Source organism: Hamadaea tsunoensis DSM 44101, from assembly GCF_000428945.1.
GTDB lineage: Bacteria > Actinomycetota > Actinomycetes > Mycobacteriales > Micromonosporaceae > Hamadaea > Hamadaea tsunoensis.
Map to the genome: position 1 here is coordinate 1 of NZ_AUAX01000009.1, position 115,343 is coordinate 115,343.

Annotated in this window: 105 protein-coding genes, 1 tRNA gene and 1 pseudogene (1 of these 107 running past the window's edge); 68 read left to right on the plus strand and 39 right to left on the minus strand. The window is 69.4% G+C overall.

Annotation, left to right across the window (positions count from 1 at the left end; translation table 11 throughout):
• Positions 1–682 precede the first annotated feature (682 nt).
• On the minus strand, positions 683–1,012 hold the full coding sequence (locus G401_RS0117860; RefSeq protein ID WP_157545834.1) for a VOC family protein: 330 nt from the start codon (positions 1,010–1,012) through the stop codon (positions 683–685).
• 162 nt (positions 1,013–1,174) lie between these two features.
• Between G401_RS0117860 and G401_RS46480 the strand changes: the two genes are divergently transcribed.
• The 10 genes from G401_RS46480 to G401_RS0117915 all read left to right on the plus strand — a co-directional run bounded on the left by G401_RS46480 (position 1,175) and on the right by G401_RS0117915 (position 12,548).
• On the plus strand, positions 1,175–1,525 hold the full coding sequence (locus G401_RS46480; RefSeq protein WP_157545836.1) for an ArsR/SmtB family transcription factor: 351 nt from the start codon (positions 1,175–1,177) through the stop codon (positions 1,523–1,525).
• The gene (locus G401_RS0117870; RefSeq protein WP_051366791.1) at positions 1,522–1,998 is read left to right on the plus strand and encodes an SRPBCC family protein; all 477 of its coding nucleotides are present in this window, start codon (positions 1,522–1,524) and stop codon (positions 1,996–1,998) included. The genes G401_RS46480 and G401_RS0117870 overlap by 4 nt, the downstream gene beginning before the upstream one ends.
• A gap of 56 nt (positions 1,999–2,054) precedes the next feature.
• Complete coding sequence (locus G401_RS0117875) at positions 2,055–3,485, plus strand: M20/M25/M40 family metallo-hydrolase (protein WP_027343589.1); 1,431 nt, start codon at positions 2,055–2,057, stop codon at positions 3,483–3,485.
• 41 nt (positions 3,486–3,526) lie between these two features.
• On the plus strand, positions 3,527–3,976 hold the full coding sequence (locus tag G401_RS0117880; protein WP_245601760.1) for a GNAT family N-acetyltransferase: 450 nt from the start codon (positions 3,527–3,529) through the stop codon (positions 3,974–3,976).
• A gap of 102 nt (positions 3,977–4,078) precedes the next feature.
• A complete protein-coding gene (locus G401_RS52880; protein WP_157545838.1) occupies positions 4,079–4,789 on the plus strand; it encodes a TetR/AcrR family transcriptional regulator in 711 nt (236 codons plus the stop codon).
• Positions 4,790–4,895: 106 nt separating this feature from the next.
• Positions 4,896–4,967, plus strand: a tRNA-Arg gene (locus tag G401_RS0117890).
• 485 nt (positions 4,968–5,452) lie between these two features.
• Positions 5,453–9,001, plus strand: a complete 3,549-nt coding sequence (locus tag G401_RS0117895) for a DEAD/DEAH box helicase family protein (protein WP_027343591.1) — start codon at positions 5,453–5,455, stop codon at positions 8,999–9,001.
• Positions 8,998–10,401 (plus strand): restriction endonuclease subunit S, encoded by a 1,404-nt coding sequence (locus G401_RS55910; protein ID WP_169734205.1) that lies wholly within the window; start codon positions 8,998–9,000, stop codon positions 10,399–10,401. Before G401_RS0117895 ends, G401_RS55910 begins: the two co-directional genes overlap by 4 nt.
• Positions 10,398–11,942: a type I restriction-modification system subunit M gene (locus G401_RS0117910; protein ID WP_245601762.1), complete on the plus strand. Its 1,545-nt coding sequence runs from the start codon at positions 10,398–10,400 to the stop codon at positions 11,940–11,942. The genes G401_RS55910 and G401_RS0117910 overlap by 4 nt, the downstream gene beginning before the upstream one ends.
• Before the next feature lie 120 nt (positions 11,943–12,062).
• Positions 12,063–12,548 (plus strand): hypothetical protein, encoded by a 486-nt coding sequence (locus G401_RS0117915; RefSeq protein ID WP_034592105.1) that lies wholly within the window; start codon positions 12,063–12,065, stop codon positions 12,546–12,548.
• Positions 12,549–12,677: 129 nt separating this feature from the next.
• Here the strand turns inward: G401_RS0117915 and G401_RS58590 are convergent.
• The 4 genes and pseudogenes from G401_RS58590 to G401_RS54110 form a co-directional block, all read right to left on the minus strand.
• Positions 12,678–12,869 (minus strand): annotated as a pseudogene (locus G401_RS58590) (Fic family protein); the annotation flags it as partial.
• A 135-nt stretch (positions 12,870–13,004) separates the two neighbouring features.
• Entirely contained in the window at positions 13,005–13,367 is a 363-nt protein-coding gene (locus G401_RS0117920) for a hypothetical protein (protein ID WP_027343596.1), read from the minus strand.
• Between the two features lie 28 nt (positions 13,368–13,395).
• Positions 13,396–13,641 carry a hypothetical protein gene (locus G401_RS0117925; protein WP_027343597.1) on the minus strand — a complete coding sequence of 82 codons (246 nt, stop codon included), beginning with the start codon at positions 13,639–13,641 and terminating at the stop codon, positions 13,396–13,398.
• A gap of 480 nt (positions 13,642–14,121) precedes the next feature.
• Positions 14,122–16,218: a hypothetical protein gene (locus tag G401_RS54110; protein ID WP_157545842.1), complete on the minus strand. Its 2,097-nt coding sequence runs from the start codon at positions 16,216–16,218 to the stop codon at positions 14,122–14,124.
• Between the two features lie 268 nt (positions 16,219–16,486).
• Between G401_RS54110 and G401_RS0117935 the strand changes: the two genes are divergently transcribed.
• The gene (locus G401_RS0117935; protein WP_027343598.1) at positions 16,487–16,840 is read left to right on the plus strand and encodes a spore germination protein GerW family protein; all 354 of its coding nucleotides are present in this window, start codon (positions 16,487–16,489) and stop codon (positions 16,838–16,840) included.
• Positions 16,841–16,844: 4 nt separating this feature from the next.
• Here G401_RS0117935 and G401_RS52890 read toward each other — a convergent pair whose 3' ends face one another.
• The 3 genes from G401_RS52890 to G401_RS46500 form a co-directional block, all read right to left on the minus strand.
• Entirely contained in the window at positions 16,845–17,399 is a 555-nt protein-coding gene (locus G401_RS52890; RefSeq protein WP_051366793.1) for a histidine phosphatase family protein, read from the minus strand.
• 117 nt (positions 17,400–17,516) lie between these two features.
• Positions 17,517–18,476: a CU044_5270 family protein gene (locus tag G401_RS0117945; protein ID WP_027343599.1), complete on the minus strand. Its 960-nt coding sequence runs from the start codon at positions 18,474–18,476 to the stop codon at positions 17,517–17,519.
• Positions 18,473–19,045: an RNA polymerase sigma factor gene (locus tag G401_RS46500; protein WP_051366794.1), complete on the minus strand. Its 573-nt coding sequence runs from the start codon at positions 19,043–19,045 to the stop codon at positions 18,473–18,475. Before G401_RS46500 ends, G401_RS0117945 begins: the two co-directional genes overlap by 4 nt.
• A 216-nt stretch (positions 19,046–19,261) precedes the next feature.
• Here G401_RS46500 and G401_RS0117955 point away from each other — a divergent pair, with 216 nt between their 5' ends.
• Entirely contained in the window at positions 19,262–19,660 is a 399-nt protein-coding gene (locus G401_RS0117955) for an iron chaperone (protein WP_084557351.1), read from the plus strand.
• 3 nt (positions 19,661–19,663) lie between these two features.
• Here G401_RS0117955 and G401_RS0117960 read toward each other — a convergent pair whose 3' ends face one another.
• The 3 genes from G401_RS0117960 to G401_RS0117970 form a co-directional block, all read right to left on the minus strand.
• Positions 19,664–20,074, minus strand: coding sequence for a VOC family protein (locus tag G401_RS0117960; RefSeq protein WP_027343601.1), 411 nt, complete (start codon positions 20,072–20,074; stop codon positions 19,664–19,666).
• Between the two features lie 9 nt (positions 20,075–20,083).
• Positions 20,084–20,512, minus strand: a complete 429-nt coding sequence (locus G401_RS0117965; RefSeq protein ID WP_027343602.1) for a helix-turn-helix transcriptional regulator — start codon at positions 20,510–20,512, stop codon at positions 20,084–20,086.
• 219 nt (positions 20,513–20,731) lie between these two features.
• A complete protein-coding gene (locus G401_RS0117970; RefSeq protein ID WP_027343603.1) occupies positions 20,732–23,146 on the minus strand; it encodes a DUF7617 domain-containing protein in 2,415 nt (804 codons plus the stop codon).
• A gap of 498 nt (positions 23,147–23,644) precedes the next feature.
• Here G401_RS0117970 and G401_RS54790 point away from each other — a divergent pair, with 498 nt between their 5' ends.
• Positions 23,645–25,777, plus strand: coding sequence for an AIPR family protein (locus G401_RS54790; protein WP_084557314.1), 2,133 nt, complete (start codon positions 23,645–23,647; stop codon positions 25,775–25,777).
• Between the two features lie 75 nt (positions 25,778–25,852).
• Here G401_RS54790 and G401_RS46505 read toward each other — a convergent pair whose 3' ends face one another.
• Both G401_RS46505 and G401_RS0117990 read right to left on the minus strand, forming a co-directional pair.
• A complete protein-coding gene (locus G401_RS46505) occupies positions 25,853–26,488 on the minus strand; it encodes a DUF305 domain-containing protein (RefSeq protein ID WP_034592111.1) in 636 nt (211 codons plus the stop codon).
• 17 nt (positions 26,489–26,505) lie between these two features.
• On the minus strand, positions 26,506–27,366 hold the full coding sequence (locus G401_RS0117990) for a DUF3105 domain-containing protein (protein ID WP_027343604.1): 861 nt from the start codon (positions 27,364–27,366) through the stop codon (positions 26,506–26,508).
• A 98-nt stretch (positions 27,367–27,464) separates the two neighbouring features.
• On the opposite strand from G401_RS0117990, the gene argS reads away from it, so the two are divergent.
• The 9 genes from argS (at position 27,465) to G401_RS0118035 (ending at position 37,217) form a co-directional block, all read left to right on the plus strand.
• Complete coding sequence (argS, locus tag G401_RS0117995) at positions 27,465–29,126, plus strand: arginine--tRNA ligase (RefSeq protein WP_027343605.1); 1,662 nt, start codon at positions 27,465–27,467, stop codon at positions 29,124–29,126.
• A gap of 4 nt (positions 29,127–29,130) precedes the next feature.
• The gene (gene lysA / locus G401_RS0118000; protein WP_027343606.1) at positions 29,131–30,513 is read left to right on the plus strand and encodes a diaminopimelate decarboxylase; all 1,383 of its coding nucleotides are present in this window, start codon (positions 29,131–29,133) and stop codon (positions 30,511–30,513) included.
• Between the two features lie 24 nt (positions 30,514–30,537).
• Positions 30,538–31,815 carry a homoserine dehydrogenase gene (locus G401_RS0118005; RefSeq protein WP_027343607.1) on the plus strand — a complete coding sequence of 426 codons (1,278 nt, stop codon included), beginning with the start codon at positions 30,538–30,540 and terminating at the stop codon, positions 31,813–31,815.
• 295 nt (positions 31,816–32,110) lie between these two features.
• Complete coding sequence (locus tag G401_RS0118010) at positions 32,111–32,521, plus strand: YbaB/EbfC family nucleoid-associated protein (protein WP_027343608.1); 411 nt, start codon at positions 32,111–32,113, stop codon at positions 32,519–32,521.
• Positions 32,511–32,846, plus strand: a complete 336-nt coding sequence (locus tag G401_RS46510) for a type VII secretion target (protein WP_169734206.1) — start codon at positions 32,511–32,513, stop codon at positions 32,844–32,846. The genes G401_RS0118010 and G401_RS46510 overlap by 11 nt, the downstream gene beginning before the upstream one ends.
• Complete coding sequence (locus tag G401_RS57125; protein ID WP_051366796.1) at positions 32,843–34,204, plus strand: WXG100 family type VII secretion target; 1,362 nt, start codon at positions 32,843–32,845, stop codon at positions 34,202–34,204. Before G401_RS46510 ends, G401_RS57125 begins: the two co-directional genes overlap by 4 nt.
• The gene (locus G401_RS0118025) at positions 34,201–34,803 is read left to right on the plus strand and encodes a hypothetical protein (protein ID WP_157545846.1); all 603 of its coding nucleotides are present in this window, start codon (positions 34,201–34,203) and stop codon (positions 34,801–34,803) included. The genes G401_RS57125 and G401_RS0118025 overlap by 4 nt, the downstream gene beginning before the upstream one ends.
• An 84-nt stretch (positions 34,804–34,887) precedes the next feature.
• Positions 34,888–35,937, plus strand: coding sequence for a threonine synthase (gene thrC / locus G401_RS0118030; RefSeq protein WP_027343610.1), 1,050 nt, complete (start codon positions 34,888–34,890; stop codon positions 35,935–35,937).
• 65 nt (positions 35,938–36,002) lie between these two features.
• Entirely contained in the window at positions 36,003–37,217 is a 1,215-nt protein-coding gene (locus G401_RS0118035) for an MFS transporter (RefSeq protein ID WP_027343611.1), read from the plus strand.
• Here G401_RS0118035 and G401_RS0118040 read toward each other — a convergent pair.
• Positions 37,214–37,675, minus strand: a complete 462-nt coding sequence (locus tag G401_RS0118040; protein WP_027343612.1) for a hypothetical protein — start codon at positions 37,673–37,675, stop codon at positions 37,214–37,216. The two genes, G401_RS0118035 and G401_RS0118040, sit on opposite strands and share 4 nt — an antisense overlap.
• Positions 37,676–37,828: 153 nt before the next feature.
• On the opposite strand from G401_RS0118040, the gene thrB reads away from it, so the two are divergent.
• On the plus strand, positions 37,829–38,713 hold the full coding sequence (gene thrB / locus G401_RS0118045; RefSeq protein ID WP_027343613.1) for a homoserine kinase: 885 nt from the start codon (positions 37,829–37,831) through the stop codon (positions 38,711–38,713).
• A gap of 328 nt (positions 38,714–39,041) precedes the next feature.
• Positions 39,042–40,964, plus strand: coding sequence for a transcription termination factor Rho (rho, locus tag G401_RS0118050; protein WP_027343614.1), 1,923 nt, complete (start codon positions 39,042–39,044; stop codon positions 40,962–40,964).
• A 108-nt stretch (positions 40,965–41,072) separates the two neighbouring features.
• Here rho and G401_RS0118055 read toward each other — a convergent pair whose 3' ends face one another.
• The 3 genes from G401_RS0118055 to G401_RS0118065 are packed head-to-tail and all read right to left on the minus strand — an operon-like array spanning position 41,073 to position 43,668.
• Positions 41,073–41,951, minus strand: a complete 879-nt coding sequence (locus tag G401_RS0118055; protein ID WP_027343615.1) for a phosphatase domain-containing protein — start codon at positions 41,949–41,951, stop codon at positions 41,073–41,075.
• A 3-nt stretch (positions 41,952–41,954) separates the two neighbouring features.
• A complete protein-coding gene (locus G401_RS0118060) occupies positions 41,955–42,623 on the minus strand; it encodes a nucleotidyltransferase domain-containing protein (protein WP_034592115.1) in 669 nt (222 codons plus the stop codon).
• A complete protein-coding gene (locus G401_RS0118065; protein WP_027343617.1) occupies positions 42,616–43,668 on the minus strand; it encodes an RNA ligase in 1,053 nt (350 codons plus the stop codon). Before G401_RS0118065 ends, G401_RS0118060 begins: the two co-directional genes overlap by 8 nt.
• A gap of 236 nt (positions 43,669–43,904) precedes the next feature.
• Between G401_RS0118065 and rpmE the strand changes: the two genes are divergently transcribed.
• From rpmE to prmC, 3 genes are all read left to right on the plus strand, one after another.
• Positions 43,905–44,126, plus strand: coding sequence for a 50S ribosomal protein L31 (gene rpmE / locus G401_RS0118070; protein ID WP_027343618.1), 222 nt, complete (start codon positions 43,905–43,907; stop codon positions 44,124–44,126).
• A gap of 109 nt (positions 44,127–44,235) precedes the next feature.
• Positions 44,236–45,324, plus strand: coding sequence for a peptide chain release factor 1 (gene prfA, locus G401_RS0118075; RefSeq protein WP_027343619.1), 1,089 nt, complete (start codon positions 44,236–44,238; stop codon positions 45,322–45,324).
• Positions 45,321–46,142 (plus strand): peptide chain release factor N(5)-glutamine methyltransferase, encoded by an 822-nt coding sequence (gene prmC / locus G401_RS0118080; protein ID WP_027343620.1) that lies wholly within the window; start codon positions 45,321–45,323, stop codon positions 46,140–46,142. Before prfA ends, prmC begins: the two co-directional genes overlap by 4 nt.
• Here prmC and G401_RS46520 read toward each other — a convergent pair.
• Entirely contained in the window at positions 46,135–46,701 is a 567-nt protein-coding gene (locus tag G401_RS46520) for a Uma2 family endonuclease (protein ID WP_084557315.1), read from the minus strand. The genes prmC and G401_RS46520 overlap by 8 nt on opposite strands.
• A 192-nt stretch (positions 46,702–46,893) precedes the next feature.
• On the opposite strand from G401_RS46520, the gene G401_RS0118090 reads away from it, so the two are divergent.
• Genes G401_RS0118090 through G401_RS46530 form a run of 3 tightly spaced genes read left to right on the plus strand, consistent with a single transcriptional unit; the run spans position 46,894 to position 48,565 of the window.
• Positions 46,894–47,550 (plus strand): L-threonylcarbamoyladenylate synthase, encoded by a 657-nt coding sequence (locus G401_RS0118090; protein WP_034592117.1) that lies wholly within the window; start codon positions 46,894–46,896, stop codon positions 47,548–47,550.
• Positions 47,551–47,558: 8 nt separating this feature from the next.
• Positions 47,559–48,179 (plus strand): arsenate reductase/protein-tyrosine-phosphatase family protein, encoded by a 621-nt coding sequence (locus G401_RS46525; protein ID WP_051366854.1) that lies wholly within the window; start codon positions 47,559–47,561, stop codon positions 48,177–48,179.
• The gene (locus G401_RS46530) at positions 48,176–48,565 is read left to right on the plus strand and encodes a hypothetical protein (RefSeq protein ID WP_034592118.1); all 390 of its coding nucleotides are present in this window, start codon (positions 48,176–48,178) and stop codon (positions 48,563–48,565) included. The genes G401_RS46525 and G401_RS46530 overlap by 4 nt, the downstream gene beginning before the upstream one ends.
• Before the next feature lie 7 nt (positions 48,566–48,572).
• Here the strand turns inward: G401_RS46530 and G401_RS0118105 are convergent, their stop codons facing one another.
• Positions 48,573–49,037, minus strand: a complete 465-nt coding sequence (locus G401_RS0118105; protein ID WP_027343622.1) for a hypothetical protein — start codon at positions 49,035–49,037, stop codon at positions 48,573–48,575.
• Between the two features lie 169 nt (positions 49,038–49,206).
• On the opposite strand from G401_RS0118105, the gene G401_RS0118110 reads away from it, so the two are divergent.
• The 10 genes from G401_RS0118110 (at position 49,207) to G401_RS0118155 (ending at position 56,866) form a co-directional block, all read left to right on the plus strand.
• Entirely contained in the window at positions 49,207–49,425 is a 219-nt protein-coding gene (locus G401_RS0118110) for a hypothetical protein (protein WP_027343623.1), read from the plus strand.
• Positions 49,426–49,450: 25 nt separating this feature from the next.
• A complete protein-coding gene (atpB, locus tag G401_RS0118115) occupies positions 49,451–50,230 on the plus strand; it encodes a F0F1 ATP synthase subunit A (RefSeq protein ID WP_051366799.1) in 780 nt (259 codons plus the stop codon).
• A 69-nt stretch (positions 50,231–50,299) separates the two neighbouring features.
• Positions 50,300–50,563 carry an ATP synthase F0 subunit C gene (gene atpE, locus G401_RS0118120; protein ID WP_027343625.1) on the plus strand — a complete coding sequence of 88 codons (264 nt, stop codon included), beginning with the start codon at positions 50,300–50,302 and terminating at the stop codon, positions 50,561–50,563.
• A gap of 31 nt (positions 50,564–50,594) precedes the next feature.
• Positions 50,595–51,113, plus strand: a complete 519-nt coding sequence (locus G401_RS0118125) for a F0F1 ATP synthase subunit B (RefSeq protein WP_407636885.1) — start codon at positions 50,595–50,597, stop codon at positions 51,111–51,113.
• The gene (locus G401_RS0118130; protein ID WP_027343627.1) at positions 51,113–51,925 is read left to right on the plus strand and encodes a F0F1 ATP synthase subunit delta; all 813 of its coding nucleotides are present in this window, start codon (positions 51,113–51,115) and stop codon (positions 51,923–51,925) included. The genes G401_RS0118125 and G401_RS0118130 overlap by 1 nt, the downstream gene beginning before the upstream one ends.
• A gap of 97 nt (positions 51,926–52,022) precedes the next feature.
• Positions 52,023–53,660 (plus strand): F0F1 ATP synthase subunit alpha, encoded by a 1,638-nt coding sequence (gene atpA / locus G401_RS0118135; protein ID WP_027343628.1) that lies wholly within the window; start codon positions 52,023–52,025, stop codon positions 53,658–53,660.
• A gap of 3 nt (positions 53,661–53,663) precedes the next feature.
• Positions 53,664–54,599 carry a F0F1 ATP synthase subunit gamma gene (locus tag G401_RS0118140; protein WP_027343629.1) on the plus strand — a complete coding sequence of 312 codons (936 nt, stop codon included), beginning with the start codon at positions 53,664–53,666 and terminating at the stop codon, positions 54,597–54,599.
• Positions 54,596–56,023 (plus strand): F0F1 ATP synthase subunit beta, encoded by a 1,428-nt coding sequence (gene atpD, locus G401_RS0118145; protein WP_027343630.1) that lies wholly within the window; start codon positions 54,596–54,598, stop codon positions 56,021–56,023. The genes G401_RS0118140 and atpD overlap by 4 nt, the downstream gene beginning before the upstream one ends.
• 79 nt (positions 56,024–56,102) lie before the next feature.
• Positions 56,103–56,387, plus strand: coding sequence for a F0F1 ATP synthase subunit epsilon (locus G401_RS0118150; RefSeq protein WP_027343631.1), 285 nt, complete (start codon positions 56,103–56,105; stop codon positions 56,385–56,387).
• A gap of 20 nt (positions 56,388–56,407) precedes the next feature.
• Positions 56,408–56,866 (plus strand): DUF2550 domain-containing protein, encoded by a 459-nt coding sequence (locus G401_RS0118155; RefSeq protein WP_027343632.1) that lies wholly within the window; start codon positions 56,408–56,410, stop codon positions 56,864–56,866.
• 182 nt (positions 56,867–57,048) lie between these two features.
• On the opposite strand, the gene G401_RS0118160 is transcribed toward G401_RS0118155, so the two are convergent.
• The 3 genes from G401_RS0118160 to G401_RS0118170 form a co-directional block, all read right to left on the minus strand.
• On the minus strand, positions 57,049–57,855 hold the full coding sequence (locus G401_RS0118160; RefSeq protein WP_027343633.1) for an ABC transporter permease: 807 nt from the start codon (positions 57,853–57,855) through the stop codon (positions 57,049–57,051).
• Positions 57,852–58,826, minus strand: a complete 975-nt coding sequence (locus G401_RS0118165; protein ID WP_027343634.1) for a daunorubicin resistance protein DrrA family ABC transporter ATP-binding protein — start codon at positions 58,824–58,826, stop codon at positions 57,852–57,854. Before G401_RS0118165 ends, G401_RS0118160 begins: the two co-directional genes overlap by 4 nt.
• Positions 58,827–58,919: 93 nt before the next feature.
• Complete coding sequence (locus G401_RS0118170) at positions 58,920–59,498, minus strand: cob(I)yrinic acid a,c-diamide adenosyltransferase (protein WP_027343635.1); 579 nt, start codon at positions 59,496–59,498, stop codon at positions 58,920–58,922.
• Between G401_RS0118170 and murA the strand changes: the two genes are divergently transcribed.
• From murA to G401_RS0118185, 3 genes are all read left to right on the plus strand, one after another.
• Positions 59,497–60,843 carry a UDP-N-acetylglucosamine 1-carboxyvinyltransferase gene (murA, locus tag G401_RS0118175; RefSeq protein ID WP_034592119.1) on the plus strand — a complete coding sequence of 449 codons (1,347 nt, stop codon included), beginning with the start codon at positions 59,497–59,499 and terminating at the stop codon, positions 60,841–60,843. The two genes, G401_RS0118170 and murA, sit on opposite strands and share 2 nt — an antisense overlap.
• 72 nt (positions 60,844–60,915) lie before the next feature.
• Positions 60,916–62,067, plus strand: a complete 1,152-nt coding sequence (locus tag G401_RS0118180; RefSeq protein WP_027343637.1) for a hypothetical protein — start codon at positions 60,916–60,918, stop codon at positions 62,065–62,067.
• The gene (locus tag G401_RS0118185; protein ID WP_027343638.1) at positions 62,064–62,888 is read left to right on the plus strand and encodes a hypothetical protein; all 825 of its coding nucleotides are present in this window, start codon (positions 62,064–62,066) and stop codon (positions 62,886–62,888) included. The genes G401_RS0118180 and G401_RS0118185 overlap by 4 nt, the downstream gene beginning before the upstream one ends.
• Positions 62,889–62,923: 35 nt before the next feature.
• Here the strand turns inward: G401_RS0118185 and G401_RS0118190 are convergent, their stop codons facing one another.
• A complete protein-coding gene (locus tag G401_RS0118190; RefSeq protein ID WP_027343639.1) occupies positions 62,924–63,235 on the minus strand; it encodes a putative signal transducing protein in 312 nt (103 codons plus the stop codon).
• Positions 63,236–63,359: 124 nt separating this feature from the next.
• Between G401_RS0118190 and G401_RS0118195 the strand changes: the two genes are divergently transcribed.
• Positions 63,360–64,208, plus strand: a complete 849-nt coding sequence (locus tag G401_RS0118195; protein WP_027343640.1) for a 3-hydroxyacyl-CoA dehydrogenase family protein — start codon at positions 63,360–63,362, stop codon at positions 64,206–64,208.
• Positions 64,209–64,233: 25 nt separating this feature from the next.
• On the opposite strand, the gene G401_RS0118200 is transcribed toward G401_RS0118195, so the two are convergent.
• Together G401_RS0118200 and G401_RS0118205 are read right to left on the minus strand one after the other, a co-directional pair.
• Positions 64,234–65,013 carry an ABC transporter permease gene (locus G401_RS0118200; RefSeq protein WP_034592120.1) on the minus strand — a complete coding sequence of 260 codons (780 nt, stop codon included), beginning with the start codon at positions 65,011–65,013 and terminating at the stop codon, positions 64,234–64,236.
• The gene (locus tag G401_RS0118205) at positions 65,010–65,858 is read right to left on the minus strand and encodes an ABC transporter ATP-binding protein (protein WP_027343642.1); all 849 of its coding nucleotides are present in this window, start codon (positions 65,856–65,858) and stop codon (positions 65,010–65,012) included. Before G401_RS0118205 ends, G401_RS0118200 begins: the two co-directional genes overlap by 4 nt.
• Positions 65,859–65,931: 73 nt before the next feature.
• Here G401_RS0118205 and G401_RS0118210 point away from each other — a divergent pair, with 73 nt between their 5' ends.
• A complete protein-coding gene (locus G401_RS0118210; protein WP_027343643.1) occupies positions 65,932–67,902 on the plus strand; it encodes a protein meaA in 1,971 nt (656 codons plus the stop codon).
• Between the two features lie 119 nt (positions 67,903–68,021).
• Here G401_RS0118210 and G401_RS52905 read toward each other — a convergent pair whose 3' ends face one another.
• The 5 genes from G401_RS52905 to G401_RS0118235 form a co-directional block, all read right to left on the minus strand.
• Entirely contained in the window at positions 68,022–68,648 is a 627-nt protein-coding gene (locus G401_RS52905; protein ID WP_027343644.1) for a hypothetical protein, read from the minus strand.
• A 6-nt stretch (positions 68,649–68,654) separates the two neighbouring features.
• Complete coding sequence (locus G401_RS0118220) at positions 68,655–71,303, minus strand: FtsK/SpoIIIE domain-containing protein (RefSeq protein ID WP_027343645.1); 2,649 nt, start codon at positions 71,301–71,303, stop codon at positions 68,655–68,657.
• Positions 71,296–72,237: a hypothetical protein gene (locus G401_RS46540; RefSeq protein WP_051366801.1), complete on the minus strand. Its 942-nt coding sequence runs from the start codon at positions 72,235–72,237 to the stop codon at positions 71,296–71,298. Before G401_RS46540 ends, G401_RS0118220 begins: the two co-directional genes overlap by 8 nt.
• Positions 72,237–72,455: a hypothetical protein gene (locus G401_RS0118230; RefSeq protein WP_407636888.1), complete on the minus strand. Its 219-nt coding sequence runs from the start codon at positions 72,453–72,455 to the stop codon at positions 72,237–72,239. The genes G401_RS46540 and G401_RS0118230 overlap by 1 nt, the downstream gene beginning before the upstream one ends.
• Before the next feature lie 204 nt (positions 72,456–72,659).
• The gene (locus G401_RS0118235) at positions 72,660–73,271 is read right to left on the minus strand and encodes a DUF4126 domain-containing protein (protein WP_027343647.1); all 612 of its coding nucleotides are present in this window, start codon (positions 73,269–73,271) and stop codon (positions 72,660–72,662) included.
• A 53-nt stretch (positions 73,272–73,324) separates the two neighbouring features.
• On the opposite strand from G401_RS0118235, the gene nucS reads away from it, so the two are divergent.
• Positions 73,325–73,984 carry an endonuclease NucS gene (gene nucS, locus G401_RS0118240; protein ID WP_027343648.1) on the plus strand — a complete coding sequence of 220 codons (660 nt, stop codon included), beginning with the start codon at positions 73,325–73,327 and terminating at the stop codon, positions 73,982–73,984.
• 120 nt (positions 73,985–74,104) lie between these two features.
• Here nucS and G401_RS0118245 read toward each other — a convergent pair whose 3' ends face one another.
• The 3 genes from G401_RS0118245 to G401_RS0118255 are packed head-to-tail and all read right to left on the minus strand — an operon-like array spanning position 74,105 to position 76,174.
• Positions 74,105–74,584 carry an Rv0361 family membrane protein gene (locus G401_RS0118245; RefSeq protein WP_027343649.1) on the minus strand — a complete coding sequence of 160 codons (480 nt, stop codon included), beginning with the start codon at positions 74,582–74,584 and terminating at the stop codon, positions 74,105–74,107.
• 28 nt (positions 74,585–74,612) lie between these two features.
• Entirely contained in the window at positions 74,613–75,818 is a 1,206-nt protein-coding gene (locus G401_RS0118250; RefSeq protein ID WP_027343650.1) for an RNA polymerase sigma factor, read from the minus strand.
• Positions 75,815–76,174 (minus strand): YciI family protein, encoded by a 360-nt coding sequence (locus G401_RS0118255; RefSeq protein ID WP_027343651.1) that lies wholly within the window; start codon positions 76,172–76,174, stop codon positions 75,815–75,817. The genes G401_RS0118250 and G401_RS0118255 overlap by 4 nt, the downstream gene beginning before the upstream one ends.
• 81 nt (positions 76,175–76,255) lie before the next feature.
• Here G401_RS0118255 and G401_RS0118260 point away from each other — a divergent pair, with 81 nt between their 5' ends.
• On the plus strand, positions 76,256–77,044 hold the full coding sequence (locus tag G401_RS0118260) for an alpha/beta fold hydrolase (protein ID WP_034592122.1): 789 nt from the start codon (positions 76,256–76,258) through the stop codon (positions 77,042–77,044).
• 140 nt (positions 77,045–77,184) lie between these two features.
• Here G401_RS0118260 and G401_RS0118265 read toward each other — a convergent pair whose 3' ends face one another.
• Entirely contained in the window at positions 77,185–78,669 is a 1,485-nt protein-coding gene (locus tag G401_RS0118265; RefSeq protein ID WP_027343653.1) for an aldehyde dehydrogenase family protein, read from the minus strand.
• A 110-nt stretch (positions 78,670–78,779) separates the two neighbouring features.
• Positions 78,780–79,454, minus strand: coding sequence for an SDR family NAD(P)-dependent oxidoreductase (locus tag G401_RS46545; RefSeq protein ID WP_169734207.1), 675 nt, complete (start codon positions 79,452–79,454; stop codon positions 78,780–78,782).
• Positions 79,455–79,518: 64 nt separating this feature from the next.
• On the opposite strand from G401_RS46545, the gene G401_RS0118275 reads away from it, so the two are divergent.
• The 17 genes from G401_RS0118275 (at position 79,519) to G401_RS0118355 (ending at position 107,242) form a co-directional block, all read left to right on the plus strand.
• On the plus strand, positions 79,519–80,397 hold the full coding sequence (locus G401_RS0118275) for an alpha/beta fold hydrolase (RefSeq protein ID WP_027343654.1): 879 nt from the start codon (positions 79,519–79,521) through the stop codon (positions 80,395–80,397).
• A gap of 135 nt (positions 80,398–80,532) precedes the next feature.
• Positions 80,533–82,911, plus strand: a complete 2,379-nt coding sequence (locus G401_RS46550) for a PQQ-dependent sugar dehydrogenase (RefSeq protein WP_064741793.1) — start codon at positions 80,533–80,535, stop codon at positions 82,909–82,911.
• Between the two features lie 114 nt (positions 82,912–83,025).
• A complete protein-coding gene (locus tag G401_RS0118285) occupies positions 83,026–84,804 on the plus strand; it encodes a 3-hydroxyacyl-CoA dehydrogenase family protein (protein WP_027343655.1) in 1,779 nt (592 codons plus the stop codon).
• A gap of 38 nt (positions 84,805–84,842) precedes the next feature.
• Entirely contained in the window at positions 84,843–85,154 is a 312-nt protein-coding gene (locus tag G401_RS0118290) for a hypothetical protein (RefSeq protein ID WP_027343656.1), read from the plus strand.
• 24 nt (positions 85,155–85,178) lie between these two features.
• Positions 85,179–85,958 (plus strand): alpha/beta hydrolase, encoded by a 780-nt coding sequence (locus G401_RS0118295; RefSeq protein WP_034592193.1) that lies wholly within the window; start codon positions 85,179–85,181, stop codon positions 85,956–85,958.
• Between the two features lie 141 nt (positions 85,959–86,099).
• Positions 86,100–87,659 carry an O-antigen ligase family protein gene (locus tag G401_RS46555; RefSeq protein WP_034592125.1) on the plus strand — a complete coding sequence of 520 codons (1,560 nt, stop codon included), beginning with the start codon at positions 86,100–86,102 and terminating at the stop codon, positions 87,657–87,659.
• Positions 87,659–88,579: a Wzz/FepE/Etk N-terminal domain-containing protein gene (locus tag G401_RS0118305; protein WP_027343658.1), complete on the plus strand. Its 921-nt coding sequence runs from the start codon at positions 87,659–87,661 to the stop codon at positions 88,577–88,579. Before G401_RS46555 ends, G401_RS0118305 begins: the two co-directional genes overlap by 1 nt.
• A 351-nt stretch (positions 88,580–88,930) precedes the next feature.
• Positions 88,931–92,569, plus strand: a complete 3,639-nt coding sequence (locus tag G401_RS46560) for a DUF4082 domain-containing protein (protein WP_211240771.1) — start codon at positions 88,931–88,933, stop codon at positions 92,567–92,569.
• Positions 92,570–92,659: 90 nt separating this feature from the next.
• A complete protein-coding gene (locus G401_RS46565; RefSeq protein WP_051366804.1) occupies positions 92,660–94,753 on the plus strand; it encodes a glycosyltransferase in 2,094 nt (697 codons plus the stop codon).
• Complete coding sequence (locus G401_RS0118320; RefSeq protein ID WP_027343659.1) at positions 94,750–96,303, plus strand: oligosaccharide flippase family protein; 1,554 nt, start codon at positions 94,750–94,752, stop codon at positions 96,301–96,303. The genes G401_RS46565 and G401_RS0118320 overlap by 4 nt, the downstream gene beginning before the upstream one ends.
• A 12-nt stretch (positions 96,304–96,315) precedes the next feature.
• The gene (locus G401_RS0118325) at positions 96,316–97,416 is read left to right on the plus strand and encodes a glycosyltransferase family 2 protein (protein ID WP_051366805.1); all 1,101 of its coding nucleotides are present in this window, start codon (positions 96,316–96,318) and stop codon (positions 97,414–97,416) included.
• A gap of 3 nt (positions 97,417–97,419) precedes the next feature.
• A complete protein-coding gene (locus G401_RS0118330; RefSeq protein WP_027343661.1) occupies positions 97,420–98,538 on the plus strand; it encodes a glycosyltransferase in 1,119 nt (372 codons plus the stop codon).
• A 214-nt stretch (positions 98,539–98,752) separates the two neighbouring features.
• A complete protein-coding gene (locus tag G401_RS0118335) occupies positions 98,753–103,078 on the plus strand; it encodes a fibronectin type III domain-containing protein (protein WP_084557318.1) in 4,326 nt (1,441 codons plus the stop codon).
• A complete protein-coding gene (locus G401_RS0118340; RefSeq protein WP_027343663.1) occupies positions 103,071–103,499 on the plus strand; it encodes a hypothetical protein in 429 nt (142 codons plus the stop codon). Before G401_RS0118335 ends, G401_RS0118340 begins: the two co-directional genes overlap by 8 nt.
• Before the next feature lie 37 nt (positions 103,500–103,536).
• Positions 103,537–104,565 carry a hypothetical protein gene (locus G401_RS0118345; RefSeq protein ID WP_034592128.1) on the plus strand — a complete coding sequence of 343 codons (1,029 nt, stop codon included), beginning with the start codon at positions 103,537–103,539 and terminating at the stop codon, positions 104,563–104,565.
• Positions 104,555–105,502 carry a methionyl-tRNA formyltransferase gene (locus tag G401_RS0118350; RefSeq protein ID WP_034592130.1) on the plus strand — a complete coding sequence of 316 codons (948 nt, stop codon included), beginning with the start codon at positions 104,555–104,557 and terminating at the stop codon, positions 105,500–105,502. The genes G401_RS0118345 and G401_RS0118350 overlap by 11 nt, the downstream gene beginning before the upstream one ends.
• Before the next feature lie 228 nt (positions 105,503–105,730).
• The gene (locus tag G401_RS0118355; protein ID WP_211240772.1) at positions 105,731–107,242 is read left to right on the plus strand and encodes a hypothetical protein; all 1,512 of its coding nucleotides are present in this window, start codon (positions 105,731–105,733) and stop codon (positions 107,240–107,242) included.
• 220 nt (positions 107,243–107,462) lie between these two features.
• Here G401_RS0118355 and G401_RS0118360 read toward each other — a convergent pair whose 3' ends face one another.
• The 4 genes from G401_RS0118360 to G401_RS46580 are packed head-to-tail and all read right to left on the minus strand — an operon-like array spanning position 107,463 to position 110,999.
• Positions 107,463–108,326, minus strand: coding sequence for a DUF6492 family protein (locus tag G401_RS0118360; protein ID WP_051366806.1), 864 nt, complete (start codon positions 108,324–108,326; stop codon positions 107,463–107,465).
• Between the two features lie 5 nt (positions 108,327–108,331).
• Positions 108,332–109,213, minus strand: coding sequence for a glycosyltransferase (locus tag G401_RS56775; protein WP_051366807.1), 882 nt, complete (start codon positions 109,211–109,213; stop codon positions 108,332–108,334).
• Positions 109,210–110,178 (minus strand): glycosyltransferase family 2 protein, encoded by a 969-nt coding sequence (locus G401_RS46575; protein ID WP_051366808.1) that lies wholly within the window; start codon positions 110,176–110,178, stop codon positions 109,210–109,212. Before G401_RS46575 ends, G401_RS56775 begins: the two co-directional genes overlap by 4 nt.
• Positions 110,175–110,999 carry a WecB/TagA/CpsF family glycosyltransferase gene (locus G401_RS46580; protein WP_051366809.1) on the minus strand — a complete coding sequence of 275 codons (825 nt, stop codon included), beginning with the start codon at positions 110,997–110,999 and terminating at the stop codon, positions 110,175–110,177. The genes G401_RS46575 and G401_RS46580 overlap by 4 nt, the downstream gene beginning before the upstream one ends.
• 276 nt (positions 111,000–111,275) lie before the next feature.
• Here G401_RS46580 and G401_RS0118375 point away from each other — a divergent pair, with 276 nt between their 5' ends.
• The 4 genes in view from G401_RS0118375 to G401_RS0118390 are tightly spaced (at most 14 nt apart) and all read left to right on the plus strand, a layout consistent with a single transcriptional unit that may run on beyond the window.
• Positions 111,276–112,343 carry a Gfo/Idh/MocA family protein gene (locus G401_RS0118375; RefSeq protein ID WP_245601763.1) on the plus strand — a complete coding sequence of 356 codons (1,068 nt, stop codon included), beginning with the start codon at positions 111,276–111,278 and terminating at the stop codon, positions 112,341–112,343.
• On the plus strand, positions 112,340–113,350 hold the full coding sequence (locus tag G401_RS46585; RefSeq protein WP_211240773.1) for an NAD-dependent epimerase/dehydratase family protein: 1,011 nt from the start codon (positions 112,340–112,342) through the stop codon (positions 113,348–113,350). Before G401_RS0118375 ends, G401_RS46585 begins: the two co-directional genes overlap by 4 nt.
• Positions 113,347–114,477, plus strand: a complete 1,131-nt coding sequence (locus tag G401_RS0118385; protein WP_027343668.1) for a DegT/DnrJ/EryC1/StrS family aminotransferase — start codon at positions 113,347–113,349, stop codon at positions 114,475–114,477. The genes G401_RS46585 and G401_RS0118385 overlap by 4 nt, the downstream gene beginning before the upstream one ends.
• Positions 114,478–114,491: 14 nt before the next feature.
• Positions 114,492–115,343, plus strand: the 5' portion of a protein-coding gene (locus G401_RS0118390; RefSeq protein ID WP_027343669.1) for a DegT/DnrJ/EryC1/StrS family aminotransferase. The gene runs 255 nt beyond the window's last position; the window shows 852 of its 1,107 coding nt (coding positions 1–852); the start codon lies at positions 114,492–114,494; its stop codon lies off the right edge, out of view.

Below are 115,343 nucleotides of genomic sequence, written 5' to 3' on the forward strand. Positions count from 1 at the left end.
TGGCTTTGTCGCGACTGTCCGATATGGCGGCTGGGCGGATCGACTGGGCGGTGATCGTTCGCGGCTGGGATGTAGTTTTCGGGCACGTACCCTCGATCCACTACGGCCGAGATGTCGCTCTAGGTCGATTTCCTACATCCCAGCCACGTTGGATCTTGGCGAGGGGCGCATTTCTACATCCCAGCCGCTATGGATCACGGCCACGCCGTCCCACTGTTGACCCTGGCCGTGATGCGGGAACGATCTTCCGTCATGCGGACACAGGGCACTGAATTCTTGATCATTTACGGCTGAGGCGTAAATCCCGCCCGACCCGCATGATCAATGACGCGTCAGGTGTAACAAGAGCCGGTCAACGCGCTCCAGAACCGTAAACGATCATGCAGCAGGAGGCCGTTTTTACACCTCAGCCGTAAATGATCACCCCATCGGCCATCGACCAGCCGCACAAGTCGGACAGTCGCGACAAAGGGCGGGAGTGCAGGGGTGAGGGCGCGGGTGCAGGGGTGAGGGCGGGGGTGCAGGGGTGAGACGGTGACTGGGCGGCGGTGATGGATGCGTCGCCCCACTCACCTGGCAGGGAGGCCCCGTCACGTTATGTGACGGGGCCTCCCGGTCTCCCGCGCGAGGAGCGGAGGTGAGATCGACGAGCCCGGGACAAGGTCCTAAAGAAGATCTTGAATTAGGCCTGGTCCTGGACGAGGCCGATGACATTGCCGTCCGGGTCCTCGGCGAGCGCGACGAGGCGTCCGCCGCCGACGTCGCGCGGGTCCTGGACCACCGTCGAGCCGGCGTCCACGAGCCCCTGCAGGCTGGAGTTGATGTCGCTGACGTGCCAGTACGCCGCGCCGGGCGTGGGGCTGTCCGGGACGAGGCCGACGTGCTGGCCGTCTTCGAGGTTCCAGCCGACGTAGTACGGGGAGTCGGCGACGGGGGCCGAGCCGATGAGCGCGGTGAAGCGCGCCTTGGCGGCGTCGAGGTTCTTCACGGGGTAGAGAACGGTCTTGATCATCGGATTCTCCATGGGTCTCATGCTGCCAGGTGGGGCAGCGGCTCATGCCTCGTTGACGGATCGCGCCGGGGAAATGTGACAACCGGTTGCGGAGGGCTGCCGTGAGGTGCATACTCAACCTGTAAGTTGATAAACCGGTTGGTTGAATACACTGGAGGCGCCGTGGACAAGCTGAGTGCGGTGTTCGCGGCCCTGGCCGACCCGACGCGACGGGCCATCCTGGCCCGGCTCGCGGACGGCGACGCCACCGTCAACCAGCTGGCCGAGCCGTTCCCGATGAGCCTGCAGGCCGTCTCCAAGCATCTGAAGGTGCTGGAGCAGGCCGGACTCATCACCCGGGGCAAGGACGCGCAGTGGCGTCCGTGCAAGCTGGAGGCCGCGCCGCTGCGCGAGATCTCCGCCTGGGCCGAGCAGTACCGGCGCTTCTGGGATGAGCGCTACGACCGGCTCGACACCTATCTGAAGGATCTGCGACCGGGGCCGAAGCCCCCTTCCGAAGGAGAAGTGAGATGAGCGGGACCGACACCATGACCGTCGAGGTCCAGGGGGACACCGAGATCGTCATGACCAGGCTCGTCGACGCGCCGCTGGCGCTGGTGTGGGAGGTGCACACCAAGGCCGAGCACCTCAAGCACTGGTGGGGCCGGGGCCACGAGATGGACGCCGAGCTGGACTTCCGCCCCGGCGGGACGTGGCGCTTCGTCGAGCACGGCCCGGAGGGCGAGCGCTGGGCGTTCCGCGGCGAGATCCGGGAGATCGTCGAGCACGAGCTGATCGTGCAGACCTTCGAGTGGGAAGGGCTGCCCGGGCACATCTCGGTCGAGCGTCTGGTCTTCAGCGAGAAGGACGGCAAGACGCTGCTGACCGGCACGTCGACGTTCGCCAACCGGGAGGACCGCGACGGGATGGTCGCCTCCGGCATGGAGGGTGGCGCCCGGGAGTCCTACGCGGCGCTGGAGGCGTACCTCAGGACGCTCAAGAACTGAACGGCACTGAATAGTATCGATGGACAAAGGGCCGGGGCGGGCGTGCAATCACTGGTATGGATTCCAGCGATTCGCGCGCCGTACCCCGGCCCACCCGTCGCACGCTGCTGGCCGCGCCCGCCGTCGCCGTCGCCGCGGCGACCGTCGCCCCGAGCCTGTCCGCCACTCCGGCCGCCGCCCATCCGGGCCCCGGCCTGCCGATCCAGAACCAGAACCCCGACCGCGAGCTGCGCGACCTGCTGCGGCAGATCGACCCGCACCGCATCGAGGCGACCGTACGCCGGCTCGCCGCCTTCGGTACCCGCCACACACTGTCCAGTCAGGATGATCCGGTACGCGGCATCGGCGCGGTCCGAGACTGGATCTTCGACCAGCTGTCGGCGTACGCGAGTGCGTCGGGGGGTCGGATGACGGTGGAGAAGCAGTCGTTCGTGCAGCCGGTGGCGTCTCGCATACCGACGCCGACCGTGATCACCAACGTCGTCGCGACCCTGGCCGGAGACGGCGATCCGAACCGGGTCTACGTCCTGTCCGGGCACTACGATTCGCGCTGCACCGACGTCATGGACTTCACCTCCGACGCCCCCGGGGCCGACGACGACGCGTCCGGCGTGGCCGTCGTCCTCGAACTCGCCCGGCTGTTCGCGACCCGGCGTACCGAGGCGACGATCGTGCTCGCCGCCGTCGCCGGAGAGGAGCAGGGACTCTACGGTTCGGGGTACCTGGCCGCGCAGATGAAGGCGGCGGGACTCGGCGTACAGGGGATGTTCACCAACGACATCGTCGGCAGTTCCACCGACGAGAACGGCCACCGGGATCCGCGTACGCTGCGATTGTTCGCCGAAGGCGTGCCCACGGCCGAGACACCCGCCCAGGCCTCGACCCGCCAGGCGGTCGGGGGCGAGAACGACTCCCCGGCGCGGCAGCTCGCGCGGTTCGCGACGGCGGTCGCGCAGAACCCGGCGACGGACATGAACCTCCGGGTGGTCTACCGCCGCGACCGCTACCTGCGCGGCGGCGACCAGATCTCCTTCCTCACCCAGGGCTTCCCCGCGGCCCGCTTCACCGAACCGGCGGAGAACTTCGCCCACCAGCACCAGGACGTACGCGTCGTCGACGGCGTCCAGTACGGCGACCTGCCGGAGTTCTGCGACTTCGGGTACATCGCCCGGGTCGCGAAGGTGAACGCGGCGGTCCTCTGGTCACTCGCGCAGGCGCCCGGTACGCCGCAGGCCGCCACGATCGTCACGACGGACCTCACCAACAACACGACCCTGCACTGGGCCGCCTCGACCGCCGCCGACCTGGCCGGATACGAGATCGTCTACCGGGAGACCACGGCGCCGGACTGGCAGTTCGTGCTCCCGGCCGGAACGGACACGTCGATCCGGATCCCGCTGTCGAAGGACAACGTGTTCTTCGGCGTACGCGCGGTGGACACGGACGGGCATCGCAGCCCGGTGGCCTTCCCGGTGCCGGGCGTCTAATCCTTCGCGACCGAGCGCTCGACCGGCCTACCCTGGGCGGCGTGGAGATCACACTGCGCGCCGCCCGGTCCGGCGAAGCGGCCGAGCTGACCGAGCTCGTCCTGCGGTCCAAGGCCCACTGGGGCTACGACCAGGCTTTTCTCGACCGCGTACGCCCGGAGCTGACCGTGCGCCCGGACCAGATCGCCAGCACCGTGGTCGCCGAGCGGGACGGCCGCCCCGCCGGCCTGGTGACCCTCCTGGGTACGCCGCCCGAAGGCCATGTCGACCTGCTCTTCGTCGACCCGTGGGCGATCGGCACCGGCGTCGGCCGCCGGCTGTTCGAGGACGCCGCCTACCGCGCCCGCGCGGCCGGATTCGTCTCGCTGCTGATCGAGGCCGATCCCCAAGCCGAGGAGTTCTACCTGCACCTCGGCGCCGTACGCATCGGGGAGTCGATCTCGTCGTCCAGCGGCCGGTCGCTGCCCCTCTTGCGTCTGACCCTTTCCTGAACCCTTGACCCTCGCAGATGCGAGGCTTTTGCGCCGATAATCGATCCGGCGTACCTTCGTCGATCCGCCGTACCCGCGCAGCGTGCGGCATACAGTGGGCCAGTGCCTCGCAACCCCCTCCCCGCCGGGCCCCTCGGTTCCGCCGGCGGATCGGTCTGGACCCGATTCGTGCCGGCGCAGCCCCGTCCGCTCAGCCTCGACGAGATCCTCACCAAAGCCGTCGACCTGGCCGACCTCGGCGGCCTCGACGCCGTCACCCTCCGCAAGGTGGCAAGCGAGCTCGACGTCCGGCCGATGCGGATGTACACCTTCATCGACCGCAAAGACGACCTCATCGAGCTGATGGTCGACCGCGTCATCGCGGAGATGCTGCTGGACGAGGTGCCGGCCGACTGGCGTACCGCGCTGCACGCGATCACCCGGCGCGCCCTCGAAGTCGGCTACCGCCACCCCTGGCTGATGACCGCGGTCACCCTCGCCCCCGCGATCGGCCCCAACTCCGTACGCCAACGCGAACAGTCCCTCGCCGCAGTGGCACCGCTCGGGCTGGACCGGGAGCGGACCTCCGCACTGCTGGTGGCCGTGGACGCGTACACCATGGGGTATGGGACCTTCGAACTCGCGGAACGGGCGATGCGCCTGCGGGACGGGCTCGGCCAGACAGAATGGCTGGCATCGGCCGGAGCCTACTTCTCCAGCCTTCAAGGGGGCGAGGAGGCCGGCCGGCTCGGAGCGCCGGGGCTCGCGGGGCAGCGGGGAGGGTTCCAGGCCGGGTTGGACTGGCTGCTCGACGGGTTCATCCGGGCGGTGTGACGCGGCGCCTTCCCGGCGTGTTCCCAGAGTCGGGGCTGGTGGCGGCGTGGCGGGGATACCGATTCGGTGTTGTCCAGGGGACCTGGTAATCTTTGTCGGTCACTGAGCCCCCGTAGCTCAGGGGATAGAGCACCGCCCTCCGGAGGCGGGGGCGCAGGTTCGAATCCTGCCGGGGGCACTTTTAATCTATGAACCCAATTCGCATTTGTGCTGCTAGCGGGCTGCTTACCGGCCCGTGCGTACTTTCCCTATCCTGAGCCCGCATTGGGTTTAGCTGGTCATAACAGGTACCGTGCGCGCAGGTTCGATCCATACCCTCGGCGGTCAGCGTTCATGATCGATCGTTAGTTGTGCATGACGAGACCTGCAGCAGGAGATGAAAGCTCACCACCGCCGCGAGGACAGCATCGGTCAGACAGGGCCAACCAACACCAGCCCAGCTTCCAGCTCGAAATCGTCGCGGTTCCCGGCGAAGAGGGAAAGGCGCTCGCCCGGGTTCAGCGAGCCGCCGTCCTTGATGCGCTCATGTGGGCCGCAGCAGATCGCGGATGGCGAGAACGGCCGAAAAGCCACCAGCAGACGAACAAGGTGCCCAATAGCAAACCGTATCGATAGGCGAGGCTATCCACGTAGGATGTCGTGACGCGGATGCGAGGGGGCGCGGTGGACGATCGATTGGCGGATCTGGCGCGGTCGTCAGCGAACTTCGGGCGCCTGTTTGGGTATCAACCGTTGCTCGCGATGTATGGAGCGCAGGCCGAGGCTGTAGCGTTCACCGACGCCAATGCTGCGCTGGTACATATGCGACAGTTCGGTGAGGTCTTGGCCGAGGAGCTGATCACCCGCGCAGGTTTGAGGGTTCACGGGGATCTCCAAATTCATCGGCTCGCCGTGCTCAGCAACGCAGGCATGCTGACCCCCAAGATTCGGGCCGCATTCGACACTTTGCGCACTTCTGGCAACCAGGCGGCGCACCGGCATGTGTTCGACACTGCTCGTGCGCTTGAGGCTATTCGGCTGGCGTGGGAGCTGGGGGTGTGGCTGCACCGAGCGCTGTCGGGCGACCGCACAGTGGAGGGGTTTGTTCCTCCCGCTGAGCCGGTGGTCACAGATCCGGCGGAGTTGTTGCAGCTGCGGCAGACGTTAACACGGGACCGCGAGGCGCTGGCCGAGTCGAAACTGCGGCTGGGCGATGCGGTCGATCAGGCGCAGGCGCACGAGCGGGCACTGGTCGAGGCTGAGTCACTAGTCGCGGTGTCTAGGGCTCTGCATGAGGAGTTGCGAGCTCGCAACGAGGCTCTGTTGGCGGAGCTGGAAGGATTACGGGCGGCGCAGCGGGTCGCATTCGCTGCGGTAAAGGAGCAGCCAGCCCGGGTCTCGGCCGCTATACGGGAAACGATGGTCGAGCGGGCGACTCTACCCGCCCCGCTGACCGAGACGCAGGCACGCCGAGTCATCGATCAAATGCTCGCCGATGCAGGCTGGATCGTTCAGGACGGGAAGGATCTCAACCCCCTGGCCGGGCGAGGTGTCGCGGTCCGGGAGTTCCGGCTCGTATCTGGACCGGCGGACTATGTGCTGTATGTCGACGGCATGATTGTCGGAGTCATCGAGGCAAAGCGGGAAGGCGAGTCATTGACTGCCGCCCAGACGCAGAACGCCCGCTACGCCCAGGGCGTATTGAAGGAACATTCCCTAGCCGTGTGGAGCCGTGACGAACCCCTGGCGTTCCGCTATGCCACCACGGGTACCGAGACGATGTTCTTGAACTGTCTCGACCCGCATGCGCGCAGTCGCCAGGTGTTCTCGTTCCACCGGCCCGAGACAATCGCCTGGTGGATGCTCCATGCCCAGGAACACCCTGAGGCACCCACGTACCGGGCTCGGTTGCGAGCGTTGCCAGTGCTGGAGACTAGCGGGTTGCGGCCGGCGCAGATCGAGGCGATCACGGGGCTGGAGGCTTCTCTGTCGCGCGACATGCCCCGTGGCCTGATCCAAATGGCGACCGGCGCGGGCAAGACGTTCACCGCGGTGACTGAGGTATATCGGCTTCTCAAGCACGCCAGAGCCAGGCGGGTCCTGTTCCTGGTCGACCGCAACAACCTTGGCCGCCAGGCCCTCGGCGAGTTCCGCAACTACGTCCCGCCAGACGACGGGCGCAAGTTCGGTGAGCTCTACAACGCCGAGCGCCTCGCCGGTGACGCAGTGCAGGATTCGTCCAGTGTCGTGATTTGCACGATCCAGAAGATGTACGCCCTGCTGCGCGGCGAGACGATCGCAGCCGACGACGCAGCCGACGACGCCGAAGACACCACTGGCATGGCCGCCAGCGATGAAGCCTACGCCGCCGAAGCGCCAGTCGAGGTGACTTACAACCCGCGTGTACCACCGGAGTCATTCGACCTGATCGTCGTGGACGAATGCCACCGGTCGATCTACGGACTCTGGCGTGGGGTGCTGGACTACTTCGACGCGCACATCGTCGGCCTAACCGCGACCCCGACCAAGCAGACCCTGGGGTTCTTCCATCAGAACCTGGTCTCGGAGTACACCTACGAGATGGCAGTGGCCGACGCGGTCAACGTCGACTTCGACGTGGTTCGCCTGTCGACGAAGATCGGCACCGAAGGTTCGCTGATCGACGAGGGCACCACCGTCAGGGTCCGCAACCGGGCGACCCGTGCCCAGCGCTACGAGCAGCTCGACGACGATTTCATCTACACTGGGCGGCAGTTGGGCCGGTCTGTCATCGCCGAGGACCACATTCGCACGGTGCTCACCACGTACCGCGACAATTGGCGGGCCTGGTTCCCCGGCCGGGACGTGGTGCCCAAGACGTTGATCTTCGCGGCGGACGACAACCACGCCGAGGAGATCCTTCAGCACGTCAAAATCGTCTTCGGCGAAGGCGACGATTTCGCCACGAAGATCACCTACAGGGTCCGGGCCGCGGGGAAGAACCCCGACACTCTCATAAACGACCTGCGCCATAACCCCGCTCTACGGGTCGCGGTGACCGTCGACATGATCGCCACCGGCACCGACGTCCGCGCCCTCGAATGCGTGATCTTCATGCGCGCTGTACGCAGTGCAGTGCTGTTCGAGCAGATGAAAGGCCGCGCTGCCCGCACCCTTGACAGCGACGAACTCCGCGAGGTCACCCCCGGCGCCGGACCTGACGTGGCGAAGACTCGCTTCATCCTGCTCGACGCTGCCGGCGTCACTGACTCCCGGCTCGTGGACGCCAAACCCCTCACCGCAGCGAGCGAGAAGCAGATCAGCCTGGACAAGCTGCTCCAGAAGTGCGCCAGCCTGTCCATCGACATCACCGAAGCCGCGACCCTCGCTGGACGGCTATCCCGGCTCAACCAGCAGATCACCCCCGCAGAGCGCAACGAACTCGCCAACGTGGGCGGGCTCACTATCGCCTCACTCGCCCGGCAGATCGTCTCCGCTATCGACCCTGACACGCAGGAACAAGCCCAGCTTATCGGCGGAAATCCCGCCGCCCGGCGGCTCGTTGCGCAGGCCATCGCACCGCTGACCAGCAACCCAGCGTTTCGAGCCCGGATCATGGAGATCCGCCGCGACCACGACATCACCTACGACGCCACCAGCACCGACGAGATCACACGGCTCGAACTCGTTCCACGGGAAGAACGTGCCGCGTCCGTCGTCGGGTCCTGGCGCGCTTACCTCGAGGAGCACCACGACGAGATCACCGCGATCCAGGTTCTCAACAGCAGGCGGGGTGGCGGCAGGGATGCCCTAGCCAAACTGGGCGAACTCGCCGCCCGCATCCGCCGTCCTCCATTCACCTGGACCCCTGCGATCCTCTGGGACGCCTACGAAACCCTCGACACGGCCGTAGCCTCGCCAGACGGCGACGCCGGACTGCCGGATCTCGTTAGCCTCATCCGCTATGAACTCGGTCTCGACAGCGATCTACGGCCCTACCGTAGCGTTGTCGAAGAACGCTTCGCCGGCTGGCTGCTTCGCCAGGAACAGGCCGGAGCCCGCTTCACCGCTGACCAGCGATGGTGGCTGGATCACATCCGCGACACCATCGCCATCGGGGTGGGTATCACGGTCGAGGACATCAATGACATACCCTTTACCGAGCGCGGGGGCCAAGCCGGACTAGTCAGACAATTCGGTGGTAAAGACCGCGCCCGGAACATAGTCATCGAATTGGATCGAGAACTAGCTTGAGCGAAGGACTGCCGGAGGGTTGGGCTCGCGTCAAACTGGGCGACATCTTGCTCGGTATCGAAGCCGGAAAGTCGTTCACCTGCGAGCCGCGGCCCGCAAACTTCGATGAGTGGGGCGTAATCAAGGTCAGCGCGATGACCTGGGGAACATTCAAAGAGGATGAGAACAAGGCACTCCCTAGCCATCGCGAGCCTGACCCCCGGTACGAGATCCGTCCTGGCGACATCCTAGTTAGTCGAGCCAATACCGAAGCATACGTCGGTGCCCCGGTGTTAGTTGGCGAGTGCCGCAGACGGCTGCTCCTTTCAGACAAAAGCCTACGTCTAAAGCCCGCATCAAATATTGACCCACGGTGGCTCGTATACGCGTTAGCGTCGCCGACTGTTCGGCGTCAGATCTCTGCGAAGTCCACGGGCGCCCAGGAGTCGATGCGAAACATATCTCAGAGTGCGCTCGCCGACGTCGAACTTCTGCTGCCGCCCGCCGTCGAACAGAAGCGCATTGTTGAAGCAGTTGAAGATCATCTGTCGAGGCTCGATGCTGCCGAAACTGCCGTGGTGGCCGATCAGCGTCGAGCAGTGATGCTTGCAAAGCGCATCATCATTAGTGCGGTGCCCCTTCCTGCTCCGGAACATTGGCAAGTGGTAACAGTCGCGGAAGGAGGTGCAGTCGATCTCGGTCGGCAGCGTCATCCTGACTGGCACACCGGCGATAGTATGCGGCCGTATCTCCGCGTAGCCAATGTCTTCGAGGATCGCATCGATGTGGATGACGTTATGGAGATGCACTTTCCGGATGAACTTTTTGAGCGGTTCCGCCTTCGCATAGGCGATATTCTGCTTAACGAGGGTCAAAGTCCTGAGTATCTTGGGCGACCGGCAATGTATCGCGGATTGCCACGCGACGTCGCTTTTACTAATAGCCTCTTGCGGTTCCGGGCGAACGACGGTGTCGACCCAGAGTGGGCCTTACTTGTCTTCCGGCGCCATATGCACGCCAGGAGGTTTGTCGAAGAGGTCCGCATCACGACAAACATCGCCCACTTGTCGGCGGGTCGCTTCAAGTCGGTCGAGTTCCCGATCCCGCCAATTCATGAGCAACTCCAAATCGTCGCCTCCACCAAGGAACTGCTCAGCGGTGTCGATCGGTTGGCTGCGGCTCTGGCGAAGGCCCGGCAGCGCGCTGTGCATCTTCGCCAAGCGCTGCTTGAAGCTGCGCTGAAAGGTCAACTTGCGAAGCAAAATCCCTCAGATGAGTGTGCGCGTGAACTTTTGGAAAAAATCGAGACGGAGCAGCGGGGCACTTCGTTGTCTCGACGTGGCGCTAGACGATCACCCGTTTTGGCACCGAGAAAGCCTTCTGGGCAATCGGCCGGGTTTCAGGAGGAGTTGCCGCTATGAACGGCGAGACTAGCGTGATGACAGCTCAGGCTGAGACAAATTCCCTGGTAGCAAAGCTGTGGAACTACTGCACCGTACTGCGTGACGATGGCCTTTCCACGATCGACTATGTGGAGCAGTTGTCGTACTTGCTCTTTCTCAAGATCGCGGATGAGCAGTACCGAAACGACCTCAGCGACGCCCCGAAGCGGATCGTCCCCGAAAACTTGGACTGGTCATCGCTGATCGCAAAGCAGGGGGAAGAACTCGAACGCCACTACCGACATGTCCTTATCGAATTGGCCAAGTATCCTCATACAAACTTGGGGACAATCTTTGCGAAGGCTCAGAATAAGATCGCTGATCCTGCGAAGCTGCAGAAGCTCGCCGTTGATCTTATAGGCAGGCAAGAATGGGCTGCGGCCGGGATAGACATTAAGGGCGATGCTTACGAGGGCCTATTGGCCAAAGGTGCTGAAGACATCAAAACTGGCGCAGGTCAGTACTTCACGCCCCGGCCCTTGATCGAAGCCATAGTCGAGGTGACTGACCCGACCCCGGACGACACGATCCTTGACCCAGCGTGTGGTACGGGCGGCTTTCTCATTGCTGCTCACGCATATATCGCTAACCGTCACAAGGGACACATGACCAAGGCACAGCGCGAGCGCCTGTCGAGTGGTGCGATCCGTGGCGTGGAGTTGGTGGCTGGAACTGCGCGTCTCGCGGCGATGAACATGCTCCTGCACGGCGTCGGCGCTAGCGACGGTCCTTCATTGATCGAGGTTCGCGACGCCTTGGCCAAGCAGCCGACCGGCGATGAGAGGGTGTCGCTCATCCTCGCCAACCCGCCATTCGGAAAGAAGTCGTCCATCACCGTCTACGGCACTGATGGCCGCCTAGATAAGGAAGATATCTCCTACGATCGCACGGATTTCCGCTCTACGACCACCAACAAGCAGCTGAACTTCGTTCAACACATCATGTCGGCGCTGAAAGTTGATGGTCGGGCGGCTGTGGTTCTACCCGATAACGTTCTGTTTGAGGGCGGGGCGGGAGAAGCCATTAGGCGCAGACTCCTCAAGGAATTTGACGTCCATACTCTGCTTCGCCTGCCGACGGGCATTTTTTATGCTGGCGGAGTCAAAGCTAACGTGCTGTTCTTCGATAAGAAGCCTCCGCGCACGGACGGGCAGCCGTGGACATCAGCACTATGGGTCTATGACTTTCGGATCGGGCAGCACTTTACTCTGAAAACTAAGCCACTGCGCCGAGCGCACCTCGATGATTTCGTGAGCGTCTACCGACCCGGCAAACCCCGCAATGAGCGGGTCGAGACGGACCGATTCTGCGCGTTCTCGGTGGAGGAGCTACTCAAACGAGACAAGGTCAACCTCGACATCGCCTGGCTCCAGGACCCGGCTCTCGACGATACGGACAGCCTCCTTCCCCCAGGAGCGATTGCACGCGAAATCGTCGACGATCTAGAGGCTGCCCTTGCGGAGTTTGCGGCGATTGCCGAAGCTCTTGGTGAACCGGTGCCCGATGGGACGGGGGCCTAATACGGTCGCCAAGACCGTGCTTTGCAGCGGACCATCAGCGCGATCAGGGCAACGCCTGCTCCTCGGTCAGCCCGCGACGGATGACGTGCCATCCGTCAGGACGACGCTATCCTCATCGACATGAGCCGCGCATACCTAGTTGTTCTCGGGCATCGCGACGCGATCCGCTGGGTCTTGCAGCATCAGCGGATGGCGTTCCCCGCCACGCCTCGCGCGGAGGTTCGCGCACTTGTTCCTGGCGACCGGCTCTTCCTGTACACGACGCGCAGCGCATGGAACAGTCCGAGCTTAGATCGAGGCCGGGTTATCGGGACTGCGATCGCCACGAGCGCTGTTCGTAGTCTCGACGATCCGGTCGAGATCGCCGGAATGACGTTCGTTTCTGGGTGCACACTGCGGATCTCTGGTGTCGCGCCATATCGAAGTGGGCTAGAGCTGCAACCGCTCGTCCACTCGATGGATGCGTTTCCCAAGCCGGAGAGCTGGAGCGCCTACCTACGGCGCACTCTCTTGGAGCTGAGCGAGGCAGATGCCAAGTTGATCGATGAGCGCCTGGGTGAACTACTGGTCGACTACGCGACTGGGCTCCGTACGTACCTCAATTGATGTGGTGGCGGCCGGAGGCCCGACAGCCATCGCGGGACTACAGAAGATTCGCCGGCGCAGGCGGGATGAATTAGTACCCGAGCCGGGCTCGTCACTCGAGAGCGACCCGGATCAGATCGGTGAGCACCTTCAGATCGCCGCGGCTCGGAGTGCATGAAGGTAGGTCGGGTAGTCAGTGATCAGATCCGAAGCGATTCGCTTTCCAAGCAGCTCCTCTGCGGCCTGGTCGATGAGTATCCGCCCTAGCCGACCGTTGCCATCGATGAACGGCTGGATTGAGACCAGCCCATGTAGAAACCGGGCCAGAATCTGTAGGACTGTACGGGTGTCGCTGGTGACGGCCTCCGCGTAGGCGGTCCGCTACCAGGCAAGATGCTCGATGATTGGATCTGGAACTTCGTTCGGAGGCGGTGGCGCCAAGCCGTCCGTAGATCGCCCGTACGTCCAGGACACTTCTCATACCTGGCCACCGATGCGGTGTCGCAGGCCGGACGCTTCCATGAGCGTGCGGTGGAGGAGGCGAAGGTTCCAGACGTTCAGCTGAGCGACTGCGGAGCGAGCCTCAGCGGCCACCAGGTCATTCGGCGCCTTGTCGATCATCATTCGCAGCACAGCGTCTCGTTTACGGGCGTTGACGAATGCGACCTGTTCCTCGGCGGTCATCGGGCGGCGAAGGTATTCAAGCCGGAGCCCGTAGCCTAGCGGCGAATCAAGAAGCGACCGGATTCGCTCCAGGTGATAGAGATGGTCTATGTCCCGGTTCTCGCCGAGGAGCGTCCGGCGCTGACCGGTGGTCAGCTGTTGGTTGACAACAAACACCAGCCCGTGGCTTGGGCTGCGGACACACCTACTCGATCATGGTTATACTTGCCTTGATCTCCGCGAACGACGGCTGGGTCGGGGGGAAGTAGACCGCGACGACCATGAGCTGTCCTCGGTAGCGGACCAGGATGTCCTTCTTGCCGTCCGGTCCGTCCAGCGTTGCCTGCGGATCAACCTCGGTATAGCCGTCCAGTTGGAGCAGGTCGGCAGCCAGACGTTCGGCAACGATGGGGCCGCAGCGCCAGTCGCGAAGCTCAATCTCCGTCGTCACGGGGATAGACTATGGCTGAGGGAACCCAATTGCGTTGGTTGCCGCGCTGCGTGTGCGGGGCGCCTTTGGGCCGCGCCCCGCACAACGGTTCACGTCGTGCGTCGCCCCAGCGCCGCAATGGCCAGGACAGGCCCCTGAGCAGTGTGAATGCGGTTCGGGTTGTGCCACATCGGGTCGATCGATTCGAGTTCGCCCGATATCTCTGATACGGGCTAACTCGAATGTTAGTCCGCTGCTGACTACGACAGTGACCAGGAACTGCTGATGATCGCCACGTCGCCAGGCGCATCAGGACGTTCCCATGTTCGACGGGACTCGCCGGGGGCACCACTTCTGAGCTGCAAAAAGAGCCTCGACCAGGAAATCCGGTCGAGGCTTTCGGCTATCCGTCCGGCTGTCACCGGCTCGGTCCACCCGTGAAAGGCGGACTGCCGCACCCCTCAAGGAGTGCGGCAGTCCGTGGTCTCACGACCAGCTACTTCACGGCCAGCGGTAGATCCACGTGGTGGCGACGGTCGCGGTCTGGTCCGGACCGGACACCCCGGGGTACGCGTACGCGAAGTGGTCGAAGACGCCGTCCACGTCGACGACGACGTTGGTGGTGCCGGCCGCGTTGTAGACGTTGACGGCTCCGCCGCCGAGCAGTGCCGCGACGCTGTTGGGCACGGTCTTTCCGGCGGCCGGGTTGACGTTGCTGGCGGTGGGACGGGGCGACCCCGACGGCCACACGGTGAGGTAGGTGGCCTTGGTTGGAGCCACCGCGGTCACGTTGAGTGCGAGGGCGCGGCTGTCAGCGCCGGCGATGGCGGCCGGAACGGAGACGGTGCCGGTCGTGTTCGCCGCCAGTGCCGACGTCAGACCCAGGCCGGTACGCGAGTCCACGATCCGCGTGGGTGCTACGGGCCGGAACCGCAGGCCGCCGGGGATCTGCGTGGCGTCGTACTCGCCCATCAGGTCGATGATCACGTCCACCGGACCGGAGGAGAAGTTCTGGAGCGTGAGCTCGGCGGCGTGCAGGTGGTCGCCGCAGATCGAATGATCGGAGAAGACGAACGCGCAGTCGCCCGTCGGGACCGTGGCCATGTTGGCGACGGTCGAACCGCGTGTGAAGTTCAGTGTCGAGGCTTCCGGCGCGAATGGCGAGCCGTTCCACGCTGTCAGGAAGCCGGGCGCCTGAGCGCCGGTCGCAGTGATGTTGACCGCGGCGGCGCCCGCGTACTGGAACTGGCCGAGGTCGAACATGACCGTGATCTTCTCGTGGGCGGCGAGGCTGTGCGTCGACCGCGTGTCCAGCAGCCGGGTCGGCGCGGCGAGCGGGCGGTAGCCGTAGCCGATCTGGGGGTAGCCGTCGGTGACGTAGTAGCCGGCCACGTCGGCGATCACGTGAACCGAGCCGGTGAGGTTGTAGAAGTTCACCGTGCCGTCCGGCCCGATCGGCACGGTGACCTGGTTCGCGCCGGTCCATCCGGCGACGAAGTTCAGGTTGGACGCGGTGGGACGCGCCTGGCCCGACGGGTAGACGGTCAGGAAGCTGTTGGCCGTGGCCCCGGTGACGGTCACGTTCATCACCACCGCGGACATGCCGGAACCCGGCAGCCCCTGGGCCCCGGCGACCTTCACGTTGATCGTCTTGTTCGCGCCGACCGCGCCCGACGCTCCCAAGCCCTTGCGGGTGTCCAGAATCCGTAGCGGTCCCGCCGGCCGGTACGTGCCGGCAGTGCTGATCACCGCGGTGGCCCACAGCTGGGAGCGGCGCTGGCCGCCGAAGGACTGATCCGGCACGACGAGACTGGCGGTGATCGACTCTGCCTGGGTCGGCGCGGCCGTGATCGACACCGTGCAGGTCTGCCCGTACGCGAGAGTCGCGTGGGAACAGGTGTCGGCGGTGATGGAGAACATGCCGTTGGGGTCGTTCTGCAGGGACGCGGTGCCCAGGACGTCCGGTGTGACCCCGGCGCCGGTGATGGTGATGGTCTTCGGCGAGCTGTGCCTGCCGACCGGCACCTCGCCGAAGAGTTGTTGCACCGTGGAGCGACCGGCGATGTATGGACGGGTCGAGGCGAATCGCAGTTCGCCCTTCACCGGGTTGGCCGGGGCGCCCATGTTGGAGAAGCTGATGGTCGCGGCGAACGACGTGAGAGACCCGCCGCTGTAACTCGCTTCCAGCACGTTCAGCGTTCCGCTGGTTCCGCTCAGGGAGGTGCCGATCGCGCCTGCGAGACTCGCGTGCGTCACATCGGCGCTGCCCGCCACGGCGTAGGACGTCGCTGCCTGGAACTGGGCGCCGGTGGGCGGTTGAAGATACAGCCAGTAGTCCGGCGTATCCGGATTGATGGGGCCGGTGAACGTCAACCCTGCCCCGTTGGGCGTGATGGTGAAGCCCGGGGTGTTGTTGTCGTCGATGAGGGTCTGGCCTTCGACCATCAACGATGTGCCGGGCCCGCCGTCAAGCTCGAGAAGGTTGTACGGCGCCGCCGGAACAGCCGGCGCGCTCGCGGCCGAGGCTGTGACGGGCGAAATGACGAGCAGGCCGGGGATGGCAAGCACCGCGGCGAACGCGGCACGAATGCGGCGCAAGAGGGCCTCCGGTCGGAAGGGAGCCGGCTCGGGGTGGGAGCCGGGAGATCGGCCCGGTGAGACTATCTGCCGCGTGGCGGGTGACGACAGGACGATCGGGACGGAAAGAGCGGATGCACGGTTGGCGTTTCCGGTTCGCGGATAACCTCCTCAGCGCCTTCCGCCTGACCGTAGCGTGGCACTTGCGGCCTGTTCGGCCGCCCAACGTCAAGATCCAGGAAGAGGCGAAAACCTCATGCCGCGTACGCTTGTCAATGGAACCTCGCCGTTGGACACGGTTCGGGAGGTTGTTCAGGGCACCGCCGCAGACCGTGTCTTCGGCGCCCCGATCATGCAGGACGGTCTCACCGTGTTGCCGGTCGCGCGGGTCAGCGGCGGCGGCGGAGGCGGTGGTGGCACCGGGCCCGCGGCGGAGGATGCCGGTGACGACGCCGTGGCCAGCGGATTCGGTGGCGGCGTGGGGGTCGCGGCCAAGCCGCTCGGCGTCTTCGTGATCAAGAATGGCGATGTGCGCTGGCGGCCGGCGGTGGACGTCAACAAGGTCATTATCGGTGGTCAGATCGTGGTGGTGGCGGCGTTGCTGACGGTCCGCGCGATCATCAAGGCCCGGTCGCGGGGCTGACGCGTCAGCGGAACGGCGTACCTTTGGATTCGACGGTCAGGGTGTCGTAGCCGAAGTCGAGCCGGAACCAGCCGCCCCGCGCCGGGATCACCGGGACGCGCGTGTCGTACACCGCGCACAGCACCGACAGCAGCAGCGGGATCGTGTCGCCGTGTGAGCAGGTGGCGACGCGCCGCCGCGGGTTGCGCTCCGCGATCGTCAGCAGCGCCCGCAGGCCGCGGCCGCCGGTCCAGGCGCCGCCGAGCGGTTGCGCGAAATCCGCGAGTACGCCGTTCACCCAGGCCTCCGGCCCCGGTACGCGATCCACCTCCCGCAGGTCGTCGAGCACTTCGACGGGTACGGATGCGGTCTCGGCCAGCGGTTGTACGGTCTGGCGGCAGCGCACGGCGGGGCTGGTGTAGATGGCGTCGACGTTCCCGAGGCTCTGGGCGAGTGATTTGGCCTGCTCATGGCCGGCATCGGTGAGCGGGCGCTCGTCGTGGCTGCCCCGCCAGCCTTGGCGCGGAACGGAAGAGCAGTGCGGAATGAGCTCGACCGTGAGGCCGGCGAGGTGGGTCATCACCGTAGGATCATGCGCCGTCACGGGGTCGGATCGCTAGACGTCCCAAGGCTTGAGGCGGTCGAATCACGTGAAGGGCCCGGCCGGGGCGTACCCGGCCGGGCGGATGAAGCGGTGTCAGTGGATCTCGGTGGCGGCCGGCAGGTTGCCGTCCGACCAGCTGGAGGCGAGCAGGGCCGTGTAGCTGCTGCGTACGCCGTTGGTCCAGGATTCCTGGGCGAGCGCGACACCCGTGGCCGGGTCGATGATCAGGCGGGTCTCGCCGGCCGAGCCGAAGTCGCCGCGGTGCCGGATCGCCACGCCGAGGCCGGAGCGGCCGGTCGCGTCGGTCACGATGCCGAGGTTGGTGATCCCGGGTACGCCGGCCAGCATCCGGTACGCGGCTGAGCGTACTTCCGGGGTGGCGGGGAGATCGAGGACGAGGGCGGCGGCGGCGTAGAAGAGGTACTGGGCCTGGTCGCCCTCCAGGCGCTCGCCTTCCCAGGCCAGGAGCTTGGCCTTGAGCTGGTCGGGCTGGGTGGGCAGGGCGGCGATGGCGGCCGCGGACCGGCCCTGCCCGGCGAGCAGGAAGTTGTTCTTGGCGGTGTGGCCCTGCATGTCGCGGCGGGTCCACTTGTTCTGCGTGGCGTCCCAGAAGTAGCCGGCGCTCGGCGCGCCGTTCACTGTGGCCAGCCACTGCTCGATGGTGAGCGCGGGGTGGTCGGCCTCGCCGACCTCGGTGCGGAAGACCCAGTAGCGGCCGGTGTGCGCGGTGGCGGTGACACTGGATTCGGCGGCGACCAGCAGCCAGTCCGAGGCAGTCTTCGGCTGGGCCGCGGCGGGGGACGAGGCGGAGTTGGCCGCGGTGGGGGCGTGCGGGGAGTTCGCCGGCAGGGTGGCCACGGCCACGCCGACGGCGGCGACTGCGGCCAGGGCGCCACCCGCGAAGGCGAGGCGGCGGACCGGCGGCGTACGCCGGGCGGCCGTCTCCCGCGGGTACGCCATCAGCGCGGTCGGGTCGGCCGGCTGGGTGTCGGCGGTGAGACGGGCGGGGCGCGCCTCGGTGAGGGTGCGGAGCGTGTCGCGGTGCGTGCTCATCGGCTGAACTCCTTGCTGACAACAGAACTGACAACAGAACTGGCGACGGAACCGGCAACGGATTTGGCGGAACGGCGCTGCGGGAGCGGCGGCTGGGCGAGCGCCTGCTGGAGACGCTTGCGGGCGCGGTGCAGGCGGACGGCGTACGCGGCGGTCGAGCAGCCGACCACCTTGGCCGCGTCGCGGGGACGCAGGCCGTGCCACGCCACGAGGGTCAGCAGTTCCCGGTCCTCCTCGCCGAGCTGGGCGAGGGCGGCGAGGGTGGCGGCCTTCTCGGTCACGCCCTCGGCCACGTCGAGGTACGCCTCGTCCACCCAGGTACGCAGTTCCGCCGCGAGGGCGGCCTGCCGGATCTCGGCGTGGTAGCGCTGGCGTACCACGTTGCGGGCCACGCCGAGCAGCCACGGCAAAGGGGTCGGGGGGACCTCGGCGAGTTTGCGCCAGGCGACGAGGAAGGTCTCCCCGGCCACGTCGTCGGCGAGGTCGCGGCCGACCCGTCCGACGGCGTACGCGTACACCTGGTGGTGATGCTCGTAATAGATTGCCGTGAATTTGTCCTCGGGCGTCACGGAACGCTCCTTCTCCTCGAAGGGGTGTCGTCAGCAGGTAGTCCGAGAGCGGAGGTGGTTATTACACGCGATCGGTCAGTTTTCGAGAAGTCTCAGATCGCCGCCGTCTCTAGGATGAAGATGATCTAGACGAGCGTGCGAGGGGGAATCAGCGTGGCCGAGGCGAAGAAGAAGGCGGCGTCGTTCGAGGGTTTCAGCGACGACGAGCGGGCGGCGATGAAGGATCACGCCACCGAGCTGAAGAAGTCGGCGCGGCGCGGCAAGGACAAGGCGGCCGAGGCCGAGGCCGCGGCGCAGGACGTCGTCGACAAGATCGCTGAGATGCCCGGTCCGGACCGGGAGCTGGGCGAGAAGATCCACGCGATCGTCACGAAGAACGCACCCGGCCTCGCGCCCAGGCTCTGGTACGGGCAGCCGGCGTACGCGAAGGACGGCAAGGTGCTCTGCTTCTTCCAGCCCGCCTCGAAGTTCAAGACGCGGTACGCGACCCTCGGCTTCAGCGACGAGGCCAACCTCGACGACGGTGCGATGTGGCCGAGCGCGTTCGCCCTGACGAAGCTGACCGCCGCCGACGAGAAGCGCATCGCCGAGCTGGTGAAGCGGGCGGCGAGCTGACGCTCAGCGGATCTGGTTGATGCGTACGTGGTTGCCGGCCGGGTCGCGGAAGGCGCAGTCCCGCAGTCCGTACGCCTGCTCGGTCGGCTCCTGCAGGACGTCGGCCCCGCTTGAGCGCAGGCGTTCGAAGGTGGCGTCCAGGTCGTCGGCGGCCAGCACGATCGTCGCGTAGCTGCCCTTCGCCATCAGCTCGACGATCGTGCGCCGCTCGTCGTCGGTGAGGCCGGGATCGATGGCCGGCGGGGTCAGCACGATGGAGGTCTGCGGCTGGCCCGCCGGGCCGACAGTGATCCAGCGCAGTTCGCCGTAGCGGACGTCGTTGCGTACCTCGAAGCCGAGCGCGTCGCGGTAGAAGGCCAGCGACTTCTCGGGGTCGTCGGCGGGCAGGAACGTGTTCTGGATGATGACGCTCACGCGAACAACCTACGACGCCGCGACGCCGTCGCGCCTGCGGATCGGGCGCATGACCTGTTTGACCACACATGTCGGCAACCCGGCGACGTTCTCGTCGACGGCCTTCCGGTACGCGCTCGGCGACATGCCGACCAGTTCGGAGAAGCGCGTACTGAAGGTGCCGAGGGAGGAGCACCCGACCGCGAAGCAGACGTCGGTGACCGACAGGTCGCCCCGGCGCAGCAGGGTCATCGCGCGCTCGATCCGCCGGGTCATGAGGTAGCTGTAGGGCGATTCGCCGTAGACGGCCCGGAACTGCCGGCTCAGATGCCCGGCCGACATGTGCGCACCGGTCGCGAGCGCCGCCACGTCCAGGGGCTGCGCGTACTCCCGGTCGATCCGGTCGCGCACGCGCCGCAGGGACGCGAGCTCACGCAGGCGCGGATCCGGGCTGGTCACGGCGCCAGTCTACCGCTGCGGCTCGGCCGCACGTGTGTGCGCCGAACGTGATTGCGGGGGGCCTGCGTCCCGCGAGGACCGGATCGGCCACACGTGTGTGCGCCGAACGTGATTGCGGGCGCCCGCGTCCCGCAAGGAATTATGGAATCGCGGCACCGGATTGCCGGTGCCGCGATCCCCACACCTGTCAGGCTTCGGGCCCGCAGGCGTACCGTCCGGTCAGTAGCGCTGGTCCTGGGGAAGCAGGATGCAGACCAGCGAGCAGGCCGTGGCGGAGGAGGGCGCGGACGTGGTCGGCGGGAAGTTCGCCCCGCCGTAGCTCGCGCTCGCCGTGTTGGTCAAGGGCAGCACCAGCAGGAACGTGGAGCAGAAGACCTGCTTGCTTGCCCCCGGCGCGAGCGTGAACGTCCCGGCCGCGCTCGCACAACCAGGCGCCACGCTGTCGTTGACGGTCACGTTCGTCGCGGCCACCTGGCCGTTGTTGGTCACCGTGATCCGCCAGTACGCGTTGCCCAGCAGACCGAGCAGGCCGGCTGGAGAGTTCTTCACCCAGGGTCCGGGGCCGCTCGGACCGCAGTGCGAGGCCCGCAGGTCGGCGCAGATCTCCTTGTTCACCGAGACGTCCGGCCGGCAGTTCTGGCCGGGCGCGATCGGCAGGTTCACCGTGTTGGAGGTCAGCTGGCCGCCCGGGTCCTGCCCGGTGCCGGTGTTGCTGACGGCGGTGACGCTGCACGTGGTGCTCAGCGTGGTGCGGAAGCAGACCTGCGGTGCGTCCCCGGTGTACTCGACGACCAGCGACGGCTGGTTGCCGCCGGTGAAGTCGGCCGTGCTGAGCAGGACGAGCCGCGCGTTGACCGTGATGCTCGGCTGGGCCGCCGGCGAGATGCCCGACAGGTCGAGCGTGCCGTCCGGCGCGAACGCCGGAGTGGCGAGGACGTTGCCGCCCGGGTCGGTCACGGTCGCGGTCGACGCGCCGAGATCCACATTGGACAACGTGATGTCCGTCAGCCGCGCCTTCGTGTACGCCTGCGTGTGCGGCTTGCCGTCGCAGTAGAACGCCCCCGGGTTCAGGGTGACCGACGCGCCGCTGCGGATGCACGGCGTACCACCGGTCGCGGGGTCCACCGAGAACAGATAACCGGCGTCGCCGAGCCCGACGAGGCACTCGGTCGTCGCGTCGTACGCGTACCCGTAGTCGCGGGTGGCGCCGCCGTTGACGGTCGGATGCGTCTTCGGGAACGGGAAGCCGGCGCAGATCGCGGCGGAGGTCCAGTCGTAGCAACCGGTTCCACCGGCCAGGCTGCCGCCCCAGAAGGGGAAGTAGCTCTGCAGGTGGCCGTTCGGCGCCGTCACCGTCTCCGGATTGAACGTCAGTACGCCGTTCGGCAGCGCCCCGAACACCGGTGCGGTCAGCGCCGACCCGTCGAACGCGAAGCAGGTCACCGCCGGCGTCCCCCCGTTGTTCGCCGGTACGCACGCACCGTTGGGCGTACCGGCGGTGGTGTAGGAGGCGAAGGCGGAGTACGTGGAGCTGCTGGCCGGTCCGGCGATCTTCGGAGTCGCCCAGCCCGTGCAGGCGGCCGTGGTCGCCGGGTCGAAGCAGCCCAGCCGGGCGGGACCGCCGGACGGCGACGACGAGATGAAGACGAGCCCGTTCGCGGTGGCCACCGACCCCTGGTAGAGGCCGCCGTTGCTGGTGGGGGTCGCGACCGGCGCGTACGGCTGGCTGGGGCAGGGCGTCAGCGCCGCCAGGTTGAGGCAGAGCACGTCACCGGTCGTCGAGGCGCCGTAGAGGTTGCCGCCGACGTTGACGAAGCCTTCCAGCCCGGTCAGGCCCGGCGTCGAGGCGCGGCTTTCGAGCTCCACGTAACCGCAGTTCGCCCTGGCCTCCAGGTCGAGGCAGGCCGCGCCCACGCCGGTCGAGGTCACCGCCGGGTAGTAGACCCGCTCGGGATGGGCGGGATCGCGCGCGTACACCGGCTCCAGGGTGCTCTGGATGTTGCCGGTGCTGCCGGTGCCGAGCGGGCCGGGCGTGGTGTTGACCGGGCGCGGCCAGGGGCCGCCGGCGCACAGGGCATTGGTGAGCAGGTCGACGCAGACGAGCTTCGCGTTCGCCGCGGCGAGATGGTGGTACATGTTCCACGACTCGACCGCGCCGTTCTGGTCGCGGTAGATGATCGGGGTGAAGCCGTCGCCGCCGGTCGCGGTGGCCGTGGTCTGCACGGGCGGCAGCAGGAAGTGCGTGAGGTTGGTGCCGCCGTCGCGGGCCGTCGGGTTGGTCGCGCGGACGGCGGCGACGCCCGAGGCCGGCTCGGTGCCGGTGAACGTCGTCCCGTCCGTGGACCAGGCCGGTGACCAGCCCGGGGGAACTTTGAGTGAGCCCGGCACGAACGATTGGCCGGCCTGCAGCGCGTCCGTGATCGTCGCGGAGCCGGGCGTCGCCTTGTCGTCGTACGCGAGCGTCCAGTTGATGACGTCCCCGTGGTTGGCCGGGTCGGCGCCCGGGGACGTGACGTTCTGGGCGGACTTCGTGAGTGTGCTCGCCTCGGCGAGGGCCAGTGCGGTCGCGGGCGTGGGAGCGGCCAGCGTCAGCGTGACCAGGAGGCCCGTGGCGAGGAACGGTATGGGTCGCATGGGCTCATGGGATCCCACAATCGCCTATGAAGTAAGAGTGTGAATGCGTGAATACCTCTATCGATAGACCGTTCATCCACGATGTGAATGCGAAGGCTGCAGGCCTTCACCTATGACCGAAGGGCGTCTCTGAGCGACTACCGAGCTTTGGTGACGATCTCGCCGAGGTGACGCTGATCAACCTTCTGGTTCGGGGGCGCCTTCCTGACGGTGACACCACCGAGAAGCAAAGCGCGAGGTTGAGCACGCGACGGCTGTCCACGGTGGCCATCGGCGAGGTTGGCGTCAGGCCTCCGAAGTGCCTGCTAAGAGAACGGCCAGCTCGGAGGGGGTCGGCGATCAATAGTCCTTTACTTGACAGGTGAGAGCGTGCTTAGCTGAATGCCGTCACCGTGACGCAACTGCGGATCATGCTGTCTGATTGGTCGAACAGGTCCGAGCCTCCACGGTGGAACAATTGCTGATCTGTGCTGTAGCGCGACCCCGAAGGACTGTGAGATGCCGGCACCAAGCAACAACGAGACGATCCGTCAAGTCGGCACGATAGCCAATGCCCTGCTGAAAGACTACGCCAACTTGATCGACACTTCCGATGTGTTGAATCAAAATGACGATGAGAAGCGCCGCGCACTACTGACCCGCTGCCTGGCGGCTCTCGTAATCAAGGATCGTGTCGGCTGTGACGAAAAGGTGGCGGCTAATTCGATAACCGACGGCGGCCAGGACTTCGGCATCGACGCAGTAGGGATAGTGCCGGGAGTCCCTCGGCTATGGCTGGTGCAGACAAAGTGGAATGATAAGGCTGAAGGGCGCCTCGGCGAGGGCGATGTCATGTCCGTCGTGGACGGTCTGAAGCGTATAGATCATCAAGAGTACGAGAGATTCAACTCTAAGCTTCAGAGGTTTGCAGAACAGATCAAGGCTATTCACAATGATCGCTACTGTCGAATCACCGTTGTATTAGCGGTAATGCGGAAGGACCCTCTCCACGACAACATCTTGAAGCGTTTGGATGAGGTAAAGCGGGACTTCAATCAGCATGGTGATTTTTTGGATTTCGAGATCGTCACCATCCGCGAGATATGGGACATGGTGCGGCGAACTGCAGCCGTGGCTGAAATTTCCCTATCGATCGGTGTCGACCGCTGGTTTGACGTGAGCACGCCCATGCGAGCTGTCAATGCAGTCGTACGGGCGGGCGACGTCGCTGAATGGTACCAAGACCACGGTAACCGTCTCTTCGACAAGAACCTCCGAGAGTCACTCGGCGTGACGCAGGTGAACGCCGAAATTGCCAGGTCTCTGAGGGAAGAGCCCGCCGATTTCTGGTATCGGAATAACGGAATTATCATGCTATGCGATCAGCTGCAGTTGCACCCGAACAGCCGGAGCGCGCCGCATGGGCCTGCAAGAGTAGATGTTCGGGCGGCAAGTATAGTCAATGGCGCTCAAACGGTCGCTGCAATCGCACGCGCTGTATCGATTGATTCGATTGCGGCGCAAGGTCTGGTGGGAATTCGGATCATCGAGAGTACGGACGCCGAGGTCGGCGCTCAAATAACTAAGGCAACGAACACGCAGAATCATGTTGAGCGACGTGATTTTGTCGCGCTTGATCCCGCGCAGATTGCCATTCGGGAAGACTTCTCTCTGAGTCTCGACCTTACCTATTCAATTCGCCGTACCGAGTTCGAGCCATCGCCGGAGAGTGGTTGTACGGTCCGCGAGGCTGCGATCGCGCTTGCGTGCGCCAATGCAAGCGTTGATCTTGCGTGGCGGGCTCGCCAAAGCGAGGAGCTCCTTTGGGAAGAGGGGCCAAAGGGGGCGTACCGTCAGATCTTTGGAGTGCGGCCCACAGCGATACAGATTTGGAATTCCGTGCTGCTGCTTCGCTCGGTAAGGAATGCGCTCCATCAGCGTCATGCTGACTTGAAAGGCCGCGCGCGAGCGGTGGCAGAGCAAGCAAATCTCATCATTGCCCATATCGTTTTTCAGCAGATCGGCCGAGATGGCATTGATAATGGTGAGGATGACTGGAAAGCCGTGCTAGATCAAGTTCCGGCCAAGGTTGACGAGGTGTTGTGTTGGCTCATGTTTGAGCTGGACTTGAAGTATAAGGGCGCCTTTCTGGCCACAACTCTGGGAAATGGCGACAGCTTGCGAGAGATTGTTAGGCTTGTATCGCGCCACTTCTCGGCGGGCGATGCCGTGCCGGATCTGGCTGATGGGTACCGGCCGGCCTCACCAGCTTCTAAGAAGCGCCAAAGAAATGCGGTGCCAGTATTGATCGATGCTGGTCGAATTAAAGATGGAACTTCGCTGCTTTTCGCTGCAACCACCGGCCCGGAGCGCGAGGCGATGCGTGCTTGGCTAGCAGAGGATGAACGTCGTGGACTCGCAACATGGGTGAACAGTCGTACGCAACCGCTGCTCTGGGCCATGGACGGAAAACGTTACTCGCCTTCGGGCCTTGTCATGCACATGTGGGAACTTGCGGAATGGAATGCGGCTCCGGTAGCGGCGCAAGGGACGTCGCGATGGCAGATTCCCGGCGAAGGAACCCTTGCCGGCTTGGCGAAGATAATCCTGCGCGAATCCGGCGTATCAACGGATGATGAGTCAGCCGTCTAGCCTGCTGGGAGCGCCAATATCGATAGCGCAGGGGCACGCTCTCGCGAGTGGCCCGATCTGCGCTATCGATACGGGTCAGGCCGCGCCGAGGTCCTTGAGCAGGTCCTGGACGACCGTGATCTCCTTCTGCTGGCCGGCCTTCATGTTCTCCGCCAGCTCCTTGACATCCGGATCGGTCGTCTTCGCGAGTACGCCGTCGACCATGTGAATGCCGCCGAGATGGTGGGCGAGGATCAGCTTCAGATAGAGGATGTCCACCTGCTTGCCCGACGCGCTCTGCAGTTGCCGCATCTGGTCCTGCGTCGCCATGCCCGGCATGAGGCCGTCCTTGAGCGCCGCCGTGCCCTCCGGCATCCAGGCCATCTTCGGCTGGGTTCCGGTCGGGTCGAGGCCCCAGTCCTTGAGCCAGGTCTGCATGATGCCGATCTGGTTCTCCTGGGTCAGCGCGATGTCGTAGCCGAGCTGCCGCACATTGGGATTGGTCGCCTTCGCCGCGGCGATCATGCTCATGTCCACCGCCTGCGCGTGGTGGGTCGACATGTCGCGGGCGAAGCCGGCCTCGGCCGAGTCGTCACCCGGGGTCGCGGCGGAGGCGGACGCCACCGGTACGGTGCCCGGATCGACGGACCGGCCGATGGCGTACCCGAGCATCAGCGCGAGGATGATGCCCAGGGTGACGCCGCCGGTGACCAGCCATTTGCGGTTAATCATGATCTTCCAGTCTCAGCTCACTGCTGCTGCGTCATGCCGCTGCCGGCGTCGTACGGGGTGGTTCCGGTCCGGGTGATGCCGCCCGAGCAGGACGCACCCTGCTCCTGCGAGTCGTTCTTGCGCAGCGCCCGGATGAAGGCGTCGATCCGCGAGTCGTCGGCGTTGTCGACCTTCAGCTGGTAGCCCCAGGCCTGGAGGCTGACCGCGGTACCGAGGTTGTCCACCGGGCTCATGAACGTGTACTCGTTGCCCTTGACCCGCTCGACCAGCTTCTCGACCTGCTTCGAGTCGAGCTTGCTGTCGTAGGTCACCCAGATCGCGCCGTGCTCGAGGCTGTGCGTGGCGTGCTCCTGGGCGATGGGGGCGTCGTAGACGTCGCCCATGCAGTTCTGCCAGACCGGGTTGTGGTCGCCGCCGACCGACGGGAACACCTGGTAGGTCAGCTTGCCCTGCTTGTGGTTGGCGGTGAGCCAGGCCGGCTTCTGGGCGTTGTAGTTGACGATGCCCTGGATCTTGGCCGCCCGGTCCTGCCAGGGGGTCTTCGCCTCTTCGGCCGCCAGCTTGGACTCGGCGGCCTGCTTGTCGCGGGCCTTCTTGCCGGTGGCGTAGTCCTTGTAGATGAAGTAGCCGCCGAAGCCCACGATCGCCAGCGCGAGCGCGATGACCGCGCTCAGCACGATGATCGGGCCCCAGGCGCGCTGCTGGGTGACCTTGACGGGCGTGACGGGCCGGCGTCCCTTGCCGGAGCCGCCCGGCCGGCCGTTGCCGGCCCCGCCGCCCGTCTTGGCCGAGCCGCCGGGCTTGTTGCCGTCCGCGGTCGACTTGCCGGACTTGACGACGTTGACTTGGCGCTTCTCGCCGGGGGTGCTGACGCTCATCGATTGCCTCTGGTGGAGTGGGTGGTGAGCAGGAAATCACGCTCGACGAGCGTGGCGGCCCGTCAAGGCCCAGAGTCTAGCGCGATTACCATGGAACAGTGACTCCCGAGAAGCTCGCAGAGACCGTCCTCGCCGCCGCCCGTGCCGTGTTCGCCGAGCGTGGCCTCGATCACTCGATCCTGCCGGGAGTGACGACCGTCGAGCGACCCCGCAACCCGGAGCACGGCGACTACGCGTCGAACCTCGCCATGCAGGTCGCCAAGAAGGCCGGGGCCAACCCCCGCGAACTCGCGACCGCCCTGGCCGCCGCGCTCGGCTCGGCCGACGGGGTCGCCGCCGTCGAGGTCGCCGGCCCGGGCTTCCTGAACATCCGGCTCGACGCCGGCGCGGCCGGGACGTTGGCGCGTACCGTGGTGGAAAATGGCACAAAGTACGGCGAGAACACCGCTCTGATCGGTGAGCGGCTGAACCTGGAGTTCGTCTCGGCGAACCCGACCGGCCCGATCCACCTCGGCGGCGTCCGCTGGGCGGCCGTCGGCGACGCGCTGGCCCGGCTGCTCAAGGCGTCCGGCGCGCAGGTCACCACCGAGTACTACTTCAACGACGCCGGCTCCCAGATCGACCGGTTCGCCCAGTCGCTGCTGGCCAGTGCCGAGGACAAGCCGACGCCCGAGGACGGGTACGGCGGCGCGTACATCGCCGAGATCGCGCAGACGGTGCTCGCGAAGCGGCCGGACGCGCTGGAGAGCGCCGATCCGCAGGAGGTCTTCCGGGTCGAGGGCGTCGAGCTGATGTTCGAGCAGATCAAGGAGTCGCTCGCCCAGTTCGGGACGACCTTCGACGTCTACTTCAACGAGAAGGACCTGCACGACCGGGGCGCCCTCGACCACGCCCTCGACCGGCTGCGTACGCAGGGCCAGGTCTTCGAGGCCGACGGCGCGACCTGGCTGCGGACCACCGAGTTCGGCGACGACAAGGACCGTGTGCTGCGCAAGTCGGACGGGGACTGGACCTACTTCGCGGCCGACTGCGCGTACTACCTCGACAAGCGGGAGCGCGGCGCCGACCGGGTCGTGATCATGCTGGGCGCCGACCACCACGGCTACGTGGGCCGGATGCGCGCCATGGCCGCCTGCTTCGGCGACGACCCGGACCAGCACCTGGAGATCCTGATCGGCCAGATGGTCAACCTCCTGCGCGACGGCCAGCCGCTGCGGATGAGCAAGCGGGCCGGCACCGTGGTGACGATGGAGGACCTGGTCGAGGCGATCGGCGTCGACGCCTCCCGGTACGCGCTGGCCCGGTACTCGTCGGACTCGCCGATCGACATCGACATCAACCTGTGGACGAGTGCCCGGAACGACAATCCGGTCTACTACGTGCAGTACGTGGCCGCGCGTACGGCGAGTGTCTCGCGCAACGCGGCCGACGTCGGGCTGAACCGGCAGACCGCCGAGTTCGACCCGGCGCTGCTCGCCCACCCGAAGGAGCTGGACCTGCTCAAGCAGATCGGCGACTTCCCGGGGGCCGTGCAAGCCGCCGCCGAGCTGCGGGAGCCCCACCGGGTGGCCCGCTACCTCGAGACTCTCGCCGGTGTCTACCACCGGTTCTACGACGAGCCCGCCTGCCGCGTGCTGCCCCAGGGGGACGCCCCCATCGACGGCGGCAACGTCGCGCGGCTGTGGCTCAACGACGCCACCCGCCAGGTCATCGTCAACGGCCTGGGCCTGCTCGGCGTCACCGCCCCGGAACGGATGTAATTCGATGCGCGCTCACGAAGCCGGAGCCCTGCACGCGGACTTCGGTCAGCCGCCCATGTGGCTGCGCCCGCCCGCCGACGTCAACGCCCTGATGAAGGAGCTGTGGCCGAAGACCGCCACGAAGGACGCCGAGGGTGTCCTGCACATCGGCGGCGTACCGGTCACGCGGCTGGCCGAGGAGTACGGGACGCCGGCGTACTTCCTGGACGAGGAGGACTTCCGGGCCCGCTGCCGGTCCTTCCGCGAGGCCTTCGCCGGTTCCGAGGTCTTCTATGCCGGCAAGGCGTTCCTCTGCAAGGCGGTCGTCCGCATCCTCGCCGAGGAGGACCTGTACCTGGACGTCTGCACCGGCGGCGAGCTGGCGACCGCGCTGGGCGCCGGGATGGACCCCGAACGGATCGGCTTCCACGGCAACAACAAGTCGGTGTCCGAGCTGAACCGGGCGCTGGACGCCGGGGTCGGCCGGATCGTGCTGGACTCGTTCGCCGAGATCGAGCGGCTGACCGAGCTCGCCCGCGCCCGGGGCGTACGCCCGAAGGTGCTGATCCGGGTCACGGTCGGCGTCGAGGCGCACACCCACGAGTTCATCGCGACCGCCCACGAGGACCAGAAGTTCGGCTTCTCCCTGGCCGGCGGCGAGGCTTTCCGGGCGGCGCAGCGCGTACTGGCCGAGGACGTCCTGGAACTGCGCGGGCTGCACTCCCACATCGGCTCGCAGATCTTCGACGCGTCCGGCTTCGAGCTGTCCGCCCGCCGGTTGCTCAGCCTCCAGCAGCGCGTACGCGACGAACTCGGCTCCGAACTGCCCGAGATGGACCTCGGCGGCGGCTTCGGCATCGCGTACACGAGTCAGGATGATCCGCAACCGGCGGCGGACCTGGCCGCGCGGATGAACAAGATCGTGGACGACGAGTGCGCGGCTGCGGGCCTTTCCCGCCCGCGGCTGAGCGTGGAGCCGGGCCGGGCGCTGATCGGACCGGCGATCTTCACTCTGTACGAGGTCGGCACGGTGAAGCCGATGCCGGGCCTGCGCACGTACGTGAGCGTGGACGGCGGGATGAGCGACAACATCCGCGCGGCGCTGTACGACGCCTCCTACTCGGCGACGCTCGCGTCGCGTGCGTCACACGAACCGCCGATCCTTGCCCGCGTGGTGGGAAAACATTGTGAGTCCGGCGACGTGGTGGTGAAGGATGAATTCCTGCCCGCCGACGTCCGGCCCGGAGATCTTCTCGCCGTGCCGGGTACCGGAGCCTACTGCCGGAGCATGGCGAGCAACTACAACCACGTGCCGCGGCCACCGGTGGTCGCGGTGAGGGACGGGCAGTCGCGGGTGATCGTCCGCCGGGAGACCGAGGACGATCTGCTCGCCCTGGATGTCGGCTGAGGGGTCAGTGTCGTGAAGGAGCCTGTGAAGGTCGCGCTCTTGGGGTGCGGCAACGTCGGCGCGGAAGTCGTCCGGTTGCTGCACGAGCAGGCCGACGACCTCACGGCGCGGATCGGCGCGCCGGTCGAGCTGGTCGGCATCGCCGTGCGCCGGCTCGGCCGCGACCGCGGCGGCCTGCCGGTCGACCCGGCGATCTTCACGACCGACGCCCTCGGGCTGGTCAAGCGCGATGACGTCGACGTCGTGATCGAGGTCGTGGGCGGCATCGAGCCGTCGCGGACCTGGCTGGTCGAGGCGCTGCGCGCGGGCAAGAGCGTGGTCACCGCCAACAAGGCCCTGCTCGCCGAGGACGGCGGGTCGCTGCACGACGCGGCCGCCCAGGGCGGCGCGGATCTCTACTACGAGGCCGCCGTCGCCGGCGCCATCCCGCTGCTGCGCCCGCTGCGCGAATCGCTGCACGGCGACCGCATCACCCGGGTCACCGGCATCGTCAACGGCACCACCAACTTCATCCTGTCCAGTATGGACAGCTCCGGCGCCGGCTTCACCGAAGCCCTCGACGAGGCCACCCAGCTCGGGTACGCCGAGGCGGACCCCACGGCCGACATCGAGGGCTTCGACGCGGCGGCCAAGGCGGCGATCCTGGCCTCGCTGGCGTTCCACACCCGGGTCGGGGCCGCCGACGTCTACCGTGAGGGCATCACCGAGGTCAGCGCGGCCGACGTGGCCAGCGCGAAGGCCATGGGCTGCACGATCAAGCTGCTCTGCATCGCGGCGCGTACGCCCGACGGCGGCGTCAGCGTCCGCGTGCACCCGGCGATGATCCCGCGGCAGCACCCGCTGGCCAGCGTCGGCGACGCCTTCAACGCGGTGTTCGTCGAGGCGGAGGCGGCCGGGCAGCTGATGTTCTACGGTCGCGGTGCCGGTGGCGCCCCGACCGCGTCGGCCGTCCTCGGCGACCTCGTGGCCGTGTCGCGCAACCGCCTCTCGGGCACCCGGGCCGCTTCCGAATCCGCGTACGCCGACCTGCCCGTCCGCTCCATGGGCGAAGTCCGTACGCGGTACCACATCTCGCTCGACGTGGCCGACCGCGCCGGCGTACTGGCGCTCGTGGCCGGGGTGTTCGCCCGCCACGACGTGTCCATCGCGACGGTCAACCAGAGCGGCCGGGGCAGCGACGCGGTCCTGGTCATCGTCACGCACTCGGCGCCCGACGCGGCGCTCGCGGCGACGGTGGAGGAACTGCGCGGACTGGAGTTCGTCCGCTCGATCGCCAGCGTCCTGCGCGTCGAAGGCGAGTAGCGCCGCAAGGCGGCGGTTGCCGATCTTGCTCGAATGTACTGGCATTCCAGGCATCCCGGACGAAATTCGAGACATTCGCGCAAGATCGTCGGTAATCCGAGTACGCAAGTCGGACAGTCGCGACAAAGGTCCGGGTGAAGGGTGAGACGCTCGCGCGCGGACGGTCCACTGTCGACATAAAGATGCTGGTCGGGGGCGGTGGAGTTATCCACAGGGGCGGCCGAAGTGTTTGCGGCCGCCGTACGCGCCTGCCTAGGGTCAAGGCGGAACTTGATGGCCCAAGGGGGAGGTTGCGATGGTGGACGACATCGAGGCCGCGGAGGACTGGCTGAACTCCTGGACCGCCAGCGTCAACGCGCAGGCGGAGCGGGCGGCGCAGCTGTCCAGCCGAGTGGCGGGCCTGCGCGGTGAGGCCGAGAGCCGCGACGGTTCGATCCGGGTGACGGTCGGCTCGTCGGGCCAGGTGGAGAAGCTGGAGCTCGACGATCGGGTGCAGCGGCTGGCCGGCGCGGATTTGGCCAGGGAGATCCTCGGCGTGATGCGCCGGGCGCAGGCGACGCTCTCGAAGCAGGTCTCGGCCGAGGTGGCCGCGACCGTCGGGGCCGACACCGAGACGGGCCGGGCCGTGATCAACTCCTTCGAGGTCCGCTTCCCCGAGCAGCCGGACGAGGACGAGCGCGAGGGCGGTGACCACCGTGGGCGCTGAGATCCAGTTCCCGGTCGCGATCGTCCGGCAGCACGCGGGCACCGTCGACCAGGTCGCCGATGCCGTCGAGCTGGCGCGGTCGGCCGTGCACGAGGTCAGCATGGACACGCAGGCGTACGGGCAGTTGTGCCAGTTCCTGCCGGCGATCCTGAGCCCCGTCTTCGGGCTGGCCGTCGACGCGCTCCACGAGTCTGTGGGGTCCCTGCAGGAGACGGCCACGAAGCTGCGTACCGCCGCGTCGACGACGCAGTCGACCGACGTCCAGGCCGGCCAGCAGACGGCCGCGATACCGGCCCAGCATCCCGGATTGAACCTGCCGCTGTGACCAACCCGCTCGTCGCACAGGCACAGAGTTCCACCACGTGGTACACGGGCCTGGGCCTCGTCGAAGACGTCGCCCAGGTCAGCAACGGAATCCAGAACAACAGCTGGGTCGACGGGACGCTCGGCACGGTCGGCGGGGCGCTCGACATCCTGGGCATGGCGATCGACCCGATCGGCTCGCTGGTCTCGTGGGGCGTCTCCTGGCTGATGGAGCACCTCAAGCCGCTCAAGGACGCGCTCGACTGGCTGGCCGGCAACCCCGACGAGATCGCCGCGCACGCCCAGACGTGGGACAACGTCGCCAAGTTCGTCGACGAGGCACGGCAGCAGTTCCGCGACGCCGTCGCCGCCCAGACCGGCCCATGGGTCGGGGACTCGGGAGACGCGTACCGGGAGCACGCCGGGATCCACCTGTCGGCGCTGGAGGGCATCCAGAAGGGCGCCCACGGCATCTCGTACGCGGTTCAGGGCGCCGGCCTGCTCGTCGGCCTGGTCCGGGGCATCGTCCGGGACCTGATCGCGCAGTTCATCGGCACGCTGGCCGCCCGGTTGCCCATGTGGCTGGCGGAGGAGGGCCTGACCCTCGGCCTCGGTACGCCGGTCGTCGTCGGCCAGGTGGCCACCCTCGTGACGACGTGGGTCAACAAGATCCAGAAGTTCGTCCGGGCGCTGCTGAACTCGCTCAAGCGGCTGCGGCCGATGGTGCACAAGCTCGGCGAGCTGATGACCGAGCTGAAGGAACTGCTGAAGAAGCTGGGCCGGTCGAACCCGCTCCGGCGCGGCGACGAACCGGAGCTGCCCGGCGGCACGCATCCACCGGGCGGAGACATACCGGGGGCGCGTACGGGGCCGGCGGGCGGAAACCTGTATCCGCGCGGACTCGACCCGCACTATCTGGGCGAGACCGACCCCGCGACGGCTTCCCGGCTGTTCAACCGCCCGAGCAACGGCGTCTGGTACGCGCGTACCGCCGCCGAGCGGGAGCAGTTCCGGTTGTACGTCGACTCGGAGGGCAAGCTGCGCAGCGCCGCCGACGGGACTCTGTTCGACACGGCGGACGGCACCTCGGCGCACAGTGCCAGGCCGCGCGCGGTCTACGTGATGGACGAGAACGGTAACCTGTACGCGAGCAACTATCACCAGGTCGGCGCGTTCCACCACTCGAGCTTCACGGGCGGCCAGCCGGTCGCCAGCGCGGGCGAGATCACGGTCAAGGAAGGCGTCGTGACCCAGATGAACAACGGCAGCGGTCACTACAAGCCGACGCCGTCGCACTACTACCAGGGCCGGGACGAGTTGCTGGCGCAGGGCCTGAAGCCCGGCGCGAACATGGAAGAGGATCTGTGGTGGGGACCGTGACCGAGGACGCCTGGCGGGGCACGCTGAACCAGATCCTGTATCTGGCCAACCACGCCCACGAGCTGTCCGACGAGGATGCCGCCGCGTTCGCCGAGCGGATGATCCAGCACGACTTCTTCCCGGACGGCCCGGCGGTGTACCGGGCGGCGATCGACGCCGCGCTCGGCGATCCCGTGCTGCTCGGGCCGGAGGCCGTGCCGCAGCCGCACGCGGAGCCGGCCGTCCGCGAGTTCCTCGGCAGGCTGGCCGCCGCGCTGGACGCCCGCAAGCCGTGGGCCGCCCCGCGCTACGTGATGCTGGACGTGTCCCAGTGGGAGACGTTCGGCCAGGCCAAGGCCATCGCGCGGATCGACTGGTCGACCGTACGCGTCGGCAACTTCCTGCGCTCGATGTTCCGTGGCGTACCGGTGGGGGAGCGGAGCCTGCCGGTGCTCGTCTTCCGGATCGGCAGCGGGGAGACGCTGGCGCTGATCGGCTCGACCGAGCCGGGTGTGCACAACGTCACACTCCTGCAGCGGGATCCGGGTGATCCGGCGGCGGTCATCGATCATTTCCGTGAGTACACCGGCTTCTCGGAGCAGGACGTCACGCCGTTGTGACGCGTTCCCGCAAGGTGGAACCGACTGGTGGCCGGCGCGTTGACAGGGCAGGCTGTCCAGTGACTCTGCGTGAGGAGAACCAGCATGTGGCGTGGATTGATCGAGCAGTACCGTGACCGGCTTCCCGTGTCGGAGGCCACTCCGGTCATCACGTTGCACGAGGGGAACACGCCGCTGGTCCCCGCGCCCGTGCTGTCGAGCCGAACCGGGTGCGACGTCTACCTGAAGGTCGAGGGAGCGAACCCGACCGGCTCCTTCAAGGACCGGGGCATGACCGTCGCCGTCTCGAAGGCCGTCGAGAGCGGTGCCAAGGCCATCATCTGCGCCTCGACCGGCAACACGAGCGCGAGCGCGGCGGCGTACGCGGCCCGGGCCGGGATCACCTGCGCGGTCCTCGTCCCGCAGGGCAAGATCGCCCTCGGCAAGCTGGCCCAGGCGCTCGTGCACGGCGCCCGGCTGCTGCAGGTCAACGGCAACTTCGACGACTGCCTGTCGCTGGCGAGCAAGCTCTCGGTCGACTACCCGGTGGCGCTGGTCAACTCGGTGAACCCCGACCGGCTGCACGGGCAGAAGACGGCCTCCTTCGAGATCGTCGAGGCGCTCGGCGACGCACCGGACATCCACTGCCTGCCCGTCGGCAACGCCGGCAACATCTCGGCGTACTGGATGGGTTACAAGGAGGACGTCGCGGCCGGCAACTCCACCCGGCTGCCGAAAATGTACGGCTTCCAGGCCGCCGGGGCTGCTCCGCTCGTGCTCGGCGAGGTCGTGCCGAACCCGTCGACCATCGCCACCGCGATCCGGATCGGCAACCCGGCCTCGTGGACCAAGGCGGTCGACGCCCGGGACGAGTCGGGCGGCCTGATCAGCAGCGTGACCGACCGGGAGATCCTGGCCGCGTACCGGCTGCTGGCCCGGGAGGTCGGCGTCTTCGTCGAGCTGGGCAGCGCGGCGAGCGTCGCGGGCCTGTTGCAGTCGGCCGAGAAGGGCCTGCTGCCGGCCGGTTCGACGATCGTCTGCACCGTCACCGGGCACGGCCTCAAGGACCCGGAGTGGGCGATCTCCACCGCGCCGGCGCCGACCACGGTCGCGCTCGACGTCCAGGCCGCGGCGAACGCCCTCGATCTGGCGTGACCTCGGGATGGTCGGACCGGCGTACGCCCTCGACCTGGCCCGACATCGTTATGTAACATCTCGGCGTGCGAGCGCTCCTTACGCAGAATCGTGACTTCCGTCGGCTGTTCCTCTCTCAATTGATCACCCTCAGCGCCGACTGGTTCCTCATGGTTCCGCTGCTCGTGCTGCTCACCCACCTGACCGGGCACGGCTTCTGGGGCGGGCTCGCGCTCGCGGTCGACACCGGCGTACAGGCGCTGCTGCTGCCGTATGCCGGGACCGTCGCCGACCGCCTCGACCGCAAGCGGCTCATGGTGGTCGCCAACCTCGTCGGCGCCGTGGCCGTGGGCGGTCTCTTCCTCGTACGCGGAAGCGAGGCCGGCCCGCTCGCCGCGCTGGCGGTCGGCGTGCTCGCCGTGGCGAAGACGTTCTACGGACCGGCCGCCAACGCCGCCCTGCCGAACCTCGTCCCGGCGAAGGACCTCTCGGCGGCGATGGCGGTGGCCGGTTCGACCTGGGGCACGATGACCGTCGTCGGCTCCTCGCTGGGCGGCGTGGTGGCCAGCGTCGTCTCCCCGTACGCCTGCTTCGGTGTCATCGCCGCGCTCCTGGCCGGCTCGGCGCTGCTGTCGGCGGGCATCCGCCAGCCGACGCAGGCCGCCCGCGAACCGGAGCACGAGCACCCGAGCGCCTGGCCCGCGATCCGGGAGGCGCTCGGCTACCTGCGTCCGCGGCCGCGGCTGAGGTCCCTGGTGACCGTCAAGGCGGCGGTCGGCGTCGGCAACGGCCTGCTGGTGGCGTTCCCGCTGCTGGCCGTCCACTATGGCGTCGGCGCGATGGGCGTCGGCCTCATGTACGCCGTCCGCGGCCTCGGTTCCCTGCTCGGCCCGTTCGTCCTGCGGCGCGTACTCAACCGGCCGGACTGGCTGCTGTCCGGGCTGTCGATCTCGATGGCCGCGTACGGCGTGTCCTATCTGGCCGTCGCCGTGCTGGACTGGTTCCCCGTCGCCCTGCTCGGCATCTTCATCGCCCACGCGGCCGGCGGCGGCAACTGGATGATGAGCTCGTACGCCATCCAGCGGGTCGTCCCCGACGAGCTGCGCGGCCGCGTCGGCGCCACGGACACGATGATCGCCATGCTGGCCGTCACCGCCTCGCAGCTCGTCGCCGGGGTGTTCGTCGATTCGCTGGACACTCGCGTACTCATCGCCTGCTGTGCCCTGACGACGTTGAGCTACGCGGCCGGGTGGCGGCTGGTCACCCGGCGCATCGAACGGCGTGAACCGCTGCCCGTCTAGGCGCTCGGCGGCTGCTGCCCGTACGCCTGCGGCGGCTGCGGTGCGAAACCGGGCTGCGGCGCGTAACCCTGGATGGGATTGGGCGTGAGCGGTGCGGTCGGCGCGGCGGCCTTCGGGCGGCGGCCGGCGAAGACCGCGAAGAGCAGGAGCCCGACGGCGATCAGGTGAAGGATCCCGGTGACGAGAGTGATCACCGCGATCAGGGTATTGAGCTCCGAGTAGGACATGTGGTGGTTCTGCATGAACTCGGGGATGCTCGGCGCGCCGACGATGATCCAGAAGACGTCCCAGATGGACAGCAGGACGAGCAGGCCCAGACCGGCGGCGGCCAGCGAGCTCGCGCCACCGCCGACGCGGGACCGCAGGACGAGGACGACGACGGCGCCGGCGCCGAAGGCGAACAGGCTCAGCACCGCCGGAATGACGGCGATGAAGTCGGCGGTTTCGAGGGAACGCAAGTCTTCCTCCTGAGGGGTGAGGCCGTCGTCGATGGTATCGGCCCGCCGCCGCGCAGGCTGTCCACGTGGGAGCGACCGACCGGCCCGTCCGGCCGTGACCTGGGCGTGATCCCCAGAGAATCCCCACCGGACGACGGGGCCTAGCATGATCGTGTGCCGATCGATTTCCCGTCCGGCCCGGTGACGGTCCGGGCGCCGGCCACGAGTGCCAATCTCGGACCCGGCTTCGACGCCCTCGGCCTCGCGCTGACCCTCTACGACGAGGTGACCGCCGAGATCGTCGACAGCGACACCACCGTCGAGGTGGCCGGGGAAGGCGCCGGGCAGCTGCCCGGTGACGAGAGCCACCTGGTCGTCCGGGCGATGCGTACGACCTTCGAGCATCTGGGTGCCCAGCCGAAGGGGATCCGGCTGCGCTGCGTCAACCGGATCCCGCAGGCGCGTGGCCTGGGCTCGTCCAGCGCCGCCATCGTCGCCGGCGTGACCCTGGCCCAGGCGCTCGCGGGAATGCCCGACCGGGCCCAGGCGTTGCGGATCGCGGGCGAGATCGAAGGGCACCCCGACAACGTGGCGCCCTGCGTTCTCGGCGGTTTCACGATCGCCTGGCTGGACGAGGAGCATCAGGCACATGCGGTGTCGACTTCGGTGGACGCTCGCGTGGAGCCGGTCGTGTTCGTTCCGCGTACGCTCGGGTTGACCGCGGAGGCGCGGGCCGCTCTGCCGCCGACCGTCCCGCACCGGGACGCCGCCTTCAACGCCGGTCGCTCCGCCCTCCTCGTGTACGCCCTGGCCGGCGATCCCGGCCTGCTGCACGCGGCGACCGAGGACCGGCTGCACCAGGCGTACCGGGCGGGCGGCATGCCGGAGACCGCACGGCTCGTCGCCGAACTCCGCGCGGCCGGCGTGGCCGCCGTGGTATCGGGCGCCGGGCCGACCGTACTGGCCCTGACCGGCGTACCGTCCGGTTTCGTACCCGGCCCCGGATGGGTACGCCACAAGCTGGGGTTCGACTTGGCCGGAGCACGGCTGACGAGGTAGGCTGGACACGCCGAGCGGGACCCTATTGCCGCAGGTCTTCAGAGTTGGTTAGGCTCTTGAGCTAGCACAGCCGCGAGACAGCGTTCTTCGGCGGTTCGGCTTTCCCCACGGTTACGGCGGGTTCTCCGTCAATCCCCGTCTGCAAAGCCGTACTGCGCAAAAGAAATTGCTCGGCTGCGCGACAAACTCTCGCCTCACGGTGCCGACGAGTCGGTGGCCGGTCGAGGCGGGTGTATCGCCCGGCCGCCCGGCCACCCAACGGCGCCGCATCGGGACATCCAGTCCACGGCGCACCCGGACGGCTCGGCCCATCGAGGGAAGGAATCCATTGAGCGACACCACCGACACCACGTCGGATGTCTCCACCGTCGCTGACGACGCATCCGCCGCCAACGGCCGGCGTCGCCGGTCGGGTAGCGGGCTGACTGCGATGCTGCTCCCTGAGCTGCAGAGCATGGCCGCCTCCCTGGGCATCTCGGGCACGGCCCGGATGCGCAAGGGCGAGCTGATCTCGGCGATCACCGAGCACCAGGCGGGGTCCGCGCCGCGGCCGCGCGCCGAGGTCGCCGCCACCGCCGGGACCCGCGATGAGGTGCGAGCCGAAGTACGTGAGGCGTCCTCCGACGCCGAGGGCACGGTCCAGCGCGAACGCCCGGCCCGCCGGGCCGCCTCGCGACCGGCCGGCCCGCCCGCCTCCGCCGAGCGCGAGGCGACCCGTGAGCCCCAGGCGCGTGAGCCCCAGGCGCGTGAGGAGGGCGAGGGCGAGACCGTCCGGGCCCCCCGCGAGCGCCGGGACCGCCGCGAGCGCAACAACGCCGACCGGGGCGACCGGAGCGGCGGCGGCGAGCGCGCCACGGGCGACCGCCCGGCCAACGAGCGGGGTACCGCCGAGGAGGGCGGCCGTCGCGAGCGCAACAGCTCCGACGCCGAGCGCGGCGGCAACGACCGCAACGACCGGGGCGGGGACCGCTTCGACGACGACGACGAGGGCGGCCGCCGCGGCCGTCGCAGCCGCTTCCGGGACCGCCGTCGCGGCCGGGGCGAGCGGGACGGCGAGGAGGGCAGCGGCAGCAGCAGCGCAGGCAGCAGCAACCGCCGCGAGCCGCAGGTCAGCGACGACGAGCCGCTGATCCCCGTCGCGGGCATCATCGACGTGCTGGAGAACTACGCGTTCGTCCGCACGAGCGGTTACCTGTCCGGCCCGAACGACGTCTACGTCGCGATGTCGCAGGTGAAGAAGTACGGCCTGCGTCGCGGTGACGCGATCACCGGTGCCGTGCGCTCCGCCCGCGAGGGCGAGGGCCGCCGCGACAAGTACAACCCGCTGGTCCGCCTGGACAGCATCAACGGGATGGAACCCGAGGAGGCGCGCCGCCGCCCCGAGTTCTACAAGCTGACGCCGCTCTACCCGCAGGACCGCCTGCGGCTGGAGACCGAGCCGCACATCCTCACGACGCGCGTCATAGACCTCGTGATGCCGATCGGCAAGGGCCAGCGCGCGCTCATCGTCTCCCCGCCCAAGGCCGGTAAGACGATGGTGCTGCAGGCGATCGCCAACGCGATCACCCACAACAACCCCGAGACCCACCTGATGGTCGTGCTCGTCGACGAGCGGCCCGAAGAGGTCACGGACATGCAGCGCTCGGTGAAGGGCGAGGTCATCGCCTCCACCTTCGACCGGCCGCCGATGGACCACACGACCGTCGCCGAACTCGCCATCGAGCGGGCGAAGCGGCTGGTCGAACTGGGCCACGACGTCGTCGTGCTGCTCGACTCGATCACGCGGCTGGGACGCGCGTACAACCTGGCCGCACCGGCCAGCGGTCGCATCCTCTCCGGCGGTATCGACTCGACCGCGCTCTACCCGCCCAAGCGCTTCCTCGGCGCGGCCCGCAACATCGAGAACGGCGGCTCGCTCACCATCATCGCCACGGCGCTGGTGGAGACGGGCTCCATGATGGACACGGTCATCTTCGAGGAGTTCAAGGGCACGGGCAACGCCGAGCTCAAGCTGGACCGGAAGATCGCCGACAAGCGCATCTTCCCGGCGATCGACATCGACCCGTCGGGTACGCGTAAGGAAGAGATCCTGCTCGCGCCCGAAGAGCTCGCGATCGTCCACAAGCTCCGCAAGGTCCTGCACTCGCTCGATTCACAGGCGGCGCTGGACCTGCTGCTGGACAAGCTCAAGCAGACGCGTACCAACATCGAGTTCCTCATGCAGATCGCCAAGACCACGCCGGGGGAATGAGTTCTTCCGCGTAGAAACGGCCCGCCGGCATCCGGCGGGCCGTTTCGGCTTTCCAGCATCATGTTGTCCTTCGCCGCGGGTCGGCTGCGGCTTACGTGGGCCATCCCGTCAAAAGTTGCCTTCGGCTACCTGGAAGACGGGGAGGCCGAGCTCCCGCCACATGCGGACGACCTGGTTGCGGTCGTCGAAGACGGCGGCGATGCGCCAGTCCGGGTGGATGTGCCGCTCGAAGATCTCCCGCTTGACGACGGAGTCCTTGCGCTGGTCGCCCACTGGTCGCATGTACAGGCCGGAGTGTTCGATGCCGACGTGCTCCGCGAGCCACTTCTCCGTGGCGGTACGCCCGTCGTCGGTGCGCCCGGAGCAGTAGATGACCGCGTATCCGGCGGCGTGCATGGCGCGTACGGCGAGGATGACGGCTTCGTGCGGGGTGTCGAGGTGTACGCGGGTCACGTCGTACGGCGAGCGGTTCCCCATGATCGCGACCGTGCCGTCGATGTCGACGATGATCGCTGACGGCTTGCCCTCGGGCGGCACGTAGACCGAGGAGACCGCGACCGTGGGCAGGTCGAGGGGTGCGTGCCGGCCGGCGAGGTAGCGGCCGTGCATCGAGCGGATGACGTCCTCGCCCACGCTGTCCGGCCGGTTCGCGTCGCGTTCCAGGCAGACCTCCAGCGGTACGCCGGTGAAGTCCTCGATCGCGACGGCCGCACCGGCGGCGAGGCCGAGTTCGGCGAGTTCGCGTACGTAGCGGCTGCGCAGATTGGTGTCGTCGCAGATCACGTTGATGCCGGCCCGCAGCAGGGCGTCGATCTGGGCCCGCTGCGCCACGGTGACCTGCTGTTCGGCCCAGCCGGTGCCGAGCAGCCCGCCGTGCAGCATGGTACGCAGATCGTCGCGGTTGACGCGGACGAAGCCGGGCTGCGCCTTGGCCCAGGTCGTCTTGCCGGAGGCGGGCAGCCCGCGGGTGAGGATGAACTTCGGCACCTGTCAGCTCTCCCAGTAGTGTCGGCGGACGTCGAGCAGCCAGCGCTCCACGGTCGCCTCGTCGGGCCCGTCCGGCAGCACGGTACGCGCCGCCGCGAACCGCTCCCGCGCGTCGGCGAGGACGGTCTCGGCGGCGGCCGGATCCTCGGCGACCCGGCGACCGAACTCGTGGTAGCGCTCGGGATCGGCGAGCCGGATCGGCAGGACGCCGGTCTCGTAGAGCGCCAGGCCCTGGTCGATCAAGCGGAGCATGTGCCGGGCGTGCTTGTCCACCCGGCGGTCGATCCAGTTTCCGGTCCGGCGTTTGTGGGCGAGACGGGTCAGTTGCTGGCTCGCGTACCCCAGGAAGGCGTCCGAGACGCGCGGACCGGACAGGAACGCGGACCTGATGCCGACCAGAGCCTCGCCGAGCGGGGTGGCGATCTCGTAGCTTTCGAGCCAGAGCAGCTCGATGGCGGTGGGGTTGGCGGACAGCGCGAGGCGGCAGTACTTGCCGGCTTCATGCAGGGTGAGGTCCGGGTCGTGGCTGACCACCGACTCGCGGGGCGGGTGGAAGCCGAGCAAGGCGGCGGTGGGGGCGGCGAAGACGCCGAGCCGGTCGATGTCCGACCCGGGCCCCGCCAGCCCGTAGGCCGTCGAGCCCACCACGCCGCGCAGCAGGATCTCACTCACCGTCGAACAGCCTGTTGTTCGGCGTCTCGCCCGGAGGCGGCTTGATCTGCTGCCAGATCGCCGGCCGGAGGTCATGGCCGTCGAGGCGCGCGAAGAGCAGGCCGCGCAGGTCGTGCCGGGCCGCGGTGAGGGCGAAGTCCTTGCGGCTGTGGCCCTCGGGCAGGCTCGCCACGATCGACGTGAAGGTGCGCTCCACCTCGGCCAGCCGATCGGCGATCTCCCGCTCGAACCGGGCCGCGACCTCCCGCGCCCAGCCGTGGAACTCGTCCGGCAGCGGCGCGCAGATGTCGGCGAGCGGGGTGCCCGCGGCGAGCGCCTCCCAGATGGTGCGGGAGGTGAGCCCGGTGACGATCCGGTGCAGGCGGACGTACTCCTCGTACTTGAGCTTCACCCGGTCGCCGGTCGCCGGGACGTGCACGACCAGACCCTCACGGTTCGGGCGGGCGGGTGCTGCCAGCGCCTCCCCGAACGTCCGGTACGCGAACGTCTCCACCACCGGGCCCGGCCAGTCGCGTACGCCGACCGTGCGGCCGGTCGCGATCTCGACCGCGCCGAGCAGGACGAGGTCTGCCATGTCCCCATAGTCGATCACAATCCGGTTCTCCGGGTAGATGATCTCGACGAGAACGGTGACGCCGGCGGGCGGAGTCCAGCCGGGATAGCGCGTACGCAGCAGCGTCGTGGCCCGTTCGGCCTGCGCGGAGGCGAACGAACCCCGGGTCGCCACGGCCGGGCCGGCCGGCGTCGGGTAGACGATGCCCAGCGAGCCGTCGGCCTTGTCGGTGACCGTCACCGGCTCGTCCAGCGCGATCGAGGGCGCGCCGGCCTGCCCGTGGTTGAAGAACTTGGCGAACGGCCGGGCCACGACGGCCCCCGTCACCGAGTCGATGATCAGGCCCCGGCAGGCCAGGGTGACGTCGTTCCAGGCGCCCTCGTACGCGCACTGCTCGGTGTAGTTGTAGATCACCAGCGGTAGCGAAGGATGGGTCTGGATGCGTACGTGGCCGGCGTCGATCACCGCCGCCAGCGTGTCGGGCGTGAACACGGATCTGCCTCTCGGAAAAGGTCTGCCCCCCGTGAAGAAGGCGGGAATGAGCTGAGGTGCGCTCACGTTACAGATCACGTCAGCCGGATCGCACCTCGTAATCGAGATGTGTCAGACTGGTACACCGGCCCGGCAACCCGTCGGGGCGCTGGTTCACGCCCGAGCGCGTTCCCTCATCGGAGGGGCGTGTGCTGACGGCGACCCAGTGCGCAGCCATGTGAAAGGACCTTGAGGCTATGAAGTCTGGTATCCACCCGGAGTACAACGTGACCTCCGTCACGTGCTCCTGCGGCAACTCGTTCACCACCCGCAGCACCGCCAAGGGCGGCGCCATCCACGCGGAGTCCTGCAACGAGTGCCACCCGTTCTACACCGGCAAGCAGCGTGTCCTCGACACCGCCGGTCGCGTGGCCAAGTTCCAGGCCAAGTACGCCAAGGTCGGCAAGGCCGCCAAGTAGCACGACATCAGGTGGCATCCCCGCACGGCGGGGGTGCCACCTTTTTTGGCGTATTCATCGGGTTTTGGCGGATCCATCGGTTGTTTGTCGGGTTTCGGGAGAGTGGCGCATGAGCACGGACCGTCTGAGTGAACTGCTGGCCGAGTACGACCAGCTGGAGAAGACGCTGGCCGACCCCGCGATCCACGCCGATCAGTCGGCCGCGCGGCGGGTCGGGCGACGCTTCGCCGAGCTCACCCCGATCCACAAGACCGCCGCCGAACTGGAGCAGCACCGCGCCGACCTCGCCGCGGCCCGCGAGCTCGCGGCGCTCGACCCCGAGTTCGCCGCCGAGGCGGCCCAGCTCGAGCAGAGCCTGCCCGACCTGGAAGAACGCCTCGCCGAGCTGCTCATGCCGCGCGACCCCAACGACGCCAAAGACGTCATCCTCGAGATCAAGGCGGGCGAGGGCGGCGAGGAATCCGCCCTCTTCGCGGGTGATCTGCTGCGCATGTTCCTCCGGTACGCCGAGCGGCACGGCTGGCTCACCGAGGTCCTCGACGCGCAGGACTCGGATCTCGGCGGCTACAAGGACGTCGCGGTCGCGATCAAGACGAAGGGCGTACCCGAGGGCGGGTACGGGGTCTGGTCGCGGCTCAAGTGGGAGGGCGGCGTCCACCGCGTCCAGCGCGTACCGGTGACGGAATCGCAGGGACGGATCCACACCTCGGCGGCCGGTGTGCTGGTCACGCCCGAGGCGGAGGAGACCGAGGTCGAGATCAACCCGGCCGACCTGCGTATCGACGTCTACCGTTCGCAAGGGGCCGGCGGCCAGTCCGTCAACACGACCGACTCGGCCGTGCGGATCACCCACGTTCCCACCGGCATCGTCGTGACCTGCCAGAACGAGCGGTCGCAGCTGCAGAACAAGGACCGGGCGATGCGGATGCTGCGCGCCAAGCTGGCCCAGGCCGCCGAGGAAGAGGCCGCCGCGGCCGCCTCCGACGCCCGCAAGGCCCAGATCCGGACGGTCGACCGGTCCGAGCGCATCCGGACCTACAACTTCCCGCAGAACCGGATCACCGACCACCGGATCGGGTACACCGCGTACAACCTGGATCTGGCGCTGGGCGGGGACCTGGACGGCGTCCTCGACGCGCTCACGGCGGCCGACCGCGCCGCCCGGCTGGCCGGCGAGACCGAGCTGTCCCGGCAGTGAACCCCCGTACGCTCCTGCTCTCCGCCGCCGGCCGGCTGCGCGCGGCGGGGGTCGGGTCACCGCGTACGGACGCCGAACTGCTGCTCGCCCACGTGCTCGGGGTGAGCCGGACGGGACTGTTCCTCGTGGACTCCGTCGCGCCGGACGACGTCGCGCGCTTCGAGTCCCTGGTGGACCGTCGTGCTGACCGCGAGCCGTTGCAGCACATCCTCGGGGTGGCCCACTTCGCCGGCGTCGACCTGGCCGTCGGCCCCGGGGTGTTCATCCCCCGGCCCGAGACCGAGGTCCTGGCCGCCTGGGGGATCGAGCAGGTGAAAGGCGTACCGTCGCCGGTCGTCGTGGACCTCTGCAGCGGCAGCGGCGCCCTGGCCCTCGCGGTCGCCCACGCCCGCCCCGACGCCACCGTGTACGCCGTCGAGCGCTCGCCGGCCGCGCTGGAATGGTTGCGGCGCAACGCTTCCGGCTCGCCAGTCCGGGTCGTGGCGGCCGATGTGCGCGACGTCGACCTGCCCGCCCCGCCGGCCCACCTCGTCCTGGCCAACCCGCCCTACGTGCCGGACTCGGTACGCGTACCCCAGGAAGTGCTCGCGGATCCGCGTGAGGCGGTGTTCGCGGGGGCCGACGGGCTGGACCTCATCCCGGCGCTGGCCGCCACGGCGGCGCGGCTGCTGCGCGACGGCGGCCGGGTCGGGGTCGAACACGACGAATCGCATCCGGACGAGGTCGCCGAGATCCTGCGGGGGTTCTTCCACGACGTGCGTGGCCTCCCGGACCTGGCCGGACGGCCGCGTTTCACCGTGGGAACGCTCGTCAGGTGAGCAGTTCGCCGACCGGGACCTTGGCCCAGGGCAGACCCGGTGCGGCGACGACGTCGCCCTCGACGAACCTGCCGGTGAAGGCGTAGGTGCCGGTCGGGCCGAGCTGGAAGGTGTGGATCTCCAGGACGGGGCGGGGCTCGACGCGCCAGTAGAACTCGATGCCGGCGGCGGCGTACTCGCCGGGCTTGTGGACCCGGTCCGCGGTCTGGGTGGTCGGGCTGACCACCTCGATCGCCAGCGTGACCGCCTCGGGCGGAAGCCAATACCGTTGGAGGGCGTACTCGTCGGCCGCGATCACCATCAGGTCCGGGACGCGCCGAAGGTCATCGCGTATCCGTAGTTCCTGCTCACGCACGACCTTCAGCTCGGGCGGGCACAATTGTCGAAGCCGCCCTTTGAGCCCGTCGACGAGCTCCTGGTGAAGGAGATTTGCAGGGGTCATGGCGCGAACCACTCCGTCCACGAGTTCGAGGAGCCGGTTCTCCGGCAGCGCCTCGTATTCCTCAGGAGTGACCACCAGGGCCTGAAGCTTGTCCGTAGGTTCCAGCACGCTGGTCATCGTCTCCTCCTCTCGGGGGTGCACGCTACTCAATCTCCCGACACGCCGCACCTTTCGCGTGCAGTAACCCTGTTTCAGTCGCGCTGAGCTGTTGATCCATTACATGCAGTATCTGCATATAGGTAGGGAAATGCGGTGTTACTCAAGGCGCGCGTGGGAGGGAGCGGCGGATGTCCGGGCGGGGATGGCAGGATGGCTGCCGTGAGGCTCTATGACTGCCGCAACGTGACCGAGCGCGACCAGGGTGTTGAGGCCGCGATCTCGGCGGTGAAGAGCGGCGATCTCGTGGTCCTGCCCACGGACACCGTGTACGGCGTGGGCGCCGACGCGTTCAAGTCCTGGTCGGTGACCGCCCTGCTGAACGCGAAGGGGCGCGGCCGGCAGGTGCCCCCTCCGGTGCTGGTGGGTTCCCGCCACACCCTCGACGGCCTGGTCTCCCGGCTGCCGGAGAAGGCCCGGGACCTGGTCGAGGCATTCTGGCCGGGGGCACTGACGATCGTCGTCGAGCAGGCGCCGAGCCTTCAGTGGGACCTCGGCGACACGGACGGCACGGTCGCGGTACGCATGCCGATGCACCCGGTCGCCCTGGAGGTGCTGCGCGAGACCGGCCCGATGGCCGTGTCGTCGGCGAACCTGCACGGCCAGGCGGCGGCCACCACCGCGGACGAGGCCCGTGACCAGCTCGGCTACAAGGTCAGCGTGTACCTGGAGGCGGGCCTGTGCCCGGATCCGGTGCCCTCGACGATCGTCGACCTGACCCAGGAGACGCCGATCCTTCTGCGTACCGGCGCGATCTCCATCGAGGACCTGCGTACGGTGATCCCGAACGTGCGGACGGCGGAGCAGTGATGCCTGGTCTGACGCCGTTCACGGTCCTGCATGTCTGCATGGGCAACATCTGCCGTTCGCCGATGGCGGAGCGCCTGCTGGCCCACGCTGTCCGCGAGAGCGGCGGCTCCGACGACGTCGTCCACTCGCACAGCGCCGGGACCGGCGGCTGGCACGAGGGCGAGGAGATGAACCCGCCCGCGGCGCGGCAGGTGAAGGCGCGGGGGGCCGACCCGGGCGACTTCTCGGCCCGCAAACTGCGCGCGGAGCACATCGACGCGGCCGACCTGATCCTGACGGCGACCGCCGACCAGTCCGAGTACGTGACGGCGCTGCGGCCGGACGCCGCCGGGCGTACGTTCGTGCTGGGCGAGTTCGGCCGGCTGCTCGGCGAGGTGGACCTCGGCGCCCTCCCGGCGTCCGACGGCTCCGCCGAAGCCGTCCAGGTACGCGGTGAGGCCCTGGTCGAAGCGGTCGACGCGGTCCGGGGCGAGGCGAACCCGCTGCGCGAGGACGATCTCGACGATCCGTGGGGCCGTGGCGACCAGACCTTCTCCCGGGTGGCCGACGAGATCGAGGCGACCGTACGCCCGCTCGCCGCCGCCCTGCTGACCGGCGAAGCCGCCGACGGAACCGGGGTCGACGCGTGATCAGCAAGCCGCTCGGGTTCATCAAGCCGGCGTCGATCGCGTGCGCCGTGGCCGCCGTCGTCGGGGCGATCGTCATGGGGATACTGCGGGGCTGGCCCGGCGCGCTCGGCTTCCTGGCCGGCGTGGCCCTGGTCATGGTCAGCTACGTGATCTCCACGCTGATCATCTACTGGACCGACAAGGTCAACCCCAAGCTGCTGCTGGTCACCGGCCTGGCCACTTACACGATCAAGTTCGCGCTGCTCTTCCTGCTCGTCGGCTGGGTCACGAGGACGGGCTGGGACGGGCGCGTACCGATGGCGATCGGCGTCCTGGTCGGTGTGCTGGCCTGGACCGGCGCCCAGGTGTGGTGGACCTACAAGGGGCGGTTCACGCTGGAGGTCTGAGCGGACCTCAGGACGTGAACAGCGACTTGCAGGGGTCCTTGACGCTGCCGCTGACCAGGTTGTCGCCCTCCTTGTTCCCCTTGGACGTACGCGTCCAGTCGACCACGGTCCGGAAGGTGCCGGTCTGGCAGGACAGCGACGCGAGCCGGGTCTGGTACTTCAGCTCGGCCGCGATGGTCGACTTCCCGGTGATCGTGTAGCTCTTGGCCGAGACGGTCTTCCAGTTGTCGTTGCCGGACTCCTTCTGGAGCTGGATCTTGAGTGTGAGCGAGGTCGCACCGGGTTCGGCGCAACGGAAACGGGCACGCCCGTCGATGTGCTCGGCGCCGTCCGCCTTCTTCGGCCCGTCGACGATGACGGTGCAGTGCACGGGCTTGCCGGCGGTCTCGTTGCGACCGCTGCCGGCCGGTTGACAGGCGCTGACCAGCGTAAAGGCCACCAGCAGGGCGACAGGTACGATGGGACGCGGCATCTTCGGACACCACCTCAAGGGGATTCGGGGTTGCCTCCATGAGACAGGTTCGAGCGCCTCGCGCGCAATGGTGAAATTGACGGATTGTGCTGTCTTGCTCACTACCGGACAGGTCCGCGAGGGGGCCGCTACGACACACCGCCGTAACGCCTGATAAGGTTCGCGCGTCATGGCCGATGACCAGTCCCCTCGTAAGCGCCCCCCCTCGGGCGCCGACCTCGGTTGGACTGCCATCGGTTACCTGATCGCCGGAATCGGCGTGTGGGGCGGCGTCGGCTGGCTGGTCGACCGGTGGCTCGGGATTCCCATGGGGCTCGGGGTGATGGTCGGCATGCTGGTGGGTGGCGCGGGCGCGATCTACATGATCGTCAAGCGACTGGGTACTTGATCGACATGATCGAAAGGATGGACTGGTGAGCCTTCAGCTTGCGCCAGTGGCCGACGTGCCGTGGCCTCCGAGCGTGGACGAGTTCTTCCCCCCGGGTGTGGGTGGGTCCGTCTGGATCACCAAGTTCACGATCATGGTCTGGATCGCCGTCGCATTGATCATTCTTTTCTTCGTGCTGACGCAGCGGAACCCAAAGATCGTTCCGACCAAGGCGCAGTGGATCGGCGAATCCATGTACGGCTTCGTCCGCAACGGGATCGCGAAGGAAGTCATCGGGCACGAGGGGCCGCGTTTCGCGCCGTACCTCACCACCCTGTTCGTCTTCATCTCCTTCCTGAACATCTTCGCGATCATCCCGGGCTTCCAGATCTCGCCGAGCTCGCACATCGCGTTCCCGATCATCCTGGCGCTGCTCAGCTACGTCATCTACTGGTACCAGGGCGCCAAGAAGCACGGCTTCCTGAACTACATCAAGACGAGCATCGTGCTGCCGGCACCGTGGTGGGTGCAGCCGATCCTGCTGCCGATCGAGCTGGCGCAGATCTTGATCATCCGCCCGGTCACGCTCGCCGTCCGGCTCTTCGCCAACCTGTTCGCCGGTCACCTGATCCTGCTGGTCTTCACCCTCGGCGGCTTCGTCCTGCTGGGCACCGGCAACATCGGCCTGGCCGCGGTCGGCGTCGTCTCCTGGGGCATGGCGCTCGTCATGACCCTGTTCGAGGCCGGTGTGGCGCTGCTGCAGGCGTACGTCTTCGTCCTGCTGACGGCGAGCTACGTGCAGAGCTCGCTCGCGGACGAACACTGATCTTCAGGTTCCACCCACCTTTCGCAAGCCACGCGTGGCGGTTCACGCGCATATCAGGAGGAAAACCACATGTTGTCGACTGTTCTCGCTGCTGATCCAGGCACCGGCGTCTACGGTTCGCTCAGCTCGATCGGTTACGGCCTGGCCGCGATCGGCCCGGGCATCGGTGTGGGCATCGTCTTCGCCGCCTACATCCAGGCAACCGCTCGCCAGCCTGAGTCGGCCGGCCTCACCCGCCCGTACCTGTTCATGGGCTTCGCGCTTTCCGAGGCGCTCGCACTGTTCGGCCTGGTCCTCGCGTTCGTCTTCTCGGGCACCGGCGCGAGTCTCTGACGTTCTACCGGCCTACTGACCGGAGGTCATCATGATCATCGCTGAAGAAGCGCACAACCCGATCCTGCCGATCTGGCAGGAGCTGGTGGTCGGCACCATCGCTTTCCTCGTGCTGTGCTGGGTTCTGATGAAGTTCGTCTTCCCCGTGATGGAGAAGACCTTCCAGGCCCGCGTGGACGCGATCGAGGGCGGCATCCAGCGCGCCGAGGCCGCCCAGGCGGAGGCGAACGCGCTGCTGGAGCAGTACAAGGCGCAGCTGTCGGAGGCTCGCACGGAGGCCGCGCGCATCCGCGACGAGGCCCGCGCGGACGCCGAAGGCATCCGGGCGGACATCCAGGCCCAGGCCCAGCAGGAGCGCGACCGCATCATCGCGGCCGGGCGGGAGGCCCTCGCGGCCGAGCGCCAGACCATCGTCAACGAGCTGCGCGCCGAGATCGGCACGCTGGCCGTGGACCTGGCCGGCAAGATCGTCGGTGAGTCGCTGGAGGACGAGGCCCGTCGCAAGGGCACCGTCGACCGGTTCCTGTCCGACCTGGCCGGGGCCCGCTGATGCAGGGGGCGAGCCGAGAGGCGTACGCCGCGGCCCGCGCTCAGCTGGACGGTCTGACCGACGCCGGGGCGCTCGCCACGGCGTCGGCGGAGATCCTGGCCGTGGCCGGGCTGCTGAACGCCGAGCCCCGGCTGCGCCGGGCCGTCTCCGACCCGGCCCGATCCGGCGAGGAGCGCTCGGCGCTGCTGACCGGGCTGCTGTCCGGCAAGATCGGCGCGGTCGCGCAGGATCTGCTGGCCACGCTGGTCGGCGGCCGCTGGTCGAGCGCGTCGGACCTGCGGGACGGCGTGGAGCGGCTCGGCGTCGAGGCGCTCATCGTGTCGGCCGACCGGGCCGGCGACCTGGGCGAGGTCGAGGACGAGCTGTTCCGGTTCGGGCAGATCGTCGCCGGCGACCCCGGGCTCGCGGCCACGATCGGCGACTCGTCCAAGCCCGCCGCCGCGCGCGAGACCATCGCGTCGCAGCTGCTGGAGGGCAAGGCCAAGCCGGCCACCGTACGCCTCGCGCAGGAGGCCGTCCGCGGCTTCGGCGGGCGCTCCTTCTCCGGGGCACTGACCCGGCTGGTCGAATTGGCCGCCGAGGAACGGTCCCGGAGCGTCGCGTACGTCACGGTGGCGGAGCCGCTGAGCGACGCCGACGAGGAACGGCTCGGCGCGGCGCTGGCACAGCGCTACGGTCGGGAGGTGGCCCTCAAGGTCATCGTCGACCCGAACGTGCTGGGCGGCGTACGCGTACGCGTCGGTTCCGACCTCTACGACGGCACCGTCTTCCGGCGACTGTCGGACGTCCGCGCTTCGCTGGCGGCGAAGTAAACGTCGATCGCCAGATCCGCGTCCACGTAGCTTGCGCCCCGATGGCCGGGCGAACGATTCGTATTTCGAGCACCACGACACCGATAGGAAGCTGAGGATGGCCGAGCTGACCATCTCGTCCGAGGAGATCCGGGGAGCGCTGGAGCGCTTCGTCTCCTCGTACACACCGGAGGTCTCCCGTGAGGAGGTCGGTGTCGTCACCGAGGCCGGTGACGGCATCGCCAAGGTTGAGGGTCTGCCCTCCGCCATGGCCAACGAGCTGCTGGAGTTCGCCGACGGAACGCTCGGCGTCGCACTGAACCTGGACGTCCGCGAGATCGGCGTCGTCATCCTGGGTGCCTTCAAGGGCATCGAGGAAGGTCAGACCGTCAAGCGTACGGGCCGGGTTCTGTCCGTGCCGGTCGGCGACAAGTTCCTCGGCCGCGTGGTGAACCCACTCGGCCAGGCGATCGACGGTCTGGGCGACATCGAGAACGAGGGTTACCGCGAACTCGAGCTGCAGGCGCCGAACGTCATGGCCCGCAAGAGCGTGCACGAGCCGCTGCACACCGGTATCAAGGCCATCGACTCGATGACCCCGATCGGCCGCGGCCAGCGCCAGCTGATCATCGGCGACCGCAAGACGGGTAAGACCACCGTCGCGCTCGACACGATCATCAACCAGCGTGCCAACTGGGCGTCCGGCGACCCGAAGAAGCAGGTCCGCTGCATCTACGTCGCCATCGGCCAGAAGGCCTCCACCATCGCGTCCGTCAAGGGCACGCTGGAGGAGCACGGCGCGATGGAGTACACCACCATCGTCGCGTCGCCCGCGTCCGACCCGGCCGGCTTCAAGTACCTCGCGCCCTACGCGGGTTCGGCCATCGGCCAGCACTGGATGTACGCCGGCAAGCACGTCCTGATCATCTTCGACGACCTGTCGAAGCAGGCCGAGGCGTACCGCGCGGTTTCGCTGCTGCTGCGTCGTCCGCCGGGCCGCGAGGCGTACCCGGGTGACGTCTTCTACCTGCACTCCCGCCTGCTGGAGCGCTGCGCGAAGCTCTCCGACGAGCTGGGCGCGGGTTCGATGACCGGTCTGCCGATCATCGAGACCAAGGCCGGTGACATCTCGGCGTTCATCCCCACGAACGTCATCTCGATCACCGACGGCCAGATCTTCCTCGAGGAGCAGCTGTTCAACTCGGGCGTACGCCCGGCCATCAACGTCGGCACGTCGGTCTCCCGGGTGGGTGGCTCGGCGCAGGACAAGCCGATGAAGAAGGTCGCCGGCCGCCTGCGTCTGGACCTCGCCCAGTTCCGTGAGCTGGAGGCGTTCGCCGCCTTCGCCTCCGATCTGGACAAGACCTCGCGGGCCCAGCTGGACCGTGGCGCGCGCCTGGTCGAGCTGCTCAAGCAGCCCGCCTTCTCGCCGTACCCCGCCTCCGAGCAGACCGTCTCGGTGTGGGCCGGTACCGAGGGCAAGCTGGACGACGTCCCGGTCGGCGAGGTTCGCCGCTTCGAGACCGAGTTCCTCCAGTACCTGCGGCACTCGAACAAGTCGACGCTGGAAGCGATCCAGGCCGGATCGTGGGGCGACGACGAGGTCATCGCGCTCGACGAGGCGATCACCAAGTTCAAGGGCATGTTCCTCGCCGGTGACGACTCGATCAAGGTCAACGACGCTCCCGCCGACGCCCTGGAGGGCGAGGGCGCGGAGAAGGTGACCAAGGTCGTTCCCTCCCCGAAGAAGAAGTAGCTCATGGCTGGACAGGTACGGGTACTTCGTCGGCGGATCCGCGCGACCCGCTCGACGAAGAAGATCACCAAGGCGATGGAGCTGGTCGCGACCAGCCGCATCGCGAAGGCACAGGAGCGCGTGGCCGCTTCGCTGCCTTACGCGCGGGCGATCACCGGTGTCCTGACCGCGCTCGCGAGCAACGCCAACGTCAACCACCCGCTGCTCGTGCCGCGTGAGAACGTGCGCCGGGCGGGCGTCCTGCTGGTGACGAGCGACCGGGGTCTGTGCGGCGGCTACAACGCCAACGCCATCAAGACCGCCGAGCAGCTCCTCACCAAGCTGCGCGAAGAGGGCAAGCAGACCGCCCTCTACGTGATCGGCCGCAAGGGGATCTCGTACTACCGGTTCCGCGGGCGCGAGCTCGCCGGCACCTGGTCGGGCTTCTCCGAGCAGCCGCGCTTCGACAACGCGCGGGAGGTCGGCGAGACGCTGATCAGCGCGTTCGTGGCCGGTGCCGATGACGGTGACGACCACGCGGGTGCCGACGGGATTCTGGGCGTCGACGAACTGCACATCGTGTACACGCAGTTCAAGTCGCTCATGACGCAGACGGCCACGGCCACGTTCCTCGCACCGATGCAGGTCGAGGAGCGCACGACCGAGGAGCACGGCCAGCTGCTGCCGGCGTACGAGTTCGAGCCCGACCCGGACGCGCTGCTCGACGCGCTGCTGCCGAAGTACATCAACACGCGGATCTACGCGGCGTTGCTGGACTCGGCGGCGAGCGAGTCGGCCTCGCGTCGGCGGGCGATGAAGAGCGCCACGGACAACGCGGAAGAGATGATCAAGAGGCTGACGCGCGAGATGAACTCCGCGCGACAGGCCGCGATCACCCAGGAAATCAGTGAGATCGTCGGCGGCGTGGACGCGCTCGCGGCGGCGGGGAGTGAAAGATGACCACAGACACCAAGACAGGCGTCGGGCGGGTCGTCCGGGTCATCGGCCCGGTCGTCGACGTGGAGTTCCCGCGTGACGCGATGCCCGATATCTTCAACGCACTGAAGACCGAGGTGACCCTCGCCGAGGGCACGAAGACCCTGACCCTCGAGGTCGCGCTGCACCTGGGCGACAACGTCGTCCGCGCGATCTCCATGGGCACCACCGACGGCATGGTCCGCGGCGCCGAGGTCCGGGACACCGGCGCGGCGATCAGCGTGCCGGTCGGCAACGGCACCAAGGGCCGGGTCTTCAACGTCATCGGCGACTGCCTCAACCTGGAGCCGGGTCAGAAGCTTGAGGTGAGCGACCGGTGGGAGATCCACCGCAAGCCCCCGGCCTTCGCCGACCTGGAGCCGAAGACCGAGATGCTGGAGACCGGCGTCAAGGTCATCGACCTCCTCGCCCCCTACGTCAAGGGCGGCAAGATCGGTCTGTTCGGCGGTGCCGGCGTCGGCAAGACGGTGCTCATCCAGGAGATGATCATCCGTGTCGCCCGGAACTTCGGCGGTACCTCCGTGTTCGCGGGCGTCGGCGAGCGTACGCGTGAGGGCAACGACCTCATCCAGGAAATGACCGAGGCGAACGTCATCAAGGACACCGCCCTGGTCTACGGCCAGATGGACGAGCCGCCGGGTACGCGTCTGCGCGTCGCCCTGTCGGCCCTGACGATGGCCGAGTACTTCCGGGACGTCGAGAACCAGGAGGTGCTGCTCTTCATCGACAACATCTTCCGGTACACGCAGGCCGGTTCGGAGGTCTCGACGCTGCTCGGCCGCATGCCGTCGGCCGTGGGTTACCAGCCCACTCTGGCCGACGAGATGGGCGAGCTGCAGGAGCGGATCACGTCGGTCCGCGGTCGCGCGATCACCTCGCTGCAGGCGATCTACGTGCCCGCCGACGACTACACCGACCCGGCCCCGGCGACGACGTTCGCGCACCTCGACGCGACGACGAACCTGGAGCGCAAGGTGTCCGACAAGGGCATCTACCCGGCGGTCGACCCGCTGGCGTCCAGCTCCCGGATCCTCGCGCCGGAGTACGTCGGTGCCGAGCACTACGCGGTGGCCTCCGAGGTCAAGCGGATCCTGCAGAAGTACAACGACCTGCAGGACATCATCGCCATCCTCGGTATGGACGAGCTCTCCGAAGAGGACAAGGTCACGGTCGCCCGCGCGCGCCGGATCGAGCGCTTCCTCTCGCAGAACACGTACGCCGCCAAGCAGTTCACCGGCGTCGAGGGTTCGACGGTCCCCGTCAAGGAGACCGTCGAGGCGTTCAAGAAGATCTCCCAGGGCGAGTACGACCACGTCCCGGAGCAGGCCTTCTTCATGTGCGGTGGCCTCGACGACCTCGAGCGCAACTACCACGAGCTGACCAAGTAGTCCGGCTGACGATCGGGGGTGCCCTCACGGGGCCCCCGATCGTTGATCGGGCACTGGCCACCTTGAGAAAGGAGTGACGGTGGCGAAGGAACTTCGCGTCGAGCTGGTCGCCGTCGAGGAGCGTGTCTTCACCGGCACGGCCGAGCTGGTCAGCGCGCGTACGACCGAGGGTGAACTGGGTGTTCTGCCGGGCCACGCGCCCATGCTGGGCCAGCTCGCCGAGCCCGGCCAGGTACGCATCAAGCAGGCCGGCGGCAACGAGATCGTCTACGACGTGAGCGGCGGCTTCGTATCGGTCACCGGCGAGGGCGTCACCGTCCTCGCGGAATCCTGCGCTCCGGCCACGGCCGACGCCAAGCACTGATCCGAACGACCGCACAGCCGATGGGGATCCTCGAAGGTATCGCGATCGGCCTGGTCATCTGCATTCTTCTGCTCGCCGGCCTGTTCGGCAGGCGCGAGTGGTTCGCCCGGCGTGGCGGCACCGTCGAGATCTACATGCGACTGGGCATGACGGTCGAGGGGCGGGGCTGGGCGCCGGGCTTCGCTCGTTTCGCGGGCGACGAGCTGCGCTGGTACCGCATGTTCTCGTTCTCGCTGCGGCCGCGGCGCGTCCTGCACCGGCGGGAGCTGACCGTCGCGGGGCGCCGGCCGCCGAGCCCGGCCGAGCAGGTGCTCGTCCCCGCGGAGTGGATCGTCGTACGCCTGCTGCGCCCGTCCCGGTCGACGGATCCGATGGGTCCGGAGGAGAAGCTCGTCGAGATGGCCATGTCGCCGATGGTGGTGACCGGTTTCCTCTCCTGGTACGAGTCCGCACCGCCCGGCCCCAGCCACCTCACCTGACACCGCCGCGCCCCCGTCTCGCGCCGCGCTCGCCGGCGCCCGCTGCGCCGCCAAGATCTGGTTTGGATCACGGTTTTCACCCGAATCATGGCCCAAGATTCGGGTGATTTCCCTGATCCAAACGGGATCAACAGCGAGCCCGGTCCAGGGCGAGCAAGGCGCGCGAGAGGCCGACCCAGGGGTCAGCGGGAGGCGGCCTGGCGGTACTTGGCGATCGACCACGGGATGAAGATGATCAGGATGAGCAGGATCCAGCCCACCGCCAGCGGGATCGGGTGATCCGCCGGGAACCCGCTGCCCCGGAAGGCCGGATCCGTCGAGGCGTTGCCCCACAGGTCCCGTAGCGCGAGTGCCACCGACGAGATCGGGTTCCAGTCCGCGATCGGCTGCAGCCACGACGGGAGCGTGTTGGTGGCGACGAACGCGTTGGACAGGAACGTCAGCGGGAACATCCAGATGAATCCGGCGCTCTGCGCCACCTCGACCGACTTCACCGACAGGCCGATGACGGCGCTGATCCAGCTCATCGCGTACCCGAAGGCGAACAGGAGCAGGAAGCCGGCGGCAGCCTCGCCGAACCCGGTGTGGATGCGCCAGCCCACGAGCAGGCCGGTCAGCGACATCACGATCACCACGAACACGTTGTTCAGCAGGTCCGAGGTCGTACGCCCGACCAGCACCGCCGCCCGGGACATGGGCAGCGAGCGGAACCGGTCGACGATGCCCTTCTGGAGGTCGTCGGCGAGCCCGATGGCGGTGATGCCGGCGCCGAACGCGACCGTCTGCACGAAGATGCCGGGCATCAGGTATTCGCGGTAGGTCACGCCCGGGATCTGGATCGAGCCGCCGAAGACGAACGCGAACAGCAGCACGAACATTATCGGCTGGATGGTCGAGAAGATCAGCAGATCCGGGATGCGTTTGATCTTGATGAGGTTCCGCTTCGCGACGATCCATCCGTCGGTCAGCGCCATCGCCACGGCACTCATGAGACCTCCTCGGCGACGGCGTCGACCGACGCGCCGGTCAGCTGGAGGAAGACGTCGTCCAGGCTGGCCCGGTGGATGCCGATGTCCACGGGTTCGATCGCGGCCGCGTCGAGACCGCGTACGACCTCGACGAGGGCACTCGCGCCGCGGGTCACGGGCGCCTCGACCAGATGCTCCGATTCATCGGGGAAGGTGGCGGGACCGTCGCACACCCTGCTCAGGATCTCCGCGGCCGCCTGTGCGTCCGTGCGGCTGCCGAGCGTCACCCGCAGCCGCTCGCCGCCGACCTCCCGCTTCAGCTCGTCGGGCGTACCGTGGGCGATCGACCGGCCCTTGTCGATCACCACGATGTCGTCGGCCAGCTGGTCGGCCTCCTCCAGGTACTGCGTGGTGAGCAGCAGAGTGGCCCCGGCGCGTACGCGTTCGCTGATCACGTCCCACATCCCGAGGCGGCTGCGCGGATCGAGGCCGGTGGTGGGCTCGTCGAGGACGATGATCGGCGGGGACACGACCAGTGCCCCGGCCAGGTCGAGCCGCCGGCGCATACCGCCCGAGTAGGTCTTCACCGGCCGGTCGGCGGCGTCGCTGAGATTGAACCGCTCGAGCAACTCGCCAGCTCGCCGGCGGGCCGTCCGTTTGCCCAGGTGGTAGAGGCGTCCGATCATTTCCAGGTTCTCGTACCCGGTCAGGTACTCGTCGACGGCCGCGTACTGGCCGCTGACTCCGATGATCTTGCGGACCTGGTCGGGGTGGCGCAGCACGTCGAGGCCGTTGACCGAGCACCGTCCGGCATCCGGCCGCAGCAGGGTCGTGATCACGCGTACGCAGGTGGTCTTGCCCGCGCCGTTCGGGCCGAGCAGGCCCAGCACGGTTCCCTCCGGTACGCGCAGATCCAGCCCGTCCAGCGCGTGCACGTCGCCGTAGCGTTTGACCAGGCCCTCCGCGATGATGGCGGTGCCCGCGCCGGTCACGACTCCCTCACGACCCCAAACTAGCGAGCGGGACCGGTGTCCGGGGAAAAATGCCCGAAGTATCGGGTTTAGCCGAGGCCGGCGCGGGAAAGCTCAGCGGTCGCCGCCGGGCACCCATTTCACGTCGGCGGCCCCGTTCTCGTTCGCCACGCGGGACAGTATGAAGAGCAGATCGGAGAGCCGGTTGAGATACTGTGCGGGCAGCGCCGACGTGCGCTGCGCGTCCACGGCCAGGAGGGCGAAGGTCGAGCGCTCGGCCCGTCGCGCGATCGTACGGGCGGTGTGCAGGAGTGCCGCCCCCGCCGATCCACCGGGCAGGACGAACGAATCCAACGGGGACAGCCGCGCGTTGAACTCGTCGCACCAGCCTTCCAGGCGGGTGACATACGCCTCCGCGATGCGCAGTGGCGGATGCTTCGGGTCGGGGGTGATCGGGTTGCACAGGTCGGCGCCAACGTCGAACAGGTCGTTCTGCACCGATCGGAGCACGTCGCGCACCTCGGAGTCGAGGTCGCCCAGTGCGAGCGCCACGCCGATCGCGGAGTTGCACTCGTCGACGTCCGCGTACGCGACGATCCGCGGATCGGTCTTCGCGACGCGCTCGAAGTTGCCCAGTCCGGTCGTGCCGGCGTCGCCGGTCTTCGTGTAGATGCGGGTGAGGTGAACGGCCATGCACAGCAGCGTACTCACGCCTGACGCCCCGCCTACGATGGCGGACGTGGACGTCATCGAGGTAGAAGGCCCGGCGCGGCTGACCGGAACGGTCCCGGTCGTCGGAGCGAAGAACTCCGCCCTGAAACTGATGGCGGCGGCCCTGCTCGCCGAGGGCACGAGCACCATCACGAACGTGCCCCGTATCACCGACATGGCCCTCATGGGCGAGGTGCTGCGGCGGCTCGGAGCGGACGTGGGCTTCGGCACCGAGGCGGACGGCAGCGGCTCGGTCACGATCGACGTGCCCGCCGTTCTCGCTCCCGAGGCGGATTACGACCTGGTACGCCGGCTGCGCGCGTCGATCTGCGTACTCGGGCCGTTGCTGGCCAGGTGCGGGCAGGCGCGGGTCGCCCATCCGGGCGGGGACGCGATCGGCTCGCGGGGCCTGGACATGCACGTCTCGGGCCTGGCGCGGATGGGCGCGGAGATCACCAGCGAGCACGGGTTCGTCGTGGCGCACGCGCCCGCGGGCCTGTCCGGTGGGGAGATCTGGCTCGATTTCCCGAGTGTCGGCGCGACCGAGAACCTGCTGATGGCCGCCGTGCTGGCGCGCGGGACGACGGTGATCGACAACGCGGCCCGGGAGCCGGAGATCATCGACATCTGCCGGATGCTGGCCGAGATGGGCGCGAAGATCGACGGCGCGGGCAGCTCGAAGCTGGTCATCCAGGGCGTCGACGCGCTCCAGCCGGTGCGCCACGCCACCGTCGGCGACCGGATCGTCGCCGGGACCTGGGCTTTCGGCGCGGCGATGACCCGCGGGGACGTCACGGTCACCGGCATCGACCCGCACTTCCTGGAGATCGCCCTCGACAAGATCGTGCAGGCCGGCGGCCTGGTGGAGATGCGCGAGGACTCGTTCCGGGTGGTCATGGCCGACCGCCCGCGCGCGGTGGACGTCGTCACGCTGCCGTTCCCCGGCTTCGCGACCGACCTGCTGCCGATGGCGATCGCCCTCGCCACCGTCTCCGACGGCGTCTCGATGATCACCGAGAACATCTTCGACGGCCGCTTCATGTTCGTCCAGGAGATGGTCCGGCTGGGCGCCGACATCAAGACCGACGGCCACCACGCCGTCGTTCGCGGCCGGCCCTCGCTGTCGTCCGCGGAGGTCCGCGCCACCGACATCCGCGCGGGCGCCGGCCTGGTGATCGCGGGTCTGTGCACCGACGGCACGACGACGGTACGCCACGCGCACCACATCGACCGGGGCTACCCGGATTTCGTCGCGGACCTGAAGTCCCTGGGCATCGAGGCGCGGCGGGCCGAGGCGCCGGCCGATCCCGAGTACAGCTTCGGCTGACCGTCAGGCGTACGCGGATCGAGATGCGCGCGAGTCGCCACGGCTTGCGCGCATCGACGATAATCGCCGTCTGTGGGCGAGCTCAGGAATCTCCATGACCACCTGTCGAGATGGGCGGCCGGACAGCGGGGCGCCGGCGACGGGCCCGGCGTCCAGGTGCGGCTGACCGGCGTCCTCGGGAGCGGGGAGCCGATCCACCTCAGCCGCCGGGCCGTCGAAGAGCTGGCCCGGCTGCTCGAACTCGACCGCATCGCGTCCACCGGATCCCGGCGTACGCGCGAGACGTCGGCCGTGGACGAGTTGTGCATCGGAGCGCTCCGGCTGCGCGCCCTGGCTCACCGTGGCGGAGTGTGGCGGGAGGGGCCGAGGCATTCGCGTACGGCGAGCCGCGGGGTGGCGTCGGCGCGGCGCGTCATCGCCTCGCTCATGCGCGTCGTCGACCGCTACGCGTGGGACGTGGCGACGGAACACGGGGCCGACTGGCCCGCGCACTACCTGACCGAGGATCCGGGGCCGCGAGCGGTCGAGCATCTGGCGTCGGCGGATCGACAACTCGCGATCGTGGAGCTGCGGGCGCTGGACAAGCGGGTGCGGGATGCGTCGGCATCGCATGACGCCACCACCATGACCGATGAAATGATCTTCGTGAACCGCGACGGTGTCCTGAGCCATGTCCGGATCTTCGCCCCCGCGCACCGGGGCAGGGTCGTCGTGATCGGTGAACTGGCCGACGGGCGAGGTTTCGCGGCGGGCGCCCAGGATGACCTCATGGTCGATGCGCTCACCACGGTTCATCCGGAACTCTCCGGCGACGAAACGGCCTGGTTCCGCTACTTCCCCCGCCGGTACGCCGAGTTCGCGGCCTCGGCCGCCGGCCGGTCACCGGCGCTCGGGTCCGAGGACGAGGTGGTCGAGCGCCTCCAGCCGGGGCGGCCGTCCGAGGCCGTCACGGTGGAGGACCTGTCGGCGGTCATCAACGGCCCCGTGCGCCGCTGGCACGCCGCGGACTACAACGTGGCCACCCTGACGGCGGCGAACGTGCGTACCGTCGACCCCTTCGCCGAGTCGATGTTCCCGCGGGGACCGGTGTGGCTGGTGCGTTGCCGGTCCTGGACGTGCCGGACGGCGTACGAGGCCGATCCGCAGGGCGGCGTGCGATGTCCTCGGTGCGGTCGGGACCGGCCGCTCCTTGTCTCCGTTCAAGGATCAGGTGGTGTGCGATGACCGAGGTGCGGCGGTATCTCTACTGGTCGCAGCGGCGGGTCCGCGCCATCCTCGAAGACATCGGCGCGGGCACGGAACCGTCCCAGGGCTCGCTGAAGCTGCGCAGCCCGTCGGGGCCGTTCCTTCCCCAGGCCGAGGTGGACCGCCCCGCGCGTACGCCGACCCGGCACGATCTGGCCGTGCGGGTCGAGCGGCATCTCGCCAAGGCGACGTTCACGGGGCAGGGCGGCCGATTCCGGTTCGCCCGGGGAACCGGCTCCACAGTCTTCGCCGAGTACGCGGGCGGAGGCGCCGAAGCCCAGGACACGATCTCGATCTTCACGGAGTCGGCGGCGGGACCCGGCCGGATGGCGGTGTGCATGTTCGGCAGCCGGGACAACCTGGCGGACATGGTGACCGACTCGACGCCGGCGCGGCGCGGCTGGTCCTCGTCGGCGGCGCCGGAGGTGCACCGGTTCATCCGCGATCGCCACGAGGGACGGTCGGCGCTGATCGCCGACGAGTTCGATCTGGCGGAGGCGGCGGTGGCCATCGCCTGTCAGCAGGGCGGCGACGTCAACCAGCCGTCGGACCGCGGCTTCACCTACGGCCACCTCGCCGAGGTGGGCGAATGGATGATGGAGATCTACCACGACGTCGACTTCGGTGAGCGCACCACCCGGCAGGGCGATTACCGCCGGGTGCTCATCGGCGCGCCGCTCTGGGTCCGGACACCGTCCCTGGAAGCCTTTGTGGCCTATGCGGACGAGGGCGGAAAGCGGCGATCGGGCTTGCGGGCGGTCTTCACCCGCGCCGCCGCGGGCCGCCGCGAAAAGCCGTAGGCCCGCGGCTCAGGCCAGAGGCCGAGGTCCGGAGTTCAGACGAGCTTGCGGGCCTTGTCGAGAGCGTCGCTGAACACCATCACCCGGATCTTGCCGGCTGGGCCGACCGCGAGCGTCGAGCGGATGCCGGCGGATCTGAGGTGTTCCCGGACCAGGTCGGCATCGACCTGGTCACGGCAGGTGGCGACCGGCACGAGGAGGCCGAAGTCGTCCGGATGCGGGTCTGCGACCGCCGCCGCCGGCGGTTCGGGCCGGGTCAGCGAGCGGTGCAGGAGGAGGGCCAGCACGCCGGCGACCGTCAAAGCGATCACTGGACCGATCACGTAAGGGCCGTCGAGAGCGAGCATGGCCACAGTCTGCCACCGGTTCGTCGCCCTGCGCACCCATTCGCGAGAACCGTTCTCCTTCTGCCTGGCTGGGGTGGCTCGATGCGGTTCGGCGTACCGGCTGACCGCTCGTTAAGGTGGGCCCATGACGAAGAAGTTGACGGTGGTCGGCGCCGGCCTGATGGGTTCCGGCATCGCCCAGGTGGCGGCCCAGGCCGGTTGGGACGTGACGCTGCGGGACCTCGACGAGGCGGCGACCGGCCGGGGGATCGCCGGCATCCGCGCCTCGCTGGGCAAATTCGCCACAAAGGGGACGATCAGCCAGGAAGACGCCGATGCGGCCCTCGCGCGGATCACGCCCACGAGCGATCTGGAGGCGGCGGCCGACGCGGACATCGTGGTCGAGGCGGTGTTCGAGTCGATCGACGTGAAGCGGGACGTCTTCAAGGCGCTGGACAAGATCTGCAAGGACGGCGCCATTCTCGCCACCAACACGAGCGCCATCCCGATCACGCAGATCGCCGCCGTGACGGCCCGCCCCGAAGCGGTCGTCGGTACGCATTTCTTCTCGCCCGTACCGATGATGAAGCTCTGCGAGCTGGTACGCGGACTCAAGACGAGCGACGCCACGCTGGACGCGTCGCGTACGTTCGCCGAGGAGCTGGGCAAGACCTGCATCGTGGTGAACCGCGACGTCGCCGGGTTCGTCACGACCCGCCTGATCGCGGCGCTGGTCGTCGAGGCCGTCAAGCTGGTCGAGAACGGCGTGGTGTCGGCCGAGGACCTCGACATCGCCTGCAGGCTCGGCTTCGGCCACGCGATGGGCCCGCTGGCGACCACCGACCTGACCGGCGTGGACATCCTCGCCCACGCCGCCCGCAACATCTACACCGAGACGGCCGACCCCAAGTTCTTCCCGCCGGAGCTGCTGCAGCGCATGGTCGCCGCCGGCGATCTCGGCCGCAAGACGGGCAAGGGTTTCTACTCCTATTAGCCGTCCTGCGGCCCCGCTGGACGGCTCAGCCGTCGCGCTTGGTCGTCCAGCGGAACGTCAGCAGGCTCAGCACCAACCCGGCCACGCACCACAGGCCCAGCACCAGTGCCACCTTGCCCAGCTCGAACGAGCCGGCCGGCTCCTGCGCGGCGAACGACTCCGGCAGGAACACCGAGCGCATCCCCTGACACATCCACTTGAGCGGGAAGAGCGCGGCGATCTGCTGCATCCAGTGCGGCAGCGAGCCGAACGGGAAGTAGACGCCCGAGATGAACTGCAGGATCAGGGCGACCGGCGTGACGACGGCCGGACCCGACCGACCCGTACGCGCCGCGGCCGAGAACGCGATGCCCAGCAGCGTGCAGGCGAGCAGGCCGAGGACGAACACCCAGATGAAGGTGAACCACTTGTCGGCGGTGCTCGGCAGCTTCAGCCCGTAGAACGCGCCGATGACGAACAGCAGCGCGGTCGCCAGTACGCCGATCACGAACACCTGCAGGAACTTGCCGCCGAAGTAGACCCATTTCGGCATCGGCGTACTGCGGAAGCGCTTGAGGACGCCGCGGTCCCGCTCGATGGGGATGGAGATCGCCAGGTTCTGGAAGCCCGACGACAGCAGGCCGGACGCGATCATGCCGGCCGCGAAGTACTGCTTGAACGGTACGCCGGCGATGGTGCCCTGGAAGATCGAGCCGAAGATCAGCAGGATCATCGCCGGGAACAGCAGCGTGAAGACGAACGACTCGCGGGTGCGGACGAACTGCTTGAACTCGATCCCGCCCTGCCGGAGCACCAGGCCGATCATGCCTTCTCCCCATTCGCGATCATGCGCAGGTAGATGTCCTCCAGCGTCGGCCGGTGCACCGCCAGCTCCGGCACCTCGCCGCCGAACTCGGCCGCGAGGCGCTGGACCACCGCGGTCGGCGTGTCCGTCTCCTCGCTGCCGCCCCGCCACGTGACCCGGGCCTTCGCGGTGTTGCGGCCGCCCAGCTCGGCCGGGGCGGCGACGGCGATCATGCGGCCGGCGGCGATCACGCCGACCCGGTCGGCCAGTTCCTCGGCCTCTTCCAGGTAGTGCGTGGTGAGCAGGATCGTGGTGCCGCCGTCGCGCAGGCCCCGGATCAGCTCCCAGAACTCGCGCCGCGCCACGGGATCGAACCCGGTCGTCGGCTCGTCCAGGAACAGCAGCTCGGGCCGGTTGATGATGCCGAGCGCCACGTCGAGGCGGCGCTTCTGGCCACCGGACAGCGTGTGCGTACGCGAGCCGGCCTTCTCGGCCAGCCCGACCTGCCGGATGACCTCGTCGGGATCGGCCGGGTCGGGGTAGAAGCGGGCGAAGTGCCGCACGACCTCGTCGACCTTGAGCTCGTCGAACTCGCCGGTGCCCTGCAGGACCACGCCGACCTTGGCCCGCCAGTGGCCGTCGGCCTGCTGCGGATCGGTGCCGAGCACGGACACCTCGCCGGCGTCGCGCTTGCGGAAGCCTTCGAGGATCTCGACGGTCGTGGTCTTGCCCGCGCCGTTCGGCCCGAGCAGGGCGAAGATCTCGCCGTGCGCCACCACCAGGTCCACACCATCGACGGCCGTCTTGTCCTTGTAGGACTTGCGAAGCCCGGAGACCGAGATCGCGGGGTCGGCAGCAGCAGTCACGCGAGCACCATAGACCAGGCCCGAGACATTTCTCACCGGCCCAGGTTACTTAACGGTCACTTAGACTTTGACCATGGCGGCCTCCGAAAGCCGGCTCCCCGAGCGGGACCGACCCTGGGTCATGCGTACGTATGCCGGGCACTCCAGCGCGGCGGCGACCAACGCGCTGTTCCGGCGCAACCTCGCCAAGGGGCAGACCGGCCTGTCGGTCGCCTTCGACCTGCCCACCCAGACCGGGTACGACCCGGACCACGAGCTGGCCGCGGGCGAGGTGGGGCGGGTGGGCGTACCGGTGGCGCACCTCGGGGACATGCGGGCGCTGTTCGACGGGATCGACCTCGGCCGGGCCAACACCTCCATGACGATCAACGCGACCGCCATGTGGCTGCTCGCCCTCTACGTCGTCGTGGCGCAGGAGCAGGGCGCGCCGGTCGAGAAGCTCGCCGGGACCACGCAGAACGACCTCATCAAGGAGTACCTGTCCCGGGGCACGTACATCTTCCCGCCCGGGCCGTCGCTGCGGCTGACCACCGACATGATCGCCTGGACCGTGCGGAACACTCCGCAGTGGAATCCGGTCAACATCTGCAGCTACCACCTCCAGGAGGCCGGCGCCACGCCGGTCCAGGAGGTCGGCTTCGCGCTCGCCACCGCCGTCGCGGTGCTGGACGCGGTCCGCGACGGCGGCCAGGTCGCCGCCGAACGCATGGGCGACGTCGTCGCGCGCATCTCCTTCTTCGTCAACTCCGGCGTACGCTTCGTCGAGGAAATGGCCAAGATGCGGGCGTTCGGCCGGCTCTGGGACGAGATCACCCGCGAACGCTACGGCGTCAGCGATGCGAAGCAGCGGCGCTTCCGCTACGGCGTACAGGTGAATTCGCTGGGTTTGACGGAAGCCCAGCCCGAGAACAACATCCAGCGGATCGTCCTGGAGATGCTCGGGGTGACGCTGTCGCGCGACGCGCGGGCGCGGGCTGTGCAGCTGCCCGCGTGGAACGAGGCGCTGGGCCTGCCGCGGCCCTGGGACCAGCAGTGGAGCCTGCGCCTGCAGCAGGTGCTGGCGTTCGAGTCGGACCTGCTGGAGTACCCCGACCTGTTCGAGGGGTCGCACGTGGTCGAGGGCCTGGTCGGCGAGATCGTCACCGGCGCGCGGGCCGAGCTGGACAAGATCCTCGACCTCGGCGGCGCGGTCGCCGCGGTCGAGAGCGGCTACCTCAAGAGCTCGCTCGTCGCGTCGCTCGCGGCCAAGCGGGCCCGGCTGGAGTCCGGCGAGGACACCGTCGTCGGCGTCAACCGGTTCACCGAGACCGAAACGTCGCCGCTCACCGGCGCCGGGGCGATCGAGCAGATCGACCCCGCCGTGGAGAAGGCCGCCGTCACCGCCGTCGCCGAGTGGCGCGCGCTGCGCTCCACGGAGGACGCGCGTGAGGCCTTGGCCCGGCTCCGCTCGGACGCCGCCGGCTCCGTGAACCTGATGCCCGCCACCCTTTCCTGCGTACGCGCCGGCGTGACCACCGGAGAGTGGGCGGCCTGCCTCCGGGAGGTGTTCGGCGAATACCGGGCGCCGACGGGCCTGTCGGGCGTCGCCCCGTCCCCGGCCACGCCGACCGTGCGTGGGCGGGTCGCCGAACTGAGCACCGAACTCGGGCACCCGCCCCGGTTCCTCGTCGGCAAGCCGGGACTGGACGGCCACTCCAACGGTGCCGAACAGATCGCCGTACGCGCCCGCGACGCCGGGTTCGAAGTGATCTACCAGGGCATCCGGCTGACCCCGGCGCAGATCGTCGCCGCCGCGATCGCCGAGGACGTGGACCTGGTGGGGCTGTCCGTCCTCTCCGGTTCGCACCTGTCGGCGGTCCCGGCGGTACTCCGCGGCCTGCGCGAAGCGGGGTCGGCGGTACCGGTGGTGGTCGGCGGGATCATCCCGCCCGAAGACGCCGAAGTGCTGCTCGCCCAAGGGGTCGCGGCAGTGTTCACCCCGAAGGACTTCGCCCTCGCCGACATCATGTCCGCCCTGGTGGACGTAGTCCGCGCGGCTCTCTGACGCGGCAGGCCCGGCGGAGCGGCGGTGAGTGGCCACTCGCCCGTGATCGGAGACGTCCTCCGACACGGTCGGCGCCGGTCGGCGTATTCCTGAATGTGACTTTGAATGAATGCCCGGGTCTAGAGGGAGACCGCCAGGGCGCAGGTGGCGAGCATGCCGCCGAGGAACGTGAGGCCCACCGCTCCCGTGTCCAGGCGGGTGGCCGCCCAGTGGTCCACCCACCGCGCCGCCAGGGGAATCCCCGCGAACGGTGCGAGGACGAAGCACGGCCAGCTGATCCAGTGGATGTCCGAGAACGCCGACGCGGTGAGGCAGAGTACCGCCGCCGCGACCGCGCCGACCAGGGTGAGTGAGGCCAGTAGTGGCAGCGGCAGCGCTTCGGCTCCGCGACGGGCGCGGGCGACCCGGGCCGCGGCTGCCGCGAGGTGGTCGGAAGCTTCGCCGGCGGCGGGACCGGTCGCCGGTGCGGGTACGCCGCCCGCCCGCCGCCCCCGCCAGCCGCTGCCGGCGACGAGTTCGGACCAGATGCGTTCGGCGTGCTGGTCGACGGCGACGACGGCGAGTTCCCGGGCCGCGACGACCTCGGCACAGGCCTGCTGGATGCGTTGGGCGGCCTTGGCGTCCTGGGTGACGACCGCCATGCCGTCCAGATAGGACTGTGTCGCGCCGGCGACCGACACGTCCCGCCGCCGGGTGGCGGCCGCCAGCTCGCCGACGAGCCGGCCGTAGTCATCCGCCGCAGCCACAGCGCCTCACAGGTTCACCTCGTACGGGATGACGATCTCGGGGTGCCGGTGCGTGGCCCGGTCGAAGTAGAGACCTCGCTGCGGGCGCGGGTACCACACCGGACCACCGGGCTGGGGCGACAGCGGTGCGAGCTCGTTGCCGTGCACGTCGAGGGCGATCCAGGCGCCGATGGCGTCGAGCCGGGCGCCGATGCCGCCGAGGTCGTCGCGCAGCCGGGCGACCGTACGCCACCAGCCGAGCACGTGCGTACGCCGTTCGGGGCCCCGGCCGAGCAGCGTACGCAGCAACTCGTGGCCGGTCGGTTCGCCGGGTCCGCGCCGGGCGCCGAGGACGGGGGCGGCCGCGTCCAGCGCGTACGCGAAGACGTAGGTGGGCCGGCCGGAGTCGTCGTCCACCAGGGACGCCAGGAACGGCACGACGTCGCCGGCGGTGATCCAGCGGCACCCCGGCAGTTCCCGGGCGAGCGCCTTGGCCGACGGTTCGGGGTCGCTGTCGAGGCAGGCCACGGCGAACGCGGCCGAGCCCGGTTCGTGCTGGCGGCCGAGGGCCAGCCCGGCCGACGCCAGGATCGCGCACGCCTCCTCGGTACGCGTACCGAGGACGGCCAGGTTGCGGCCGGGGGTCCGGGTCAGGCGCAGGGTCGCGGGCCGGCGGCCGACGTCGATGGTCTCGCCGAGCAGGGCGACCGCGCCCTCCTTGGCGAAGGTGGGCGGCGAGGAGGGCAGTTCGGGGAAGGGCGGGACCGCGTCCCCGTCGAACAGCCGCGGCGGCTGCGCCAGTACGCCCGCCCGCCCCCACAGCTCCTCCTGCATCGCCTGCCAGCGGGCGCGGTCGCCGGCGTCGGGCAGGCGGACGACCTGGTTGGCGGGGGCCGCACCGGAATCGGCGTTGACCACCGCGTGGTGGCGGGGGATCAGCTCGGCGGCCAGGTTGGCCTCGGCCAGGATGCGCCGCGCCTTGGGCAGCGCGATGCGCAGTGTGAACTGGGCGACCAGGGCCGAGCGGCCCCACAGCGCCTCGATGCCGCTGACGTCCTGGCTGGCGAGCACCAGGTGGATGCCCTGCGAGCGGCCCCGCCGGGCGAGGTCTTCGAGCAGCCCGACGGCCTCGGTCGTGACCTGGTCCCGGGCGCCGAGCAGCACCTGGAACTCGTCGATCACGGCGACGATCCGCGGCCAGTGCCCCTGCGGATCCTCCGTGCGCAGCTCGGCCAGCTTGGTCGCCTCGTGCTGCTTGGCCGCCGCCGCCCGCCGCTTCAGCTCCTCGGCCAGGTGGCGCAGCAGGGCCAGGCCGAACTCCCGGTCGGCGTTGACGTTCACGCCGACGACGCGTACCTGGGGAAGCCAGCTGGGGTCGCGCGGCGAGGGCGCGAACCGGGCGAACGACACGCCCTCCTTGAAGTCGAGCAGGTGCAGCTCCAGCTCGTCCGGGCCGTACCGGGTGGCCAGGGCCGCGAGCCAGCAGTAGAGCAGGTTGGTCTTGCCCGAGCCGGAGGGGCCGCCGATGAGCGCGTGCGGCGGGTCGTCGCCGAGCGTCAGCTCCACCAGCTCGCCGTCGGTGCCCTCGCCGATCGGCGCGCGCAGCTCGCGCGCCGCCGAGGCGGTCCAGCGCTCCGCCGGCAGCAGACTGTCCAGTGTGGCCGGTGGGCGGCCCGCGGCCAGCTCCTTGCCGAACCCCGTCACCAGCTCCGCGGGCGGCGGCGGGTCGAGCACCACGGTCAGGTCGCCCGTCAGCCCGGTCCGTGCGAGGAACCCCTCCGTGACCGTCACCGTTCGCACCGTCGGGTGCGGCTCCAGATCCACACCCCGGACCATCAGGTGTACGCCTGCCGCGACGCCTGTACGCGTGACGCGGTCGAGCTGCGCCCGCTGCGCGGCGGACAGCTCGGTGCCGGGGTCGCCGAGCAGGACCAGTACCCGCCAGGGTTCCGGCCGGCGGCCGAGGGCGGCGGCGGCCTTGGCGACGGTCGCGTACTCGCCGGCGAGGACGGAGTTCACCCGCTGGATGTGCGCGGCGAACTCGTCCAAGGTGGCGGCCAGCCCGCCGGGCCCGACGAAGGTCGCGATCGGCCCCGCGCCACCGGCGATCTCCGCGCCGGCCAGCGGGGCGAATCCGGCGAGCGCCCCGCCCAGCCGGCCGGGATCGTAGATCCACAACCGCACCCCGCCCGCCGGTACGCAGCCCAGCATCCGCAGCAGCAGTCCCGCGACGCAGCCGTCGAGAGTGGACGGATCGGGTCCGGTGAGCGACAGGTGCGCCGCGTCGAGCAGCGGGACGAGGGCGGGCAGCGGCGGGTCGAACTCGAGCGAGCCGATCCGGAGCAGGGTCGGCGTACCGGTCTGGGACGGCTGCCACACCGGCCAGGTCGCGCCCGCCGCACCGGGGGCGGCCTGGCCGGCCAGCTCCGCGAGGGCGGCGGCCACCGTGCCCGTCTCCCGGGCCAGCTTCTCCTCGGCCGCGTGGCGTACCGCGTCCCGTTCGGCGGCCAGCGCCCGGTGCCGGTCCGGCGCCTTCGACCGCACCGCTTCGGACTGCGTACGCGCCTCGGTATGGGCCACGGTCGCGGCGACCAGTGCCGCCCGGACGGCTGCCCGGGCGGCAGCGAGATCTCTGCGTACCGCGGTGACCAGGGGCCCGCGGGCGCGCTCAGCCACCGGCCGGCGCATCGGAGCCGCCGGCGAGCGCGTCGACGGCGCTCCGTCGGCGGCTGCCGTCCCCGACCCGCAGGGCCGTACGCTTCGCGTGCGCCTCCGCCAGGGCCGACCGGCGCCGCTGCTCCTCCTCGACGACCGCGTGGAGTTCGGCCGCACCGCGCCCGGTCGCCCGCAGCAGCCCCGCGACCAGCAGAGCCGCCGCGGCCGCCGAGTCCACCGGATGCGTCGGCCCCGAGTCCGTACGCCGCTGCGGCGCGGCGTGGCAGACCCGGGCGATGATCTCGTCGGCGGCCTCGGCCGACAACTTGGGCAGCAGCCCGATCGACGACAGCGCCGCCCGGCGTACTCTCGCGAGGTCTTCCAGCCGGGGCGGGTGACCCACCAGATCGGCCGCGAGGAACCGCAGCAGCGGGGGAGCGACCGCGGCGAGGCCGAGGCCGACCGCGGCGCCCGAGCCCGCCAGCTCGCGGTGCAGCCGCGCGGGATGCTCGTCGAGCGCGGCGGAGGCGCAGCGGCGCAGCAGTTCGGTGCTGGTGTCGGCGGGGTCGGACGGCTCGTCGACGGGCCCGTCCGCGAGCACCTGTACGCGCTCGGCCCACCAGTCGGTCAGCTGCCGCCCGCCGTCGGCGCGTTGCGTGGGAACCGTGGCGGCCCACGAGTTCGTCGCGGGGACGGAGTCGGCGGCGATGCCGAGCGCGACCGTGTACTCCTCCAACGCGTCCTGAGCGCCGCGCATCAGCCCGACAGCCGATTCCAGCCGCTCGGTCGCCCCGGCCAACTGCGGTACGCGAGCCGGATCGCCCGTCGCGTGCATCACCCAGGCGAGCAGCCCGCCCGCCATCCGCAGCCGCTCGGCGGCCGCCGTCACCTCGGCGACCGGCAGCTCGTCGCGGGCCACCCGGATCTGGTCGGCGAGATCCTGGACGAGACTCATCACAACCCCGCTACATACGTCTGGGCCTGATCGACCGCGGCCAGCGTGGCCGACAGGCACTCGTCCAGCTCGTTCGTGGCCTGGGCGAGGGCCGCCTGGGCGGCGGTCACCGAATCGTGCCCCGACCCCTCGACGGCCACGGCGAGACTCATCTGCGCCTCGCCCAGCTTGTGGTTCGCCGCGCGTACGGCGTCCTGGCTCTCCTGCACGTGCAGCATGGCGGCATCGATTGCCGCCTTGACCTCGGCGACGCTCGCCACGGCACCTCCCGGGGGCGGCCGCGGCGGGACATGCTGGTGTGCCGCGGATTGTCCTGATTATCCCGTTAAGTCCATTTCTGTAGCCGCATGTGTACGGCGTGTCGCTTGTACAACGAAGCGACCGGACTTTCGGGGCGGATCATTTTCCGGGGCTGGCCGGCCTCACATCGAGCGTTGGGCGGCGGCCGTGGCGCGGGCGCGGGCCCGCCGGCGGCGGGTGAGTACCCACCAGGCGAACCAGAAGAAGAGCACGACGAACAGCAGGATGAGGATCGGGATCACGATCGCGACGACCGAGACCGTGGCGCTGGTGGCGTCCTCCGCCGTGGACACGACCGGCGCCCCGAAGCCCAGGGTGAACGTGTTGATCACCGGGCGGGCGGTCGCCTTGACGCCGTGGACCGTGAGTCCCATGAGGATGCCGACGACGATGGGCACCCACTGCTTCGACTCGAAGAAGCTGCCGGGGTCGGTCACGGTGACCGTCTGCGACTCCGAACCGGCACCGAACGCGATACCGCCGGCGGTCGGGCGCACGACCGTCTGGATGACGTCGTTGGCGTGATCGATGAGCGGGATCTTGTCCGCGACCAGCTCGATCGCCAGCAGCACGGCGAGGATCAGCAGCACCCACCCGTTGCTCAGCCAGCTCCACCCCGACGGCAGGGTGATCAGATTCGTGTACCGGTCGAGCAGACCGAGGGCGAGCAGCGGGATGTACGCGTTGAGGCCGGCGGCGCCGGCCAGTCCTGTTCCCGTGAGCGCTTCGAGCACGCCTTCAGCATGCCAGGTGTGATCCACCCCCGCTCGGCCGATAGGCTCGGGCGGTGCGTCTGGTTATCGCTCGCTGCTCGGTCGACTACGTGGGCCGGCTCGCCGCCCACCTGCCCACGGCCAACCGGCTCATCATGGTGAAGGCCGACGGGTCGGTGTCCATCCACGCCGACGACCGGGCGTACAAGCCGCTGAACTGGATGAGCCCGCCCTGCCGGCTCGAAGAGGCACCCGGCGTGTGGCGGGTCGTCAACAAGGCGGGCGAGGAGCTGCGGATCACCCTGGAGGAGATCTTCAGCGACTCCAGCCACGAGCTCGGCGTCGACCCCGGCCTGCGCAAGGACGGCGTCGAGGCCCACCTGCAGGAACTGCTCGCCGCCCAGCCCGAGACCTTCGGCGACGGCTACTCCCTCGTACGCCGGGAGCACATGACGGCCATCGGCCCGGTCGACCTGCTCTGCCGCGACTCCGCCGGAGCGCACGTGGCCGTCGAGGTGAAGCGGCGCGGCGAGATCGACGGGGTCGAGCAGCTGACCCGGTACCTCGAACTGATGAACCGCGACCCGCTGCTGGCGCCGGTCGCCGGGATCTTCGCCGCCCAGGAGATCAAGCCGCAGGCGCGCGTACTGGCGGTGGACCGGGGGATCCGCTGCGTGGTCGTGGACTACGACCGGCTCCGCGGCGTCGTCAAAGACGAGTGGACCCTCTTCTAGTCACCACCCAGCCTCATCCCCCCGTCCCAAGATCCTGTTTGGATCAGGGAAATCACCCGAATCTTGGCTCATGATTCGGGTGGCAACCGTGATCCAAACGGGATCTTGAAGTAGCGGCGATCAGTAGGGGGCGCCGCAGATCTTCCACTCGCCGGACTCCTTGACCAGCATGAACGTGTGGGACTCCGTGCCGTCGGCGGCCGTGGTGAGCTCGGCGTCGACCGTCGCCGTGGTCCGCCCGTTGCTGGTCAGCACGTGTGCGCCGGTGATCCTGTGCGACTGGATGCCCTGGTCGGAGGCGAGGACCTCGAACGCGTTGAGCGGGAACATGGTCTTCGTGACACTGCACAGCAGGGTGTAGGCGGCGGTCGTGTTGCCGGACTCCAGGTCGTCGGCGAACTCGTTCACCACGTTCGTCACGGGGGCGACGGCGTCCTTGACGGTGGTGAACAGCTTGATGCCGCCGAAGATCCCCCCGGCGCAGCAGAGCACGGCGACGATCCCGACGACGATCAGGACGGTACGCAGCGTGTGCGACTTCTTGGCCGGTGCGGGCGGCGCGTACTGCGGCTGCGGATAGGGCCCCGTGGGTTGACTCATGTCCGCACCGTAAGGCTTGTCCGCAAGGTCAGCCGAGGGAGGCCAGACGGCCCCGGAGGTAGCGCTGTTCCGCCTGGTTGCGGGTCAGGTCGATCGCCCGCCGGTACGCCTCGGCCGCCTCCGCCATCCGTCCGGCCCGGCGGAGCAGGTCGGCGCGGGCGGCTTCGCGCAGCGGGACGTCCGCCGTGGACAGCTCGTCGAGCAGGGCGAGGCCGGCTTCCGGGCCGATTGCCATGCCGACGGCGATGGCGCGGTTGAGGCGTACGGTCGGGGAGGGTACGAGGACCATGAGGTCGTCGTAGAGGCCCGCGATCTGCGGCCAGTCCGTCGCCGACGCGATCGGTGCGGTCGCGTGGCAGGCCGCGATCAGGGCCTGCAAGCGGTACGGGCCCAGCGGTCCGGCGAGGGCGGCCCGGCGCAGCAGCGCGAGGCCGTCTTCGATCATCGGCCGGTTCCAGCGGGTCCGGTCCTGCTCCTCCAACGGGATCAGGCCGCCGGCCGCGTCGACCCGGGTCGCGGCTCGGGCCTGGTGCAGCAGGAGAAGGGCGTACAGGCCCTGGGCCTCGGGGTCGCCGGGCAACAGTTCCGCCACTGCGGCGGCGAGGCGTACGGCAGCCGCGCACAGGTCCGTGCGCAGCAGGTCAGGGCCGCTCGTGGCCGCGTACCCCTCGTTGAAAAGGAGATAGACCACCCCCAGGACCGCGGCGGTCCGCGCGGGCAGCAGGTCCGCGGGCGGCACGCGGTAGGGGATGCGCGCGGTCACGATCTTCTTGCGCGTACGCACGAGCCGCTTGGCCATGCTCGCCTCGCTGACCGCGAACGCGCGGGCGATCTCGGCGACCGACAACCCGCACAGGGTACGCAGCGCCAGCGTGACCTGTGCCTCGAAGCCGAGGGCGGGGTGGCAGCAGGTGAAGATGAGCCGCAGCCGGTCGTCGGCGATCGGGCCGGGAGGGTCCGACGCGGTCTGGACGGCGAGGAGGCGGAGCTTGTCCGCGCCGACCTTGGCGCGGCGCAGGCGGTCGACGGCGTGGTTGCGGGCGGCGGTGGTGAGCCACGCCCGCGGCCGTTCCGGTACGCCGTCGCGGCGCCACGCGGGCAGCGCTCGGGCGAACGCCTCCTGAGCGGACTCCTCGGCGAGGTCCCAGTCGCCCGTGCCGCCGATGAGCGTGGCGACGATGCGGCCCCAGTCGTCGCGGAACGCCTGCTCCAAGGCCTCCTCGGGGGTCGTCATGCGGCGCGGGTTCCGCCGGTGCCGTCGCGCAGCGGGCGGATCTCGACCTGGCCGATCCGGGTCGCCGGGTGCCCGGCGGCGATCGCGATCGCCTCGTCGAGGTCGGCCACCTCCACGATCGCCAGGCCGCCGACCTGTTCGCGGCCCTCGATGAACGGACCGTCGGTGAGCAGGACCTCGCCGTCGCGGACGCGTACGGTGGTGGCTGTGGGGCTGGGCCGCAGGCCCTCGTGCACGCGCAGGACACCCCGCCGGCGAAGGTCCTCGATCCAGTCCGTGAAGTCGGCGAAGGCGCCTTCGGCGATGGCGTCGGCCGCCACCTGCTCGTCGGCACTGATCATCAAGAGATAGCGCACGGGTGTCCTCATCTCGCCGGGTCGTTCGTCCATGGTGTGCCCCGAGGGGCGGACAAGCATTCCAGATTGTCAGGAGACCTGATGAGCACGATCCAGAAAGTGATCTCCCGCGACGGTACGCCCATCGCGTACGCATCGGTGGGAACGGGGACACCGGTGATTTTCGTGGTGGGGGCGCTCAACGACCGGCACAAGTGCGTACCGGTGGCGGAATCGCTGGCCGACGGGTTCACCGCCGTCACCTACGACCGCCGGGCCCGGGGCGCCAGCGGCGACACCCGCCCGTACGCGGTCCAGCGCGAGGTCGAGGACCTGACCGCCGTGATCGAGGCAGTCGGCGGACCGGCGGCGGTGTTCGGCTTCTCGTCGGGCGCGAACCTCGTCCTGCACGCCGCCGCGGCCGGGGCGCCGATCAGCGAGGTCGTGCTGTTCGAGCCGCCGTTCACGTTCGGCGTACCGGCGCCGGACCCGGACGACCTGCCGGAGCGGCTGCAGGCGCTGCTCGATGCCGGCAAGCCGGACGAGGTCGTGACCACGTTCCAGATCGACGGCATCGGCATGCCGGCCGAGGTCGTCGAGCAGATGCGCCACGCACCGTTCTTCGCGGGGCTGGCGGCCATGACGCAGAGCGTGGTCTACGACGCGGTCGTCGCCCGGGAACTCCGCCTGCCCACTCCGGAGATGCTGGCCGTGAAGGTGCCGGTTCTGATCCTCAACGGTGCCGAGACCTGGCCCCGGCTGCGGGACTGGGCGACGGAACTGGCGAACCGGCTGCCGGGCGCCACCCGCGAGGAGGTCTCGGGCGGCGAGAACCACGGCATCCCCACCGAATCGACCGCCGAGGCGATCCGCGCGTTCCTGAAGCGCTGACCGCCCCGTCCCCGTTGCAGCGCCAAGATCCTGTTTGGATCAGCTTTTCCACCCGAATCATGGACCAAGATTCGGGTGATTTCCCTGATCCAAGCGGGATCTTGGGGCGGATCCGGTGGGATCTTGGGGGTGGGGTCTGGTCAGCGCCCGTGCATGATGCGGACGATCTTGTGGCCGAGGGCGACGCTCTTCTCGGTACGCCGGAACGTCAGCAGCGGCACCACCGACGGCAGCCGGCGCCGGGCGATGGACGACGCGCGACCGAACTCCCGCAGCCCGTCCGCGCCGTGGATACGCCCGAAGCCGGACTGGCCGACCCCGCCGAACGGCAGCTCGGGCAGGACGGCGAAGGAGAACGTGGAGTTCACCGCGACCATTCCGGCGCGCAGCCGGCGCGCGATCTTCAGTCCGTTGTGCTTGGAGAACACCGCCCCGCCGAGCCCGTAGGGCACCGCGTTGGCCTTGGCGACCGCCTCGTCCATGGAGGCCACCTTGGCGACCGTCATCGTCGGGCCGAAGGTCTCCTCGCACACCGCGGCGGAGTCCTCGGGCACGTCGACCAGGATGGTCGGCCGGACGACCGGGCCGCGTACGGAGTCGGGGCCGCCGAGGACCGCCGTGCCGCCGCGGGCCAGGGCGTCGTCGATGTGCCGCCGGATGATCTCGCGCTGGCCGGGCATGGTGATCGGGCCGACGTCCTCGCCCGGATCGGTGCCGTAGGTGAGCTTCTCGGCGTCGCCGACGAGCGCCTTGAGGAACGGCTCGTAGACCTTCTCGTGCACGTAGACGCGCTCGATGCCGACGCACGACTGGCCGGCGTTGGTCATCGCGCCCCAGAGGGCGGCGTCCGCGGCCGCCTTCACGTCCGCGTCCGCGTCGACGATCAGGGCGTCCTTGCCGCCGCATTCGACCAGCACGGGCACCAGGTTCTCGGCGCAGGCGGCCATGACCTTCTTGCCGGTCGCGGTCGAGCCGGTGAAGGCGACCTTGTCCACGCCCGAGCGGCACAGGGCGGCGCCCACGTCGCCGAGACCGTGCACGATCTGCAGCACCGGCTGCTCCGGCACGACCTCGCGGAACAGGTCGACGTACCACTGGCCGACGGCCGGGGTGTACTCGCTGGGCTTGAAGACCACCGCGTTGCCGGCCGCCAGCGCGTACGCGATGGAACCCATGGGCGTGAACAGCGGGTAGTTCCAGGGGCCGATGACGCCGACCACGCCGTAGGGCCGGTACTCCAGGCGGCCCGCGAACTCGGGCTGCAGCAGCGAACCGCCGACGCGGCGGGGACCGAGCACCTTGCGCGCGTGCCGGGCGGCCCAGGCGATGTGCTCGATGGTCACGAACGTCTCGAGCGTGGAGTCGATGCGCGGCTTGCCGCCCTCGGCCGTCATGAGCGCGGCGAGTTCCGGGATGCGCCGGGTCAGCAGGGCGCGGAAGCGCAGCAGGCGGCGCTTGCGCTCGGGAAAGCCGAGCGACTCCCACCAGGCGCCCGCCTCGCGCGCGGTCCGGACGGCCGCGGCCACGTCCTCGGCGCTCGCCACCGGGAAGGCGCCGACCTCCTCGCCCGTGGCGGGGTTCGTCGAGATGAGGCGGCCGTCGGCGACCCGGCTCGCGCCAGGCACGGGGAGGTCCGCACGGTCGGTCTGCAGCGGGTCGCTGGTAGTGGTCACGGCGCGAAGTCTAATGCGCGTTCAGGCGAACGCGAAAGATCCTCACTGGTAACCAAGGCCGCCTAAACGGCCAGATATTCATCGAAGATTTCCTTTGCCACGTGCGCGGGCGGCCGCAGCTCACCCTCGGCGTGACGGCGGATGAAGCGGTCCCGCTCCGCGAAGTCGGCGCCGCGGATGATCTCCTGCATCCCGGTGTCGAGCACCCCCGGGTTGACCACCGAGACCGTCACCCCCGGATCGTGGGCCCACTCCGCGGCCACGTGGGCGAAGAACTCCTCCGCGCCGCGCTTCGTCGCCGAGTACACCGACCAGCCGTCGATCACGTGATGCGCCGCGCCCGTGGACACGAAAACGATCTTCAGCGGTACGCCGTCCGGCCGCGCCGCCAGCACCGCGCCGGTCAGCAGCACGGCGGAGGTGAGGTTGACGGCGACCGCCCGCTCGACGGCCGCGGGGTCCAGGCGTACGGCGGGGCCGATCGGTTCGACGACGGCGGCGTTGAGCACCAGCGCGGCCTCCCGGGCTCCGGCGAGGAACCCGGCCAGTGCGGCCCGGCCCGGCAGGCTGCCGAGCTCGGCGAGGTCGCAGGCGTACGGGGTGAGCCGGGGGTCGGCCTCCTGCTCGGCCGTGAAGCCGCGGGCCAGGGCCAGCACCCGGGCACCGGGCTCGCCGAGCACCTGGTCGGCGAGGGCGGCGCCGAGGCCGCGGGACGTACCGGTGATCACCACATGCATTCGTCCCATCGTAGTGACGGCACACCTGGCGTACGCCGTCGGAGCTGTGCAAGCATGCCGGGCCATGGCGTACGCGAAGCAGACGGTGGCGGTCGGCGGCGGCGAACTGGCCGTCGGGGTGTGGGGCGAGACGGGACCGCTGGTGGTGGCGGTGCACGGGATCACGTCCAACCATCTCGCCTGGACCCTGGTCGGCGAGGATCTCGGCCGCGACCACCGGTTCGTGGCGGTCGACCTGCGCGGCCGCGGCGACAGCCGGGATCTCCCCGGGCCCTACGGCATGGCGCGGCACGCCGAGGACGTGGCCGCCGTCATCGAGGCGTTCGGCGGCGGCCCGATCGTCCTGGCCGGCCAGTCGATGGGCGGCTGGGTCACGGTCGAGACCGCGCACCGCCGGCCCGACCTCGTCGAGCGGCTCGTCCTGGTGGACGGGGGCGCGCCGCTGCCGCTGCCGGACGGCGTACCGGCGCGGGCGTCCGAGGCGGATCTGCGCTCGGCGGTCGAGCAGACGGTCGGCACGGCCTTCGCCCGGCTGACGATGACCTTCCCGGACGTCGAGTCGGCCGTCTCGCTGTGGCGCGGCCATCCGGCGCTGACGGAATGGACTCCGCTGCTGCAGGCGTACGCCGAATATGACGTGACACCGGCCGGCGACGGCGTGGCGACGAAGGCGGTCCTGGCCGCGGCGGTACGCGACGCGCAGGAGCTGTACGCGCTGGCCGGCACCGAACCGCGGGCCCTGCCGGTGCCGGGGGTGTTCCTGCGGGCCGAGTTCGGCATGCTCGGCGGCCTCCCGGCGATGTACGCGCCCGGCGACGCGACGCACTGGCTGCCCGGCGTCGCGGAGTCGACGATCGACGATGTCAATCACTACACGGTGCTGATGGGGGAGCGGGGCGCGAAAGCCGTCATAGCCGCGATTCGCGGCGCGGCGGCTGCCTGATCGGGCCGGTCGGCCTGACCAATCGGTCAAATCCCATACGCGACACCGGCACAGGTGGCGTCCTCCGAGGAACGGTCACTAAGGTAACCCCCTCGGGGACGCCGTCGCTGCGACGGGCCCCGTGGGGAGGAAGTCATGGTCCGCAGCGGCCGCCGTTTCCGGCGTGCGACGCTTGCCGCCCTGCTCGTCGCCGGGGTGCTCATGCCCCTGTCCACGGCACCGACCGCGCAGGCCGCGACGACGCCGAGCCTGCCGTCCGGTTTCCAGGAGCAGATCCTCTTCAGCGGCCTGAACCAGCCGACGAACATCGAGTTCGCGCCGGACGGGCGGGTCTTCGTCGCCGAGAAGGGCGGCCGGATCAAGGTCTTCGACGACCTCGCGGACAACACCCCGGACCTGTTCGCCGACCTCACCGACGAGGTGGTCGGCGTCTTCGACCGGGGTCTGCTCGGCCTGGCCCTGGCGCCGAACTTCCCCGCGAACCCGTACGTCTACGTGCTCTACGACTACGGCGACCCGCTCGGCTCCCGGATGCCGGTGGTCTCCAACGACTGCACGAGCGCGACCGGCGGCGGTACGGGCGGGCGCTGCGTCATCTCGGCCCGGCTGTCGCGCCTGACGGTCGACGGCACGACGAACCACATGCTGGCGGGCAGCGAGAAGGTCCTCATCAACGACTGGTGCCAGCAGTACTCCAGCCACTCCATCGGCGACCTGCACTTCGGGCAGGACGGGATGCTCTACGTCTCGGCCGGCGACGGCGCGAGCTACGCCACCACCGACTGGGGCCAGCTGCCCACCAACTCCAACCTGAACCCGTGCGACGACCCGGCCAAGGAGGGCGGCGCGCTGCGGTCCCAGGACCTTTCGACCGGCGGCGACCCGGTCGGCCTCGACGGCACGATCATCCGGGTCGACCCGAACACCGGCGCCGCCGCCGCGGGCAACCCGAACATCGGGGCGAGTGACGCGAACGCCAAGCGGATCGTCGCGTACGGGCTGCGCAACCCGTTCCGCTTCACCATGCGGCCGGGCAGCAACGAGATCTGGGTGGGCGACGTCGGGTACCAGACCTGGGAGGAGATCAACCGGATCCCCAATCCCACCGCGTCGCTGACCAACTTCGGCTGGCCCTGCTACGAGGGCAGCGCGCAGACGCCCGGTTACTCCAGCGCCGACCTGCCGATCTGCACCAGCCTGTACGCGGCCGGCAACACGACCGGGCCGTACCTCACCTACAACCACGCGGCCGACGTCGTGCCGGGCGAGAACTGCGGCAAGGGCGGCGACTCGACCACCGGTGTCGCGTTCTACCCGGCGAGCGGCGGGCCCTACCCGGCCGCGTACAACGGGGCGCTCTTCTTCGCGGACTACTCGCGCAACTGCATCTGGGCGATGCGGGCGCCGACGCCGGGGGCCGACCCGTCGCCGTCGAACGTCACGCTGTTCGAGCAGAACGCGTCCGCACCGGTGGACCTGACGGTCGGGCCCGGCAACGAGCTGTACTACGTGGACATGACCGGCACGGTCCGGCGGATCCGGTACTACTCCGGCAACCGCCCCCCGACGGCCGTCATCGCCGCGACCCCGACGGGCGGCAAGTCGCCGCTGAACGTGCAGTTCGACGGCAGCGGCTCGGTGGACCTCGACGCGTCCGACGCGGGCCGCCTCACGTACGCCTGGGACCTCGACGGCGACGGCGCGACCGACGACTCGACGGACCCGAATCCGACCTGGCAGTACACCACCAACGGCTCGCATGCGGTGAAACTGACGGTGACGGACACGCTCGGCGCGAGCGCGTCGGCCACCACGACGATCATGGTGGGCGACAACGTCCCGACGGCGTTCATGGACACTCCGGTGGCGACCATGCAGTGGTCGGCCGACCAGACCGTCACCTTCAGCGGGCACGGTACGAACGGCGACGCCGCGCTGCCCGTGTCGGGGCTGCACTGGAAGCTACGCCTGCAGCACTGCGAGACGCTCAACAACTGCCACACGCACTACCTGCAGGAATGGGACGGCGTGGCGAGCGGCTCGTTCACCGCCCCCGACCACGAGTATCCGTCCTATCTGGAGCTCGAACTCGACGCCACGAACTCCGACGGCCTGACCACCTCGGTCGTGCGGCGGCTCGACCCGGCGACCGTGGACATCACGGTCAACAGCGTCCCGGCCGGCCGGATGGTGACCGTCGGCTCGGTCACGAAGATCGCGCCGTTCACGCTGACGGTCATCAAGGGCTCGACCGTGACGCTGAGCGCGCCCTCGCCGCAGAACGCGAACGCGGTGGTCTACACCTACCTCCAGTGGTCGGACGGGCAGGGGCAGACGCACGCCGTCGACGGTCCGGACAAGCCGACGACGTACACGGTCACGTTCCGCGGGACCTTCACCCGGCGTACGATCTCGGGCGCCTTCGGATCGACGTTCCGGCGCCTGGTCGAGCTGGGTGCGGCCACGCTGGAGACCCGCGTACTGATCCGGGCGACGTCGCCGAGACGGCGGTAGCGCACCCCTGGGCAAGTGGTGACCGGCGGGTAACTTCTCACACCCGGCGCCGCTTCCTGGGCTCCGCCGCGCCATGGCAGACTCATCACGGCTGAACGGTCGTTCGAGGAGGCTGTGGTGGAGATCAGTACGGTGGGCGTCGTCGGGCTCGGCACGATGGGCGCCGGCATCGTGGAGGTCTTCGCCCGCAACGGGCTGAACGTCGTGGCCGTCGAGATCGCCGAGGCCGCCCTGGAACGCGGCCGCGGCAACCTGACCGGCTCCACCGACCGGGCCGTGGCCAAGGGCAAGCTCGCCCCCGAGGACCGCGACGCCCTGATGTCCCGGGTCGACTTCCAGGTCGGGCTGGCCGCCCTGAGCGAGGTCGACTTCGTCATCGAGGCCGTGCCCGAGCACCTGGACCTGAAGCAGGCGATCTTCGCCGAGCTGGACAAGGTCTGCAAGCCCGAGGCCATCCTCGCCACCAACACCAGCTCGCTCAGCGTCACCGAGATCTCGGTCGCCACCCACCGGCCGCACCGGGTGATCGGCGTGCACTTCTTCAACCCCGCCCCGGTCATGAAGCTGGTCGAGGTGATCAGGACCGTCGTCACCGCCGAGGACGTGGTGGCCGACGTCGAGGCGCTGTGCGTACGCCTCGGTAAGGTGGACGTCACCATCGCCGACCGGGCCGGCTTCATCGCCAACGCCCTGCTGTTCGGCTACCTGAACCACGCGGTGGGCATGGTCGAGGCGCACTACGCCACCCGCGAGGACATCGACGACGCGATGCGGCTCGGCTGCGGCCTGCCGATGGGCCCGCTGGCGCTGATGGACCTGATCGGCCTCGACACCGCGTACGAGATCCTGGACACGATGTACCGCCGGGGCGGCCGCGACCGCCGGCACGCGCCCGCGCCGCTGCTCAAGCAGATGGTGACCGCGGGCCTGCTGGGCCGCAAGTCCGGCCGCGGCTTCTACACCTACGAGAAGCCGGGTTCGCCGGTCGTCGTGGCGGACGAGCTGACCCCGTCGGGAACGGCGGCCGTCGACGGCGCCCGCGCGATCGGGTCGGTCGGCGTGGTCGGCTCGGGCACGATGGCCGCCGGCATCATCGAGGTCTTCGCCAAGGCCGGCTTCGAGGTCACCAACGTGACGCGGGGCGGGGAGAAGTCGGCGGCGCTCTGCGAGGCGTTCAAGCTCTCCCTCGGCAAATCGGTCGTCCGCGGCCGGCTCACCGAGGCGGAGCGGGACGCGATCATCAACCGCGTCACCTGGTCCACCAACCTGGAACACCTGGCCGAGGTGGACATGGTGGTCGAGGCGGTCGTCGAGGAGCTGTCGGTCAAGAAGGCGCTCTTCGCCAGCCTCGACGAGATCTGCAAGCCGGGTGTGGTGCTGGCCACCACCACGTCGAGCCTGCCGGTGGTCGAGTGCGCGATGGCGACCGGCCGCCCCGCCGACGTCATCGGCCTGCACTTCTTCAACCCCGCGCCGGCGATGAAGCTGGTCGAGGTCGTCCGGACGATCCGTACCTCGCCGTCGACCGTCGCCACCGCCCTCGACGTCGTCGCCCGCCTCGGCAAGCACGCCGTACGCTGCGACGACCGGGCCGGGTTCATCGTCAACGCGCTGCTGTTCCCGTACCTGAACGACGCGGTGAAGATGCTCGAGGCCTCGTACGCGACGGCCGACGACATCGACCACGCGATGAAGCTGGGCTGCGGCTACCCGATGGGGCCGTTCGAGCTGCTGGACGTCGTCGGGCTGGACGTGTCGCTGGCCATCCAGCGCGAGCTGTACCTGGAACTGCGGGAGCCCGGCTTCTCTCCGGCCCCGCTGCTGGAGCACCTCGTGACGGCCGGGTACCTGGGCCGCAAGACCGGCCGGGGCTTCCGTGACCACACTCGCTGAGCGCGGGGACCGCGTACCGATTGGCTAACCTGGTAGGCGTGAGTCCGCGGCGAAACAACCGGCAGCCAGGCAAGACCGAGATCGACGAGACGTCGTCGCGGCGTGGCGTCGAACTCGAGTACGGCCGTGACGGCTTCGACGGTGACTTCAACGTGCGCCACATCACCGCGGCGGGGGCGACGAAGGCGTACCGGTGCCCGGGCTGTGACCATGAGATCCCGGCCGGGGTCGCGCACGTGGTCGCCTGGCCCGCCGACGGCCGGGGCGACGCGTCCGACCGGCGGCACTGGCACACCGCCTGCTGGCGGGCCCGCGACCGGCGCCGTCCGACCCCGAAGCACCTACGTTGACCAGCTGAAAGGCCTCTGGTGAGCATGGCCGACATCCGCGCCAACTCGATCCTGCCCGCCCGGCGTACGCCGATCGAGCTGCACACCGCCGACGGCCTGAAGCTGATCGGGGAGCTGGCGGTCCCGCTGGACCGGGAGCCGGCCGGGACGATCGTGTGCTTCCATCCGCTGCCGACGCACGGCGGCATGATGGACAGCCACATCTACCGCAAGGCCGCGTGGCGGCTGCCGGCGCTGGCCGGGATGGCCGTGCTGCGCTTCAACACGCGGGGCACGACGAGCGTCCAGGGCACGAGCGAGGGCGCCTTCGACGGCGGGAACGGCGAGCGGTTCGACGTCGCCGCCGCCATCGAGTACGCCGAGTTCGCCGACCTGCCGAACATCTGGGCCGTCGGCTGGTCCTTCGGCACCGATCTGGTGCTCAGATACGGGGCGGAGCCGGGGGTGCGGGGCGCGATCCTGCTGTCGCCGCCGCTGCGGTACGCCACCGAGGCGGACCTGCGAAACTGGGCGGAATCCGGCAAACCTGTCGTGGCGCTCGTGCCCGAACTCGACGATTACCTGCGCCCGGCCGAAGCCGCCGCCCGTTTCGCCGCGATTCCACAGGCGGAGGTGGTCGGCATCGAGGGCGGTAAGCACCTGTGGGTCGGCCAGGCCGAGCGGGCCCTCGACGAAATTGTACGCAGAGTGACACCTTCGACACCGACGCCGCTTCCTCAGACGTGGGAGGGTTCGATGGAGGCCGGTGACGCCACCGCGTACGCCGACCGCACGACGGCCGCCTTCGGACCGCTTCAGCAGTGATTCCTACGCCACATCGTTGCTGGTGACAGGAATCCGACCGCAATCGTCGTCCATACGGCCGAAGTCGTCGCTCGGCCCGCACCGGTAATGTCGTTTGTGCCCGAGCACGCATCGTCGAGGGCTTTCGTGAGGAACCTAGCAATGCGTGAAGCGAGCGTCGTCAAGGACCCGGGTGTGCCACCGGGTTCTTTCTTCGACCTCGCCTACCGGCATGAGCCCGCCGACGACTACGTCCGGCTGAAGTGGTCCCCTTCGGGCAAGCGGCGCTGGGTCCGCCCGCGCGGCAGCCGGCAGGCGTCCTGGCTGCTGCAGGCGTACGTGGTGGCGATGTTCGTGCTGCCGACCGACGCCGCGATCCAGGTGATCGGGGCCCAGGGCTACGCCGCCGCCCTCGTCGCGATGCTGATGTTCGCCGCCTGGCTGATCACGGCGCTGTTCGGTCTGCACGACCCGATCCACAGCCGCTACCCCGTACGCGGCGCGCTCGCCTTCCTCTGGGTCGCATCGCTGATCTCCTATGTGGCGATGCCCTTCTTCGGGCCCTCGCCGACGCAGCGGCTGAGCGCCGACCGGTGGCTGATGCTGCTGATCGCGGCGTCCGGCATCATCCTGGTCGCCGGCGAGCACCTGCGGGCGCCCCGCGACATCCTCCGCGTGGTCCGCGCCTTCGTCTACGGCGCGGCCTTCTCCGGTTTCGTCGCCGTGCTGCAGTTCTTCGCGCACTTCGACATCAAGCCGTACCTGCGGATGGTGCTCATCGGGTTCAACTCGGGCGGCGCGGACATCAGCCTCACGCCCCGCGACGCCCTGCTGCGCGTGTCCGGCACGGCCAACCATCCGATCGAGTTCGGCGTGACCGCGGCGATGGTCCTGCCGCTGGCGATCTGGCTCGGCTTCTTCGACCGGGAGCGGTCGCTGGTGAAGCGGTGGGCGCCGGCCGGGCTGATCGGCGTCTGCCTGGCGCTGTCGGTCTCGCGCTCGGCCATCCTGACCGTGCTGATCTCCATCGGCCTGATGGTCGCCCTGCTGCCCGCCCGCTTCCGCGTGTGGATCCTGGGCGTGGCACCGTTCGCCGCGGTGGGCGTCATGGCGGTCACGCCCGGCTATCTCAAGACCATGGTCTCGTTCACGAGCATGGGCGGGGACGATCCGTCGATCACCAACCGCACCAACAACTACCCGCGGGTGGCGGCGCTCGTCTCCGAGTCGCCGTACTTCGGGCACGGCGGGGGCACGTTCCTGCCGGCCGACGCCACGAAGATCCTGGACAACCAATACCTGAAGACGTCGATCGAGCTCGGGCTCGTGGGCGTCTTCGCGCTCATCCTCTACTTCCTCGTGCCCGCCATCTCGGCGCTCATCGCCCGGGCGAGCCACAAGGACGACGCGTTCCGCGGCCTGTGCGCGGCCCTCGCCGGCGGGTGTCTCGCCGCGGCGGTCGGCTGCACGGCCTTCGACGGTTTCTCCTTCCCGCAGTTCACGTCGGCGCACGCGCTGATGCTGGGCCTGTGCGGAGCGGTCTGGCTGTACGCACAGCGCGCCCGTCTGTCAGACTCGCAGGTCGCCGGGGCGTCTCCGGCGGGCGCGTCGTCGGCGGGGCCGGCCGTCATCGAGACCAGGATCCTGGTCCCCGCAGGGGGTCCGGAAATCGTCGGCAAGCCGAGTAACCTGAGTTCCCTCCGGAAAGAAACGAGCCTCTGATGGATCTGGTGGCAGTATTCTCCAGCCTTCGCCGGCACAAGATCATTGTCTTGATGGTCCTGCTGCTGACGATCGGTGGAGACCTGTTCGTGGTCTACGGGCTGCCGCAGCAGTACGAGTCGAAGGCGCAGTACCTGCTCAGCCCGCCGCCGCCCCCGCCCACCGACGAGGAGATCCAGAAGAATCCCTCGCTGGCCAAGCTCAACGCCAACAACCCGTACCTGCGGGTGGCGACCCTGTCCGTCGTGACCGACGTGCTGGCCCAGCGGGTCGGCGCCGACGAGACCCGCAAGAAGCTCATCGCCAAGGGCGCGGACCAGGACTACGCGATCGCGACCACCAACGCGATCGGTTCGGGGCAGCTGATCGAGATCACGGGTACGGGCCACTCACCGGAGGAGTCCGACCGCACCCGCGACATCGTCGTCGACCAGATGGTGAGCGAGCTGCACGACATGCAGACGGTGAACGGGGCCGACGAGCGCTACCTGATCAAGGCGATTCCGGTCACACAGTCCGCCGAACCCCTGCACAAGGTGACGGTGACGATGCGTTCCGTCATCGCCGTGACGGTCGCCGGCTTGATCCTCCTGTTCGCACTGATCTCCATCGCGGACGCGATCGCGCCGTGGCGCCGCCGCCGCGCCGGCCTGGACACCCTGGCGGCGCCGGAGCCCCCGCGCCAGCTGGAGCAGCGGCCGACCGGCACCGCGGGCGTACCGGCGTACAACGGGACGACCTACAACGGCACCGCGGTCAACGGCGGCTACAACGGGACCGCGGTCCCGAGTACCCCCAGCATGCCGGCCATTCCGGACGTCGAGAAGACCATGCCGGTGCTTCTCGAATGGCGTCAGCCGCCCGGCCAGGAGGACGACAGTACGATCATCCTCCCGCTGTCCAAGGTGCGCGAGAACTGATCACGTCATAGCAGGTCAGGGGCGCGCTCGGCGTCGCCTGGGAGCTTCTGTCGCCTACCCAACACACATGGGCTCTTCGGTCACGTACCGTCGGCCGGGCGGTGCCTCGTTCTACAGACAGGGCGGTTGTTGCTCAACGCCCAAGTTCACTAAGGTCACACGCTAGCCACCGACGATGGCATCGGGGGTGCATTTTTCCTCTCAGGAGGTAGAGCCGTGCGCGGCGACCAGATAAACCAGAGTTCTCGACTTTCGTCCGGCGCTATCGGCCGCTGGCGGGGGGCGTCGGGTCGGCGTAAGACATTCGCCACCGCGGTCGCCCTGGTGCTACTCGCCGCTGCCAGTCTGGTCGTGAGCGGGTCGATCCCTGCCGCCGCGGACAGCTGCCTGCCGAACCCGGTGGCATGCGAGAACGCCAAGCCGGGCGTGCCGGAGTCCACTTGGGACGTCGTCGGCAGCGGTGACCCCAGCATCCAGGGCTTCGCGACGCAGATCAGCGTCACCCCGGGCGGCCAGGAGCAGTTCAAGGTCAAGACCGACGCCCACGCGTACACGATCACGATCTACCGGCTCGGCTGGTACAACGGCGACGGCGCCCGGCAGATCGACACCGTGCCGGTCAGCGCGACGCTCCCGCAGACGCAGCCCGCCTGCATCACCTCGCCCGCGACCGAGATCTACGACTGCGGCAACTGGGGCGTCTCGGCGACCTGGAACGTGCCGAGCACGGCGGTCTCCGGTGTCTACATCGCCAAGCTGATCCGCACGGACAACAGCGGCGACAGCCTGATCCCGTTCATCGTGCGCGACGACACCAGCCACTCGGACATGGTCTTCCAGACCTCCGACACGACCTGGCACGCGTACAACACGTACGGCGGATCGGACTTCTACCAGGGCGCGGCGAACGGCCGGGCGTACAAGCTGAGCTACAACCGCCCGATCACGACGCGGGGCCAGAACAACGGCCGCGACTTCCTGTTCGCCAACGAGTACCCGATGATCCGGTTCCTCGAGCGCAACGGGTACGACGTGAGCTACATCTCCGGTCTGGACACCGCGGTCCGCGGCAACCTGCTGACCAACCACAAGGTCTTCCTGTCGGTCGGCCACGACGAGTACTGGGCGGGCGACGCGCGTACCAACGTCGAGCACGCGCGGGACGCGGGCGTGAACCTCGCCTTCTTCAGCGGCAACGAGGTCTACTGGAAGACCCGCTGGGAGCCGAGCGTCGACGGCACGAACACGGCCAACCGCACGATGGTCAGCTACAAGGAGACCTGGGCCAACGCCAAGATCGACCCGTCCAGCGAGTGGACCGGCACGTGGCGGGACCCGCGGTTCACCCCGCCCTCCAACGGGGCGCGGCCGGAGAACCAGCTGACGGGTACGGCGTACGTGTCGAACTCCGACGACATCGCGATGCAGGTGACGCAGCAGCAGGGCCTGAACCGGTTCTGGAACTACACCACGGTGGAGAACCTGACCGCCGGCACGACCGCCACGCTGGCCGCGCACACCGTCGGCTACGAGTCGGACGAGGACCTCGACAACGGCTTCCGGCCGGGCGGCCTGATCTGGCTGACGACCACGACCGCACCGGTGCCGCAGTACCTGCACGACTTCGGCAACGACGTGCAGCCGGGCACCACCACGCACCACATGACGCTGTACAAGGCGCCGTCGGGCGCGCTCGTCTTCAGCGCCGGCTCGATCCAGTACACGTGGGGTCTCGACCAGGACCACGACGGCCCCGGTGACCCGGCCGACGTGCGCATCCAGCAGTCGACGGTGAACCTGTTCGCCGACATGCACGTCCAGCCGACCAGCCTGATGGGCACCCTGCACGCCGCGACGGCGAGCGCCGACGGCACCGCGCCGACGGCGACCATCACCTCCCCGGCGGCCGGCGCGAGCATGGCCAACGGCGCCAAGGTCACGCTGAGCGGCACCGCGACCGACGCGGGCGGCGGCGTGGTGGCCGGCGTCGAGGTCTCCACCGACGGCGGCAGCACCTGGCACGCGGCCACCGGCCAGGCGTCCTGGTCGTACGCGTACTACGCGGCCGGCACGACCACGCAGACGGTCCTGGTCCGGGCGATGGACGACAGCGCGAACATCCAGCCGACCCCGACCTCGCGGGCGTTCACCATCACGGGTGCGTCCTCGCTGTTCGGCCAGCGCGTACCGACCACTCCGGCGGACGTCGACGGCTCGGCGCTGACCCTCGGCGTACGCTTCACGCCGCAGGTGAACGGGACGATCACGGGCATCCGGTTCTACAAGGGCACCGGCAACACCGGTACGCACGTCGGCACCCTGTGGTCCAACACCGGTACGCAGCTGGCGACCGGGACGTTCACGGGCGAGACGAGCACCGGCTGGCAGACGCTGACGTTCTCCACGCCGGTGTCGGTGACGGCCGGCGCGACCTACGTTGCCTCGTACTACGCCCCGAGCGGCCACTACGCGGAGCAGAACTGGTACTTCAGCTACGGCGACTACACCGCGTACCCGCTGACGGCCACCCGGTCCTTCGGCAGCAGCCCCAACGGGCTCTACCGGGCGGGCAACGGGTTCCCGACCTCGTCGTACTCGGACACCAACTACTACGTGGACGTGCTGTTCTCGGCCGGCGGCGTCACGCTGCCGACGGTGATCGCGACCACACCCACCTCGGGCTCGACGATGGTGGCGGCGTCGGTGAAGCCGACCGCGACGTTCAACATCGCGGTCAACCCGGCGACGATCAGCTTCGAGGTCTCGGACGGGTCGGACACCCCGGTGGCCGGCACGACCACCTACGACGCGGCCAGCAAGACGGCGACCTTCACGCCGTCGGCCAACCTCGCGGCGGGCACCGCCTTCACCGCGACGGTCGACGCCGACGACACCCTGGGCCACTCGATGGCCGCGCCGGCCGTGTGGAACTTCACCACCAGCGCGGCCGGCGACACGCAGACGCTCTTCGCGAGCAACGCGGTGCCGACCAACCCGGGCACGAGCGACTCGAACTCCGTCGAGCTGGGTGTGAAGTTCAGCTCGTCGACCGCCGGGCAGGTGGTGGGCATCCGCTTCTACAAGGACAACGGCAACACGGGTACGCACATCGGCAACCTGTGGTCGTCGACCGGCACGAAGCTCGCCAGCGCCACGTTCACCAACGAGACGGCCTCGGGCTGGCAGTACGTCCAGTTCAGCTCGCCGGTCACGGTGACGCCGGGGACGACGTACGTCGCGTCGTACTTCGCGCCGAGCGGTGACTACGCGGCGGACGGCGGCTACTTCGCGTCGGCGCTGACCAACGGCGACCTGTCCGCTCCGTCCGGGACGAACGGCGTCTACCACTACGGCTCGGACGCCTTCCCGACGGATTCGTGGAACTCCACGAACTACTGGGTCGACCCGGTGTTCGTGGCAGGGACGGGTGCGCCCGCCCCGAGCCCGTCCCCGTCGCCGTCCGCGCCGGCGAGCCCCAGCCCCAGCCCGAGCCCTTCGGCCACTGGGAGTCCCGCCGCTACGGTGGGGCTGTTTCCCGATACCGCCGTCCCGACGAACACGACCTGGAACGACAACGGCCCCATCGAGGTGGGCGTACAGTTCAAGTCTTCCGTAGCCGGGAAGGTGACGGGGGTCCAGTTCTACAAGGGCACGGGCAACACCGGTACGCACACCGCGCGCCTGTGGAGCTCGACCGGTACGCAGCTGGCTTCCGCGACCTTCAGCGGGGAGACGGCCTCCGGATGGCAGACGGTCACCTTCAGTGCACCGGTGACGCTCACCGTGGGGACGACGTACGTGGTCTCCGTCTATGAGCCGGCCGGGCACTACTCGCTCGACAGCAACTACTTCGCGTCGGCCTACACGAGCGGGGCGCTGAGCGCTCCGGCGACCTCGAACGGGCTGTTCCTGTACGGTGCTACGGGCTTCCCGACCAGCTCGTACAACGCGAGCAACTATTGGGTGGACGTCGTGTTCCAGCCGGTCTGACCGGCGGATCCGATAGCGATGGCGGTGCGCCGGTCATGATCGACCGGCGCACCGCGCCGTGCACAGGCCTGGGGGGAGACGAAAGGCCCGATGGACAAGCCGAGACTGCTGTTCTTCCGGTGGATCCACGACAACCTGCCGGGGTTCATCCTGCGGCACATCGAGGAGCAGACCCGCTGCCTGGAGCGGTGGTTCGAGGTCACCGTGGTCGGCGAGGACGGCGACTACGCCGAGTTCTGCGACCGCCACCGGCCCGACCTGGTCGTCTTCGAGACCGGGGTCTACACCCGGCGGCACCGGATCACCAACCTGGGCGCGTACCAGCAGATCCCGCGGCTCGGCTTCATCCACTCGGACGCGTACTGCCTGTCCCGGTCGGCGTCGATCGCGGACATGGAGCGCTACGGCGTCGAGGCGATCTTCACGATGTCCGCCTCGCTGGCCGAGTACACCCCGGAGATCGCCGACCGGCTGTTCGTCTGGCCCAACTTCGTCGACCCCGAGCTGTACCGCGACTACGGCATGCCGAAATCGACGCCGGTCCTCTTCACCGGCAGCCAGGCGATCCACTATCCCTGGCGCAACGCCGTCAGCCGGGTCGTCGGGCAGAGCTACCCGACGCTGACCGCCCCGCACGCCGGCTGGTTCGACCGGCAGCGCTCGTCGCGGATGGTGCACGGCGAGCCCTATGCCCGAATGATCAACTCTGCGCAGTTCGTGCCCGCCTGCGGCACGATCGCCAAGGAGGTCGTCCGCAAGCACCTGGAGATCCCGGCCGCGCGTACCTGCCTGATCGCCGAGCCGACCGCCGGGCTCGCGGCCGCCGGGTTCGTGGACATGCAGAACGTCGTCTTCGCCGACGAGCACGACGTCCTCGACAAGCTGGACCACCTCTTCGCGAACCCGGACGAGCTGCAGCGGATCACCGACGCCGGGCACGCCCTGGTGCACGACCGGCACACCGCCGCGCACCGGGCCCAGTTCCGCCAGTGGTACGACCTGCGCAAGAACCTGCGGCCGGGCGAGCGGATCGTGCAGCCGGGCCCGTTCCAGGCGCTCACCGTCACGACCGGCACCGAGGGCAACCACCACCCGACCAGCTTCGGGCGGGACCGCGTACTGCTGGCCCAGGGCGACGAGAAGCTTCTGTCCGGCGACCACCAGGCGGCGCGCGAGTTCTACCTGCGCTGCCTGAACTTCCACTTCATGGCCGAACCGGTGCTCCGGCTGGCCTGGACCGCGCTGGCGCTCGGCGAGCCCGACCGTGCCGCGCACTGGCTGGACCAGACGATCGAGGGTTCGCTGATCACGCACAACGCGCTCGAACCCGACCCGGTCGAATGGGCCTTCCTCATCCGTACGCTGCTCTGCCGGGGCAAGGCCGACGAGGCCGCCCGGCAGGCGGGGGAGTTCCCCGGCCTGAACCACCCCGAGCTCGACCGGGTACGCGCGGTCGCCCGCCTGCTCGCGAACGGCGACCGGCTCGCGTTGCCGGCCGACGGGAAGAACCGCCGGGCGAGCCTGCACCCGTTGCCGGACAAGGCTTTGCCGGAGTGGCTCGCGGAGTTCGCGGCGCACCTGACGGCCTGTGGCCAGCAGCGTCTCGCCGACCTGCTCCGCGAGCGGACGGGGGCGTTCACGACGGCGCCGGTGACGCTCGCCCCAAAAGCGCCTGAGCAGCCGGGAAGCCCCAGCGTCCGGCTGCGCCTGCGGTTGTCGTCGACCCGGCTGCGCCGCAAGGTCGAGTACCGGCTGCGCCAGCGCTCGGCCCCGGCCCCGCTGACCGGACTGGCCGCGGTGGTCCGCGATCTCGCCCAGCACGAGCAGCTGGCGTCGGTCCTGTACGCCGGCCCCGCGCACTGGCCGCACCGGCAGCACCTGGTCGACGGGCTGGCCGACAATCCGGGCCGACCGCCGCTCGCCGCCGTCGCAAATCTGTCCGAAGTAGACCGCCACGCCGTCGCGTACGACATGGTGGTGATGGTGGGCGGCGGCGAGGCGGCGGCGATCCCGGGCAGCGTGCGCGACGCGGGCCTGGTCCTGATCGAGGGGTTGAACAGCGAGCCGGGCTACCGGATCGCGGCCGAGTACGCCGACGACCCCTGGTACCTGCTCGTGGCCCACGAGCCCGAGGCCGGCTATGCCGTCTTCCGCCGCGCGGCGCGCCTGGAGGAACCCGCATGAGCGAGACCATGACCGACTCCGCCATGGCCTCGAAGGTCAAGAAGGGGCTGGCCTGGAGCACGATCAACAGCCTGGCCCTGCGGGCGGGCAGCTTCGCGGTCGGCATCCTGCTGGCGCACCTGCTGGCGCCCAAGGAGTTCGGCGTCTTCGCCGTCGCGCTGACGGTGCAGTCGATCATCGTGACGCTGGCCGATCCGGGCATCAGCGTGGACCTGATCCGCAACGGCGACGTCGAGCGCCGCGCGGCCACCACGACGACCCTCGCGCTGATGGTGAGCGGTGTTCTCGCCGTCATCATGGCCGTCTTCGCCGGTCCGGTGTCGAGCGCGCTGGGCAGCGGCGAGGCCGCCCCGGTCGTCCGGGTGATGGCGTTCACGCTGCTGCTGAGCGGCCTGTCCACGGTCCCGTACGCCAAGATGCAGCGGGAGTTCCGCCAGTCGGCCCAGCTCGCGGTGGACGCGACCACGCTGATCGTCAACGTGCTGGTGATCCTCGTGCTCGTGCCGCTCGGCATGGGCGCGATGGCGCTGGCCGTGGCCCGCGTGGTCTCCCAGGGCTGCGCGTGCGTACTGCAGTTCGCGTTGACGAAGTCGCTGCCGAGCATCGGCTTCAACCGCGACATCGCGCGCGGCGTCCTGAAGTTCGGCATCCCGCTCGCCTCGGCGAACCTGCTCGCCTGGATCGTGCTCAACGTCGACTACATGGTCGTCGGCAGCACGGCCGGCGCGGTCGTCCTCGGCTTCTACACGCTGGCGTTCAACATCTCCTCGTGGCCGCTGAACTCGCTCGGCACCGCCATCCGCAGCGTCGCGCTGCCGGCGTTCTCGCAGCTGGGCGACGCGGGCCGGCAGCTGTCGGGGTTCCTCGCGGCGACCGCGCTGGGCTGGGCCGCCGCGCTCGGCGTCGGCGTCGGGCTGTCCGGCCTGGCCATGGTTCTGATCACCCTGGTCTACGGCGAGAAGTGGGAACCGGCGACGGCCGCGCTCGCCGGGCTCGCCTTCTTCGGCGCGCTGCGGGTGATCTTCGACCTCGCCGCGACCTTCCTCATCGCCAAGGGCAGCAGCAAGTCCATCCTGTTCCTGCAGGCGGGCTGGCTGATCCTGCTGGTGCCCGCCATGGCCGTCGGCACGCGGCAGTGGGGCCTCGCCGGCGCCGGCTGGGCGCACGTCGTGGTCGCCGCGGTCGCCATCGCCCCGATGTACTTCTTCGCCCTGCGCCGGCACGGCATCCGCCTCGGCCCGGTGCTGCGCCAGCTGATCGTGCCCGCGCTCTGCGCGGCCCTCTCGCTCGGCGTCGGCCTCCCCCTGATCCACCACCTGAGCAACCGGTTCGTCGCGCTCTTCGTCGGCGGCGCCGTCCTTCTCCTGCTGTACGCGGTGCCGATGCTGCCCTGGTTGCGCGGACGTCTCCGCGACCTGAAGGCCGCCGCGGCGGCCGCGCCCGCACCGGAGCCCGAGCCCCTGCCCAGCCTCGACGAGACCGTCGAGTTCGCCCGTATCCCACCGCAGTCGGGGGACCCCCGGCAGCAGCCGACCACGGCCGAGATCTGAAGGGATCTTCCAGTGACGCGCCTCGAACCGATCGTCCGTGCGGCCGCTCCGGTACCGGACCTGCCCGCCGGGCGCCGGCCGCTCGTGTCGGTCATCACCCCGTGCTACAACTACGGCCACTTCCTGCGGGCGAGCGCGCTGAGCGTACTGGCGCAGGAGGGGGTGGACGTCGAACTCGTGATCGTCAACGACACCTCCACCGACGACAGCGGGGCGATCGCGGACGAGCTGGCCGCGGCCGACTCCCGGGTCAAGGTCGTGCACAACCCGCGCAACACCGGCCACGTCGTCGCCTTCAACAACGGGTACGCGGTGGCGACCGGCGAGTACATCGTCCGGCTGGACGCCGACGACCTGCTGACGCCGGGTTCCCTGGCCCGGGCGACCGCCCTGTTCGAGGCGCACCCGAACGTCGGGCTCGTGTACGGGCACCCGGTGCACTTCACGACCGACGTGCCGGAGACCTCCCGGCAGGAGCCGACCGGCTGGACGGTCTGGGCCGGGGTGGACTGGGTGGCCCGGCGCTGCAAGCTGGGCGTCAACTGCATCACCACGCCCGAGGCCATGGTCCGGGGCAGCGTGATGAAGGAGGTCGGCGCCCTCGACACCCGCCTGAAGTACGCGCAGGACATGGAGATGTGGCTGCGTACCGCCTCGGTGTCGGACGTCGGCCGGGTGGACGGGGCCGACCAGGCGTTCCACCGCGACCACGCGGGCAGCATGAGCGTGAACGACGGCGGCGGCCTGCTGCTCGACCTGCGCGAGCGCCGGACCGTCTTCGACGCCGTCTTCGGCGGCCCCGGCGGCCGGCTGCCCGGTGGCCCCGCCCTGCACGACCTGTCCCGGCGTACGCTCGCCGCCGAGGCCCTGACCAGCGCGTCGCACGCGTACGACCGGGGGCTGACCGAGCAGCACGGCGTCGACGAGTTGATCGCCTTCGCCCTGGAGACGTCGCCGGACGCCCAGCGGCTGCCGCAGTGGCGGGCCCTGCGCCGGCGGCAGCTCGTGGGGGCCAAGTTGGCGCCGCTCAATCCGGGGTTCGTCGCGACGGTGGCCGTCCGGCGGCTGCGCCGCGATGCCGCGTACCGGCGCTGGCTGCGGACGGGAGTCTGACCGGTGGCCCGCCCCCTCCTCGTCTTCTGCGCCGGTACGCCGTGGGAAGGGCTCGCCGGCTCGGACCGGTTGCTCGCGACGGCCCTGCTGCGCCACGCCGACGTGCTGTTCGTCGACCCGCCGCTGTCGGTGCTGCGCTCCGGTGGCCAGCTCACCCCGAAGCTGACCGGGATCGGCGAGCCCATGAGCCATCTCGTGACCGTCGTCCCGCCGTTTCACACCCGGGTCGGCGTACGCCAGGCGGTCGGCCCGATCGTGCGGCGCCAGATCGGCTGGGCGCTGTCCAAACTGGACCGCCGCCCGTACGCCGTGGTCGACTGCCGCCTCGGCGGCCTGCTCGGCGGCTGGGGCGAGGGCGTCCGCGACGTCCTGTACGCGACCGACGACTTCGTGGCCGGCGCGCAGCTGATGGGGCTGGACGTCGAGCACGTCCGGACCCTGGAGGCGAAGTCCGCCCGCCTCGCCGACCTGGTCGCCTGCGTCTCGCCGCTGGTCGAGGAGCACTGGGCGGCCCTCGGTGCCCGTGATGTCTTCGCGTTGCCGAACGGGGTCAACACGGCCGCGTACGCGGATCTGGCGAACGTGCCCCCGGCGGCCGATGTGGACCTTCCCGGCCCGATCGCGGGGGTCGTCGGCCACCTCTCCGCCCGGATCGACATGGATCTGCTCGAAGCCGTTGCGGCGCAAGGCATTTCGCTGCTCCTCGTCGGTCCCGTCGACCCGCGCTGGGAGCCGGAGCGCTTCGCCGCGCTCGTCGAGCGCAAGAACGTCTCCTGGCTCGGCCGCAAGCCCTACGAGGAGATGCCCGCGTACCTGAAGGTCATCGACGTCGGCCTGACCCCCTACGCGGACACCCAGTTCAACCGGGCCTCCTTCCCCCTGAAGACGCTGGAGTACCTGGGCGCCGGGCGGAGTGTGGTGAGCACCGACCTGCCCGCGACGCGCTGGCTGGACACGCCGTTCATCCAGGTCGCCACCGGTCCGGCCGAGTTCGCCGCGGCCGTCGTGGCCGCCGTCGCCGATCCCCGGCCGGAGCTGTTCGAGGCCCGCCGCGCGTACGCCGAGGGGCACTCCTGGCCGGCCCGCGCGGACCGCCTCGCGAAGGCCCTCTCCCTCCAGTAGAGCTGATCGGAGAGGGCTGGAGCTGATCGGAGGAGGCTGCCCCGCCGCGCGGACAAACCCGCGCGGCGCAATGGACGGCCGGACCTCGACACCGGGGGGCGATCTGGTGTCGGCAATCAGCAGTTAGATCAATCAACGAAGTCGTTCACGGCAGACTGCCAGCGAACCCCTGCGCATCTTCCACAGCCTCCTCATCTTTGGAGCGAACCCCCTCATGGTTCCTTTGATCCGTTCTGGCACGGTCGTGCTCGCGACGGCCGCCCTCGTGGGCGCCTCGCTGGTGGCCGCGACCCCCGCGCAGGCGGCCGCACCGGCCTTCGTTCAGCAGGCTTCCGCGCACGGGCAGGGCAGCGCGACCCGCGCGGCGACGATGACCGCCAACACCGCCGCGGGCAACCGCATCATCGTCGAGGTCGGCGTCTGGAGCTCCGGCAACGCCACCGCCACCGCCGTGACCGACAACGCGGGCGACACCTTCGTGAAGCTGGTGAGCTTCACCGCCTCCGAGCACACCGAGCTGAGCGTGTGGACGGCGGTCGTCGCCACCGGCGGCACCAAGCCCGTCATCACCGCCACGGCGACGGCCTCCGCCGACATCGGCCTGGTCGCGCTGGAGTACTCGGGCCTGTCCACTGTGGCCGATGCGAGCGTCGTGGACCGGCAGTCGCACGCCACCGGGACGACCGGCAGCGCGAGCACGGTCAGCTCGTCGGCGACGACCGCGGTCAGCGCCTCGAACGAGCTGGCCGTCGGCTTCTACGCCGACTCGGGCTTCGGCTCGACCCTGACCGCCGGCTCCGGCTACACCCAGCGGGCCAAGGTCCAGCAGGTCAGCGACATGGACATGCTCGTCGAGGACGCCGTCGTCAACACCGGCGCGACCCCGGCGGCCACCTTCGGCACCAGTGCGAGCACGGTGTGGCTGGCGGCGGTCGTGGTGTTCCGCGTACCGGCGGCGGCGGCGACCGCGCCGGACGCCCCGACCGGCGTGACGGCCACCCCCGGTGACAAGCAGGCGGCGGTGTCCTGGACGGCTCCGGCCGACAACGGCAGCACCATCACCTCCTACACCGTGACGCCCTACATCGGCTCGACCGCGCAGACCCCCACCACCGTCACCGGTACGCCGGCCGCCACCAACGCGACGGTCACCGGGCTGACGAACGGGACCGCGTACACGTTCAGGGTGACGGCCGCGAACGCGATCGGCACCGGCCCGGCGTCGGCGGCCTCCGCGGCGGTGACCCCGGCGGTCAGCACCACGGGTTCCTTCGCGGCCCTGCAGAGCTGGCCGATCGTGGCGCTGAGCAACGTCCTGCTGCCCAACGGCAACACGGTCGCGTGGGACGGCTGGCAGCAGCCGCAGCCGACGGTCGTGTGGAACCCCGCGCAGCCCTCGAACTTCACCACGTTCAACGCCCCGACGAGCGTCTTCTGCGACGGCGCGGCCAGCCTGCCGGACGGGCGGCTGCTGGTGGCCGGCGGGTACGGCGTACCGACGACGGGGAATCTCGGCATCGCGGACACGTACATCTTCGACTACACCAACAATTCGTGGACCCGCGTCGCGGACATGCACTACGCGCGCTGGTACCCGTCGGTGACCGAGACGGCCGACGGCCGCTACGTGGCGATCAGCGGCAACGACACGCTGAACACGCACTGGGCGGACACCCCGGAGATCTACGACCCGGCGACCAACACCTGGACGCTGCTGACCGGCGTCTCGACCCCGCAGGTGCACGAGACCGAGTACCCGTTCACCTACCTGCTGCCCAGCGGCAAGCTGTTCACCATCGGCACCAACGAGGACAACTCGTTCCTGCTCGACGTGAACGCCAAGACCTGGACGCCGGTCGGCGGGGCCAGCGGCATCCACAATGGATCGTCGGTCATGTACCTGCCCGGCAAGGTGATGTACAGCGGCGGCGGCGCGGACGTGAACTCGGCCGGCCCGTCGTACAAGACCACGTCGGTCATCGACCTCAACGCCGCGACGCCGCAGTGGCAGCAGACCGCGCCGATGAACTCCGCGCGGATCTACCACACGCTGACGATGCTGCCGAACGGCAAGGTGCTCTCGGTCGGCGGCGCGTCCGACACCGACCAGCACATCATCACCACCGGCCAGCTCCAGACCGAGATCTGGGACCCGGCCACGCAGACGTGGACGAACGACGCCACGATGGCGGTCTCCCGCAACTACCACTCGACCGCGCTGCTGATGCCGGACGGGCGCGTACTGGTCGCGGGCGGCGGGCACCCGTTCCAGGCCAGTGACCCCGGGCAGTTCTCGGCGCAGTACTACTCGCCGGCGTACCTGTCGGCGGGGCCGCGCCCGACCATCACCTCGTCGCCGGCCGGGACCACCTACGGCTCGACGTTCTCCGTCGGGACCCCGGACGCCGCCGACATCTCGGCGGTCAACCTCGTCTCGCTCGGCGCGGACACCCACCAGCTGGACATGAACCAGCACTTCGTGCCGCTGAACTTCACCAAGGGCTCGGGCACGCTCGACGTCACCGCGCCGGCCTCGGCGGGCCTCGCCCCGCCCGGGTACTACATGTTGTTCGTGCTCAACAGCGCGGGCGTACCGGCGATGGCCAAGATGATCCAGATCGCCGCCAACCCGACCGCGCCGGCCGCGCCCACCGGCGTCACGGCCATCCCGGGCAACGCCTCGGCCACGGTCGCCTGGACCGCGCCGAAGAACACCGGCAGCCCGATCACCGGCTACACGGTCACGCCCTACATCGGCGCCACCGCGCAGACGCCCACCACGGTGTCCGGCCTGCCGCCGGCGACCAGCGTCAACATCACCGGGCTGACCAACGGCACCGCGTACACCTTCAAGGTCACCGCCACGAACGGCGTCGGAACCTCGCCGGCCTCCGCGGCCACCAATGCCGTGACGCCCGGTTCGGTCCCACCGCCCACGTTCATCCAACAAGTGAGTACGCAGAACGGGGCGGCCAGCGTCCTGTCGGTGACGCCGACGGCGAACCTGACGGCCGGCAACCGGCTCATCGTGCAGGCGGGCGTCTGGAGCTCGACGAACGCGACGATCAGCTCGGTGACCGACACCGCCGGCGACGTGTTCACGAAGGTCGCGAGCTGGAAGGCGGGCGATCAGACCGAGCAGAGCGTCTGGACCGCGCCGATCACGGCCGGGGCGGGCACGAAGCCGCAGATCACCGCACATGCGACCGGGACGGCCGACGTCGGCGTCAGCGCCCTGGAGTACGCGGGTCTGTCCACAGTGGCCGACGCGACCGCGGTCGACCAGAAGACCACGAACGCGGGCCTCACGTCGGGGGCCGGATCGGTGTCGTCCGGCGCGACGGCCGGGGCGTCGTCGAGCAATTCGCTGGCGCTCGGCTTCTACGCCGACTCGGGCTTCAACACCGGCTTGACCGGCGGTTCCGGCTGGACGGTACGCGGCAACATGTCGCCCAACGGCAACATGGACCTGCTGACCGAGGAGAAGACGGTGGCGGCCGGGGACACCCCGAACGCGGCCGTCGGCACCGGCCCGAACACCTACTGGCTGCTCGGTACGCTGATCTTCAAGCCCGCGGCCACCAGCGCGCCCACGGCTCCGAGCGCCCCGACGGGCGTCTCGGCGACCGCCGGGAACGGCTCGGCGACGGTCACGTGGACGGCCCCGAACAACGGCGGCAGTGCGCTCACGTCCTACACGGTGACTCCGTACATCGGCTCCACCGCGCAGACTCCGACCACCGTCACCGGTACGCCCCCGACGACCAGTGCCGCGATCAGCGGGCTGACCAACGGGACGGCGTACACGTTCACGGTGACGGCGACGAACGCGGTCGGGACCAGCCCCGCCTCGGCCGCCTCGGCCGCGGTGACGCCGACGGTCTCGGTGCCGGCACCGGCCTTCGTCCAGGCGAAGTCCACGCAGTCGGGCAGCGCAACCACCCTCGGCGTGACGATGACCAACAACACGACCGCGGGCAACCGGATCGTCGTCGAGGTCGGCATCTGGAACTCGTCGTCGAGCGTGATCACCGGGGTCACCGACAACGCCGGTGACACGTTCACCCTGGTCACTTCGTTCACGGCGAGCGACCACGCGCAGATCAGCGTCTGGACGGCGGTGGTGGCGACCGGCGGCACGAAGCCGACGATCACCGCGACCGCGCCGAAGACCGCCGACCTGGGCATCGCCGTGGCGGAGTACTCCGGCCTGTCGACGGCCACCGGCACCGGCTCGGTGGACGTCTTCGCCACCGGCACCGGCACGACGAGCGGAGCGGCCACCGTACGCGCGGCCGCCACTGCTCCGACGACGGCCGCCGGGGAACTCGCGATCTCCTTCTACGGCGACTCCGGTTTCGGCACCGCGCTGTCCGCCGACGCCGCGTACGCGTCCCGGACGAACCTGTCCCCGAACGGCAACTGGGACATGCTGATCCAGGACGCGACGGTGGCCTCGGGCGCGACCCCGCAACCGGGGACCGGCACCGGCCCGGCTACCGTCTGGCTCATGGCGACGGTCGTCTTCAAGCATGCCTGACCAGCGCATCTCTGACAGCGAGCCGGTCCGCCTTCCGAGGTGGGCCGGCCCGCTGGCCGTCGAGGGCCTCGTGCTCGTGCTCGCGACGGTGCTCGGGGTGCTGCTGTGGCCCGACAGCACCCCGCATCCGGACCGGGTGACGACCCTGGTGCAGGCGTGCGACCTGAGCGCGTTCGGGGCCGCGCAGGTCGACTTCACGATCCGCAACGACGACGTCGTCGAGCACAACTACGAGGTGCTGCTGCGTGTCTCGCACGGCACGACGCCGCTGGGGACCAACCTGAGTTACGGCAACTTCGTGAAGCCCGCGCAGACGATCACCGTGCACGCGCTCGTGCCGGTCACCGGCGACACCGCCGACGCCGTCTGCGCAGCCAAGGCCACCGTCCACGACACCGAGGTCGGCCACCGGCACTCCTAGTCCGGTAGCCGCCGTCACCGCTCAGGAGGAACACCGCATGTCGAACGCCGTACCCGCGCCGGAGCACCGGCCGGGCCTGTCCACCGCGCGCCTGCTGCGCCTGATGCGGCGGGCCGTGGCCGAGTGCTCGCTCGACCTCGCCGGCCGGGTCGTGCTCACCGAGGCGGCCACCGGACCGTACGTCGTGACGCCGATCCTGGCCGCGCTGGCCGGGGCCGAGGTCGTGGCGTGGACGAAGACCACCCGGTACGGCACGGCGGCCGACATCGCGGCGACGACCATGGCCCTGGCCAAGGAGGCGGGCGTCGCGGACCGGATCACCGTCACCGAGACCCGTGATCTCGCGGACGTGGCCCGCGCCGACGTCATCACCAACTCCGGCCACGTACGCCCGATCGACCGCGCCCTGATCGACGCGATGAAGCCGACGGCGGTCGTGCCGCTGATGTTCGAGGCGTGGGAGGCCGAAGCCGGGCGCAGCGACCTCGACCTGACCGCCTTGCGCGCCAAGGGCGTCCAGATCCACGGCACGAACGAGCGGCACCCGAACGTCGACGTGTTCTCCTACCTCGGCCTGATGGCCGTGAAGCTGCTGCTCGACGCGGGCGTTCCGGCGTACCGGAGCCGGATCGCGGTGCTCTGCGACAACCCGTTCCACGACTACCTCGTCCGCGGCCTCGAAGGTGCGGGCGCCACGGTCACCTCGGCCGCCTCCCTGGCCGGCCTGCTCGACCAGGACGCTCCGGACGCCCTGCTCGTCTCGCAGAAGCCGCGTGGTGGATCGGTGCTCTCGGCGGCCGAGGTCGAACGGCTCGCGAGCGGCTGGCCCGGCGTACTCGTGGCGCAGTATTGGGGTGACCTGGACCGCGCGGAGCTGGCGCGGTACGACCTGCCGGTGTGGCCCGCGACGGCGCCCGGGGCCGGGCACATGGCGGTGCTGCCCTCGGAGGTCGGGCCGGAGCCGATCGTGCGCCTGCAGTCCGGCGGGCTGAAGGTCGGCGAGGTGCTGCTGAAGCCGGCGGCCGAGCGGACGGCGGCGGATCTGGAGTATGTCGATGAGCTCTGAGGTGCGCGTTCTACTCGTGGGCCTGGGCCCCACCACCGAGACGGCGCTGAACAGCCTGCTCGCGCGGTGCTCGGTCGTGGGGCTGCTGCGGCCCGGCGACGACACCGTGGTCGAGACCGCCCGGAAGCTGGACATCCCGGTCCGCGCCGAGACGTCCGTGGCCGCCCTGAAGTCCTTTGTGGACGAGCTGGCGCCGGACGCGGTCGTCGTGTCGTCGTATGACCGGATCCTGCCGGCGGAGGTGCTGGAGGGGCGGCCGTTCGTGAACGTGCACTACGCCCCGCTGCCGCGCTACCGGGGCCGGGCCACGGTCAACTGGGCGCTGATCAACGGCGAGCCGAGCGCGACGATCTCCGTACACTGCCTGGTCCCCGGGCTCGACGCGGGCGGCATCCTGTTCGCGCAGGACGTGCCGATCGGGCCGCGCGACACCGTCACCGAGCTCTACGACCGGCTCAACGCCGTGCAGGAGACCGCCCTGGGCGACGCGGTCCTGCGCCGGATCGCCGGTGACACCGGTGTCGAGCAGGACGAAAACCTCGCCACCTACGCCTGTACGCGGCTGCCCGCCGACGGCGAGATCGACTGGTCCGGCCCGACCGTGGCCGCCGACCGGCTCGTCCGCGCGCTGACCGCGCCGTTCCCGGGGGCGTACACGTACCTGGGGCTGGAGCAGCTGGTGGTCGACCGGGCCGAGCCGCGCGACGACGCCCCGGTCTTCGACGGGCGGATCCCGGGCCGGGTGGTCGGACGATCGGCGGCCGGCGGCTGGGTGGACGTCCTCACCGGCGACGGCGTCCTGCGCCTGCACGAGGTACGCCTGCGCGGCGAACGCCACCGGGCGGGCGACCTGATCCGGTCGGTGAAGGTCACGCTGGGTTTGCGCCAGGCCGACCTGCTGGCGAAGATCGCCGAACTGGAAGCACGGCTCGCGTGAGCGGGCGCACCGCCTGTCCGCCGCGCAACCGGTCGACCGGCCCAGCATGGAGGCACGGAAGACTGAATCCGGCTTCGGGTAGTGCCAGAAATCGGTCAAGGGGGCTCCGCGCCAGACGCTGGACTTGCTAGTCTTCGCGCGCCCAGGTCGATGACGCACAGTGATCAAATGTGCCCGACGAAGTCTGTGATCACGTACGCCGTTCGCGTACCTCACCGAAGGGTCGTCATGTCCAACGAGACGTGGACGTACAAGAAGCCACGCCCCCGGCGACGCATGGGACGCATGATCGGTATCACGACGGCGATCGCGGCCGTCGTCGCGGGCGCCACCGTCGTCGTCCTCGCGGTCAACCGGTCCGACGGCAACGCCGACCGCTCGGCGACCGGCGGCGACTCGTCGCTGGGCGTACCGGGATCGCCGGGCGGGGTCCTGCCGTCCGGATCGGCGGGCCCGAGCGCCTCCGCGTCACCGTCCGCCTCACCGTCACCGTCGGCGGCCTCGTTGTCGAAGACGGCCGCGGCCAAGGGCGGCACCGGGGTCAAGCTGCGCGGGGTCGACGGCGGCACCGGCTACTACGGCAAGTTCTCGCCCGGCCTGCCGACCAGCGCGTCGTTCTTCCCGGTCGCGGTGTGGTTCGAGAGCGTCAGCGACAGCGGCGACACGGCCAAGGACAAGGCCGCCGGCCTGAACACCTACGTCGAGCTGACCGACTCCAGCCGGCTGGACGTCGTCAAGGCGGCCGGCATGTACGCGATCACCGACCAGGAGAACTGGTCGGGCGACGCGCTCGTCGGCCACCTGCTCAGCGACGAGGCCGACATGTGGGGCGGCCCCGGCAGCGCGACCTGGACCGGCAAGTACCCCGGCGACGGGACGATCTGCAACCCGGGCAACGCGTCCTGCGGGTACACGGTCCAGTCGACCCTGCGCGGCAAGCTGCCGGCCGACAAGCGGATGCGCTACGCCAACTACGGCAAGGGCATCACGTTCTGGCAGAGCGACAGCCAGGCGGCCAAGTTCGTGAACACGTACCAGGACCTGCTGTCGGCCGACAACTACTGGTTCACCGACAACAACATCTGTACGCCGACCGAAGGCGGCTCCCTCTTCGGCGACCGTACGCTGTCGTCGGCCGAGTGCCACCGCGCCTCGAACTACGGCAAGACGATCGACCGGGTCCGGTCGCTGGTGTCGCCCAAGGGCAGCAAGCCGGTGTGGGCCTTCGTCGAACTGGGCCACCCGTTCACCGAGGGCGACTGGCCGTCGATCACGGGCGCGCAGGCGACCGCGGCGGTCTGGAGCAGCCTCATCCACGGCGCCCGCGGCATCATCTACTTCAACCACAGCTTCGCCGGCGACTGCCAGACGCAGCACGCCCTGCGCGACAGCTGCTACTCGGCGATCCGGCAGTCGGTCACGGCCGTCAACGCCCGGGTCAAGGCGCTCGCGCCGGTCCTCAACGCGCCGTTCGCGGACAACGTGGTGAAGGGCAGCGCGGGGGTCGACGTCTCGCTGAAGTGGTACAACGGCAACTTCTACCTGCTGGCCGGGTCCAACGGGGGGACGGGCAAGCAGACGTTCAAGCTGCCCTGCATCGGGAAGACGGCCAACGCCACGGTCCTGGACGAGGGGCGGTCGATCCCGATCAGCGGGGGAACGTTCTCCGACACGTTCGCCAACTCCAACGCGGTGCACATCTACCGCATCGACGGCGGGTCCAGCTGCGGCGCTTACTAGCGGGGTTTTCGGCCCGGGCCTTTGGGGGTCCGGGCCTTTGGGGGTCCGGGCCTTCGGGCTAGGGGTGGAAGGTTGTTGCTGGGCCCGCCCTTCGGGCGGTGCCGGGCACTCGGCCCCATAGTGCAACGTCCGTCAGCACAGAGATCAACAATTACTTCGTATTTGTTGATCTTGCACTGCCGGACGTCGCGGGCCGAGTGCGGTGCGGTTGCGGCCGTGGTTATGCGTTGAACTCCTTGAGGGCTGCTCGCCGGGTTTCCAAGGGGGTGCGGGACTTGGCCGAGATCATGACCGCGACGTCGGTCGGGGACAGCTTGCCGAGGAAGTCGCGTACCGTCTGGTCGTCCAGGGGGGTGTCGTCCCAGTAGGTGTGGCAGAGGGCGTCGTCGGAGGCGAAGGACGTGGCCCGGGCGCCGAGGACCTCGTCGACGAAGACGCCGTAGAGGGTCCATTCGGAGAAGTGCAGCTGGGAGCCTACGACCGTGGGCCAGGGGCTGCCGGTCGTCTTCTCGATGCGGGCGAACATCTCGGTCAGGATCGCCGGGTCCCAGGCCAGGATCGACGAGACGTAGTCGTGGTAGGGCGGCGGCGCGGCCGGCAGGCCGAGCATCTCGCGGGCGGCCTTGTGCCACAGCACATGCCGGGGCAGCCGGTCGTCGATCTCGTTCGGCTTGCGGTAGAAGCGGGCGACGCCGTCGCGGACGAAGGTGTCAGGGCCGAAGGGACGGCAGAAGCTGATGTCCGAGTCGACCAGGAGCAGCGTGTCCGCGTCGACGGCTCCGCTGGCCAGCTTCACGATCTGCTGGATGATCCAGCCCCGCAGCGGCGGGAACGGCCGGCGCAGGTTCAGCGAGTACTTCGTGCCGGGCAGGTGGCGTACCGAGCGGGGCAGGAAGTCCGTCTCGTCGAGCACGTGCGTACGCGGTCCGCTCAGCGATCCGAACAGTTCCAGGTCGCGGCGCGGCACGATGAGGTGATGGTGCACGTCCGGCGGCGCGTACGCGAGCACGGAGGCGTTCAGGTCCCGGCTGAGCTCGAAGTCCCCGGCGAAACTCGGGGTGACGACGGCGAGGCGGTCGGCCATGGTGTTCAGTGTGACCCTTCGGCGGTCCCGGAACCGGTCCCGGAACGGGTGGAGTCGTCGCGTTCCCACGACGCGTTGCGGTCGGCCCGGTACGCCAGCCGGGCGGTGACGACGAGGCCGGCGTACGTGGCCGCGTCCATGGCGCCCCGGGGTCCCTGGCGGACCAGTTTGAGCACGTCGCGGGCTGCCCCGCCGGACGTCTCCCGAGCGGTGGCGGCATTGGTCCGGTGGTGTTCGGCCTTGCCCCGATAGGTGCGGCGCAACACCTTGAGCAGATCGCGTACCCGCCGCGGCAGCGCGACCGTCACCGGCGGGCAGTCGACGATCTCGATCTCACCGGTGCCGAACAGCTGATCCACGAAGAGGTCGTCGGCGACCTGGTCGGGGAACTCGTCGAACCGGGCGCGACCCGCAGCCGACAGTGCGTACACGCCCGCGCCCCAGAGGGAGTTGAGGACGGCGGGCATCTGCGAGCGCGCCCGGGAATAGCGGCGGACCAGCGCGACCGACTTCGCCGAGTCGTAGACCAGCGGCGGGCGGCCGGCCAGCGGTCGCTGCTCGCCTGGGATCTCCGGCGTCAGACGGTCGGCCACGGTCAGCGCCGACTGCAACGGCAGCACCACGTCCGCGTCCAGGTAGATCCGCGGGAGCGCGCGTACCGCCTTGTCGCCCGCGCGCAGCGCGAGCACTTTCGAGCCTTCCGCCAGCTCCAGCACGCGTACGCCCGCGAAGCGCCGGGCGATCTCGGCGGTGTTGTCGGTGCAGCCGTTGGCGACGACCACGACCTCCAGGCGGCCGTCGAGGACGGCGGGGTGCAGTTCGGTGAGGCAGGCGGCGATGACCGCCGACTCGTTGTGGGCCGGGATGACGACCGAGGCGAGGGTCACCGCAGTCCCTTCTGCTGGGGCCGGTCGCCGCCGGGCAGCGCCGCCCAGCGCTTGCGCGACAGCAGTACGCGCAGCGCGTACCGGTTGGCGGGCCGGTGGATGCGGAGAGCTTCGTTGAGCGCGACGACGGCGCGGAAGACGGAGGTGGCGAACCGGCCGTGGTACTTCGCGAAGTACCGCACGCGGTTGACCGTGTTGAGCGCGACCAGGCCGTGGCTCGCGCCGGACGCGCCGCCCTCGTGGGTGACCACGGCGTCGGGCACGTAACGGATCGCCCAGCCGGCCTGGCGCAGGCGGCGCGCGTAGTCGGTCTCCTCGCTGTAGAGGAAGAACCGCTCGTCGTCCCAGGCGCCGATCTGCTCGTCGGCGGCCCAGGCGATCGCCAGCACCGCGCCGGTCGCCCAGTCGACGTCGCCCGGCCGCTCGTACGGCGCCCGGGACCAGATCATCTCCGAGAGCCCGGCCGGCCGGTCCGGCCACTTCTTGCCCAGCAGCGCGTCGCCGAGCGCCCGGCCGATCGACGGCTCGCGGCGCAGCGACGGGTAGGGCTCGCCGTTCTCGTCGTCGAACCGCGGCACCGCCGCCCCGACACCGTCCTCGTGCAGGGCCGCCAGCAGCTTGCGTACGCTGCCCGGGGCCAGCTCCAGGTCCGGGTTGAGGATCAGCACCGCGCCGGTCTCGCCGAGCAGTTCGCGCCCGGCGTTGATCCCGCCGGAGTAGCCCAGGTTCTGCCCGGTCGGGTGGAACACCACGTCCGGGTACTTCGCCATCACCGCAGGCAGGTCGTCGCGCGAGCCGTTGTCGACGACGATCACGCGTACGCGCAGGCCGTCGGCGGCCGCCGGCAGGGTGTCCAGCAGACCGGCGATCCGGTCGGCGCTGTTGTACGTCACCGTGATCACGGTGCAGTCGACCGCGACCGTCGCCGACGGTTCGAACCCGGCCGTACGCATCGGGTTGGTCACTTGTCCTCCGTGGTCGCCGGGGACTCGGTGGCCAGCCGGGAGTTCTTGCGGAGCCGGTACAGCGCGGGCGGGCCCTGCACGATATAGCGGCGGGCGAGCCGGCGGGGCTCCCGGGCCAGCCGGTACGCGCCCTCGACACCCGCCTTGCGGACCCAGGCCGGAGCACGCTGGACGGTGCCGGCGATGAAGTCCGTCGCCGCCCCGAAGGCGAGCAGTACGCGAGCCCCGCTGGCCTGCGCGTACTCGGCGATCCACCGTTCCTGGCGGGGTTTGCCGAGCCCCACGACGAGCAGCTCGGTACGCGTACCCGCCACGGTCGCGGCCAGCTCGGCGGCGCCCTTCGGGTCGGTCAGCTGGGCCCGGGGCGGCGCCCACGTGCCCGAGATCTTGAGCGCGGGCAGCTGCTCGGAGAGCGCGGCGAGGAGCAGCTCGTGGCCGGTCGGCGTACCGCCGAGGAAGCCGACCGTGGCGCCGGCCGACTCGGCCACGCCCAGCAGGAGCGGCAGCAGGTCGGACCCGGCGAGCAGCGGCCAGTCCCGGCCGGTCAGGAGGGCCGCGCGGCGTACGAGCGGGACGCCGTCGAGCAGGACGAGCCAGTCGGGGCTCGCGGGGCCGGCGGCCTCGAAGTCGACGCGGCCCTGGCCGGCGCTGCCGAAGTGGTGGATGTGATCGACGTTGGCAGAGGCGATGGCCAGCGGCCGGGCGGGCTGAGCCGGGGCGGTCAGGCGGTCGCGGACCGCGCCGACGACCCCGTCCAGCTCGAGCAGATGCACGACGGTGCCGCCCAGGAGAATCCGGGCGGCCGGCAGGTTATCGGTCATGCGCTCAATCCGTATTCCGACAGTGAGAATTCGACAGTGATCCATGAATAAGGGCGGTTTCCGCCAGTGCCCAGCTAACCTGGTCCGGATGCCGGACTAGTACGGCCGAACGGCCGATGACCTGGCATCCTTTGGCGACGTAGGGAGGCGGAAAGGTTCGACCTTGGAGAAAAAGCACAGCTCAGGCTCGGTATGTGAGGGGTATTTACGGTGCGGTCTGCCAGATATCCGTCAGTGGCATACCGGCTGACCAGGGCGTCCGGCTAGCCTGCCCGGGTGTCGTTGACCTCTGACGAGCCCATTGGCGTGGCTGTCGTCGGGGCCGGTTACTGGGGCCCCAATCTCGTTCGCAATTTCCAATCCAGCCCGGACTTCCGGCTTGCCTGGCTGTGCGACCTCGATGTCGCGCGAGCCAAGAAGGTACTCGGCGGCTACTCGACCGTCCAGCCGACGGACGACCTGGCCCTCGTGCTCGCCGACGAGAACGTGGCGGCCGTGGCGATCGCCACACCGGCCGGCACGCACCTCGACGTGGCGATGCAGGCGCTGGCCGCCGGCAAGCACGTCCTCGTCGAGAAGCCGCTCGCGGCCACGTACGCCGAGGGTGTGGAACTGGTGGCCGAGGCGGAGCGCCGCGGCCTGATCCTCATGTGCGACCACACGTTCTGCTACACGCCGGTCGTGACCCGGATCCGTGAGCTGGTGCACTCGGGCGAGATCGGCGATCTGCAGTTCCTCGACTCGGTCCGCATCAACCTCGGCCTCGTCCAGCGCGACATCGACGTGCTCTGGGACCTCGCCCCGCACGACCTGTCGATCCTGGACTTCATCCTGCCCGCCGGCGTGGAGGTCGTTTCGGTCAGCGCGCACGGCACCGACCCGATCGGCGCCGGCCGGGCCTGCATCGGCTACCTGACGCTCCAGCTGTCGACCGGTGCCATCGCGCACGTCCACGTGAACTGGCTCTCACCGATCAAGGTGCGTACCACGATCATCGGCGGCTCGAAGCGGACCCTGGTCTGGGACGACCTCAGCCCGACCACCCGCCTCGCGATCTACGACCGGGGCGTCGACGTCGCGGCACCCGAGGAACTCGGGGACGAAGCCAGGCGAAACCTGCTCGTGTCGTATCGATCGGGGGACATGGTGGCCCCGGCGCTCCTCGAACGCGAGGCGCTGAGCACTATGGTGGCCCAGTACGCGGCCGCGATCCGCACCGGAACGCCGCCGCTCACCGACGGGCGCGCGGGGCTGCGCGTACTGCGGATCCTGGAAGCGGCCTCGGCCAGCCTGCGGGCCGGCGGCGTCGCCGTGCGTCTGGACACCGATGGAGGAATCTCGTGAGTGCAGCGGTTGCCGTGAGCGGATCGCGGGCGCTGGTCACCGGCGGCGCCGGAACGATCGGCTCGCACGTCGTCGACCTGCTCGTGCAGGGGGGCGCGACCGAGGTGATCGTGCTCGACAACCTGGTACGCGGGCGCCTGGCGAACCTGCGCGAGTCGCTCCCGTCCGGGGTCGTCCGGGTGGTCGAGGGTGACATCCGCGACGCCGCCCTGGTACGTGACCTGACCGAGGGCATGGATCTCGTCTTCCACCTGGCGGCGCTGCGGATCACGCAGTGCGCCCAGGAGCCGCGGCTGGCCAACGAGGTGCTGGTCGACGGCACCTTCAACGTGATCGAGGCGGCCGCCGACGCCGGCGTACGCAAGGTGATCGCGTCCAGCTCGGCGAGCGTCTACGGCCTGGCGGAGCAGTTCCCGACCACCGAGCGCCACCACCCGTACAACAACGACACCTTCTACGGCGCGGCCAAGGCGTTCAACGAGGGGATGCTGCGCAGCTTCAAGGCCATGAAGGGCCTGGACTACGTGGCGCTGCGCTACTTCAACGTCTACGGCCCCCGGATGGACGTCTTCGGCCTCTACACCGAGGTGCTCATCCGCTGGATGGAGCGCATCGAGAGCGGGCAGCCGCCGCTGATCCTCGGCGACGGGCTGGCGACCATGGACTTCGTGCACGTCGCCGACATCGCGCGGGCCAACATCCTGGCCGCCGAGGCGGACGTCACCGACGACGTGTTCAACATCGCGTCGGGTACCGAGACGAGCCTGCGGGAACTGGCCGCCGCGCTCAGCGCGGTCATGAAGTCCGACCTGGAGCCGGAGTTCGGTCCGGCCCGCTCGGTCAACGGCGTCACCCGCCGGCTCGCCGAGATCGAGAACACCGCGAGCCGCATCGGTTTCCGCAACGAGATCACCATGGAGGAGGGCCTGCGCGGCCTCGTCGAGTGGTGGCGCGCGGAGCGCATCGCGGGCGACGACCCCGGCGCGGCGAAGGCGGTCTCTCAGTGAGCAACGCGAAGATCCCTGTCATGCTGCCGTGCCTGGGCGAGGAAGAGGCCCAGGCCGCCGCAGAAGCCGTACGCTCCGGCTGGGTCGCCCAAGGCCCCCGGGTCACCGCGTTCGAGAAGGCGTTCGCCGAGCGTGTCGGCGCCGCCGAGGGCATCGCGGTCAGCAACTGCACGACCGGCCTGCACCTGGCGCTCGTCGCGATCGGCGTCGGCCCCGGCGACGAGGTCATCGTCCCGTCGCTGTCGTTCATCGCCACCGCCAACGCGGCCCGCTACGTCGGCGCCACCCCGGTCTTCGCGGACGTCGACCTGGCCACGGGCAACCTGACCGAGGCCACGATCGACGCGGTGCGTACCGAGCGGACGAAGGCGATCATCGCAGTCCACCAGGGCGGCAACCCGTTCGACACCCGCGCGCTGCGGGCCGCCGCCACCCGCTGGGGCGTCGCGCTCGTCGAGGACGCGGCCTGCGCCGCCGGCTCGACCGCGTACGGGCGGCCGGTGGGGGAGGGCGCGCTCATCGCCGCCTGGTCGTTCCACCCGCGCAAGGTCATCACGACCGGCGAGGGCGGCATGATCACCACCGACGACGCCGAGTGGGCGGTCCGCCTGCGCCGCCTGCGCGAGCACGGCATGAACGTCTCCGCCGCCGAGCGGCACGCCGCCACCCAGCCGGTGCTGGAGGCGTACCTGGAGACCGGTTACAACTACCGGATGACGGACATCCAGGCGGCCGTCGGCCTCGTGCAGCTCGACCGGCTGGACGGCCTCGTCGCCCAGCGCCGCGAGCTCGCCGCCCGCTACGACGAGCTGCTCAAGGGCATCGAGGGTGTCACGCCCGTCACCGTTCCCGGGTACGCCGAGAGCAACTACCAGTCGTACTGGATCCTGTTCGGCGCGGAGTTCGCCACCGACCGGGACGACGTCCTGCGGATCCTGGCCGACGCCGGGATCTCGGCCCGCCGGGGCATCATGGCGGCCCACCTCGAGCCCGCGTACGCGGGTGTCGAAGCCGATCTGCCGAACACCGAGCGGCTCACCCGGCACTCGCTGATCCTCCCGCTGCACCACCTGCTGACCGCCGAGGACCAGGACCGGATCGTCGGCGTCCTGCGTACCCTGGCCTAGAGGAGACCGCTTTCATGGGCAACATCCCGCTCGTCGACCTGGCCGCGGCGCACGCCGAGGTGGCCGCCGAGGTCGAGACCGGCTTCAAGCGCATCATCGCCGACACGGCGTTCATCGGCGGCGCCGAGGTGACCGCGTTCGAGCAGGAGTACGCCGCCTTCTCGGGCGTCGGGCACTGCGTTGGCGTCGCCAACGGCACCGACGCGATCGAGCTGGCCCTGCGCGCGATGGACATCGGCCCCGGCGACGAGGTCGTCACCGCGGCCAACACGTTCGTCGCGACCGTCGAGGCGATCGCGCGGACGGGTGCGCGTACGGTCCTGGTCGACTGCGACCCGGCGACCTACCTGATCGACACCGACGCCGCGCTCGCGGCGATCACCCCGGCCACCAAGGCGATCGCCCCGGTGCACCTCTACGGCCAGCTCGCGCCGGTCGAGAAGCTTCGGGCCGGCACCGCGCTGCCGATCATGGAGGACGCGGCGCAGTGCCAGGGCGCCACCCGCTTCGGCAAGGGCGCGGGCTCCGGCGGTATCGCGTCCACCAGCTTCTACCCGGGCAAGAACCTCGGCGCGTACGGTGACGCGGGCGCCGTGGTCACCGACGACGAGGACCTCGCCCGGCTGGTGCGCACCATCGGCAGCCACGGCGGCCTGGCCAAGTACCGGCACGACGTCATCGGCTTCAACAGCCGGCTCGACGGGCTGCAGGCGGTCGTGCTCCGCGCCAAGCTGGCCCGCCTCGCCCACTGGAACGACCTGCGCCGCGCGGCCGCCGCCCGCTACGACGAGCTGCTCGCCGGCCTGGACGTGGTCACCCCGGTCACCCTCGACGGCAACGAGCACGTCTGGCACCTCTACGTGGTA

What these genes read in the sequence shown, in the direction of transcription:
- G401_RS0118090 (WP_034592117.1), top strand. Translation starts at nt 46,894, where the DNA reads ATGGCTGCCGTGAGGCTCTATGACTGCCGCAACGTGACCGAGCGCGAC.
- prfA (WP_027343619.1), top strand. Translation starts at nt 44,236, where the DNA reads ATGAGCACGGACCGTCTGAGTGAACTGCTGGCCGAGTACGACCAGCTG.
- G401_RS0117990 (WP_027343604.1), bottom strand. Translation starts at nt 27,366, where the DNA reads ATGAGCGTCAGCACCCCCGGCGAGAAGCGCCAAGTCAACGTCGTCAAG.
- G401_RS0117970 (WP_027343603.1), bottom strand. Translation starts at nt 23,146, where the DNA reads ATGCGACCCATACCGTTCCTCGCCACGGGCCTCCTGGTCACGCTGACG.
- G401_RS52890 (WP_051366793.1), bottom strand. Translation starts at nt 17,399, where the DNA reads ATGACCCACCTCGCCGGCCTCACGGTCGAGCTCATTCCGCACTGCTCT.
- G401_RS46540 (WP_051366801.1), bottom strand. Translation starts at nt 72,237, where the DNA reads ATGAGTCTCGTCCAGGATCTCGCCGACCAGATCCGGGTGGCCCGCGAC.
- G401_RS46555 (WP_034592125.1), top strand. Translation starts at nt 86,100, where the DNA reads ATGCGTGAAGCGAGCGTCGTCAAGGACCCGGGTGTGCCACCGGGTTCT.
- G401_RS0117870 (WP_051366791.1), top strand. Translation starts at nt 1,522, where the DNA reads ATGAGCGGGACCGACACCATGACCGTCGAGGTCCAGGGGGACACCGAG.
- G401_RS0118250 (WP_027343650.1), bottom strand. Translation starts at nt 75,818, where the DNA reads ATGACGACCCCCGAGGAGGCCTTGGAGCAGGCGTTCCGCGACGACTGG.
- thrC (WP_027343610.1), top strand. Translation starts at nt 34,888, where the DNA reads ATGTGGCGTGGATTGATCGAGCAGTACCGTGACCGGCTTCCCGTGTCG.
- G401_RS46545 (WP_169734207.1), bottom strand. Translation starts at nt 79,454, where the DNA reads ATGCATGTGGTGATCACCGGTACGTCCCGCGGCCTCGGCGCCGCCCTC.
- atpD (WP_027343630.1), top strand. Translation starts at nt 54,596, where the DNA reads ATGACCACAGACACCAAGACAGGCGTCGGGCGGGTCGTCCGGGTCATC.
- G401_RS0118185 (WP_027343638.1), top strand. Translation starts at nt 62,064, where the DNA reads ATGACCGAGGTGCGGCGGTATCTCTACTGGTCGCAGCGGCGGGTCCGC.
- G401_RS0118295 (WP_034592193.1), top strand. Translation starts at nt 85,179, where the DNA reads ATGGCCGACATCCGCGCCAACTCGATCCTGCCCGCCCGGCGTACGCCG.
- G401_RS0118190 (WP_027343639.1), bottom strand. Translation starts at nt 63,235, where the DNA reads ATGCTCGCTCTCGACGGCCCTTACGTGATCGGTCCAGTGATCGCTTTG.
- G401_RS0118105 (WP_027343622.1), bottom strand. Translation starts at nt 49,037, where the DNA reads ATGCCGCGTCCCATCGTACCTGTCGCCCTGCTGGTGGCCTTTACGCTG.
- G401_RS0118230 (WP_407636888.1), bottom strand. Translation starts at nt 72,455, where the DNA reads ATGCTGCACGTGCAGGAGAGCCAGGACGCCGTACGCGCGGCGAACCAC.
- atpE (WP_027343625.1), top strand. Translation starts at nt 50,300, where the DNA reads ATGTTGTCGACTGTTCTCGCTGCTGATCCAGGCACCGGCGTCTACGGT.
- G401_RS46550 (WP_064741793.1), top strand. Translation starts at nt 80,533, where the DNA reads ATGGTCCGCAGCGGCCGCCGTTTCCGGCGTGCGACGCTTGCCGCCCTG.
- G401_RS0118340 (WP_027343663.1), top strand. Translation starts at nt 103,071, where the DNA reads ATGCCTGACCAGCGCATCTCTGACAGCGAGCCGGTCCGCCTTCCGAGG.
- G401_RS0118350 (WP_034592130.1), top strand. Translation starts at nt 104,555, where the DNA reads ATGAGCTCTGAGGTGCGCGTTCTACTCGTGGGCCTGGGCCCCACCACC.
- lysA (WP_027343606.1), top strand. Translation starts at nt 29,131, where the DNA reads ATGCGCGCTCACGAAGCCGGAGCCCTGCACGCGGACTTCGGTCAGCCG.
- G401_RS0118195 (WP_027343640.1), top strand. Translation starts at nt 63,360, where the DNA reads ATGACGAAGAAGTTGACGGTGGTCGGCGCCGGCCTGATGGGTTCCGGC.
- G401_RS46580 (WP_051366809.1), bottom strand. Translation starts at nt 110,999, where the DNA reads ATGACCGATAACCTGCCGGCCGCCCGGATTCTCCTGGGCGGCACCGTC.
- G401_RS0117910 (WP_245601762.1), top strand. Translation starts at nt 10,398, where the DNA reads ATGAACGGCGAGACTAGCGTGATGACAGCTCAGGCTGAGACAAATTCC.
- G401_RS0118305 (WP_027343658.1), top strand. Translation starts at nt 87,659, where the DNA reads ATGGATCTGGTGGCAGTATTCTCCAGCCTTCGCCGGCACAAGATCATT.
- G401_RS0118130 (WP_027343627.1), top strand. Translation starts at nt 51,113, where the DNA reads ATGCAGGGGGCGAGCCGAGAGGCGTACGCCGCGGCCCGCGCTCAGCTG.
- G401_RS54790 (WP_084557314.1), top strand. Translation starts at nt 23,645, where the DNA reads ATGCCGGCACCAAGCAACAACGAGACGATCCGTCAAGTCGGCACGATA.
- G401_RS0118275 (WP_027343654.1), top strand. Translation starts at nt 79,519, where the DNA reads ATGGCGTACGCGAAGCAGACGGTGGCGGTCGGCGGCGGCGAACTGGCC.
- G401_RS46505 (WP_034592111.1), bottom strand. Translation starts at nt 26,488, where the DNA reads ATGATTAACCGCAAATGGCTGGTCACCGGCGGCGTCACCCTGGGCATC.
- G401_RS0117860 (WP_157545834.1), bottom strand. Translation starts at nt 1,012, where the DNA reads ATGATCAAGACCGTTCTCTACCCCGTGAAGAACCTCGACGCCGCCAAG.
- G401_RS0118170 (WP_027343635.1), bottom strand. Translation starts at nt 59,498, where the DNA reads ATGGCCGTTCACCTCACCCGCATCTACACGAAGACCGGCGACGCCGGC.
- G401_RS0118110 (WP_027343623.1), top strand. Translation starts at nt 49,207, where the DNA reads ATGGCCGATGACCAGTCCCCTCGTAAGCGCCCCCCCTCGGGCGCCGAC.
- G401_RS0118320 (WP_027343659.1), top strand. Translation starts at nt 94,750, where the DNA reads ATGAGCGAGACCATGACCGACTCCGCCATGGCCTCGAAGGTCAAGAAG.
- G401_RS0117945 (WP_027343599.1), bottom strand. Translation starts at nt 18,476, where the DNA reads ATGAGCACGCACCGCGACACGCTCCGCACCCTCACCGAGGCGCGCCCC.
- G401_RS0118160 (WP_027343633.1), bottom strand. Translation starts at nt 57,855, where the DNA reads ATGAGTGCCGTGGCGATGGCGCTGACCGACGGATGGATCGTCGCGAAG.
- G401_RS0118125 (WP_407636885.1), top strand. Translation starts at nt 50,595, where the DNA reads ATGATCATCGCTGAAGAAGCGCACAACCCGATCCTGCCGATCTGGCAG.
- G401_RS0118140 (WP_027343629.1), top strand. Translation starts at nt 53,664, where the DNA reads ATGGCTGGACAGGTACGGGTACTTCGTCGGCGGATCCGCGCGACCCGC.
- G401_RS0118210 (WP_027343643.1), top strand. Translation starts at nt 65,932, where the DNA reads ATGGCGGCCTCCGAAAGCCGGCTCCCCGAGCGGGACCGACCCTGGGTC.
- G401_RS0118360 (WP_051366806.1), bottom strand. Translation starts at nt 108,326, where the DNA reads ATGGCCGACCGCCTCGCCGTCGTCACCCCGAGTTTCGCCGGGGACTTC.
- G401_RS0118155 (WP_027343632.1), top strand. Translation starts at nt 56,408, where the DNA reads ATGGGGATCCTCGAAGGTATCGCGATCGGCCTGGTCATCTGCATTCTT.
- G401_RS46565 (WP_051366804.1), top strand. Translation starts at nt 92,660, where the DNA reads ATGGACAAGCCGAGACTGCTGTTCTTCCGGTGGATCCACGACAACCTG.
- G401_RS0118335 (WP_084557318.1), top strand. Translation starts at nt 98,753, where the DNA reads ATGGTTCCTTTGATCCGTTCTGGCACGGTCGTGCTCGCGACGGCCGCC.
- G401_RS0118200 (WP_034592120.1), bottom strand. Translation starts at nt 65,013, where the DNA reads ATGATCGGCCTGGTGCTCCGGCAGGGCGGGATCGAGTTCAAGCAGTTC.
- rpmE (WP_027343618.1), top strand. Translation starts at nt 43,905, where the DNA reads ATGAAGTCTGGTATCCACCCGGAGTACAACGTGACCTCCGTCACGTGC.
- G401_RS0118010 (WP_027343608.1), top strand. Translation starts at nt 32,111, where the DNA reads ATGGTGGACGACATCGAGGCCGCGGAGGACTGGCTGAACTCCTGGACC.
- G401_RS0117915 (WP_034592105.1), top strand. Translation starts at nt 12,063, where the DNA reads ATGAGCCGCGCATACCTAGTTGTTCTCGGGCATCGCGACGCGATCCGC.
- G401_RS0118245 (WP_027343649.1), bottom strand. Translation starts at nt 74,584, where the DNA reads ATGAGTCAACCCACGGGGCCCTATCCGCAGCCGCAGTACGCGCCGCCC.
- G401_RS0118355 (WP_211240772.1), top strand. Translation starts at nt 105,731, where the DNA reads ATGTCCAACGAGACGTGGACGTACAAGAAGCCACGCCCCCGGCGACGC.
- G401_RS46520 (WP_084557315.1), bottom strand. Translation starts at nt 46,701, where the DNA reads ATGACCAGCGTGCTGGAACCTACGGACAAGCTTCAGGCCCTGGTGGTC.
- G401_RS0118260 (WP_034592122.1), top strand. Translation starts at nt 76,256, where the DNA reads ATGAGCACGATCCAGAAAGTGATCTCCCGCGACGGTACGCCCATCGCG.
- G401_RS0117875 (WP_027343589.1), top strand. Translation starts at nt 2,055, where the DNA reads ATGGATTCCAGCGATTCGCGCGCCGTACCCCGGCCCACCCGTCGCACG.
- G401_RS0117955 (WP_084557351.1), top strand. Translation starts at nt 19,262, where the DNA reads ATGAAGGATCACGCCACCGAGCTGAAGAAGTCGGCGCGGCGCGGCAAG.
- G401_RS0118345 (WP_034592128.1), top strand. Translation starts at nt 103,537, where the DNA reads ATGTCGAACGCCGTACCCGCGCCGGAGCACCGGCCGGGCCTGTCCACC.
- atpA (WP_027343628.1), top strand. Translation starts at nt 52,023, where the DNA reads ATGGCCGAGCTGACCATCTCGTCCGAGGAGATCCGGGGAGCGCTGGAG.
- murA (WP_034592119.1), top strand. Translation starts at nt 59,497, where the DNA reads ATGCACAGCAGCGTACTCACGCCTGACGCCCCGCCTACGATGGCGGAC.